We start from the raw sequence: 112,117 nt of genomic DNA on the forward strand, positions 1-112,117 counted from the left end.
AGATGCGGGACCTGCTCGGGTTGAGCGGAGCGACCGCCACCCCGACGGAGATCATGTCGGCCATCCTGTGCGCGCCGGTCGACCTTTTGTGGTTCGGCGGCATCGGCACCTATATCCGCGCCTCCAATGAAGCCGACGCCAGCGTGGGCGACCGGGCCAATGATCCGATCCGCGTAGCCGGACGCAATGTGCGCGCCCGGGTGGTGGGCGAAGGCGCCAATCTGGGCGTTACCCAGCTGGGGCGGATCGAATATGCCCTCAATGGCGGACGCATCAACTCCGACGCCATCGACAACTCCTCGGGCGTCAACTCGTCCGACCTTGAGGTCAACATCAAGATCGCCATTTCCGACATGTCGCGTTCGGGCGAGCTTGGGGCCGAAGCCCGCGCGCAGTTCCTTGCCGACATGACCGATGACGTGGCGGCCCTGTGTCTGCGCAACAACTACCTGCAATCACTGGCGCTATCGCTGGCCCAGCGGCGGGGCATGGGCGATTTCTCCGACCTCGTCGATCTGATGGAAGGACTTGAAGCCATCGGGGAGCTGGATCGGGCCGTCGAATATCTGCCCGATGACGAGCAATTGGCGGCCCGCGCCGCAGCGGGCACAGCCTTCACCCGGCCGGAACTGGCCGTGCTGATGGCTTATGCCAAGCTGGACCTGCATGCCCAGCTGCTCGATTCGCCCGTGCTCGACGATCCGTATCTGGCCCGGGAGCTGTATCGCTACTTCCCCACGGAGTTGCAGGAGCGGTTCCCGCAAACCATCGACAGCCACCGCCTGCGGCGCGATGTGATCGGCACGGTGCTTTCCAACGCCATGATCAATCGCGGCGGCCCGGCCTTTGTCACCCGCCTGACGGCAATGACCGCCGCCGACGCCGGAACGATTGCCCTGGCCTATGCCGCGGCGCGCGACAGCTTTGACATCCAGGCGCTCAACGGCGCAGTCGATGCACTCGACACCATCGTTTCGGGCGACAGCCAGCTGGCGCTTTATGCCCAGATCCAGACCCTGCAGGTGGGCGGTGTGTTGTGGTTCCTGCGCAATGGTGATTTTTCCGGCGGGCTGTCCGCCCAGATCGATCGCTATCGTGACGGGATCGCCACCATTCGCGCCGCGCTCCCCGATCTGGTTTCTCCGTTCTATGCCCAATCGATGGCCGACCAGCAGGCCGCGTTCGAGGCCGGTGGCACCCCCCCCGACCAGGCCCGCCAGATCGCGGCGCTGCCGGCGCTGGCGCTGGCACCCGACGCGGTGCTGGTGGCCCACAAGAGCGGTGCCGACGTGCTCGATGCCGCGCGGGCGATGTTCGCGGTGATCGAGAGGTTCGGGCTTGGGCGGCTGACCGAGCACGGCGCCGATATCGAAGCGGCGGACCGGTTCGACCGCATGGCGATCGACCGGGCGCTGGCCAACCTCAACCGCGCCTTGCGCGATCTGGCTGGCGATATCATCGCGTCCGGGACCGGGTCGGTCGATGACCGTATCGTCGCGTGGAACGCCGCGCGCCAGACCGCGATCACCCGGCTGGCCGATACGCTCAAAGACCTGATCGACGGCGAACTGACCATTTCCCGGCTCTCTGTCGCCGCTGGTCTGCTGAGCGATCTGGCCAGCAGCTGACGCTGGCCTCATCCTTGTCCGGCGCCGCCGCCCACAGTGTCGCGGCGCCGTTTATGTCTTGCAATTGCCTGCTTCGGTGGGCACATAGCGCCCGACCCCTACTTTCAATTTCAGGATCGAACGGCATATGAATATCGACGCCATACCGGTGGGCAAGAACCCGCCCGAAGACCTCAACGTGATCATCGAGGTGCCGCTGGGGGGCGAGCCGATCAAATACGAGATTGACGAAGCATCCGGCGCGCTGTTTGTCGACCGCTTCCTCTATACGCCCATGCGCTATCCGGGAAATTACGGGTTTGTGCCGCACACCCTGTGCGGCGATGGCGATCCGCTCGACGTGATCGTGATGAATTCGCGCCCGCTGGTCCCCGGTGCCGTGGTGCGCTCACGTCCCGTGGGCGTGCTGTTTATGGAAGACGATGGCGGACAGGACGAAAAAATCCTTGCCGTGCCGGTCTCCAAGCTGACCTCGATGTATGACGGCATCCGTGACATCACCGATCTGCCGGAAATCCAGGTCGAGCGCGTCAAGCACTTTTTCATGCACTACAAGGACCTTGAGCCCAACAAATGGGCCAAGATCGACCGCATTGGCAATGTCGAAGATGCCCGCAAGGTGATCCTCGACGCCATCGCGATGGCCAACAAGGGCTGAGCACCACCGCCCGCTCTTTTCCCCTCTCCCCTGCCGGGAGAGGGGAAAGAAAGGGGCGGACCGTCCAGTCAACCTTTGTGTGAACCCCGCCACCCTTGACCTTGACCCGCCAGCGCGCGTAAATAGTGATAGACCGTACCCACCGGTACGGCTTGTTCCCTCACCGAGCCGGAAACGACCGATCCATGACCGCCAAGACCCTCTACGACAAGATTTGGGACGACCACGTGGTAGCCTATAATGAGGATGGCACCGCCATTCTCTATATCGACCGCCACCTCGTCCACGAAGTCACCAGCCCGCAGGCGTTCGAGGGTCTTCGTCTTGCCGGCCGCACGGTGCGCGCGCCGGAGCGGACGCTGGCCGTGGTCGACCACAACGTTCCGACCACCGACCGCACCCACGGCATCGACGATCCGGAATCCAAGATTCAGGTCGATACCCTGGCCCAGAACGCCGTCGATTTCGGTGTCGAATATTATAACGAACTCGATATCCGTCAGGGCATCGTCCACATCGTCGGCCCCGAGCAGGGCTTCACCCTGCCCGGCATGACCATTGTGTGCGGCGACAGCCACACCTCGACCCATGGCGCGTTCGGGGCCCTGGCGCATGGCATCGGCACCTCGGAGGTCGAGCACGTTCTGGCCACCCAGACGCTGATCCAGCAAAAGGCCAAGAACATGCGCGTCACCGTCAACGGCTCGCTGCCGGACGGGGTCACCGCCAAGGATATCATCCTTGCCATCATCGGCGAGATCGGCACCGCCGGCGGCAATGGGCACGTCATCGAATTTGCCGGACAGGCCATTCGCGAACTGTCGATGGAAGGCCGGATGACGATCTGCAACATGACCATCGAGGGTGGCGCGAGAGCGGGCCTGATCGCCCCCGACGAAAAGACCTTTGCCTATGTCAAGGACCGTCCGCGCGCGCCGAAAGGCGCGGCCTATGACATGGCGCTCGACTACTGGAAGACCCTTTATACCGACGAAGGCGCGGTGTTTGACAAGGAAGTGGTGCTCGACGCCGCCAATCTGCCGCCGATCGTCTCCTGGGGTTCGTCCCCCGAGGACGTGATCTCGGTGACCGGCACCGTGCCCGATCCCGACGCGATCGACGACGCCAACCGCCGCGCGTCGAAAAAGCGGGCGCTGGAGTATATGGGCCTCGTCCCCGGCACCAAAATCACCGATATCGCGCTCGACCGGGTGTTCCTGGGCTCGTGCACCAACGGTCGCATCGAGGACCTGCGCGCCGCCGCCGCCATCGTCAAGGGTAACAAGGTCCATGAGCGGATCAGCGCCATGGTCGTGCCAGGCTCCGGGCTGGTCAAGGCCCAGGCGGAAGCCGAAGGGCTCGACAAGATCTTTATCGATGCGGGCTTTGAATGGCGCGAGCCGGGCTGCTCGATGTGCCTGGCCATGAACGCCGACAAGCTGGCCCCGGGCGAGCGGTGCGCCTCGACCTCGAACCGCAACTTCGAAGGCCGCCAGGGCTTTAAGGGCCGCACCCATCTGGTCTCGCCCATCATGGCTGCCGCCGCCGCCATCCGTGGTCATTTCGTGGATATCCGCGAGTGGCCGCGAGGCCAATGACCGGCGATACCACCGGAAACGCGCAACTGTGGGGGCCGCTCGCGGCCCCTTCCCTCGACGATCTTGAAGCCCTCGCCATCGAGGCCCTGAACGCGCTGCCCGAACCGTTCCGCTCGCTGGCGCGCGAGGTCGAATGCCGGATCGCCGAATTCCCTGCCGACGATGTTGTCGCCGACATGGAACTGGAAAGCCCGTTCGAGCTGATGGGGCTGTTCGAAGGGATCGGGCTGACCGATGACGGGATCACCCCGTTCACCGGCCAGATGCCCAACCGGGTCTGGCTCTATCGCCGCCCCATCCTTGATTACTGGGCCGAGCACACCGACACGCTGGGCGCCATCATCACCCACGTCCTCGTCCATGAAATCGGGCACCATTTCGGGCTGTCCGACGACGACATGTACGCGATCGACGACGGGACACGTTAGCCGCCCTCGCCCGCCTCGCCCCGGCTCATGAAGCGATAATTGGGGTAGAGATCGCCCTCCAGATCGTCATCGACCACCAGCACCAGATCCTGCACCTTGAGCGCCGTGTACCAGGCGTCCCAATCGACCAGATCATAATGGGGCCCCGGACGGTCGGGCCCTTCATTGGTGTCCGCGTTGAGCATGTGCTGATCGAAGGTCAGCCCCAAAAGATGCTGATCCTTGCCGCCGACATCGGGCATGTCCGCCATGATCGGGTTGCCCCCGCGCGCTTCGGTCCATTGCCGGATATCGGCCAGATCGGTGAGCACTTGCGCCATTGCCGTTTCTCCTCGTTGCTGGGTTTTGAGGATCAACGGTACTGGAGCAGAACGGTTGCCACAAACCCGCTTGCGTAAGCCGCCATATGGGATTACCGAAGGAAACCGCCAAAAAGTGGTCGCAACCAGCTTCGGTTCACGATCACAGGGCGGCCCCCTTGGGTGGATGTATTGCAATGAGCGGCGCAGTCCTCATTTCCTGGATCATTGTCGCCTTGTGCCTGCTGCAGTCGGCAGTTTTCCTCGCTGTCGCCCGGTTCGACAGCCTCAACCGCGCAGCCTTGTGGTTTTCCGGAGCGTTCCTTGCGGCGGCGCTCAGCTTTGGTGGAGAAATCGTTCTCTCCACCGGCTGGTGGCCGGGCCCGGTGCGCATGACCATCGCTATGGCCATGGTCGTGATGCTGGTGCTGCTGGCCTATGGCCTTGGCCGTCACTACCACGTGCCGCTTCCCGCCGGGGGCGGTTTCGCCATCATCGCCGCATCGGCGCTGCTGTACTGGCTGATCCTCGACCTGCCGCGCTCCGATTTTCTGCGCCAGATGCTCTATCAGCTGCCCTATGCGCTGCTGAGCCTGTTCGGCCTGTCGGTGATCGCCCGCGCCCGGGAAAAGGCGTGGTTCGACCGGGTCTTGCTGGTGCTGTTTGGCCTGCTGGCCGTCCATTTCGTCTTGAAACCCTTTTTGGCGCAATGGGTTGGAGGCGTGGGCACCTCGCCCGGCAGTTTCGCCCAGACCTCCTATGCGGGCCTTTCGACAGCGCTGGGCGCGGTGCTGTTGCTGGTGCTGGCCGCCTGCGGACTGGTGCTGGTGCTGGGCGACACCGCCAAACGCCTGATCCGCCGGGCTGAACGTGATGCGGAATCCGGGCTGCTCAACCGGGCCGGGTTCACCGCCCACGCCCGGCGTATGGTGGTGGCCCTGGCCGAAACGGAAAGGCCGGACCTGCCCGAGCGGGTCGACATGGCGCTGACGCTGATTGCGGTGGACCATCCGGTGATCCCAGCGGCCCCCGCACTTGCCGCCACAGACATCGCCGCGCGCATCATCGCATTGGCCCCGGCCGGGTCCCTGGTGGGACGCGTTGCCGATTACGATTTTGCCATTCTCGCGCCGCAAGCCAATCTGTTCGCCGCCCGCGATGTCGCCGAGGCGCTGCGCACGGCGCTCGCCACCGATTTTGCTGATATCGGCCGCCCGGTGGCGTTGAGCATCGGCATCACCGAGCGCGAACCCGGCGATGTCTATGCAGACCTGCTGGCGAGGGGATTGTGGGCGCTGGACGAAGCCCAGCGGGCCGGAGGCGATTGCCTGCGGCTGGCGGCGCGCTCGGAATTCGCCCTGCCCAATGAGAGGCCATGACCGTTCCGAAACCGGCGCCTATTCCTCTGGCTCAGTGGTCAGCATCAGCGGAAAGCCGAAATGCTGCGAGAGGGCTATGGCCTCTTCCGCCTTGGTCTCGGCGATTTCCTGGGTATAGACGGCGATCACCGCCGCGCCTTTCTGATGCGCCGTCATCATCACGGACTGCGCCTGCGGCTCGGACAGCCGGAACACCGACTGGAGGACTTTGACCACGAACTCGCGCGGCGTGTAATCATCGTTGAGCAGGATGACCTTGTGCAGCTTGGGGCGTTCGGTCTTCACCCGCGTCTCGGTGCGCTGCTTTGTCGAGATATCGCTCAAGGCTTTACCTCCATCAGCTGGTTGGCAGCCCGATGCCCACTATAGGGCACCGGGGCTGCCGACGGCAAATCAACTCGCCGATGCCTCCGCTGCGGCGGCCCGTGCCGCGCGCTTGCGGTCATGGGGATCGAGATGGATCTTGCGCAGCCGGATAGACGAGGGCGTAACCTCCACATATTCCTCATCGGTGATATAGGAGAGCGCCTGTTCGAGGCTGAGCTTTTTGGGCGGCGTCAGCCGGATCGCCTCATCCTTTGAGGTGGTGCGGATGTTGGACAATTGCTTGCCCTTGAGCACGTTGACCTCAAGATCATTCTCGCGATTGTGCTCGCCGATGATCATGCCCTCATAGACGTCGACGCCCGGATCGATCAGCATCGCGCCGCGATCTTCCAGATGGAACAGCGCATAGGCCACGGCCTGACCATCGCTGTTGGAGATCAGAACCCCGGTGCGGCGCAACGGCAGCGGGCCCTTATAGGGCACATAATCGTGGAACACGCGGTTGAAAATCGCCGTGCCGCGCGTGTCCGAGAGCAGTTCGCCCTGATAGCCGATCAGGCCACGCGTGGGCACATACAGCCGCAGCCGGGTGCGGCCCTGCCCCGAAGGACGCATTTCGACAAGTTCCCCGCGCCGCTCGGTGAGCTTTTGCACGACGACAGAAGAGAATTCATCATCGACGTCGATGATCACTTCTTCGACCGGCTCGAAACGCTGCCCTTCTTCTTCGCGCAGCAGCACCCGTGGACGGCCCAGGCACAATTCGAACCCTTCGCGGCGCATGGTCTCGATCAACACACCGAGCTGCAATTCGCCGCGACCGGCCACGTCAAAGGAATCGCCGTCTTCGCCCGGCGTCACGCGGATGGCGACGTTGCCCTCGGCTTCGCGCATCAGCCGCTCGCGGATCACCCGCGACTGGACCTTGTCGCCCTCGCGTCCGGCCAGAGGACCATCGTTGATACGGAAGGTCACCGACAGGGTGGGGGGATCGATGGGCTTGGCTTCGAGCGCCTCGGTCACCGCCGGCACCGCGATGGTGTTGGCGACGGTTGCGTCCTCAAGCCCGGCAAGGGCGACGATATCGCCGGCCACGCCCTCGTCAACCGGCTCACGCTCCAGGCCACGGAAGCCCAGAACCTTGGTGATCCGGCCTTTCTCAACCACCTTGCCGTCACGCGAAAGCGCATGCACCGCATCGCCGGGACGCACAGTACCCGAATGAATGCGGCCGGTCAGAATACGGCCCAGGAACGGATTGCGCTCGATGGTGGTGACCAGCATCCGGAACGGGCCTTCGGCCACCTCAGGTGCGTGGAAATGTTCCACGATCTTTTGCAGCAGCGGGTCGATCGAATCCCGGGGGCCGGTCGGATCGGCAGCCATCCAGCCCTGCTTGGCCGAGCCATAGAGCACGGGGAAGTCGAGCTGCTCGGGGGTCGCATCGAGGGAAACGAACAGGTCGAAAATCTCGTCGAGCACTTCATTGTGGCGCTCATCGGGCTTGTCGATCTTGTTGATCGCAACAATGGGGCGCAAGCCGATTTCGAGCGCCTTGGACAGCACGAACTTGGTTTGCGGCATCGGGCCTTCGGCGGCATCGACAAGGATCACCGCGCCATCGACCATCGACAGGATGCGCTCGACCTCACCGCCGAAATCGGCGTGACCCGGTGTATCGACGATGTTGATGCGATAGTCGTTCCAGGAAATCGAGGTCACCTTGGCCAGGATGGTGATGCCCCGTTCCTTTTCCAGATCCCCCGAATCCATGACCCGGTCATCGAGCCGCTGGTTTTCCCGGAACGTGCCCGACTGCTTGAGGAGGGTATCGACCATTGTGGTTTTGCCATGGTCGACGTGTGCAATGATCGCAATATTGCGCAAGCTCATAGGGGGAACAGCCATTTCGGGAGTTTCGTTGGCCCTCCCTTTACAGCACCAAAGGCCTGTAAACAAGCGCCCCTGCATCGGGGCGGCCATGTACCGCCCCCCGAGCGCGTGTCGGGAGGCGGCGTTTCGCATCAAATCGGTGTGAGCCTAGCTCCGGGCCAACCGGATCTTGCGGGCGCCATAGGTCTTGAGGCGCAAACCGTTGAGCTTGATGAAGCCTTCGGCGTCGTGGTGATCGTAAGAGCCGGTGCCTTCCTCGAAGGTCACCAGATCTTCCGAATAGAGCGAATAGGGCGAGGTGCGCGCCACCACATTGGCCGAGCCCTTATAGAGCTTGAGCGTCACTTCCCCGGCCACATATTCCTGGCTCTTGTCGATCAGCGCCTGCAGCATTTCGCGCTCGGGCGAGAACCAGAAGCCGTTATAGATCAGTTCCGCATAGCGCGGCATGATCTCGTCCTTGAGGTGCGCCGCGCCCCGATCGAGGGTGATCGACTCGATGCCGCGATGGGCGGCGAGCAGGATGGTGCCGCCCGGCGTCTCGTAAATGCCCCGGCTCTTCATGCCGACAAAGCGGTTTTCGACAAGATCGAGCCGGCCCACGCCATGCTTGCCGCCCAGCTCGTTGAGCCGGGTCAGAAGCGCCGCAGGCGAGAGCTTTTCGCCATTGACCGAGACCGGGTCGCCCTTTTCGAAGCCGATGGTGATGGTTTCGGGCTCATTGGGCGCATCCACCGGATCGACGGTGCGCTGATAGACATAGTCCGGGGCTTCCACCGCCGGGTCTTCGAGCACCTTCCCCTCCGACGAGGTGTGCAACAGGTTGGCGTCGACCGAGAACGGGGCCTCGCCGCGCTTGTCCTTGGGCACCGGGATCTGGTTTTTTTCGGCAAATTCGATCAGCGTGGTGCGGCTCTGCAAATCCCATTCGCGCCAGGGGGCGATGACCTTGATGCCGGGATTGAGCGCATAGGCCGACAACTCGAACCGCACCTGATCATTGCCCTTGCCGGTCGCCCCATGGGCGATGGCGTCGGCCCCGGTTTCCTCGGCGATCTCGACCAGCCGCTTAGAAATCAGCGGCCGGGCAATCGAGGTGCCCAGCAGGTACACCCCTTCATAGACCGCATTGGCGCGGAACATGGGAAAGACGTAGTCAGCAACGAACTCTTCGCGCAAATCCTCGATGCGGATGTCCTTGACGCCCATCATCTCGGCCTTCTGGCGGGCCGGTTCGAGCTCTTCGCCCTGCCCCAGATCGGCGGTGAAGGTCACCACTTCGCAATTATAGGCCTGCTTGAGCCATTTGAGGATGATGGAGGTATCGAGCCCGCCCGAATAGGCGAGGACCACTTTCTTGATGTCGTTGCTCATGACCGGCTTTGGGACCTGAAGTTGTGGGCTAAAAACTGGTCGCGACAGTAAGCAGATCGGTCCACTTTAGGCAACAGCCCATCATTTCGCGCTTGCCCGGCGCGGGCGGGAATGCCTAACTGATCGCCAGCCCGCAGTGATGAGCCCCCGCCATGATCGACATGATACCGAGCCTGACCGTGATCGCGACCTATGCCGTGGCGGCCATCGTTCTGGCCATCACCCCGGGGCCGGATATGGCCCTGTTTGTCTCGCGCACCATCAATTTCGGCACCACCCACGGTTTCATGACCGTCGTTGGTGCCCTGACCGGGGTGGCGGTTCATACCATGCTGGCGGCTTTTGGCATTTCGCTGCTGATCATTGCCGCACCCACCGCTTTTTTTGTGCTCAAGATCGTGGGGGCGGTTTACCTGCTCTGGATGGCGGTTACAGCGATCCGCTCCGGCACCGGGCTGGCCGTCACCCAGGCCGGTGGCCGCACGCCCACGCTGCGGGGCAGCTTTCTGGCCGGGCTGGGCATCAACCTCACCAACCCCAAGGTGGCGCTGTTTTTTGTGACCTTCCTGCCCCAGTTCGTCTCCGCCGACGATCCGGCGGCCAGCGCCAAGCTGGTGTTCCTGGGCCTCGAATTCCTCGTGCTCTCGCTGCCTGTCGTCATTGCCATCGTGCTGGGTGCACACTGGCTGACCGATACACTGCTGCGCTCGGAGCGGGCCCAGAAAATCCTCAACTGGAGCTTTGCCGCCGTATTTGCCGGTTTTGCAGTGACGATTCTCTTCGCCGAAACGCGGCGATAAAAATTCCCCGTGCATCTTGTCGCACGGCGATTTTGCCCCATATCGCACGCACAACTTAAAACCACGGGACCGCGACACATGACGTTTGGCGACTTTATCCGGGTGCTGTTTTCGATCCTGATTCCGCCGCTTGGGGTATTCTTTCGGGTCGGGTTCGGCCTGCAGTTCTGGCTCAATATCCTTCTGACCCTGTTCGGCTATGTGCCGGGCCTGATCCACGCCATCTGGATCATCGCCGCCTACCGGACGCGCGAAAACGCCGCGCTGTAACGCGCGCTACGGGATTTAAGGCTGGGGACGAGTTGCCCCCGGCCAATCACAGCATGAAGGCTTCGCGATCTTTCTTGCGCAGCCGCTCGCTTTCCGATTTCAGCTGGCCACAGGCGGCAAAGATGTCGCGCCCGCGCGGGGTGCGGACCGGGCTGGCATAGCCGGCGCGGTTGACGATGTCGGCAAACGCTTCGATCCGGTCCCAGTCCGAGCAGACATAATTGCTGCCGGGCCAGGGATTGAATGGGATCAAATTGATCTTGGCGGGGATTTTGGCGAGCAGCCGCACCAGTTCGCGCGCATCGGCATCCGAATCATTGATATCCTTGAGCATCACATATTCGAACGTGATGCGGCGGGCGTTGGAGACGCCCGGATAGGTGCGGCACACGTCGAGCAATTGCTCGATAGGCCACTTCTTGTTGATCGGCACCAGCACGTCGCGCAGATCATCGCGCACCGCATGCAGCGAAATGGCCAGCATGACGCCGATCTCGCGCCCGGTCGGCTCGATCTGGGGCACCACCCCCGAGGTCGAGAGCGTGATCCGGCGTTTGGACAGCGACAGGCCCTCGCCATCCGAAGCGATCAGCAGCGCCTTTTTCACGTTATCGTAATTGTAGAGCGGTTCGCCCATGCCCATCATGACGATGTTGGTGATGGCCCGCGTGTCCCCCGAGGGCACGAGGCCATCGGTGGGGCGCACCCCGCCGGGAAAATCCCCCAGCCGTTCGCGCGCCATCATCACCTGCGCCAGAACTTCGCCCGCCGTGAGATTGCGCACCAGTTTCTGGGTGCCGGTATGGCAGAACGAACAGGTCAGCGTGCAGCCCACCTGCGAGGATACGCACAGCGTCCCCCGGTCCGATTCCGGGATATAGACGGTCTCGACCTCAACCGGCGGCATGTTGGGATGGACGGGGTCGCGAAAGCGGAACAGCCATTTGCGCGTGCCATCGACCGACACCTGCTCGGAGACGATTTCTGGACGGTTGATAGTGAACGCCTGCTCCAGATCGGCGCGCAAGCCCTTGGCGATATTGGTCATCGCCGAGAAATCGCGCACCCCGTTGACATAGATCCAGTTCCACAACTGGCTGGCCCGCATCCGGGCGTCGCGCTCAGACAGGCCCAGCTGACCCAGATGCCCGGCCAGCTCGCGCTTGTCGAGCCCAACCAGATCGAGCGGGCCCGACGGTGTGGGCCGCGGCGCGGTGGCGTGATCGATGTTCAGCGCAAGGCTCATGGCCAGGACGTCCATTATTGTGGGTATAGCGGGAAATATAAGCAGGCGGCACCAAGAATGCGAGCCGTTCTTGCGCGCCAGCTACTAGCACAAGCCCAATGCCGACGCAAAAGCGCAATCCGTCGCGCCCCTTATCCCGCTAGCAGGCGGCGTCGATGGCCCGGGTTGCTGCCGTTGCGCCCGAGAGCGAAAAACTCTGCCGCACGGTCTGGCCCGAAAGGGCGGTGCCCGAGACGCTCATCGTCGAGCCCGCCCGGATCGCGGCGACGGCAGATGCCGTCTGGCTGGGATCAGCGAGCCAAGCGCTGTCACCCTCGGTGAAAAGATCAAAACTCTGGCTGCCGACCGACAGCGTTGCGACGCTCTCGGGCGCAAATTCATACCCGGCGACCAGATTGATTTCGGAGCGGATGTTCTGGGCCGGGCGGTGAGTAATGTAGAAATAGCCTTGAGTGAACCCGGCGGGAACCGGCTCGGTGGCGCTGGGCCGGGATAAAACAAAACAAATCTGTCCCGCGCTTTCGCTAGTCGCATAAGCAGACCACGCGTTGTGCTCACCCAGCACCCGCACCGATTGCGCAAAAGCCGGCGTGGCCGCGACCGTCAAAGCGAGGGCAAACAAGGCCGGGGACAATATTTTGCGCGTTATCATGATCCGTTCCTGAATTTTCGGTCAGAACGGCAAAAGGCCGGGTAGCCCCGACCTTTGCCTGTCCGCCATCCGGGAGACATGCCTTATTGCGGGCATTCCTGATTGGCTTTGTTGAGCGCGGCGGTGACGCCCCGCAGCGAATAGGTATCAACGGTGTTGGTGCCGCGCTGGGACGTTGCCCGGACCACCATCGCCGACCCGGCCCGCATGGCGCCGACAAAGCCGGGCTCATCCTCGATAGAGGCCAGCCAGGCCGATTCACCCTGGGTGACCATCGGATAGGAGCGCCCATCAACCGAAACACTGGCCTTGGGATCGGTTTCATGGATGGGGTAGCCCACGATCGTCGCCACCTCATTACGGTTGGTGGGCCTTATGGTGACGATGAAATGGATCGCGCCGCGGTTGACGTTGGTCGGCTCCATCGTCTGGGGCGTGGAGGACACGTAGCAGATCTTGCCGCCCCCGTCGGTATCGGTCCAGGCTGTCCAGAAATCGAACGTTCCCAGATTTGTGGCAGCGAAAGCCGCCGGGCTGGCACAAAGCACGACCGCACCACTGACCAGACTGGCAAGCGTACGACGGATATGGCTGCGAAACGGTGACGTCATCGCCAAACCCTTCCCCTTATTCTTAAACTGCACTCGAGTGCCGCCGACTCTGCACCCTTATGGTTACCAAGGAGCAAATACGCACGGCGATTTTTCCTGACAGGCGTCAAAATAGGGACGAATTGGGCCGGAATTGGGCCATCTGCCCTATCGGCCTGTCCACGGTGTTTTGCCCCATGCGGGCTGAACGCGCGCTGAACGGCAGGGCCAGCTCAGGGTTGGAAAACATAGTCCTCTTCCACCACATAGGGCCCGCCCCCGACCGATTCGCGGCTGGAAAACAGGACAAACCGATCGACGGTGAAGCTCAGGGGCATGAATTGGCCGGCATGGGCAATGTGTCGCGCCAGATCGGCGGCGTTCGTTTCGCGCAACCGGGCCAGCGTGACATGGGGCACGAATTTACGGCCCTCCGGTTCGAGGCCCAGCCGTTGCAGCAACCGCTCCTGGCTCGCTTGCAGCCGATCGAGCGGCTCGGACGGATCGAGCCCCGCATAGAGCGCCCGGGGTTTGTTGCCGCCAAAAACCCCCAGATGGGACAGCGTGAGCGGGAACGGCTCGATGCCGGTGAGCATATCGAGCCCCTCGGCCACTTCGTCGGCCACGCGGCCATCGATATCGCCCATATAGCGCAGGGTGATGTGATAATTTTCCGGGTCGATCCAGCGCGCTCCGGCGAGCCCGCCGCGCTTGAGAGACAGCGCAAACCCTATATCGGCGGGCAGGGAAAGACCGGTAAACAGCCTGGGCATGATCGAAACCTTTATCTCATCTGCCATCCGGTCAATCCGGATCAGCAGGAGCAAAGCCTATCAAAATTGCGTCAGAAAGCGACAATCGGCGGCCCGAAGTGCCCCGGTTTCGCTTGTAATTGCAAAGTCTCGTCTCCATATTGTGCCTTAACTGGCTGATGTCGTGGCACATTGATGCCTCACTGTCTGGCCGGAACTTTACATTTGCAACGAGGATGGAACACGAAATGGCACAATACGACCGTCAGACCGTCGCAGGTCGCGTAGGCACGGCCGCCGCCATCGATGAAGGTCTGCGCAGCCATATGCTGCGTGTTTATAATTACATGGGCATCGGCTTGGTGGTTACCGGGCTGGTGGCGTTCTTTGCCGCGCAGATGGCCGTGACCGGACAGGCAACCGGGGCAGCCGCCCAGCTGGCCGATGGCACCTATCTGACCCAGTGGGGTGTGCTGCTTTACACCAGCCCGCTGATGTGGGTGGTGGCGCTGTCGCCTCTGGCCTTCGTGCTGGTCTTGTCCTTCGGGATCAACAAGCTGTCCTTTTCAGCCGCGCAGATGACCTTCTGGGGCTTTGCCGCCGTGATGGGGCTATCCCTGTCGTCGATTTTCCTCGTCTATACCGGGGCATCGATCGCCAAGGTGTTCTTCATCACCGCCGCCATGTTCGGCTCGATGAGCCTTTATGGCTACACGACAAAGCGTGACCTGACCGGCATGGGATCGTTCCTGATGATGGGCCTGATCGGCCTGATCATCGCCATGGTGGTCAATATCTTCCTGGCCTCTTCGGCCCTCGACTTCGCCATCTCGGCGGTCGGCGTGCTGATCTTTGTCGGGCTGACCGCCTATGACACCCAGAAGATCAAGGAAGCCTATGCCGAGCATATCGGTGAAGAAGGCTTGGGCAAGATGGCCATCATGGGCGCTCTCTCGCTCTATCTGGACTTCATCAACCTGTTCATGATGCTGCTGCGCCTGTTCGGCAACCGCGAATAGCATTCAGCACATCAGACACACAAAAGGGCCGCAGGAACACCACCTGCGGCCCTTTTTGTTTGGCTGATGCCTGTCAATCAACCGTCCTCGGCAAGGACCGGATTGCGCAGCAGGCCGATCCTGTCGATCTCCACCTCGACGATATCGCCCGGCTTCATGTAGAGCCGCGGGCTGCGCTTGACACCCACCCCGCCCGGCGTGCCGGTGACGATGACATCGCCGGGCACGAGCGGCGTGAACGTCGAAATATAGGCGATCAGGTCGGCGATAGGGGTAATCATCTGGCCCAGCCGCGCCTCTTGCACCACGGTGCCGTTAAAGCGCGTTCTCAGAACCAGATCGTCGAGCGGCCCGGCTTCATCCGGGGTGACAAGGGCAGGGCCGAACCCGCCGGTCGCTGAAAAATTCTTACCCGGGGTGAACTGGCTGGTGTGCATCTGCCAGTCGCGCACCGACCCGTCATTGAACGGGGCGTAGCCCGCGACATGGGACAGAGCGTCGTCGGCCGCGATATGGCGCCCCGGGCTGCCCACGATCACCGCAAGCTCGCCCTCATAATCGAATTTTTCCGAAGCGGCGGGCTTCACCAGGGGCGCGTCATGACCGGTGAGGGTCGAGGCAAACCGGGTGAACAAAGTGGGGCGCTCGGTGGGCGCAAAGCCGGTTTCCTCGACATGGTCGTGATAATTGAGCCCCACGCAAATGATCCTTTCGGGATCGGGGATCACCGGCAGCAGGGTCACGGCGTCCAACGCGAAATCGGGCGCGACGCGGTCAACGAGCGCGTGGGCGGTATCGAGCGCATTCGCCGTCAATAGCGCCTTGAGCGAGCCAAACCCCGTGCGCCGTCCCAGATCGACAATGCCATCCGCCGTCAGCGCCCCGAACGATTGCCCCGCCGCTGTCCGGAAGGAAACCAGCTTCATGCCTTACCCCATTTTTTGATTGGTTGTGCCCCGACGCCTAGCGCCCCTGTTTTAATTCCATCAAAATAGGGGCTCTAAGTCTTTGATATAACGCGTTTCCGAACTCCAAAAGTGGTGTCCACTTTTGCAGGAAACGCTCTAGCGCACCAGGTAGAGCTGCGAATCGAAAACCCGCAGGACGGCGGCCAGATCATGTCCACGCCGGAGCACCCGGCCATCGGTCCCCAATACCCGGTATTGCCCTTGCCGGCGGGCCAGTTGCGGATCTTTTTCGACGATGAACAGCGGGCGTTCCGAGGTGTGCCGATAGATCGAGAACATCGCCAGATCGCGTCCGAAATCGAGGGCATAGTCGCGCCACTCGCCCGCCGCGACCTTGCGGCCATAGACGTTGAGGATCAGCGAAAGCTCCTTGCGATCGAAACTGACGACGGGAGCGGGACGGCTTTGGGACGGCGCAGCCGACAGGCTGCTCATGCCGGTCTTGCGGTTGTCGTAGCGCTTATCCAAACCCGGCCTGCCCTTTGCTGACGTGATCGGCTGGGTGATGATCGCCCCGTTCGGATCGGCTGGCAAGAGATTTGGCGCGGGCGGCTTGGGCTTAAACTTTCCCCCAATTGACCGGATTTACGACACAATCCGTCCCTTCTCATGCCCCATTGGGCGAATAGCGTACGTCTATTGCCTCCAGTAGCCGGCCTGTCGGATCCACCGAGCCCCCAAACCTTGGATCCGGCAGGTCGGCGCCCTTTCCCCAAAAATTCCCGCTTTCCAACCGCTTTATCGTCGGCTAACGCGAAAAGGCGGACGCCCCGAGGATGCGGCCCGGCCATTGGCCGTTCCTTTCCTGCACGATCACCGCCGCGCCGTCGGCATTGGTGCCCAGAACCTCATCGAGCGGAATGGCAATGTCGGCGCCACGCGCCGGATCCCACATGCCGATAGCCTGCCGTCCGGTGACGATATGGGTATAGGTGAGGCTCTGGCCGGAGTTTTCACCCCGCTCGATCACCACATCCGCCGCGTCGCGATAGGTGACCAGCCAGACAATGGCTGGCGGCAGATCGGCATCGGCCGGTGCGTTCAGGACCACCGCATCCAAACCATCGGCGCGCAGGCTCACCGGCAAAGGCATGCTGGCAGCGCCAACGGCGCGCTCGGCCTCTGCTCTGTCGGAGCCCACCACGGCGATTTGGCCATTCACCACCAGTTGCGGGGTATAGATGCGTGCCTTGCCCCAGCTTTGGGCATAGGCCTTTTGCAGCTCGGTATTTTCGGCGAGCGCGAAGGTGTCGCTCCAGCCGATATAATCCCAGTAATCAATGTGATAGCCTAGCGCGACCACATCCTCGCGTGCGGCAAATTCGGCCAGCAGCCGGTCGGCATCCGGGCAGCGCGAACAGCCCTGACTGGTGAACAGCTCCAGGACAGTCTCGGCCTGGGAGCGAATCTCGATGGCGCCGACGGGAGCGGCGGGGGCCATTGATGCCAGGAGAACGGCGCAAAAGGGGACGGAACGGGCGAACATGGTCCAAATGTGTAGGCGCTGGCGCCCCGGCCCGCCAGTCAATTGATGGTGAAATCCACCGCTGCGCTGGCCCGGCCCATGTCTTCGATCTCCGCCAGCGCGTTTTCAAGCGCCGACCAATCGTCGTGCTCGGCAATCGCGGCCCAGATCGCCTCGACCTCCTCGATCAGCATGGTCCTTGGGCGATCGCCTTGGAAATAGGCGTGATCGAGATTGGCCTCGGGGGCGGCATCATACGCTTCAAGCACGCGCCTGAAGGCCTCAAAGCTCTCGCCGGTATAGAGGGATGCCTGCGGCCCGGCCAGGGCCCGCTCTAGCGAGACGAGGCCGCCGCGCCAGTCAAAAAACATCTGCTCATAGGCGGGCCGCTGAGCCGCCATGAACGCAAATACCGCTCCGCTCAGCCCCATATCCGCCGTTTCCCCTTGTGGCACCAGTCCAAGCCGACGGACAACAACCGCGCCAAGCTGGGCCTGAAAGGCTGGCCAGAAGCGATTAAGCTCGGGTTCGAGCCTGTCGACGCTGGACAGCGGCAGGAGGCATTCCGCCAGCCGCGTCAGGTTCCAGGCCATGGCGTCGGGCTGCCGTCCGAAGGCATAGAGCCCGGTGGTGTCGAAATAGGCGGCGGTGAACCGCGGATCGTAGCGGGGCAGGAACCGCCACGGGCCGTAATCGAAACTCTCTCCGGTGATGTTGGTGTTATCGGTATTAAGAACACCATGCACGAACCCGGCCCCGGTCCATTGCGCCGTGACCCGCGCCACCGCCTCGGCCATCGCTCCGAGCAGCGCCGGAACCCGATCATCGGTCGGCAGATCGGTCAGCGCCGGGTAATAATGGGTGATCACATGCTCGACCAGACGGGCCAGACCGGCATGATCGCCCAGATGGGCGAGGCGCTGGAAGGTTCCGATGCGGATATGGGAATGGGAAAGCCGCACCAGAACCGAGGAGCGGGCCGGAGATGGCTCATCGGATCGATAGAGATCCTCGCCGGTTTCAATCAGCGAGAAGCTTTTCGAAGTTTCGACCCCCAAAGCTTCGAGCATCGCCGTGGCGAGAATTTCACGCACCCCGCCCTTGAGCGTCAGCCGCCCATCGCCGCCGCGCGACCAGGGCGTGGTTCCCGACCCCTTGGTGCCGAAATCGAGCAACCGACCATCAACGCGATCATACCCTTGCGCAAACAGGAACCCGCGTCCGTCGCCTAGATCAGGATTGTAGCTCTGGAACTGATGGCCGTGATAGCGCAGCGCCAGCGGGGCCGGCAGACTGCCCGGCAAGGGCAAAAACCGCCCGAAATGGGCAATCCATTCCGCATCACCGAGCGTGGCGAGCCCCATGCGCTCCGCCCAGCGCTGATTGCGATAGCGCAGGATGGTCTTGGGAAAGCCGGCCGGGCTGACGGCATCGAAAAACGCCTCACCCAGATCTGCATGAACCGTTGCGCCTTTGAAACGGGAGGTCACCAGCCAGTTTCCTTCTGTGCCAACAGGCTTGCGCCCAAAAAACAAGGCCCGACAAACTGCCGGGCCTTGATCAAAACAATTCTTGAGAGCGACTTATTCGCCCTTGTTCTCGTCGGCAGGGGCCTCAGCGGTTTCAGCGGCTGCGGCCTCGGCTGCTGCGGCTTCCTCGGCGGCCTGCTTTTCAGCGGCCTCGCGGGCTGCGTTCTCAGCGGCCAATGCCTCTGCTGCTGCCACCTTTTCCGCTTCGCGGGCGGCGCGAGCATCGGCTGCGGCCTGACGCTCATCGGCCTCGATCCGCTTGGTGCGGGCGCTGGTCGATTCAAAAATACGGGCCGACTTGCCGCGACGGTCACGCAGATAGTACAGCTTGGCGCGCCGGACCTTACCGCGCTTGAGAACTTCAATGCGATCGATCATCGGCGAGTGGACCGGGAACACACGTTCCACGCCTTCACCGTAGGAAATCTTGCGGACGGTGAAGCTTTCCATCACGCCGCCACCGCTGCGAGCGATGACCACGCCCTCATAGGCCTGCAGGCGTTCTTTTTCGCCTTCGCGGATCTTCACCCACACCTTGACGGTATCGCCATGGGAAAACTCGGGGAGGGCGCGCTGGGCGACCAAAACTTCGAGCTGCTCTTTTTCGAGCTGCTGAATGATGTTCATCTATCTATCCGTTCTATCTTTTCGCTGGAGCCCTTTGAGGGCCCGGTCTTGTTTGGACGGCACGGGACAACTCCCGCTAAAGTCGAGCGCGCTATACACGCACAGCGCCCAAGAGTCCAGAAATTTTCGAGGTCAGGGCTTTTCCAGCAGGTCCGGCCGGCGCTCCTGCGTGAGGGCCTTGGACTGCTCGCGACGCCAGCGGTCGATCCGCCCATGATCCCCCGATGTCAGCACCTCGGGAATCTCCCGGCCCTCAAAGCTCTGCGGCCTGGTATAGTGAGGATATTCGAGCAGGCCGTGCTCGAAACTTTCATCCGCATGGCTTTCAGCGGCCCCCAGAACGCCGGGCAACAGCCGGACCACCGCTTCGAGCAGCACCATCGCGGCAACCTCTCCACCGGCCAGCACATAATCGCCAATGGAGATTTCTTCGAGGCCGCGCGCTTCGATCACCCGCTGATCGATGCCCTCGAACCGCCCGCAAACGATCACCGCCCCCGGCCCTTTTGCCAAGGCGCGCACCCGCTCCTGGGTCAACGGCGTGCCCCGCGGGCTCATCACCAGCTTTGGCCGCGGATCGGTGGCTGGGGCGACATCATCAAGCGCCGCGGCAAGGATATCGGCGCGCAGCACCATGCCCGCCCCCCCGCCCGAGGGCGTATCGTCCACGGTGCGATGGCGATCCTTGGCGTAATCGCGCAGGAAATGGGTATCGAGCGACCAGGCGCCGTTGTCCATGCCGCGCCCGATCACCGAAGCCCCCAACGGCCCCGGAAACAATTCGGGAAACAGCGTGATGATCGAAGCGCGAAAGCTCATTGCGGGTCCACATCATCCGGGTCGCGCGGCGTATCGTCGAGCCACCCCTCGGGCGGAACGGCCACCACATAGCCTTGGGCAATCTGTATCTCGGGCACCACCGCCCGCGTGAACGGCAGATAGACCGATTTACGCCCGCCAGCCAGGCGGACGTCCAAAAGATCGTCGGAGCCGAAATTTTCGACGGCGGAGATCGTCCCCAGCACCGCCCCATCGTCGAGACGCACCTCAAGCCCGATCAGGTCCGCGTGATAGAACTCATCGTCCTCGGGTGCATCGAGCCGATCGCGGGCCACATAGAGCGAGACGCCGTTGAGCGCTTCGGCGGCGTTGCGATCGGTGACCCCTTTGAGGGTCGCGATCAAAACGGTCTTGGCCAATCGGGCCCTGGTGATGGAAACCACGAGGCCCGGCCGGTCGGTCTCCAGCGGATCGAAGCTGGCAAGCGCCAGCGGATCCTGGGTGAAGGGGGTGATCCGCACTTCACCCCTGATCCCATGGGCCGCACCGATCCGGCCCATGAGAATAGGTTTGTCAGGCGTAAAGCCTTCGCTCACCGGTCTTACTCGGCGGACGCTTCTTCAGCAGGCGCTTCAGCCGGAGCGGCAGCAGCTTCGGCAGCGGCCTCTTCAGCGGCCTTCTTTTCCTCAAGGCGTTCGATGGCCTTGGCGCCGGGCTTGCCCTTGTTGGGGTTGTTGCGGGCTTCTCGCTTCAGCAGGCCAGCGGCATCGAGGAAGCGCTCGACGCGGTCGGTCGGCTGGGCACCGGTGCTGAGCCAATGGGTAGCGCGCTCGGTGTTGAGCACGATGCGCTTTTCATCGTCCTTGGCCAGCATGGGGTTGTACGAGCCGATACGCTCGATGACGCGACCGTCGCGCGGCGAACGCGCCTCGGCAACGACCACGTGGTAATAAGGGCGCTTCTTGGAGCCGGCGCGGGCCAGGCGAATCTTGATAGCCATGGGTGTTCTCTGAACTTTCTCTGGTTTTAAAAACTGCGGTTATTTCTTTTTTCCCGGCAGGCCGGGCAATCCCGGAAGACCGGGGAATTTCGACCCGCCCAGACCGGGAAGACCGGACAGCCCCGAGCCCCCCTGCTTGACGAGTTTGGAAAAATCATCGGGAAGGCCCGCGGGATCGGCGCCCATCTGCTTGGCCATCTGCTCGATCTGGGCGGGATCCATATCGGGCATACCGCCCCGGCCCAGCATCGACTTGCCCATGCCCCCGAACATGTTGGCCAGCCCGCCACCGCCGCCGCGCGAGACCTTTTTCATCATGTCGGCCATCTGGCGGTGCATCTTGATGAGCTTGTTGATCTCGGAGACTTCGACCCCGGCCCCGGCGGCAATGCGCTTGCGCCGCGAGGCGTTCAGCAGATCGGGCTTTTCCCGCTCTTTAAGGGTCATCGACTGAATGATGGCCACCTGACGGTCGAACATCTTATCGTTGAGCTTGTCGGCAGGAAGGTTCTTGGCCATCCCTCCCATGCCCGGCATCAGCTTCATGAGCGACGCCATGCCGCCCATCTTTTTCATTTGCTGGAGCTGCCCCATCAGATCGTTGAGGTCGAACTGGCCCTTCTTGAGCTTCTTGGCCATCTTCTGGGCGTCTTCGGCGGTGACCGTCTCGGCCGCCTTTTCGACCAGCGAGACGATGTCACCCATGCCCAGAATGCGGTCGGCGATGCGCGCGGGGTGGAAATCTTCCAGCGCATCCATCTTTTCACCGACACCGATCAGCTTGATCGGCTTGCCGGTAGCGGCCCGCATCGACAGCGCTGCACCACCCCGCCCGTCGCCATCGACGCGGGTGAGCACGATGCCGGTAATATCAACGCGGCTGTCGAAACTGCGGGCCAGATTGACCGCGTCCTGACCGGTGAGGCTGTCGGCAACCAGCAGAATTTCGTGTGGATCGGCGACGCGTTTGATCTCGGCGGTTTCCGCCATCAGCTCTTCGTCGATATGGGTGCGCCCGGCGGTATCGAGCATCACCACATCGTAGCCGCCGGTCCGCGCCGTCGCGATGGCGCGTTTGGCGATCTCTACGGCGGACTGACCGGGAACGATATCAAGCGTATCGACGCCGATCTGGCTTCCCAGCGTCTTGAGCTGTTCCATCGCCGCCGGACGGCGGGTGTCGAGCGAGGCGAGCAGAACCTTCTTGTTCTGGCGCTCCTTGAGCCGTTTGGCGATCTTGCCGGTGGTGGTGGTCTTACCCGAACCCTGGAGCCCGACCATGAGGATCGGCACCGGCGCGGGCGCATTGAGCGAAAGTGGGGCCGCCTCCTCGCCCAGAACGGCTATCAGTTCGTCATGGACGATCTTGACGACCTGCTGGCCGGGTTTGACCGAGCGGGTGACCTCGGCGCCCACGGCGCGCGCACCAACCTGTTCGGTAAAGGCCCGCACAACTTCGAGCGAGACGTCGGCCTCGATCAGCGCGCGGCGCACTTCGCGCAGCGCGGCCTGAACATCGGCTTCGCTGAGGGCACCCCTTCCGGTGATACCGGAAAAAATCTTGCCCAGACGGTCTGACAGGCTTTCAAACATGCAATCGGCTCACTGGTCTTAAGTCAGCAGGAAGAATTCGAATATGGGTAAAAACCGGTCAAATGCAAAACACACCCGCGGGCGCAACGCGCTGGCGGGTGTTGACCGGCCCCCTCGCAAGAGGGCCCAGTGACTCGAAATCCATCATGTCCTGACAGAAGGTCGTGGCGGCTTATACGGTTCAGCCCGGCGAGAGTCAATTGCCGCATGAGCTCGGCAAAGGTGGAAATCTTATGGATTTTACGCCATATAGGCCGGGATCACACCGCAACCGAGCCCGAGCCCTTTTTTCGATGACCGCGCCGCTGCCCTATCTCAAGATGAACGGCCTTGGAAACGACTTCGTCGTCCTTGACGCGCGCCAGGAAAAAATTGCGCTGACTGCTCGACACATCCGGGCCATCGCCAACCGCGAGACGGGCATCGGCTGCGATCAGCTTATCATCATGGAACACGACAGTATCGACGGCATCGATGTGTTCATGCGCATCTATAATGCGCAAGGCGACGAAGTGGACGCCTGCGGCAATGCCACGCGCTGTGTCGCCGGGCTGATCGCTGAGGAAAATGGCGTTGCGACCGTCGCCGTGCGTACCAATGCCGGCCTCATCACGGCGCGCGTCAATGGTGCCATGGTGACCGCCGATATGGGCCGGCCCAAATTCGGCTGGCAGGACATTCCGCTGGCCGAACCATTTGCCGATACCACCGGCATCGAATTGCAGGTCGGACCCATCGATCACCCTGTGCTGCACACCCCGTCCGTTGTCAGCATGGGCAACCCCCATGCCATCTTCTGGGTTGCTGACCCAGATGCCCACGATCTGGGCCGCCTCGGGCCATTGCTGGAAAACCATCCGATCTTTCCCGAACGCGCCAATATCACCCTGGCGCAAGTGCTCTCCCCAGAACGCATCCGAGCCAGAGTGTGGGAGCGCGGGGCGGGGCTGACGCAGGCTTGCGGCACCGCCGCCTGCGCCACCGCCGTTGCTGCTGCGCGCAAGGGCCTGACCGGCCGTACGCTCACCATTGAATTGCCCGGCGGTACTCTCTCCATCGATTGGCGGCAAAGCGACGATCACGTGCTGATGACCGGCCCCTGGGCGCTGGATGGCGAGGGCGTCATTCCTCCCGCTCTTTTGGCGGAGGATGCGGCATGAGCATCGAAACCATCACCTTTGGCTGCCGCCTCAACGCCTATGAATCGGAAGTGATCAAGGCCGAGGCACAAAAATCAGGCCTCACCGACGCGATCATCATCAACACCTGCGCGGTGACCGCCGAGGCGGTGCGGCAGGCCAAGCAGACCATCCGCAAGGCGCGACGCGAAAGTCCGGACGCCAAGATCATCGTCACCGGCTGCGCGGCGCAGACCCAGGCCCGTGATTTCGGCGACATGGCCGAGGTCGATCTGGTGATCGGCAACGATGACAAGCTCAAGGCCGAGAGCTACCAGCCCATCGCCTTTGGCGTTCCGCTCAACGACAAGGTGCAGGTCAACGACATCATGAGCGTCGTCGAGACCGCCGGCCACCTGATTGACGGATTGGACGGGCGCGCCCGCGCCTTCGTGCAGGTACAAAATGGCTGCGACCACCGCTGCACCTTCTGCATCATCCCCTATGGCAGGGGCCCCTCGCGTTCGGTGCCGATGGGCATGGTCGTCGAGCAAATCAAACGCCTTGTCGGCAAGGGCTATAAGGAAGCGGTGCTGACCGGGGTCGATATCACCTCCTATGGCGGCGACCTGCCCGGTGCCCCCACCTTGGGCAAGCTCACGCAAGCGATCTTGCGCCACGTTCCGGACCTGCCGCGCCTGCGCATTTCCTCGATCGATTCCATCGAGGCCGACCCCGCGCTCTATGAGGCGGTGACCGATCCGCGGCTGATGCCGCATCTGCACCTGTCGCTGCAATCGGGCGATGACATGATTTTAAAGCGCATGAAGCGCCGCCATTTGCGGCACGATGCGCTGGAGATCGTCGACAAGCTGCGGGCCTTACGCCCCGACATGGTGTTTGGCGCCGATATCATCGCGGGCTTTCCCACCGAAACCGATGCCATGTTTGACAATACCTTCCGCTTCGTCACCGAAGCGGAGCTGACCTATCTGCACGTCTTCCCGTTTTCCCAGCGTGAGGGAACACCAGCGGCGCGCATGCCGCAGGTCAACAAGCGCATCGCCAGAGACCGCGCCGCCCGGCTGCGGGCTTTAGGCGACGCCCAGTTTGCCAAACTCTGCGCATCCCGGGTCGGCCAGCACGAATCGGTGCTGGTCGAGCATGACGGCATGGGCCGCAGTGAACAATTTGTGCCGGTGCACCTCGATACAGGCGCGCCGGGCGACATCGTCGATGTCGAAATCCAAGCCGTTATGGCGGACGGGCTGGTGGCCCGTCCTAAAAGGGTGGCCGCATGAGTCAGGATAAAAAACCCGGTTTCTGGGACCGGCTGTTTGGCAGCGACAAGGGCAAGGCCCCTGAAACCGTCGAAGACGCCACGCCCGCGCCGGAGCCCGAGGTCGAGGCCGAAGTCGAAGTCGAAGTCGAAACTGACATCGAAGGCCAGCAGCCTGATCAACCCGACAGCCGCGACGCTGCGCCCCCGGAAATGCAGGCTGAATGGATTCGCTCCGGGCGACCCAATCCGCCCGAACACGAGCCGCCAACCCCCGCGCATGTGGAAACCGACCAGCGCGCCGAGGAGAGCGCAGAGGCAGAGCCGGACCGTCCCCAAAGCTGGCTGCAACGGCTCAGCAGCGGGCTCAAACGCTCCTCGGACAATCTGTCGAGCTCGATCGGCGCTATTTTCACCAAGCGGAGACTCGATGAGGCTACGCTTCAGGACCTCGAAGATACGCTGATCGCCGCCGATCTGGGAATCGATACCGCCACCGCCATCGCCGAACGGCTGCGCGCCGACAAGTTCGACAAGGACATTGCACCCGACGACGTGCGCGCTGCGCTGGCCGCCGAAGTGGAAGCCGTGCTCGAACCGGTAGCCCAGCCACTCACCATCGATCCGGGCAAACACCCCTTCGTTATCCTGATGGTCGGCGTTAACGGATCCGGCAAGACCACGACCATCGGCAAGCTGACCGCCAAGCTCAAAGCCGAGAACAAATCGGTGCTGCTGGCCGCCGGCGACACGTTTCGCGCCGCGGCGGTGGAACAGCTGCAGGTGTGGGGCGAGCGCAATCAGGTGGAGGTGGTGACCCGACCAACCGGGGCCGATGCCTCCGGCCTTGCCTTCGACGCCGTCGCCCGGGCGCAGGAGACCGGCACCGATGTGGTGATCATCGACACCGCAGGCCGGTTGCAGAACCGCACGGAACTGATGGATGAGCTGGAAAAGATCATCCGCGTCATCAAGAAACGCATTCCCGACGCGCCCCATGCGACGCTTTTGACGCTGGACGCAACGACGGGACAGAATGCCCTTAATCAGGTCGAAATTTTCGGGCAGAAAGCCGGGGTCAGCGGATTGGTTATGACCAAGCTCGATGGGACGGCCAGAGGCGGCATTCTCGTCGCCATCGCCCGGCGCTTCGGCCTGCCTATTCATTTTATCGGTGTGGGCGAATCCATTGGGGATCTCGAACCGTTCCGCGCCGCCGATTTCGCCCGCGCCATCGCGGGCAAGGAGTGATCCATGCCGCAAACCGACACCAAAGCGGCCCAGCCGCACGCTGAAGGCCAGGTCGAAGACCTGCGGCCCGCCCTCACCAAGCTGGCGCTCGAACTGGGGCCTTTGGTGGTGTTTTTCATCGTCAACGCCCAGGGCGAGCGAATTCTCAACGCGGTGCCCGCGTTCAAGACCTGGTTTTCACAGCCGATCATCTTTGCCACGGCGGTGTTCATGGTCGCCATGGCCATATCGCTGGCGCTGTCGAAACTGATCCTCAAACGCATTCCGGTGATGCCGCTGGTGACCGGCGCCGTGGTCCTCGTTTTTGGCGGGATGACGCTCTATTTCCAGGACGCGACCTTCATCAAGCTCAAGCCCACCATCACCAATGTGCTGTTCGGTTCGGTGCTGCTGGGGGGCCTCGTGTTCGGCCATTCGCTGCTGCGCTATGTATTCGGCGAAGTCTATCGGCTCAAGGATCGCGGCTGGTATCTGATGACCCTGCGCTGGGGCCTGTTCTTTTTCGCCCTCGCCGCGCTCAACGAAATCGTCTGGCGCAATTTTTCCGACGATTTCTGGGTATCGTTCAAGGTCTGGGGGATCATGCCGCTGACCATGATCTTCACCATGAGCCAGATCCCGTTGCTCACCCGCTACGCCCCGGACGAGGAAAGTCCCGCACCGGCCACCGCACAAGACAGCGCGGCGACAAAGGCTTAAAGCGGCTGACGCGCCGCTTCGATGGCCGGGAGAAGGTGCTCGCGGTAACTCTCGGGGTCGAGCGGGCCGACATGCTTGAAGCGGATGATCCCGGCGTCATCGACCACAAAGGTCTCGGGAACTCCATAGACGCCCCATTCCAACCCGGCCCGCCGGTCGCGATCGGCACCGACCCGATCATAGGGATTGCCCAGTTCGGCGAGAAAAGCCCGGGCATTGTCCGCCGGGTCGTCGTAATTCATCCCGAAAATCTCGACGTCCTCGCCGGTGAGCTGCATCAGGACGGGATGCTCGTCCCGGCAGGGGATGCACCAGGACGCAAAGACGTTGACGACGACAACGCCATTGCCAGCCAGATCGGCTGTGGCAAAGCCGGGCTGGTCATGGCCCTCGACGGCCGGCAGGTCGAACACCGGCACCGGCTTGTCGATGAAAGCAGACGGCACGAAGCTGGTCGAACGGCCCATCTGGCTGGCAAAGATGGCCACCAGCCCGGCGAGCACGACCAGCGGCAGCGCCGCCAGTCCGATTCTCATTGCAGGCTTCATTGTGCCCGGCGCGTCTGCCGCGCAGCTTCAAGCACCGCAACTCGTGCCTTCGCCTGACGGGCCGACAGCACCGTCCACACGATCAAGACGCCCACTACGGCGAGGGTGCCGCCATAGGAGGCCGCGACAAATTCCCAATGTTGTCCAAGCGCGATCATGCGGCATCTCCAGCGGCGCGAGCCTGTGCGATTTCCAGCGAGCGAATCCGGCGCCGCGTTATTTCGGTGCGCATGCGCACCAGATGCAGCGTCAAAAACAGCAGGGAAAAGGCGAGGGTCATGACAAGAAGCGGTATCAGAATGCTGCTGTCCACGGTCGGGCCATCGAGACGGAATACCGAAGCGGGCTGGTGCAGGGTCTGCCACCAATCGACGGAAAACTTGATGACCGGGATATTGATTGCGCCAACGAGGGTGATCACCGCGACGATGCGCGCTGCCTTGAGCTGGTCGTCGAAAGCCCGCCACAGGGCGATCAGCCCCAGATAGATGAACAAAAGCACCAGGGTCGAGGTCATGCGCCCGTCCCACTCCCAGAACGTTCCCCAGGTCGGGCGGCCCCACATCGAGCCGGTGAACAGGGCCAGCGCCGTGAACGCCGCGCCCAGCGGCGCTGCCGCCTTCTGGCTCACATCGGCCATGGGATGCCGCCAGACCAAAGTCCCGATGGCCGAGCAAAACATGATGGCATAGCAAAACTGGCTCAGCCAGGCGCTGGGCACGTGCACATACATCATGCGCACCGTATCGCCCATCTGATAGTCGGCGGGCGAACCGTAAAACGCGTAAAATAGTCCCACTGCGAAGGCGAGAGTGGTGATGACGATCAGCGGCACGATCACGTGGCGCGACCACCCCATGAACATGCCCGGATGGGCAATGCGGGTGAACCATCCCGGTTCGACCGTCTTAGCGTGAGTATCGGCCATTTATTCTCCGGAAATCTTTAACGCCAGCGCCGCGGCAAACGGCGCAAGGACCATGCTCAAAAGACTCAATGCCGCCAGAAGCAGCAGGGCCTGGGACGATCCGCCCAGCCGCGCGACATCGAACGCGCCCGTTCCGAAAATAAGCACAGGCAGGCTCAGCGGCAAGACAAGAACTGGGGCGACCAGTCCGCCCCGCTTGAGGCCAACTGTCACAGCCGCGCCGATTGCCCCGAAACCCGCCAGCGCGGGCGTGCCCAGAACCAGCGACAGCGCCGCCAGCCTGAAGGCGGGCCCGTCCATGCCCAGAACCAGGGCAAGCACCGGCGTTGCAACGATCAGCGGCAGACAGGTCAGCAGCCAATGGGCGATCAGCTTGGCAGCCACGATCGCCTCCAGCGGCAGCGCTGCATGACGGAACAGCACCAGACTGCCATCTTCGAAATCAGTGCGGAACAAGCGGTCGTGGGACAAAAGCTGCGCCAGCAAAGCCGCGACCCAGACAATGGCCGGGGCCAGCCGGGCGAGAAGCGTTTTGTCCGGCCCCACTGCAAACGGCATCAAAACACCGACAATTACGAAAAACAGCACAAGGGTGAGCAGATCACCCCCCTGCCGCAGACCCAGCCGCAGATCGCGACCGATGACGGCGAAAAAACCCGTCATACCCGCCCCCGATCAAGAGTGAGCGTTTTCACGGCACCAACGAGCGGAACATCAAGATGGGTGGCGATCACCGCCATCCCGCCCCCGGCCAGATGGGCCGATACCAGATCGGCAACCCACGCGGCACCGGACGCATCGAGGGCATTGGTAGGTTCATCGAGCAACCACAGCGAACGGGGCACCGCCACCAGCCGTGCCAAGGCCAGCCTGCGGGTCTGGCCCGTGGACAGCAGCCCGGCATCGATCCCGTCGAGCCTCCCCAACCCGGCACGATTCAGGGCACTGGCAATATCAGCACCCCTTGCGCCGAACACATCGGCCCAGAAGCGCAAATTTTCATGAACGCTCAGGCCCGATTTGATGGCCGGCGTCTGGGCGACATAATGGATATGGGCATGAACCGGTGCCTCGGGATCGGGCTTTGCATGCGCGATGCGCCCGGCCTCGGGATCGAGCAAACCGGCCAGCGCCATGAGTAGCGAACTTTTTCCCGCGCCGTTGGGCCCACGCACCAGCAAGGCCTCGCCCGGGGCCACATCAAAGCTCAGATCGGTCAAAATCACCCGTCCGCCACGCACAACGGTCAGCGCGTCGACGCTGAGGCCAGGTTCCACCATACAGGAAAGCCCTTCGTTATCTTGCCAAAAGCTCTATTGAACCAAAGTCCGGGCTGGCAAGTGTAAATTGGATTCATTATAGAAAGGACGAAAATGACAGGGAAGGTGACGAATCTCTCCTGTCAGACGCCTCCGGACGTGCGGTGGCCATTGCAGCGTTTTCTTGAGCGGTCTTGGGAAAGAGCGTTTTCCCTGATTTAGACGCCGCCCAAAAGGCGCCAAATTGGCCGTTTGGCCCGGTTTCTTTCGGAGGCGCCCGCAATCCTTTCCAAGACAAGGCGGACCGCGTGACCGATACATCCAATAGCTTCAAAGCCAAAACGACCCTCACCGTTGGTAACAAGGCCTATGCGATCTTTTCGCTTCCCGAAGCGGAAAAGAACGGATTGGACGGCATCGCCCGCCTGCCGCACTCGCTCAAGGTGGTGCTGGAAAATCTGCTGCGCTTCGAGGACGGGCGCACCGTCAAGGCCGCCGATGTCGCCGCCGTTCAGGCCTGGCTTGACGATCGCGGCAAAGCGGGTCACGAAATCTCCTATCGTCCGGCCCGTGTCCTGATGCAGGATTTCACCGGCGTTCCCGCCGTTGTCGACCTCGCCGCCATGCGCGACGCCACCGCACAGCTTGGCGCCGACCCCCAAAAGATCAACCCGCTGGTGCCGGTCGATCTGGTGATCGACCACTCTGTCATGGTCGATTATTTCGGCACGCCACAGGCGTTCGAACAGAACGTGGAACGCGAATATGAGCGCAATGGCGAGCGCTATGAATTCCTGCGCTGGGGCCAGTCGGCGTTTGAAAACTTCCGCGTTGTCCCCCCCGGAACCGGCATCTGCCACCAGGTCAACCTCGAATACCTCGCCCAGACTGTCTGGACCAAGACCGAAAACGGCGAAGAAATCGCTTATCCCGACACGCTGGTCGGCACCGACAGCCACACAACGATGGTCAACGGCCTGGCTGTGCTGGGCTGGGGCGTGGGCGGCATCGAAGCGGAGGCAGCCATGCTCGGCCAGCCGATTTCGATGCTGATTCCCGAAGTGATCGGCTTCAAGTTCACCGGCAGGCTGCCCGAAGGCACCACCGCCACCGACCTTGTGCTGCACGTCACCGAAATGCTGCGCAAGAAGGGCGTGGTCGGCAAGTTCGTCGAATTCTATGGCGCCGGGCTTTCGAACCTGTCGCTCGAAGACAAGGCGACCATCGCCAACATGGCGCCCGAATATGGCGCGACCTGCGGGTTCTTCCCCATCGATCGCGAAACCATCAAATACCTCAATGATTCGGGCCGCGAGCCAGATCGGGTGGCGCTGGTTGAGGCCTATGCCAAGGCACAGGGTATGTTCCGCACCGACGCCGACGAAGACCCGGTGTTCACCGATACGCTCGAACTCGACCTGGCATCGGTCGTGCCCTCGCTGGCCGGCCCCAAGCGCCCGCAGGACCGTGTGGCGCTGGTCGATGCCGCCTCGGCTTTCGCCACCGCGCTCGACGATCTGGCCGGTGGACGCAAGGATACCACCAAGCTCCCCACCAGCCGCGAGGAAAGCCGCTTCGTCAATGAAGGCGCAACCGGCGTGCACGATGTCCCCGAAGATGACCGGCATCCCGGGTTCCCGGTGGACGGGTGCGATTACAAAATTTCCGATGGCTCGGTGGTGATCGCGGCGATCACCTCATGCACCAACACCTCCAACCCCTCGGTGCTGATCGCCGCCGGACTGGTGGCCCGCAAGGCCCGCGAAAAGGGCCTCGCCCCTATGCCGTGGGTCAAGACCTCGCTCGCGCCGGGCAGCCAGGTGGTGACCGAATACCTCACCAAATCGGGGCTGCAGGAAGACCTCGACGCCATGGGCTTCAACACGGTCGGCTATGGCTGCACCACGTGTATCGGCAACTCCGGGCCGCTTGATGAGGAAATTTCGAAAACCATCAACGAGAACGACCTCGTCGCCGTCTCGGTGCTGTCTGGAAACCGCAATTTCGAAGGCCGGGTCAATCCCGATGTGCGGGCCAACTATCTCGCCTCGCCCCCGCTAGTCGTCGCCTACTCGCTGCTCGGCAAGATGACGCGGGACATCACCACCGAATCTCTGGGCAATGACTCGGACGGCAACCCCGTCTATCTGCGCGATATCTGGCCTACATCCGCCGAGATCGCAGACGTGCTGCGCACCGCCATTTCGGTCGAGATGTTCAAGCGCCGCTATGGCGACGTGTTCAAGGGTGACGAACGCTGGCAGCAGATCAAGGTCGATGGCGGCGAGACCTACAGGTGGAACTCTTCCTCCACCTATGTGCAGAACCCTCCGTATTTCGAGGACATGACACTTACCCCCGCCCCGATCACCGATATCGAAGACGCCAGGGTCCTGTCGCTGTTCCTTGATTCGATCACCACCGACCACATCTCCCCGGCGGGTTCGTTCAAGGCGGGAACTCCGGCCGGGCGCTATCTGGTCGAGCATCAGGTCAAGCCCATCGATTTCAACTCCTATGGCGCCCGTCGCGGCAACCATGAAGTGATGATGCGCGGCACTTTTGCCAATATCCGCATCCGCAACCAGATGCTCGACGATGTCGAGGGCGGATTTACCAAATCGCCTTCAGGCGAGACCGTCCCCATCTATGACGCGGCCATGGAGTACAAGGCTCAGGGGACGCCGCTGGTGGTGTTTGCCGGCAAGGAATATGGCACCGGCTCGTCACGCGACTGGGCGGCCAAGGGCACGACCCTTTTGGGCGTGCGCGCCGTGATCGCGCAGAGCTTTGAGCGGATCCACCGCTCCAACCTCGTGGGCATGGGTGTGCTGCCGCTGGTATTTACCGATGGTGCGAGCTGGCAGAGCCTTGGGATCACCGGCGATGAAACCATCTCGATCCGCGGGCTGGCCACTATCGAGCCGCGCCAGACCCTTGAGCTCGACATCACCTTTGCCGATGGCCGCAAGCAGGTGGTTCCGGTGCTGCTGCGCATCGATACCCTCGACGAGCTGGAATATTACCGCCACGGCGGCATCCTGCACTACGTGCTGCGCAACCTTGTCGCCGCCTAAGCAGGCAGGCAAAATCCATTGGAAAGGGCGGCACCAGCCGCCCTTTTTTGTGTCCTGCGGTCTGTCGGTTTAACTTAGGGCTTAAAGACCCAAAACGGATTTGACGCCGATCACCCCGAGAAAGACGAGAATCATCCGGTCGAACGCCGTGCTCGACAATTTTGCGGCGAGCCATTGGCCCAACGGCATGAACAGGAAGGTCGGCAGCAGGGCAAAAGCACTTTGCACCAGCCATTCGGGCCGCAATACACCCGCCAGCCACAACGAGAGCGCCTGACTGATCCCCAGCAGCAGAAACATCACCGAGGTCGCATAAACATGCGCGTCACGGCCAAGGCGCATCGCATGAATGAACGTTACCCCGATCGGCGCCGAAATCCCGGTCGATCCGTGCAATACCCCAGCCCCCAGTCCTGCGGGCAACGCCCAGCGGCGGGCAAGGTCTGGCCCGAGGGTGAAATGCGGGTTGGCAAGCCGCAACACCAGATAGCCCAGCAACAGCAGTCCCAGCGTCAACGCCAGGCCCCGTTCGGGAACGGTGGTCAGAAACCACGTGCCGATTCCCACCCCGACACTGCAAGCCACCAGCATGGGCACCAGAAACGCCAGCCGCTGATCGGTGCGGGCCCTGCGGAAATCCCAGATTTGCCAGGCATTGGACACCAGAATGGGAACGATCAGAACACAGATGGCATGTTGCAACCCGATGAGGCTGGCGAGAATAGGAATGGCGATCAGCGGCATTCCCATGCCGGTAGCGCCCTTGGCCACCGATCCCGCGCCCACGGCGACGACGATGAGGGCAAGCGTTTGAAAATCCATGACGTTCCGAAAGGTGCCCTTAAACAAGATCAACGCCCGTCGGCGCCTGTCCCTGCTAGCGCAATCGGATCACCGGCGCAAACCCTTGCGCCGGGCGATTGTCCCGGGCGTTCTGATGCAACGGTAGCGCAGAAAAGCAAAAAGGGCCTTTCGGCCCTTCAACACCCGGCCTTCCGGCCATTGTATTTTTTGGAGCGGGCGATGAGATTCGAACTCACGACCCTAACCTTGGCAAGGTTATGCTCTACCCCTGAGCTACGCCCGCACTCCAATTTGCAGCGCTGCCCTTGGCGGCACTGCGATGCGCGCTTATATGCCCAACCAAAATGACAATTGCAACCCCAATCTTGCAATCGATGACCGATGAAAATGTTGAAAACTTTTTCCCCGTCGGGATTGGGGTTTTTTGCACGGTTTGCCGGGTTGGTGTATGGCTCGGCACACAAGCAGGCGCGGGCCAGAAGCGATCATTAAAGGCACCTCACGATGAACCTCAATCTCAATTCCCCCTCGGCCCAGCCAGACGCGGCGCTTATCATCGATTCGTCGACGGCGAGTTTTCAGGCCGATGTGCTCGACGCTTCGCTGGAGCGGCCCGTCCTTGTCGATTTCTGGGCCCCCTGGTGCGGCCCATGCAAGCAGCTGACCCCGGTTCTCGAAAAGGTCGTTACGGCGCTGCGCGGCAAGGTGGCGCTGGTCAAGATCAATGTCGATGAGAACCAGGCTTTGGCCGGCCAGATGGGCGTACAGTCGATCCCGGCGGTGTTTGGCTTTGTCGGCGGACGTCCGGTCGATGGCTTTATGGGCGCGCTTCCGGAAAGCGAGGTCGCCCGGTTTGCCCAAAAGCTGATCGACATGGGGACTCAGGCCGGTGTCGGCGGGCCAACGGACGCCGAGGCCCAGATTGCCGCCGCGCTGGACGCCGCCCAAGCAGCCCTCGATGCGTCCGATTTCGACCACGCCTATCAGATTTACGCCAGCGTTCTGCGCCACGCTCCTGATTCCGTCGATGCCCTCGTCGGTATCGCCACCGTGCAGCACAAGACCGGCGACCGCGAGGGCGCGCGACAGACCCTCGCCATGTTGCCGGAGGGCGAAAGCCATCCCGGCGCGGATGCCCTGCTCAAGACCATTGCGCTTGACGAGCAGGCCGACCAGCTTGGCGACAGCGCGCTGCTGGAACAAAAACTCGCAGCCGATCCTGCCGATCATCAGGCCCGGTTCGACCTGGCCTTGATCCTCAACGCGAAAGGCGAGAGACTCGACGCCGCCCAGAACCTGATCGCCATCATGGAGCGCGACCGCGAATGGCAGGACGACGGCGCGCGCCGCAAACTGCTGGAACTTTTTGAAGCCTGGGGCCCCAAAGACCCCGCAACGCTCAAGGGCCGCCGGATGTTATCGACGGTTCTGTTTCGCTGAGCGCGCATAAAAGAGGTATCATCATGCGCCCGCCGGGCTCGATCGCCGACTTGCCGGACAGGCTCGCTCTCTTTCCCCTGAGCCGCGCCCTGCTTTTGCCGGGAACCCACCGCCCGCTCAACGTCTTTGAGCCCCGCTTTGTCACCATGGTCGATGACGCGCTGGCGACCAACCGGCTGCTGGGCGTCATCCAGCCCACGGACACCACCCAGGAAGCGCCGCGCGGACAGGTGCCGCTGGAAAAAACCGGATGTGTCGGGCGCATCATCCACTTTGAGGAACAGGCCGAAAACCGCTATTTCATCATACTGGCCGGGGTTTGCCGGTTTCACCCGGGCGAGGAACTGGCGGCGGAAACGCCCTATCGGCAGGTGCTCATCGACGTCTCGCCCTTTGCCGCCGACTTCACGCCCCATTTGGGCGAGGATGCGATCGACCGCACGCAACTGCTCTCGGTCTTGCAGGCTTATGCGGAATTTTCCGGCATCGAGGTCGATTGGGACGAGATCGAGGATCTGGGAACCGGTGAACTGGTCAATCTCGCCGCCATGCTCAGCCCGCATGGGGCGCCGGAAAAACAAGCGCTGCTTGAAGCCAAGACCATCGTTGAACGCGCCGAAACCCTGATGGCCCTCGCCGAAATGGAAATGGCGCGCGCCCACTCGGGTGTCGTTCTGCAATGACCCGCAAGCCACTCCAGCGCTCTGACGCCGAGCGGCAACGCTACCGGCTCGATCCGCGGACGCTGGAGATGCTGGTGTGTCCCTTGAGCAAGACGCGGCTGATCCTGTCTTCCGACAAATCAGAACTGATTTCCATCGTCGCGCGCTATGCGTTCCCGATCCGCAAGGGTGTGCCGCTGTTGGTCATCGATGCCGCACGGCGCATCGACGAGGACGAAGTCGAGGCGCTGCGCAACCGGCCAGCTGATCCCGACTGACGCCATTTATGGAGCAAGGCCTTTGAGAAGCTTGGCGCCGGTCGTGCCAGCCGAATGGGTGACGAAAGCTTGCTTGAGCGGATCGAGGCGATCGACCACGGAAAGGCCAAGATCACGCATCGCCCGCAGGGGCCGCAGATCATTGGAAAACAACCGGTTGAGCCCATCGGTGGCCAGCGCCATCAGCGCGGTATCGCCACGCCGCCGCGTCTCATAGCGCTCCAGAACCCCCAATCCGCCGAAATCCTCACCCAACCGCACCGCTTCGACCAGCACTTCGGCGAGCACGGCAACATCGCGCAGGCCCAGATTGAGGCCCTGCCCGGCCAACGGGTGAATGACATGGGCCGCATCGCCCACTAGCGCCAGGCGCGGCGCGACAAACTTGTGCGCCAGCACCAGGCGGAGCGGAAAACTTTGCACGGTTTCGACAATCTCGACAGCGCCCAGAACCGAGCCCATCGCCGCTTCGATCCGGCCAGCCAGCCCTTCGGAGCTCATAGCGAGCAAGGCTTTGGCCGTGTCCGCGCGTTCGGCCCAGACCAGCGAGGAATAATTGCCCCGCAGCGGCAGGGAGGCAAACGGTCCGCCAGGCAGGAAATGTTCGTAGGCAATATCATTGTGAGGTTGGAAATGGCGGATGGTAGTGACGAGACCGGCCTGGCGATAATCGCGAGTAAACGTCCTGATCCCCGCCAGCCCCCGAAGCGTCGACTGCCCGCCATCGGCGGCAATGACCAGTCGCGCCGCAATCTGCCGCCCGTCTTCCAGAACCACCTGCGCCTCTGCCGGACCGGTCGAAAACTGCGCTACCGTTCCCGGGTCAAGGATTTCAATCCGGTCCTTCGCAGCGGCAATCAGCGCGGCGGCGCTGGCGGTGTTGGGCACCATATGCGCAATGGGCTGGCCCGGAGCCTCGGGGCCGCCGAAATCGAGCAGGACGGGCCGCGCGATATCGCCGGTCCCTGAATCGGTGATCTGCATCCGGGCGACCGGATTGGCCTCCTTGGCCATGCCGGGCCATACATCGATGGCTTCGAACAGGTGCCGCACCCCGGCCGAGATCGCCGAGGCGCGCAAATCCTTGGGCACGGTCAGCGCCCGCCGGTCAAGCAGGCCCAGCTTGATGCCTGGCAGGAATTTCGCCAGCGCGATGGCCAGGGTCATCCCCACCGGCCCACCGCCAACGATCAACACATCGAAAGGTCCGACTGCGTTGTTTTCCGCCATGCCTAGTGCTCCTTGAAGGGGGGTGCATCCGCAGCACCATGCGCCGCCGCAGGACCAGTGACAAGGGCACGATTGCCGCATAGCCAAGTGCCCCGACACCAACAGAATGCGCCATTGCGCACCTGACTGTCGGGTCCACGGCGAACCACGCGACACAATGCGCGCGTTTGCTAATCCAAGGTTAACCATGCCCGGCTAGGTTGCTCGAAAGTTCTGCGTAACCGACCGGCTGTTTCGATGACTCTTCACCCTGCTTCGAATCTCGATGACCACCGCTCCGCGCCCGTTCTGGCCATCGCCATTCCTGTGCGACTGGTTGGTGTTCTGGTTGCGCTGGCGTGTTTGCTGGGTCTTGTCGCCCTTGCGTCCTGGTCGGTGGATGATCCCTCGTTTTCCTACGCCACCGACAAACCGGTCGAAAACTGGCTCGGGTTTGCCGGGTCTGCCTTTGCCGACATGGGGTTCCAGCTTCTAGGCCTCGGTGCGCCGCTGCTTTTGTTGCCGCCGCTGTTCTGGTCCTGGTCGATGATTCGCCGCATCGTGCCCTCCTATCTGGGCTTGCGGTTCGGCGGCTGGCTCAGCGGAACGCTGCTGGCCACCGGAATGTTCGCCTGTATCCCGACGCCCGAAACCTGGCCGCTGCCGCTCGGGCTGGGCGGGTTTGTTGGCTCGGGCTTCAGCGCGCTGTATGGTTTTGTCCTCGGGCAGGCTCCACAGGGATGGGGCGCGATTGCCTTCGGTCTGGTGCTGGGCGCTCCGGCCCTTGGCCTCATATTGCTCTCGGCCCGGACCCGTCCGCCCTTCGAGATGGACAGGCCCGCCCCTTCCAAGTCCAAAAAGCGCCAGCGCGCACCGGAGCCGGAAGCTGAGAGCGATATCGATTCGGCTGGCATTTTCGCCATTGGCATGGGCTTTGTCGCGCACTCCTTTTATGGCGCACGGGCCACATTCAAACGTCTGTTCCGTGGCAATGCAAAGGACCAAACCCTTCCCGCCCGCCACTGGCAGGGCGGCGATTTCGAACCACAACTCGACCGCGCGATCGCCGTCCACCGCAGCGAGCCGCCGCTGTATCGTGAAGAGGACGACCAGGAGCGAGAAGATTTCTACGATGAGGACGATCTGGATATCGCGCCGCGTCAGCGCAATGACGCTGATGATATTGCGCGCCTGATCACCGGAGAGACCCCCGTCGGGCGCGCCCGCGTCGCCGCTCCGGCGCCCCGGCCCGCACCCTCCGCGCGGCAAGCCCGGGAAGCCCAGACCTCGTTTTTCTCTCAGGACGGGTTCGAACTGCCCCCGCTTGAGTTGCTGGCCGCGCCGTGCGCCAATCAATTGCCCGCCGAACACCGCCCGGAAGCGCTGGAGAGCAACGCCAAATTGCTCGAAGGCGTGTTGGAAGATTTTGGCGTCAAGGGCGACATCATCAACGTGCGCCCCGGCCCGGTCGTCACCCTTTACGAACTCGAACCTGCCCCCGGTATAAAGTCGAGCCGGGTCATCTCGCTCGCCGACGATATTGCCCGTTCGATGAGCGCAATTTCCGCCCGCGTCGCGGTGGTTCCCGGCCGCAACGCCATCGGCATCGAACTGCCCAACAAGACCCGCGAGACCGTATTCCTGCGCGAGCTTCTGGCCTCTGCCGATTATGACAAGGCCAAGGCCAAGCTGCCGATCTGCCTTGGCAAGACCATTGGCGGCGAGCCCATCATCGTCGACCTGGCCCGTATGCCGCACCTTCTGATTGCCGGCACCACCGGCTCGGGTAAGTCGGTGGGCATCAACACCATGATCCTGTCGCTGCTCTACAAGATGAGCCCCGAACAGTGCCGCCTGATCATGATCGACCCCAAAATGCTTGAGCTCTCGGTCTATGATGGCATCCCCCATTTGCTCACTCCCGTGGTGACCGATCCCGCCAAGGCGGTGGTCGCGCTCAAATGGGCGGTCCGCGAGATGGAGGACCGCTACAAGAAGATGAGCAAGATCGGCGTGCGCAACGTCGATGGGTTCAACGCCCGCGTTTCGGAGGCCGCCGCCAAGGGCGAGACCATCACCCGCACCGTGCAGACCGGTTTTGATCGCGAGACCGGCGAAGCGATCTTTGAATCCGAAGAGTTCGACCTCGAACCGCTCCCCTATATCGTCGTCATTGTCGATGAGATGGCTGATCTGATGATGGTCGCGGGCAAGGATATCGAAGGCACCATCCAGCGCCTGGCGCAGATGGCACGCGCCGCCGGCATCCACATCATCATGGCCACCCAGCGCCCCTCGGTTGACGTCATCACCGGCACGATCAAGGCCAACTTCCCCACCCGCGTGTCCTTCCAGGTGACCTCCAAGATCGACAGCCGCACCATCCTGGGCGAGCAGGGTGCCGAGCAGCTGCTGGGCAATGGTGACATGCTCTATATGGCCGGTGGCGGACGCATCAAACGGTTGCACGGCGCGTTTGTCGCCGATAACGAAGTCGAAGATATCGTCACCCACCTCAAGAGCCAGGGCACGCCCGAATATCTCGAATCGATCACCGCCGAGGACGAGGACGGTCAGGGAAGTTTTGACAGCGATGGCGGTTTCGGCGGATCCGGCGATGACCTCTACGACAGGGCGGTCAATATCGTGCTTGCCGACAAGAAGGCTTCGACCTCCTATATCCAGCGCCGGCTCTCGGTCGGATACAACCGGGCGGCGACGCTGATCGAGCGCATGGAGCAGGAAGGCATCATTTCGCCCGCCAATCACGCCGGCAAGCGCGAAGTGCTGATTGGCGACAACGCGGACGGATATTAGCCTTCACGACGCACACGATCGCAAGCCGCGCCGTTCGCGCTCTTGCCGCAATTGGGTCTTACCCAATCCGGCAAGGGGCAATTTCGCTTCCATCGCTTTGGAGTGCCGCGATGATTCGCTTGACCGCCATGATTACCGCCCTGCTGTTCGGGCTTGTTCTGGCCGGGCCGGGCCTTGCCCAGTCCCGGACGCTGACCCCGGACGAGGAGTTCGTGTTGCAGGAGATTTCCCGGCACAATACCGAAATCCGTTCCATGGCCGGACGCTTCATGCAGATCGACAGCCAGGGCGGACGTGTCGAGGGCACTTTCTGGCTCAAGCGCCCCAATATGGTGCGGTTCCGCTACGCCCCGCCAAGCCGCGAAGAGATCATCTCGCAAGGCTCGGGGTTTTACGTCATCGACCGCCAGGCCCAGACGCAATACGCCTATGCTCAGGAACACGTACCGCTGCGCCAGTTTCTGGGCGATCAGGTGAGCTTGATCAATTCGAACCTCTCCGATGTGGTGATGAGCGAAAGCCATGTCTCGGTAATGATCACCGATGACAGCCCCATCGGCACGGTGCAGGTCTCGCTGATCTTCGAGCGTGAAAGCCTCGATCTTGTGCAATGGAGCCTGATCGAGCCTTCGGGTGTCGAAACCACGTTTTCGATCTACGAAACGCAAAAAAACATCGACATCCCGGACCATTATTTCCGCATCGATCCCACCTATCGCTCGGTGAACGCGCCCAACTGACCCCCCTGCCCCGGTCCGGGCTTTACCGCGCCGGACCGGACGGCCATAAAGACGGCCCGTCCTTCTTTCGGTCCATTTCGAGTCGTCCATGTCCTCTCTTGCCACCTGGAACATCAATTCGGTGCGTCTGCGCCTGCCGATCGTTGTCGATTTTCTCGCCCAGTATTCGCCTGATGTCCTGTGCCTGCAGGAAATCAAGTGCATGAACGACCAGTTCCCCGCCCGGGCGCTGGCCGAGGCGGGTTATCCCCATCAGGCGGTGCACGGGCAAAAGGGCTATCACGGTGTTGCCATCGTCTCGAAATTCCCCCTCGACGAGATCAACGCCCGCGGGTTCTGCGATATCCCCGATTGCCGGCATGTGTCGGCCCGGGTCGATCTGGGCAGCGGGCCGGTAACCGTGCATAATTTCTATGTGCCAGCCGGGGGCGATGTCCCCGATCCGGACATCAATCCGAAATTCCGCCACAAGCTCGATTTCCTTGCGGAGATGCAGGACTGGTTCGACGAACTCATATTCGACGACCGGCAGCTGATCTGCGGTGATTTCAACATCGCCCCCCATGAAAACGACGTCTGGAGCCACAAGCAATTGCGCAAGGTGGTGTCCCACACGCCGATCGAGACCGAGGCGCTTGATCGGCTGCTGTCGCGCCGCAACTGGGTCGATCTGGTGCGTCAACACATCCCGATCGAGGAAAAGATCTATTCCTGGTGGAGTTATCGTGCCAAGGACTGGGATGCCTCCGACCGGGGCCGCCGTCTCGATCACATCTGGGGCACAAGGGACATCGCCGCCCGGGCCAGCGCTGCCCACATCCTGCGTCCTGCAAGAGGCTGGTCAGACAAACCCTCCGATCACGTGCCGGTCATTGTCGAATTCGGCTGAGGGTTTCCGCCCCTACCCGGAAAAGCGGCCATCCAGCTGCACGATGGTATCGAGATAACGCGCCAGTTCGGCGCGCAGGGTTGCGGCTACGTCCTCGGCGAGCGCCGGATCGGTGCGCAGCAGTTTGAGGAATGGCTCGCGCGGTACATGCAGCAACTCGCTACCGCGGATTGCGCAGACCGTGGTTGAGCGGGGCCGGGTGAGCATCAGCCCCAATTCTCCGATCAGCGAGACCGGCTCGATCCGGAACCGGTTTCCGGTCTGGTCAGCCTGGGGGCCAGCTTCGAGCGTTCCCGACACCAGCACATACGCGCCGTCCGCAGTATCTCCGGCTGCATACAGCTCATCGCCAGCGCGCAGGGAGACGTCCTCGCTCACAAAGGCAAGGAGCCGCAACTGCTCGTCCGAAAAACCCGCAAACATATCCAGCGTGCGGAACGCGGCCATGGCCGCCGCTTCGTCCATACCTGCCCCCAAGCAAGCCTTGAGGCCCCATGAATGCCATAAATTGACGCTCACGCAAAGACTTGGCGCGGTTTGAGAACAAGGGAATACCACGTGTTCTCCAAGGAAGCGCAACAAAAAGACGGGAGAGCCTCTTCGCTCAGCGACCGAAGTTAGGGGACCAGACGATAGCCGCCTTCCTCGGTCACCAGCAGCCGTGCGTTGGACGGGTCGCGCTCGATCTTCTGACGCAGGCGATAGATATGGGTTTCAAGCGTATGCGTGGTGACCCGGTTGTTATAGCCCCAGACTTCCGACAGCAGCACGTCGCGCGATACCGTCCGCGGTCCCTGCCGGTAGAGGAATTTGAGGATCGAGGTTTCCTTGTCGGTGAGCCGGATCTTGCTGCCTTCCCCGGCATCCATGAGCTTGGCGGCGGGATGGAAACTGTATGGGCCGATGGTGAACACCACGTCCTCACTCTGGTCGTGCTGCCGCAATGCAGAGCGAATCCGCGCCAACAACACCGAAAAGCGGAACGGCTTGGTCACATAGTCATTGGCCCCGCTCTCAAGGCCGCTTATCTCGTCGGCTTCGCTATCCTGGCCGGTGAGCATGATGACCGGCGCCCGAAACCCATCGGCGCGCATCTGTTTGAGTGCCTCGCGCCCGTCCATGTCGGGCAGGCCGACATCGAGCAGCAGCATATCGAAATGCCCGTCCTTGACCTTTTTCAGCGCCGCGCCGGCGGTATCGGCCTCAGCGATATCGAATTCACGATAGGGTTCGAACTGGCCGACGAGGGCAGCCCTGAGATCGGCGTCGTCATCGACGATCAGCAAACGGCGCTTGTTCATGTTCAAACTCCCGATAGGTCCCGGACATAGTCGCTTGCGGAACAAAGCTCTGGCTCAATTTAGGGTCCGGCCTGCACCGCGCCAATCACATGCGCGTTATCGCGTTCCGAACAGCGCTGACCCCACCCGAACCTGTGTCGCCCCCATCAATACCGCCGTTTCGAAATCAGCACTCATCCCCATGGACAACTCGGCCAGTCCCGCGTCGCGCGCCAATTCGGCCAGTTGCGCAAAATACGGCCCCGGTGCCGCCTCCAGCGGAGGAATACACATCAGACCAACGATATCGAGGCCATATTGATCCTTGCACCGCGCGACAAAAGCGACAGCCTCATCCACGGCAATCCCGGCCTTCTGCTCCTCGCCGCCAATATTGACCTGCACGAAACAGGGCAGTCGGCGGTTCTGCTTTTCCATTTCTGTCCCCAGAATGCGTGCCAACCGGTCGCGATCGACGCTTTCGATCACGTCGAACAGCGCCACGGCATCGGCGGCCTTGTTGGTTTGCAGCGGGCCGATCAGATGCAAGACGAGATCGGGGTGCGCCGCCTTGAGCGCGGGCCATTTCGCCTGCGCTTCCTGGACGCGGTTCTCGCCGAAATGGCGCTGACCGGCAGCGATTAGCGGTTCAATCGCCTCCGGCCCAAAGGTCTTGGAGACGGCAATCAATTGAGCCTCCGTGGCGCCATCGACACGCGCGGCGGCGCGCGCGATGCGCTGCTTGATGGCATCAAGGCGTTGGGCAGCGGTTTCCGGGGCGTTGGAACTCATGGCACTGTTGACCTTCCGGCACTTTTCTGGTGATGGTCGCCTACCCAATTTCTCATCTCTTCTCAAGTATAGGACGCCAACCGGTACTTCTATGGCAAACGCTCCCGAGCGCTACAATCCGCGTGAACAAGAACCCTTCTGGCAAAAGGTCTGGGCCGAGAAGAAGACCTTCGAGACGTCCAACGACGACTCGCGCCCTCCCTATTATGTTCTTGAAATGTTCCCTTACCCTTCCGGGCGGATTCATATGGGGCACGTGCGTAACTACACCATGGGAGATGTGGTCGCCCGGTTTCAGCGGGCCAAGGGGCGCAATGTACTGCACCCGATGGGCTGGGACGCTTTTGGCATGCCGGCCGAAAACGCCGCCATGGCCAACAAGGTGCATCCGCGCGAATGGACGTACGAAAACATCGCCGCAATGCGCAAACAGCTGCAATCTATGGGATTTTCCCTCGATTGGAGCCGCGAGTTCGCGACCTGCGATGAAGAATACTATCACCAGCAGCAAAATCTGTTCCTCGACATGCTCGATGCTGGCCTCGTCACGCGCAAGACATCCAAGGTCAATTGGGACCCCGTGGACCACACCGTGCTGGCCAACGAACAGGTGATCGACGGGCGCGGCTGGCGCTCCGGCGCCTTGGTCGAACAGCGCGAGCTCACCCAGTGGTTCTTCAAGATTTCCGATTTCGCCGAGGACCTGCTCGACGCCATCGACAGGCTCGACAACTGGCCCGACAAGGTGCGGCTGATGCAGCGCAACTGGATCGGGCGTTCGGATGGGCTGCGCATCCTGTTCGAGATTGCCGGAGAGGGTGCGCCTGAAAAAACCATCGAGATTTTCACCACACGCCCAGACACCTTGTTTGGCGCTTCGTTCGTGGCGTTGTCGCCAGATCATCCTCTGGCGGCTGAACTGGCACGCGGCGATGCGGAACTCGCTGAGTTCATCGCTGAATGTCATCGGATGGGCACCTCTGCCGAAGCGATCGAAACCGCTGAAAAGCGCGGATATCGCACTGCGCTCAAGGTGCGCCATCCGCTGATCGAGGGCGCGACGCTTCCGGTCTATGTCGCCAATTTCGTCTTGATGGACTACGGCACCGGCGCCATTTTCGGGTGCCCCGCCCATGACCAACGCGACCTCGATTTCGCCCGCAAATACGATCTGCCGGTCATCCCGGTCGTGCTGCCGGCCGATGCCGATCCAAAGGTGTTTGCGATCGACGCCGAGGCCTATACCGGCGCCGGCATGGCCTTCAATTCCGGCTTCCTCGACGGCATGGAGATCGACGCGGCCAAGGAGGCTATGGCCGCATATTTGGAACAGCGCATAGTCGATGGCCATCCGCAGGCGAGCCGTCAGGTCAATTACCGCCTGCGCGACTGGGGTATTTCCCGCCAGCGCTATTGGGGTTGCCCGATCCCGGTGATCCATTGCGACACCTGTGGCATCGTCCCGGTGCCCCGCGACCAATTGCCGGTGCGCCTGCCTGAAGATGTCGAATTCGACACGCCCGGCAACCCGCTCGACCGCCACCAGGGATTCAAGCACGTTCCCTGCCCCACGTGCGGATCGGCGGCCCGGCGTGAAACCGATACCATGGACACCTTTGTCGATTCGTCCTGGTATTTCGTGCGCTTTACCGCGCCCCGCGCCGAAACGCCCACCATTCCCGAGGTGGCCGACCGCTGGCTGCCCGTCGATCAGTATATTGGCGGCGTCGAGCACGCGATCCTGCATCTGCTCTATTCGCGCTTTTTTGCCCGCGCCATGAGCCGTACCGGACACATGCATGTCGATGAGCCGTTCAAGGGCCTGTTCACCCAGGGCATGGTGACCCACGAAACCTATCGCGATGCCAGCGGCGACTGGGTGGCGCCCACCGATATCGAATTCGACACAATCGACGGCCACAGGGTGGCGCGCGCCCTGGGCTCGGGCGACCCGATCGAGATTGGCTCCGTCGAAAAGATGAGCAAATCCAAGCGCAACGTCGTCGATCCCGATGACATGATCGCCACTTACGGGGCCGATACCGCGCGCTGGTTCATGCTCTCGGATTCCCCCCCCGAGCGTGATGTGCAATGGACCGAATCCGGCATCGAAGGCGCCTGGCGCTTCGTGCAGCGCATCTATAAGCTGGTCGGCGAAGCCACGTCGGTGCTTGCATCCGACCCGGTCATGCTCGAAACGGACGATTCGCGCACGGTTGACATGTTGCGCGCCGCCCACCGGATCACGGCGCATATCGACGCCGATCTTGCCGGTCTGCGGTTCAACCGGGCCGTGGCACAGATTTACGAGTTGGCCAACGCCATCCAGAAATTCATCCCGGTGGTGGCTGCCGCCCCGTCCCTCGACAGCATCAATGCCTTGCGCTCTGCCATCGAGCGGCTGATCCAGTTCATCGCACCGATGATGCCGCATCTGGCGGAAACCTGCTGGAAGCAGCTCGGGCACACGACCATGGCCTGCGACACGCCGTGGCCGGAAGCAGATCCCGCGTATCTTGCCGAGGACGTTGTGGTGCTGGCCGTGCAGGTCAACGGCAAGCGACGTGGGGAAATCGAGATGCCAAAGGACGCGCCCTCCGACCAGGTGGAAACTGCAGCCTTGTCACTGGAAGCGGTAGCGCGAATTCTGGACGGCAAAGCCCCCCGAAAGGTGATCGTCGTGCCCAACAGGATCGTCAATGTGGTCGGCTAGCGCCGTGCGGCGCACCATGCCCGGACTTGCCCTGGCAGCATCGCTGATGCTCGCCGGGTGTACGCTGGCGCCGGTACATGGCAGCAGCACAGGTAGCACAATTGCCCCCATTGCCCTTAATTATGCCGAGCCACAATCCCGGCTCGAACAGATTGTTTACCAGACGCTTGGCGCGCGGTTCCGCTCGGGCGACGCAACCAGCCCGGTTGTGTGGGCAAGAGTTTCGGCCCGATCATCGCAGATCGGTTTGTCTCGCGTCGCAAGCCCGGTGACCGATCGCCAGATCGATGTCACCATTGTCTTTGAGGTCACGGAGAACAACACGGTTGTGGCCAGCGGCTCGCGATCGGCGACCGCCTTGTACCAGACCACGGATCAATCCGTCGCCGATGACGCCGCCTTGCGCAAGGCGGAAGACCAGGCGGCAAGAGCGGCCGCAGACGCCGTGCGGCTCGCACTTATTGCCGCCCTCCCGGCCCGATGACGGCCCTTAAGGGCCGTGACATTGAGAGATTTATCACCAGCCCGGATTTGCGGAGCGGATTCGTTGTTGTCTATGGCCCCGATGCCGGGCTTGTCAACGAAACCGCAGCGCGGCTGACGCGCCACTATGCCGGCGATCCGCCCGATCCGGAAAGTCTGATCCAGCTGCATATGAGCGAGATCGACGCCGATCCCCAGCGGCTGGGCATCCTGGCGCGCAGTCCGTCGCTGTTTGGGGGCAATACCACAATTCGCGTGCGCGGAGCGAGCAACAAGCTGGCTGCAGGATTGGTCGAACTGTTCGAGACCGGTGCCGACTCCATCATCATCGTCGAGGGTGGCGACCTCAAACCGTCTGACGCTTTGCGCAAACAGGCCGAAGCGCGCCGCGATGCCCGGGCCGTCCCTTGCTACGCCGATAGCGGCCAGACCATCGACTCACTGATTCGCGAGACCTTTGCCCAAGCGCGCATTTCGCTTGAAACCGATCTCGTACCCATGCTGCGCGACATGCTGGGCAATGACCGCCAGATCACCCGGCGGGAATTGGAAAAGCTGGTGCTGTTCGCCGGAGAAGGCGGAAAGCTCAGCCGCGAAGATGTGACGCGCCTCTGTGGTGACAACGCCGCCCTGGCCATTGATGCCGTGGTCGATTCCATTGCCACCGGTCACGCCAGACGGTTCGATGACGCGATGACAAGGGCGCTCAGCGCCGGAACCGATCCGCAGCGGCTATTAATCGTCACCATGCAGCATTTTTCCAGGCTGCGCGCCATGCGGGCGCAGATCGATGCAGGGGCCGGGCTCGATCAGGTCGTCGCCCGGGCAACACCGCGCATTCACTTTTCCCGCAAAGCAAGCGTAGAGCAGCAATTGCGGCTGTGGACCGACAGCGCGCTGGCATCGGCTTGTAATCGGCTGGCGACGGGGATCGCCGACAGTCGCAAGACCGGGCCGCTGGCGATGGCGATTGGCCGTCAGGCCATGCTCGCCGTATGCATGGCCGCGGCGCGGCGCTGATCGCAGCGAAAACGTCGCCGCTGATCTAGCAGATCAGCGGCGCATGTTTCATGTGCAACATCGCCATCAGCGGGTCAGCAATCGGCTGCACACCGCGTCGAGCTGTTCCAGGGTGCGATAGCGGATTTCGAGGCGTCCGCCACGATCGCGATGCTCCAGCGTCACTGACAACCCAAGAGCATCGGAAAGCTGCTTTTCCAGCGCCAGCGTATCGGCATCTTTGGTGCTGGGCTTACGCTCTCCGCCCGCCGATGGCCGACGAACTTCGGCGTCCTGCTGATGCAGGGCTTCCGCTTCGCGCACTGAAAGGCCCGCATCGACAATGCGACGCGCCAGGGCCAGCGGCTCTTCCGAAGTGATCAATGTGCGCGCGTGCCCCGCGGTCAATTCACCGCGTTCGAGCATGGCCTGCACTTCACCCGGCAACCGCAACAGCCGCAAGGTGTTGGCGACATGCGAGCGCGATTTACCGATCACCTGCGCCAGATCGTTCTGGGTATATTCGAACTGCTCGATCAGCTGGCCGTAGCCTTGCGCTTCTTCGAGCGGATTGAGATCGGCGCGCTGGACGTTTTCGATGATCGCCAGTTCCAGCGCTTCGCGGTCGTCGACTTCCCGGATGATCACCGGCACTTCGTGCAGACCCGCGCGCTGCGCGGCGCGCCAGCGGCGTTCGCCGGCGATGATTTCGTAGATATCGGGTCCCTGATCGCTGGGGCGGACCAGCAGCGGCTGCATCACCCCTTTTTCGCGAATCGAGTTGGTCAGATCATCAAGCAAATCCGCATCGAAATCCTTGCGCGGGTTGGCCCGGCTGGCGATGATGAATTCGACCGGGAGCCGCCGCGTACCCGTCGCCGAATCCGCCTGGCGCGGGGCTTCAAGCGGGGGCATATCTCCGATGAGGGCGGCGAGGCCGCGACCAAGACGCGTGGGTTTGTCGTTCATGGGGTTCTCCATCAGGCCGCCCGCAACTGGCGTTCGCGCTTGATCACCTCGGTGGCCAGCCGCAGATACGCCTGGCTGCCGGCGCATTTGAGATCGTAAAGCAGCGCCGGCTTGCCATAGGACGGCGCTTCCGATAGCCGCACATTGCGGGGAATAACGGTATCATACACCAGCGTGCCCATATGGCTGCGCACGTCGTTGAGCACCTGTTCGCTCAGATTGTTGCGCTTGTCGAACATGGTCATGACCACGCCCTGGATTGAGAGGCGCGGATTGAGGGTGGTGCGGATCTGCTCGATGGTTTGCAGCAACTGGCTGAGCCCTTCAAGCGCAAAGAACTCGCATTGCAGCGGCACCAGAACCGCATCGGCGGCGGTCAGCGCGTTGATGGTGAGCAGGTTGAGCGAGGGCGGGCAATCGATCAGCACATAGGTGATCGGTTTGCCATCAATGGTGAGATCGTGCAGGGATTTGAGGGCTTCCTTGAGCCGGAACGCACGATCGCGCTCGGCGGCGATGGTCAGCTCCACCCCCAACAGGTCCATGGTCGAGGGCACCACGGCGACATTGGGCACACTGGTCAAAACGGCTGCTTCACTGACGCTGGCTTCGTTGAGCAGCAGATCATAGGACGAACGCTCGCGCTGGTTACGATCGATGCCGAGCCCGGTCGAGGCGTTGCCTTGTGGATCGAGATCGATGATCAGGACCCGTTCACCAATCGCGGCCAGCGCCGTGGCGAGGTTGATGGCCGTCGTCGTCTTGCCGACGCCCCCCTTTTGATTGGCGAGAGTGAGAATACGCGGATGCATCTTGCCTCCGAAACCGGTTCGGTTTCAACCACTTGAATTCAGGGCCGGGGATGCAACGCGGTAAAGTCGAGGATCACTGCGTTTTCATCCGTGGCGCTCTGATGCTTTAACACATCGTAAACCCAATCTGAATCCGCTTGTTGCAGTTCTTCCCCGAATTCGCGGCCCTTATGCAACAGCGCACGGCTGCTGGGCCCCCAGAACCTGTGCACATAGCGCAACAAGAGCGGCAAGGGGGCCAGGGCGCGAGAGGTCACGAGGTCAATGGGGCCAAGAGTTTGCGGGTCGACGGCCTCGATTCGCGCCGTGTGAACGGTGAGCGGCAGATCGAAGTCCCGCGCCATGGCGCGCAGAAACGCGCCTTTTCGGGCGTTGGATTCGATCAGATGCATGGAAAAATCGCGGCCTTTGAGGGCAATTGCGACGGGAATCGCCGGAAAACCGCCGCCACTGCCGATATCGAGCATGGTCAAAGGGCCGGTTTGCGGGCCGATCAGGGGCAAAAGCTGAAGCGAATCAAGGATATGGCGCGACCACAGGTCCCCCGGTGTTTCACGTGAAACCAGGTTCTGCACCCGCTGCCAGCGCTCAACTTGGGTGCAAAAATCGTGGAGTTGTGATGATTTCTGCGGGAGTTGGCCAAAAATTGACGCCTCAAGATGGCCCAGCGACTGCAAACGGGCCGCTTCCGTCGAAAAATCACTCATGACGCCTTGCGATCCATGCGCCCGCGCCGAATCACCGCCAGAACCAGCGTCACCGCAGCGGGGGTGATGCCTTCGATCCGCTGGGCCTGGGCGATGGTCCTTGGCCTCGCATCGATGAGTTTTTGCTTCATTTCATTGGAAAGACCCGACAGGCGCTCATAGTCGAACCAATCGGGAATGGCCCGCGATTCATCACGGCGCACGGCTTCGACATCGGCGCGCTGGCGTTCGAGATAAACCGCGTATTGGGCATCGATGCTGAGCTGCTCGAAAATCTTGTCATTGATCTGCGCGATCTCGGGCCAGATGCGTTCGAGATCGGCACGGGTGGTGGTGGGATAGCTCATCAGATCAAAGGCCGAGCGATGCACGCCATCGGCATTGATGTTGACGCCCACAGACCGGGCCCGGGTCGGGGTGACCGACAGCGACTGCAACAGCTCCTTGTTACGGTCGAGCGCAGTCCTATGGGCGGTAAAATGCTCGCGCCGCTCAGGACCGACGAGACCGATCTCCATGCCAATTGGCGTCAGACGCTGATCGGCATTATCGACCCGCAAATGCAGGCGGAACTCGGCGCGGGAGGTGAACATGCGATAGGGCTCGGTAACGCCGCGCGTGATCAGATCGTCGATCATCACCCCGATATAGGAATTGGTCCGCGACAGGATCAGCGGATCGCGGCCCAGGATGGCCAAGGCGGCATTGGCGCCGGCGAGCAAGCCCTGGGCAGCGGCTTCCTCGTAACCGGTGGTGCCATTGATCTGCCCGGCCAGATAGAGGCCCGGCAAGGCACGCAACATCAAAGTGGGGTCAAGCTCCCGTGGATCGACGTGATCATATTCAATGGCGTAGCCCGGCTGCTTGATAACGACGTTTTCCAATCCCGGCATGGTGCGCAGGAATTCGAGCTGCACATCCTCGGGCAGGGAACTGGAGACCCCGTTGGGATAGATGGTCGTATCGTCGAGCCCTTCGGGTTCGAGGAACACAAGATGGCTATCCTTATCCGAAAACCGCACCACCTTGTCTTCGATCGAGGGGCAATAGCGCGGGCCGCGCGAAGCAATACGCCCGGAATACAGCGCGGAGCGATCAAGGTTATCGGCGATAATCGCGTGGGTCCGGGCTGTTGTGCGCGTTTCGTAACAGGCGATCTGCGGCGTGGAGATGGTGTCGGTGAGCGAAGAAAACGGTTCTGGTGGGGTGTCGCCCAACTGTTCGGTGAGCACCGAAAAATCGATCGTCGTCGCGTCAAGCCGCGCCGGTGTGCCGGTCTTGAGACGCCCGAGCCGCAGCCCGAGGGCTTCGAGGCGATTGGACAGCCCGAGAACCGGCCCCTCCCCGGCCCGACCGGCTGGATAAGAGTCCAGCCCGCAATGGATCAAGCCGCGCAGGAACGTGCCGGTGGTCAGCACCACGGCCTCCGCGTCAAAGCTGCGCCCATCGAGCAGCACGACGCCGGAAACCTTGCCATGGGTGAGGGTGAGATCATCGACCTCGCCTTCGATGATGGTGAGATGGTCCGTTGCGGCAAGTTCAGCCTGCATGGCGGCGCGATAGAGCTTGCGATCCATCTGGGCCCGCGGACCGCGCACGGCGGGACCTTTGCGCCGGTTGAGCACCCGGAACTGGATGCCAGCCTGATCGGCGACCCGCGCCATCACGCCATCGAGCGCATCGATCTCGCGGACCAGATGGCCCTTGCCCAACCCGCCGATGGCCGGATTGCAGCTCAGCTCACCGATGGTGGCGCGCTTGTGGGTGATCAGAGCCGTGGAAATGCCCAGCCGTGCCGAAGCCGCCGCGGCTTCAGCCCCGGCGTGTCCACCCCCAACGATGATGACGCCATATGCGGTCATGGTTGATCCTTGGTCTGTTTCACGTGAATCCAGCAGCGGGTTAAACTCCGTGTTTCACGTGAATCCATCTGTGTGATCGACGGCGCCGTGTTTCACGTGAATCATTTTCCGATACAGAAGCCGGCGAACAAGCGGTCGAGCACGGCTTCACTGTCCATCAGGCCAATCAAACCAGCCAATGTGTCCGCGGCGCGGCGCAGCTCTTCGGCGCACAATTCCAACTGGTCGATGCGGGCAATGGCCTGATCGATGTGGGTGATCGCTGCCGCCAGCGCCTGCTGATCGCGCAAATGGCTGACCAGCATCGGTTCGCTGCCGATCTGCGCTTCAATATGCGTTTTCAGCCGGGCAAGCAAGTCTTCGATGCCAGCACCGGTATGGGCCGAAAAGGCCAGATCGACAGGATGAGCCTGGGCCCCAAGATCGCTTTTACTCGCGAGGGTCCAGATCGGAACGGCAATGTTGCCCAGATGGGTGGTTTCCGTATCGGGGGCGAGCAGATGCAGCACCAGATCGGCCGCTTCGATGGCGCTATGGGCGCGGCGGACGCCCTCGGCTTCAGCCAGGCTGTCAGTCTCGCGCAGGCCCGCGGTGTCGGTGAGCGTCACTAACGCCCCACCCAGATCGATGGACACATCCTTGGTGTCGCGGGTGGTGCCGGCCTCGGCGGTAACAATGGCCAGATCCGAGCCGGCCAACCTATTGAGCAGGCTTGATTTTCCGGCATTGGGAGCGCCGGCCAGCACGACGCGAAAACCTTCGCGCTGCAAGCGTCCGCGCTCGAAGCCCGCCAGAGCCTCCCCAAGCGTGGTGCTCAGCGCGGTCAAATCCTCGCGAAAGTGCGGCGGCAGCGAAAACGGGACGTCGTCTTCGTCGGAAAAGTCCAGTTGAGCTTCGATTTCAGCCCGGGCGTCGAGCAGGATATCGCGCCATACACCAACCTGCTGCCCCAGACCGCCCTCAAGCCGTGCCAGCGCCTGTTTGCGCTGGGATTCGGTCTCGGCAGCCAATAAATCCCCCAGTCCCTCGATGGCAGTGAGATCGAGTTTGCCGTTTTCAAAGGCGCGGCGGGTGAAGTCGCCGGGACCGGCCAGAGTGATCCCGGTAAGGGTCAGCAGCGTCGCCAATACGGCCTTGACCCCGGCAGGGGAGCCATGGATTTGCAACTCGGCGCAATCGTCCCCGGTAAAGGAATGGGGTGCGGGGAAAATTGCCACCAGGCCCTGATCGAGCGCCGTCCCGGTCTTGGGATCGCGCAGCATGCGTAGAGTGAGGGTGCGGGGTGGGGGCAGCGCTCCGGTGAGCGCGGTGACCGCCGCAAAGCTTTGCGGGCCCGACAACCGGATCACCGCGACGCCGGCGGGAAGACTGCCGGAGGAAAGGGCAACAATGGTGGGTGTATTGGGCACGGTGCGACTTTGGCTGGTTGAGCAGCGACAGCGCCTCCGTACGGGCGGGCGGTCCCCAGATTTGGGCTCGGGACCGCCACCGCGACGTCAGTGAGCGAACGCTGCGCTCAAGTGTTCATCGATTCAAAGAATTCGGCGTTGGTCTTGGTCTGGCGCAGCTTGTCGAGCAGGAATTCCATCGCGTCGACAGTGCCCATCGGGCTCAGAATCCGGCGCAGCACATACATCTTGCGCAGCACATCGGGTTCGACCAGCAGCTCTTCCTTGCGGGTGCCCGACTTGGTGACATCGATGGCCGGGAACACGCGCTTGTCGGAAACCTTGCGATCGAGCACGATTTCCGAGTTGCCGGTGCCCTTGAACTCTTCAAAGATCACTTCATCCATGCGGCTGCCGGTATCGATCAGCGCCGTGGAAATGATGGTCAGCGACCCGCCGCCTTCGATATTGCGCGCTGCTCCGAAAAACCGCTTGGGGCGCTGCAAGGCGTTGGCGTCGACACCCCCGGTCAAGACCTTGCCCGAAGACGGCACCACGGTGTTGTAGGCGCGGCCCAGCCGGGTGATGGAATCGAGCAGGATCACCACGTCGCGCTTGTGTTCGACGAGACGCTTGGCCTTTTCGATCACCATTTCGGCAACCTGGACGTGGCGCGAGGCGGGCTCGTCAAAAGTCGAGGAAATCACCTCGCCGCGCACCGAGCGCTGCATGTCGGTGACTTCTTCGGGGCGTTCGTCGATCAGCAGCACGATCAGATAGCATTCGGGGTGATTGGTCGCGATCGACTGTGCAATATTTTGCAACAGTACCGTTTTACCAGTACGCGGCGGCGCAACAATCAGGGCACGCTGGCCCTTGCCGAGCGGCGCGACCAGATCGATCACCCTTGCCGAGCGATCCTTGACGGTCGGATCGCCGATTTCCATGTGCAGCCGCTCATCGGGATAGAGCGGGGTAAGGTTGTCGAAATTGATCTTGTGGCGGACCCGTTCGGGGTCCTCGAAATTGATTGTGTTGACCTTGAGCAGGGCAAAATAGCGCTCGCCTTCCTTGGGAGAGCGGATCTGGCCTTCAACCGTATCGCCGGTGCGCAGGCCAAAGCGGCGAATCTGCGAAGGGCTAACATAGATGTCGTCGGGACCGGGCAGGTAGTTGGCATCAGGGGAGCGCAGGAATCCGAACCCGTCGGGCAGGACTTCGACAACGCCTTCGCCGGTGATATCGACCTCGCGGGTGGCCAACTGCTTGAGAATGGCGAACATCAATTCCTGCTTGCGCAGGATATTGGCATTTTCGACGTCGAGCTCTTCGGCAAAGGACTGCAATTCGGCCGGAGATTTGGCCTTGAGGTCCCTGAGCTTCATGAATTCCATGACCAGCCTTCTTAAGGGATATGGAGGAGGGAAAAATATAAGGATAGGGGAAGGTGGGGCGGACCTTGTGCCGCCCGTCTCACGGCGAATGCGCGAGTTGCTCGCCCCTCATAAACCATTCAGCGCGCTTTTTGCAAGCGGAACCGGAATTTTTCGACGGTTCAGAACGGCTTTACGATCACGGCAATGACGATAACGATCATGAGGACCGTCGGTATCTCATTGATTGCCCTGAAAAATTTTGCCGGGCGCGTATTGGTGTCCTTGGCAAAAGCCCGCAAATTGCTGCCCAGAAATCCATGGAATCCCGACAGCGCCAGGACAAACGCCAGTTTGAGCCACAGCCAGCCCATGGAAAAAATCGCCGAACCGTAAAGGTGGAGCAGCCACAAGCCGAATACCCAGGTGGCGATCATCGCCGGGGTGGTGATGGCCCGGTACAGACGCCGCTCCATCACCTTGAAGGTCTCGGACTGCACCGAACCGGGCTCGGCGTCGGCATGATAGACGAACAGACGCGGCAAATAGAGCAACCCCGCCATCCACGCGATGACCGAGATAATGTGAAATGCCTTGACCCATTCGAGCATGATCATGCCCCCGCGTTAGAAACCCTACACCCGGCCATGCACCAGATCGACGAGTCGTGCAACATTTTCGATCGGGGTTTGCGGCACAATGCCATGCCCGAGGTTGAAAATATGCGGACGATCGGCAAAAGCGGCGATGATCTTGCGGGCGCGATCTTCCATCTGCTGGCCGCCGGCGACAAGCCGCAGCGGATCGAGATTGCCCTGCACCGGCAGCGATTTGGGCAGCGTGTCCGAGGCAAAACCTAGCGGCAGGGCGTAATCGAGGCCCAGGACCGACACCCCGGTCTGCTCGGCATAGGTCTTGAGCATGCCCGCGGCACCGCGCGGAAAGCCGGTGATCGGCGCGCCGGGGATAAATTCGCGGACCCGTTCGACCAGCCGTCGGTTGGGCTCGATCACATAGGCGGCGAAAAATTCCTCGTCGAGATTGAGGGCCCAGCTTTCAAAGATCTGCACGATATCGGCACCGGCGCGGAACTGGGCGACCAGATATTGGGCAGAGACCTCGACCAGCATGTCGATCAATGCGGAAAAGGCTTCCGGGTGCTCAAGCGCGAAAATGCGGGCCTTGGCCTGATCCGACGAACCGCGTCCGCCCAGCATGTAGGTGGCAACGGTCCAGGGGGCACCACAAAACCCGATCAGGGTCTTGTTCGGAGAGAGCGCCAGTTTGACCCGATCGATGGTTTCGAGAACCGGGCTTAGCTTTTCCAGAGCGTTGGTCGGATCGAGCGCTGCGATACCGGCAGGATCCAAGGGCTCAAGGATCGGGCCTTCGCCTTCGGCAAAACGAACCGTTTGTCCCAAAGCGTCCGGGATGACCAAAATATCGGAAAACAGGATTGCCGCATCGAGATCGAACCGGCGCAGGGGTTGAAGGGTGACTTCAGCCGCCATCGTCGGTGTGTAGCACAGATTGAGAAACCCACCGGCCTTCTCGCGGACTTGGCGATACTCGGGAAGATAGCGGCCGGCCTGGCGCATGATCCAGATGGGAGGCGTCGGCTGCTTGATGCCCAGTGCGGTATCGAGGAGCGGTTTGCCGGTGGCTTGCGGAGAGGAAATTTGACGATCCAATGGAGACCCTGTCTTTTTAAAAAAGGACTCTAATAAGAGTTTGTTTCTTCTTTATGGCTGTGTTTTGCAACAATTGGCGCGAGGTCACAACCTTGGGGGCTGAAAAGGGCTTGCGGCAGTTGCGCGCGGCGAGGGCGGTTTGCGGCAAAGCTCTGCAATTGGGGAAGAACGGCGCTGATCGCCGCAATCGTTAAGGGTTCGTTAACACGTCCCTTGTGCAAAACCTTAACAAAAGGTTAAGGCTTGCTGAGGGCGCGCGGCTAAGCTTATCCCCATACTTGTCCCCAGCCCCCTCAAACTGTCCCCAGTTAAGAGGCTGTTAACCCAATTTCCGGCTTTGGGGATAAATCGCAGCTCCCGTGGCTAAACCGGGCAAATGGCGATGTCTGTGCATGAGCCTGTGAACAATTTTCCTTCGTCATACGCGAAAAGCCCCGCTAATGCTGATCCTTGCCTCTCAAAGCCCGACGCGGATAACCCTGCTCAACAATGCCGGATTGCGGTTTACCGCGATGGCGGCACCGATCGATGAGCGCAAAGCCGAACACGATGCCTTGACCCAAGATTCGAATCGGGCGGCACTGGCGCGTAGTTTGGCCGAAGCCAAGGCGCTCGTGGTCAGCCGGACCGAGCCGGACGCGATGGTCATCGGCGCCGATCAGACCCTCGATTTTGACACGCGCGAAATCCATAAGCCCGTCTCACGCGATCAGGCGGCAGCGCAATTGATGGCCATAGCCGGCACCAGTCATGCGCTGCATTCAGGGGTCGCGCTGGCCCGGGACGGACGGATCGTCTGGAGTACGGTCGAGAGCGCGATCTTGCGGTTCAAGCCGTTTTCGCGGCAAACCCTCGACGCGGTGCTCGACCTGGAAGGCGACGCGATCCTCGGGTCGGTTGGCGCCTACCGGCTCGAAGGGCCATCGCTGCGGCTGTTTGAGGCGATTGAGGGCGATTATTTCACCATTCTGGGCCTGCCGATGCTGGCGCTGCTCGACGCGCTCGAACGCCATGCCCCCGAGGTTTTCTGATCCACAGGCCCCGGGCGGCATCCACCATTTTCTTTGCGCAAGTGTATCCAATCATGAAAAAAGCCTTCGTCATCGGCCATCCCATCGCCCACTCGAAATCCCCCCTGATCCATGGGAGCTGGATTGCCGAACACGGTCTTGACGCCAGTTACGAGCCCTTCGATGTGGCTCCCGAAGCGCTCGCGGGTTTTATCGACCGGGTGCGACAAGGCGAATTTGTCGGCGGCAACGTCACCATCCCCCACAAGGAAGCAGTGATGGCCCTCGTCGATGAGGTCGACCGGCTGGCCAAAAAGATCGGGGCGGTGAACACCGTCGTCGCCGACGCCGGGCGTCTTTTCGGCACCAACACCGATTATCTGGGATTCCTTGCCAGCCTCGATGCCAGCGCGCCGGGCTGGGATGAAGGGCTCGACAGCGCGGTCGTTTTGGGTGCGGGTGGCGCTTCGCGGGCCATCCTGGTGGCGCTGATCGATCGGGGGGTGCCGGCGATCCATCTGCTCAACCGCACCCCGGCCCGGGCCGAGGCGCTGGCGGCCGAATTCGGCCCCACGATCCACCCCGGCCCGCTTGCCGATTTCGCCGCCCGGGCGGGCACCGCGGGGCTGTTGGTCAACACCAGTTCGGTGGGCATGGAGGGCACAGGGTTTTCCGGGATCGATCTGAAACTGCTGCGTCCCGGTGCGGTGGTCACCGATATCGTTTATACCCCGTTGATCACCCCGCTTCTGGCGCAAGCGCGGGCACAAGGCTTTGCCTCGGTTGACGGTCTGGGTATGCTGTTGCATCAGGCGGTTCCGGGGTTTACCGCCTGGTTTGGTCCGCAACCTTCGGTGACGCCGGAACTGCGGGCCAAAGTGATCGCGGCGATGGGGCTGGCTTAGGGAATCGTTTTGGACACATCATGCTTCGCGTAGTGCTCACAGGCTCGATCGCCACGGGCAAATCCACCGTTTTGGCACGGTTTGCCGAGCGCGGCATTGCAGTTTATTCCGCCGACGAGGCCGTCCATGAACTCTATGGGGGGCAGGCTGCGCCCCTCGTGGAGACGCTGTTTCCCGGAACCGTGCGCAATGGCGCTGTCGACCGCGCCAGGCTCAGCGCGGCGCTGGCCGCCGAGCCCGAGCGCATGGCCGAGCTTGAGGAAGTGATCCATCCGCTGGTGCGCGAAAAGACCGTCGATTTTTTCAACACAGCGGAAGCTGAGGGGGCGGCATTGGCCGTGGCGGAAATTCCCGTCTTTTTTGAATCGGGCTCGCAATATTCCATCGATCTCGTGGTGACCACCTATTGCGATCCGGCCATTCAGCGCGAGCGCGTGCTGGCCCGCCCGGCCATGAGCGTCGAAAAACTCGATCTCATCTTGTCCCGGCAACTGGCGCAGACGGAAAAGTGCCGCCGCGCCGACCACGTGATCGACACGTCGGGCACCATGGACGAAACGCTCGCGCGCACCGACGCGGTTATTGACACATTGCTGGCGGAGGCCGCGCCATGAGTTTGTTGCGCGAAATCGTGCTCGATACCGAAACCACGGGACTTTCGGCGACCGGCGGCGACCGGCTGGTCGAGATCGGGTGTGTGGAACTGATCAATCACGTGCCGACCGGGCGGCACCACCACGTCTATATCAACCCCGAACGCGACATGCCCGAAGAAGCCTTTCGGGTGCATGGATTGTCGGAAGAGTTTTTGCGCGACAAACCGCTGTTTTCCGCTGTGGCGCAGGATTTTCTCGATTTTGTCGGCAATGATGTGCTGGTCATCCACAATGCGCCGTTCGACATGGGGTTTCTCAATGCCGAGCTTGGAGCCTGTGGCCTGCCCCGGCTCGCCAATGAGGTGATCGACACGGTGATGCTGGCGCGCCAGCGCCATCCGGGTGCAAGGGTGAGCCTTGACGCGCTGTGCAAGCATTATGGCATCGACAATTCGCGCCGCACCCTGCACGGCGCGCTGCTCGACAGCGAGATTTTGGCCGAAGTCTATCTTGAGCTTTTGGGCGGACGGCAGGTGGCGCTGGCGCTTTCTGCGGAAAACGAATTCGGATCGCGCTCCGGCGCGGCGCGCCCGCCTGCCCGCCAGCGTCCGGTGCCGCTTGGCACCCGGGTGACGGCGCAGGAATTGGAAGCCCATGCGGAGTTTATCGGCCAGATGGGCGAGAAAGCCCTGTGGCTTCACTATGAGGCGCACGCCATCGCCGTCGGGGAAAACTGAACGGCACAAGACCTTTGCGAGTGAGCGTATGAAAAAGGCCCCGGGATGACCGGGGCCTTTGGTATTTCAGCCGTGCAAAGGGACAGCCCTGTGCGCGAAGTGCCTTAATTGACCGTCGGCTTGGCTTCGCCGGCAGCGGTGCCGTCCGGATTGGCCTTATCGGCAGCGGCGGCGAGGTTGCGGCGGTACAGGGCGAGGAAATCGACCGGCTCAAGCATCAGCGGCGGGAAGCCGCCGCCCTGGATGGTCTGGGCGAGAACCTGACGCGCAAACGGGAAGATCAGCCGCGGCGCTTCCACCATCAGCAGGGCACCAAGCTGGTTTTCCGGAATATTGCGGGTGCGGAACAGGCCGCCATAGACCAGTTCGACCGCATAGAGCACCTTGCCATCGCGCTCGGTCTTGACGTTGAGCCCGATCTCGACGGCATAGGCGTCGTCGGCCTGCTTTTTGACCTGGACGTTGATGTTGACGTTCGAGGCCGGATTGGTCGTGCCGGGAACCAGCGACGCTGGCGCGTTGGGGTTCTCAAAGCTCAGGTCACGCACATATTGTCCCGCGATGCCAAAGGCCGGGGCCTGAGCGGGATCGGTTGCACCTTCACCAGCTGCCGCGGGAGCGGCTGTATTCTCGTTGTTGTCAGCCATTGGCCACTAGGTCCTTCATATCTGGTCGGCGAGGCGATCCGGAAGCCCGGACCGCGAAAACTGCGGGTCTGGCTATCACTTTTGCCGCCCGGTCACAAGGTTTGGGGCTCTATCCCTGATTTAGCAGCTTGCTTTGTCGCGTTCCGAACCGGAAAACCGGTCCCACTTTTCCCGGAAACGCTTTAGCGATAATCGTCCGGGTCGAGATCGATGGAGCGCATGCCGGGCCCGCCCCCGCTGGGACGATAGGAGGTGACCACCACCATATTGCGGCTCAGACTTCGATAGAGCCATCCGCGCAGCGGCGGGATGAGCAGGGCAAAGGCGACGATATCGCTGAAAAATCCGGGGATCAGCAACAGCAATCCGGCCACCGCCATCACCATCATTTCGAAAAACTGCTGGGTGGGCAATTCGCCGCGCGCCAGCATGGTCTGACTGTCCATGAGCATGCCCAGCCCCTGCCGGCGCAGGATGAGAAGGCCGAGCACGGCGGAGGCGATGATCGCGGCAAGGGTTGCGAGGACGCCAATCCGGCCGCCGACCCAGATAAAGCCGGCGATTTCGAGAAACGGAAAGGCGAGAACGGCAAAAAGGACGAGGCGGGCCACGGGGCTTGGTCTCCTTGGGCCACCCGGCGCGCTGGTCACTTGGGAGAAACCAGAGCGGAGCGCGGCGATGCAAATCACAATAATGCCACCGCAAACTGGTTTGCAGGGGCGCTTTACCTATATATAGGACAAAGCGCGCTATTTGCGACCGCCAGAAGGGCGGAAATTCATTTCAGACTGATTGCGGAGCCGGACGTCACCCATGGGCGAAATTCTCGACTTTCCCACCCTCATCGTCATCGTGGTGGCCATTGTTGTGCTGCTGCGGCTGCGGTCGGTGCTCGGAACCCGCACCGGCAACGAGCGCCCGCCTTCGGTGCGCTATGAATCGATTTCGCGCACCCGCCCTGACAACGACGATACCGTCGTTCCCCTGCCGGTGCGCAAGACGCCCCAGGACGCGGCCGAAGCCGAACGCGCCCAGCGCAAGCTCGACGCCGAGATCGAGAAATATTCCTCGGGCAAGACCGAGATCGAAGACGGGCTGCGCGCCATTTCCCAGGTCGATCCGGGCTTTTCGCCCAAGCAGTTCCTTGAAGGGGCAAAATCGGCTTACGAAATGATCGTATCGGCCTATGCCGCCGGGGACCGCAAGAGCCTGCGCAACCTGCTCGACAAGGATGTGTTCGACAGCTTCGATGCGGCGATCACCGAGCGCGAAGCGGCGGGCCAGACAGTGGACTTCACCTTTGTGGGCCTCTCCAACATCGAATTCGTGGAAGCCGAACTCGACAAGCGCAACGCGGTGGTGACCCTGCGGATCGATGCCGAAGTGGTCTCGATCACCAAGGATCGCGAAGGCGAGATCGTCGAGGGGACGCCCGGTCAGGTCGTGGCAATTGCTGACGAGTGGACGTTTGTGCGCAGCACGCGCTCGCGCGATCCCAACTGGAAGCTGGTCGCCACCAACGACCTCGACTGACGCGCGAAAAGGCTTTTCGCCATGGCGCGCAAACCGGCCGGACCCCGATCGAAAAAGCCCGGGGCCCTGCCCGATTTTCATTTGTGGAACGCGGTGGGCCGCTCGGTCGACCCGCTTTTGAAGCGCAAAAGCGCCGATCCCAAATCCCTGCTTGAGGCGCTGGACCGCGTATCGACCGCAGTGGAGGACCAGCCCGTCCAGACACCGCGCCAGACCGTGCCGTCCTTTGCCCGCGCGCCGCTTCCTTCAACCCGGCCGATGATTGCCGCCTCCAGGGTCGCGGCCTCCGACAAGCCGATCGAGCCCAATCTCAAGCGCCGCGTGGCGCGGGGGCACGAACCGATCGATGCGACCCTCGACCTGCACGGGCTGACGCAGGACCGGGCGCGCGATGCCTTGGAGCGGTTTGTGGCGGTGTGCGCCAAACGCGGTGATCGCACCTTGCTGGTGATCACTGGCAAGGGGATCAAGAAAACCGGCTATCTCCAGCTTGAGCACAAGGGTGTGCTGCGCACCATGGTGCCGCTGTGGCTCAACGGCCCGCATCTTGCGCCGCTGGTGGCGGGGATCGATCCGGCCCATCAGAGCCATGGGGGCGGTGGTGCGCTCTATGTGCGCCTCAAGCGCAGGCGCGCCCTGTGACCCCGCTGGGTGCAAAATTGCGCAAGCTGCGCGCCGAGCGGGGCATTTCCCTCAAAGATATGGCGAGTGCGCTGGAGGTATCGAGCGCCTATCTCTCGGCGCTCGAACATGGCAAGCGCGGCAAGCCGACCTGGTTCATGGTCCAGCGCATCATCGCCTATTTCAACGTCATCTGGGATGAAGCCGAGGAAATTCAGCGCCTCGCCGAGATTTCCGATCCCAAGATCACCATCGACACCGCCGGTTTTGCGCCCGAGGCGACCGAGCTGACCAATGTGCTGGCCCGCGAAATGGATCGGCTGTCGGCCGAAGATTTCAAGGCGATCCGCGACGAGGTGATGCGGCGGGCGGTCAAGGAAAAGTAGGCTACCGCCCGGCGCTGGTGAGGGGAAGGGGCCGCTACAGGATGTAGCGGCTGAGGTCAGCGTCGCCGGCCATCTTGCCCACGGTGTTGCGGACGCGATCGCCGTCGATGGTCAGCGACGTACCGGCCTTGTCGGGGGCTTCAAAGGAAATATCCTCGACGAGCTTTTCCAGCACTGTCTGCAAACGGCGGGCACCGATATTTTCAACGCTCGAATTGACCGCAACGGCAATGTCGGCAATGGCCTCGATGGCGTCGGGGGTGAACTCAAGCGTGACGTTCTCGGTGCCCATCAGCGCCACATATTGCCGGATCAGCGAATATTCGGTGTCCGACAGGATGGCGATGAAATCCTCACGGGTGAGCGCCCGCAGTTCCACCCGGATCGGCAGCCGGCCCTGAAGTTCGGGCAACAGATCCGAGGGCTTGGCGACGTGGAACGCACCCGAAGCGATGAACAGGATATGGTCGGTATTCACCGGGCCGTATTTGGTGGCGACGGTGGTGCCTTCGATGAGCGGCAGCAGATCGCGCTGCACGCCTTCGCGGGACGGGCCGCCTGAAACGCCGCCGCCTTCACGCACCGCGACCTTGTCGATTTCGTCGATGAACACGATGCCGTGGTTTTCGACCAGTTCGATGGCTTCGAGATTGATCTTGTCCTGATCGAGCAGCTTGTCGGCTTCCTGGTTGATCAGGATCTCATAGCTGTCCTTGACCTTGACCGAGCGCTTTTGGGTGCGCCCGCCCAGCGCCTTGCCGAACATGTCCGAGAGGTTGATCATGCCCATGCCGCCGCCCGGCATGCCGGGCATATCGAACATCGGCATGCCCTGGGTTGCGGGCACCTCGATTTCGATCTCCTTGTCGTCAAGCTCGTTGGCGCGCAGCTTCTTGCGGAACGCTTCGCGGGTCGAGGGCGTGGCCGATTGTCCGACCAGCGCATCGATCACCCGCTCTTCGGCGTTCAAATGCGCCTTGGCCTTGACCTCGGCGCGCTTTTTTTCCTTGAGCAGCACGATGCCCGCTTCCACCAGATCGCGGATCATCTGCTCGACGTCGCGGCCCACATAGCCCACTTCGGTGAACTTGGTGGCTTCGACCTTGACGAAGGGCGCCTGGGCCAGACGGGCGAGGCGGCGGGAGATTTCGGTCTTGCCCACCCCGGTCGGCCCGATCATCAGGATGTTTTTAGGCGAGACTTCCCGACGGATATCCTCGGGAAGCTGCTGCCGCCGCCAGCGGTTGCGCAGCGCAATGGCAACGGCGCGCTTGGCCCCGGCCTGGCCCACGATATAGCGGTCCAGTTCCGAGACGATTTCGCGCGGGGAAAAACTTCTTTCGCTCATGGATCAGAACTCTTTGTCCAGAAAACGCACCATCAGGTGCTCGTCGATGAACCGCCCCTCCACATGAAGGGCGCGGGGCTGGGTGCCATAGGTGGTGAACCCGAGCCGGTGATAAAGGGCGAGCGCCGCAAGATTGTTGGCGGCGACACCAAGGTGCAATTGCAGGATCGGCGGACGGGCAGTGGCAATGATTGCGTCCATCAGCCCGGTGGCTACGCCCGTCCGGCGATGGGACGGAGCCACATAGACCCCGAACACCGCGCCGATGTGGCGGGTCTTTTGACGGTCGGATCGGACCAGTCCCGCCATCCCAACCGGCACCGTATCTTCGAACGCGATAAGGATCGCGTTGCGGGCGGCGCTGGTCTCGTACCAGTCCAGCGGGCGGGTCTGTTCCAGCTCCGCATCCGACGCGAACGATGCCGGGTCGCCGGCAAGGGCAGCGAGCCGGATCGTTCTATAGGCCCCGGCGTCACGGGGACCGATCTGCCGGATGGCGAGGGTCAAGTGTCGGTGTCCAGAGTTTCCACTGTGATATCGGAATTGGTATAGACGCAGATATCGGCAGCGATCTCCATCGCTTTGCGGGCGATCTCTTCAGCGCTTTTGGCACTGTCGCTGAGCGCCCGGGCCGCAGCCAGCGCGTAATTGCCGCCCGAACCGATGGCGGCGATGCCATCTTCTGGGCTGAGCACGTCGCCGGTGCCGGTCAGGATCAGCGAATCGGTCTTGTCGACCACGATCATCATGGCTTCGAGCCGGCGCAGGTAGCGATCGGTTCGCCAGTCCTTGGCGAGTTCGACGCAGGCCCGCATCAGCTGGCCGGGATATTGTTCGAGCTTGGCTTCGAGGCGCTCGGACAGGGTGAACGCATCGGCGGTGGCCCCGGCAAAGCCGGCCAGAACCGTACCCCCGGCCAGACGCCGCACCTTGCGGGCGCTGTGTTTGATGACTGTCTGGCCGAGGGAAACCTGTCCGTCGCCCGCGACCACCACCTGATTGCCCTTGCGGACTGAAACGATTGTCGTCATGGAGGCTGGGATATCCTTGTTGGATCAGTATCTGGTCCTTATTTAGGGTCGGCGACGCCAAATGCAATGCAGACGAGCGGGCGGGCTTTTCCTGGCCTTGCCGACCTGCTAGAGCAGGGCCGATATTTTCCGGAGGGTCCGCCATGCGCAAGGCCAAGCTTGATCGCAAGACCAATGAGACCGATATTTCGGTCGCCATCGACCTGGACGGCACCGGTGTGCGTCAGATCGAAACCGGTGTGGGGTTCTTTGACCACATGCTCGACCAGCTCTCGCGCCATTCGCTGATCGATATGGCGATCCGGGCGAAGGGCGATCTGCATATCGATGATCACCACACCGTCGAGGATGTGGGTATCGCCATCGGCCAGACCCTCAAGACAGCGCTGGGCGATAAAAAGGGCATCGTGCGCTATGGCGCAAGCGATCTCGTGATGGACGGGACACGCTCCTCGGTGACGCTGGACGTTTCCGGGCGGGCATTCCTTGTCTGGAAGGTGGCGTTTAATGCCCCCAAGATCGGCAATTTCGACACCGAACTGGTGCGCGAGTTCTTCCAGGCGCTGGCGATCAATGCCGGCATTACCCTGCACGCCCAGACCTATTATGGTGACAACAACCACCATATCGCCGAAAGCCTGTTCAAGGCGCTGGCGCGGGCGTTGCGCCAGGCCGTGGAGATCGACCCCAGAGCATCGGGGGAAGTGCCCTCGACCAAGGGCGTATTGTAAATCACCCAGGGGCCGATGGCCCGAACGGACCGGTTCATGACGCTTTACGCGATCTATGCCAAACCCGAAAAGGGCCCGGACGCCCTCGCCTTTCTGGCCGACAGGTTCAGCTGGAGCGCGTTTGTGCTGCCCCCGCTCTGGGGATTTTCACGCGGCGCTCTGGCTTTTGTAGTGTTGTGGCTGGTGGTGGCGGGCGCGCTGGTCTGGGCGGCGCCTGTGATCGGCTTCGGCGCGGCCTCTGCGCTCTATGGCGTTTTCGCACTGTGGGCCGGGTTCGCGGCTCCTTCCGTCCATGCGCGGGCACTGTCGCGACGCGACTGGATCGCCATGGGTGAGCTGGTGGCCAGCGACACTGCCTCGGCTGAACGGATCTGGCTCGACCAGGTCTATGGAGCGCGGGTGTGACGAGTGTCGCGATCATCGATTACGGTGCGGGCAATCTGCGCTCGGCGCAGAAGGCGTTTTTGCGCGCCGCGGGCGAGAGTGGCACCGAGGTCATCGTCACCTCCGAGCCGGACCGGGTCCGCAAGGCCGATCGGATCGTTCTGCCCGGCGTCGGGGCCTTCGCCGATTGCATGGCGGGACTGCGGGCCCTCGATGGCATGATCGCAACCCTTGAGGACAGAGTGCTCAAGGGGGGCGTGCCGTTTCTGGGCATCTGCGTGGGCATGCAATTGCTGGCGACGCAGGGCCGGGAAAAGACCGAAACGCCCGGCCTTGGCTGGATTGCCGGAACCGTCGGGCCGATCACGCCTGCTGATCGGGCGCTCAAGGTGCCGCATATGGGCTGGAACACAATCGATGTGGTCCGCCCGCACGTGCTGTTCGAGACCATCCCGACCGGTCCGGACGGGTTGCACGCCTATTTCGTCCACTCCTACCAGATGCGGGTGGACACTCCCGAAGATGTGATTGCCACGGCGCAGTATGGCGGGCCGATCACCGCCGCCATTGGCCGCGACAATATCTTTGGCACCCAGTTTCACCCTGAAAAAAGCCAGGCGCTGGGCCTGGCGCTGATCTCCAACTTTCTCAAGTGGCGCCCATGATCCTGTTTCCTGCAATCGACCTCAAGGATGGCCAGTGCGTTCGGCTCAAGCTCGGCGATATGGAGCAGGTGACGGTATTTTCCGACGATCCCGCCGCCCAGGCCAAGAGCTTTGAAGATCAAGGGTTCGAATATCTCCATGTGGTCGATCTCAATGGCGCATTCGCTGGCGAAAGCGTCAATGGCGGGGCGGTTGAGGCCATCCTGAAGGCCGTGGATTTTCCGGTGCAGCTGGGCGGGGGCATCCGCTCTCTGACCCATATCGAAAGCTGGCTGGATAAGGGCCTCGCCCGGGTGATCTTGGGCACCGTTGCGGTGCGCGATCCGGAGCTGGTGCGAGCGGCGTGCAAGGCGTTTCCCGGTCAGGTCGCGGTCGGTATCGACGCGCGCGGTGGCAAGGTGGCTGTGGAAGGCTGGGCCGAAACGTCCGAGCTGTCGGTGTTTGAAATGGCGCAGCGGTTTGAGGGCGCCGGGGTGGCGGCGATCATCTACACCGATATCGACCGCGACGGCATCTTGAAGGGTATCAATTGGGAGTCGACCCTTGAACTGGCCCGCGCGACGGCGATCCCGGTGATCGCCTCAGGGGGGCTGGCCTCGATGGACGATATCACGCGCATGACAGCGCCAGACGCGCAAATCCTCGAAGGGACGATTTCCGGTCGGGCGCTCTATGACGGGCGCATTGATTCACGTGAAGCACTGGCCGTCTTGCGTGGAGCCGCAGCATGACCCTTAAAGCCCGCATTATTCCCTGTCTTGATGTAAAGGACGGCCGCGTGGTCAAGGGGGTCAATTTTGTCGACCTGCGTGATGCGGGCGATCCAGTCGAGGCGGCGCTCGCCTATGACGCCGCCGGGGCCGATGAATTGTGCTTTCTCGATATCGCCGCGTCACAGGAAGGCCGCGACACCATTCTCGACGTGGTGGCCCGCACCGCCGAAAACTGCTTTATGCCGGTGACGGTGGGCGGCGGGATCAGGACGGTCGAAGACATCCGCAAGCTGCTGCTGGCAGGGGCCGACAAGGTGTCGATCAATTCCGCCGCCGTGACCGATCCCGAATTCGTCGCCCGCGCCGCCGACAAGTTCGGCAATCAGTGCATCGTGGTTTCGGTCGATGCCAAGGCGATCGAGCCGGGGCGCTGGGAAATCTTCACCCATGGGGGCAGCCGGCCCACGGGGATCGACGCTGTCGACTTCGCCGTGCGGGCGGTGGAACTGGGCGCGGGCGAATTGCTGGTGACCTCGATGGACCGCGACGGCACGCGGGCTGGCTTCGATCTGGGCCTGACCCGCGCCGTGGCCGATGCTGTGGAGGTGCCGGTGATCGCCTCAGGCGGGGTGGGCACGCTCGACCATCTGGTCGATGGGATCAAAGAAGGGCACGCCGCTGCGGTGCTGGCCGCCTCGATCTTCCACTTCGGAACCTTCACCATCCAAGAGGCCAAAGCGTATATGGCGGCGGCCGGAATTCCCATGCGGCTCGACCGCGTCTGAGCTTTGGGCAAGGAGACCCCGCCATGGCACTGACCCTCGAAGCGCTCGACGCGCGACTGGCCGAACGGGCCGCAGCCTCGACTGAAAGCTCCTACACCGCCAAGCTGCTGGCGGCGGGCACTGCCAAATGCGCCCAAAAGCTGGGCGAGGAGGCCGTGGAGACGGTGATCGCGGCGATGAGCGCTGACCGCGACGAACTGGTCAAGGAAAGCGCCGACCTCCTCTATCACCTGCTGGTGCTGCTTCGGGACGGCGGCGTGTCCCTCGCCGAGGTGATGGCGGAACTCGACCGGCGCACCGCCCAATCGGGGTTGGCCGAAAAGGCCGGACGCGCCGGGAACTGACCAGATGAACAAGACGCCGGCCTTTGCCCCCTACCTGACTTTTACCATCGAGGAATGGGCACGGCTGCGCGCCGATGAGAAGATGACGCTCGATGCGGAAGACATCGAGCATTTGCGCACCCTCAATGACCCGATTTCGCTGGCTGAAGCCGAAATCGTCTATCTGCCGCTCACAAGGCTGCTCTCGTTCTATGTCGAGGCGATCCAGGGCATTCATCACGCCACCAGCCGGTTTCTGGGCCATAACGGCGCCAAAGTGCCGTTCATCATCGGCGTTGCCGGGTCGGTCGCGGTCGGCAAATCGACCACCGCCCGCATCCTGCGCGCTCTGCTGCGCCGCTGGCCGACCTCACCCAAGGTCGATCTGGTGACCACCGACGGGTTTCTTTACCCCAACGCGGTGCTGACTCGGCGCGGGCTGATGGATCGCAAGGGCTTCCCCGAAAGCTACAACCGCCGCGCCTTTGTCGATTTTCTGGCAGCGATCAAGTCGGGCCGCCCCCGCGTTACCGCGCCGACCTATTCGCATCTGGTCTATGACGTGTTGCCCGACGAGCCCATCATCGTCGAAAACCCCGATATCCTGATTGTCGAGGGGCTCAATATCTTGCAGCCCGGCGATCTGCCAAGCTCCGGGCACCCGATCGTGTTTGCCTCAGACTTCATCGATTTCTCGATCTTTATCGATGCCGACGAGGATGTGCTGGAAAACTGGTATGTCGAGCGGTTCATGAAACTGCGCGAGACCGCTTTCCGCGATCCCAAGAGCTTTTTCCGCCGTTTTGCCGAGTTGAGCGAACCGGCGGCCATCGGCACGGCGCAAACCATCTGGCAGAACATCAACCTGCCCAATCTGCGCGAGAATATTCTGCCGACGCGCGGACGCGCCGACCTTATCCTCAAAAAGGGCGCCGATCACGCCATCCACGAAGTGGCGTTGCGCAAGGTCTGACAGTCAGACGGCGATGCCCTCGCCGCGCGCCAGTTCCTTGAGGTCTGCAACCGGCCGCGCGCCATAGTGCGAGATCACTTCCGACGCGGCGAGACAGCCGAGCCGCAACGCCTCTTCCATCGACTGGCCGCGCGCCGTGGCGAGCAAAAAGCCCGAGGCGAACAGATCGCCCGCGCCGGTGACATCAACCACAGTGTCGACCGGATAGGCGGGAACCGACACCACCTCGCCATTGCGGATCGCCATGGCGCCGCGCGCGCCCATGGTTACCGCCGCGATTTCCGCATCCTCGGCCAGATGGCGCACGGCGACATTGATGTCGTCGGTCTCATAAAGCGCCTTGACCTCCTCGATATTGGCAAAGACGAAATCCATGGTTTTCGAACGGATGAGGTCGAGGAATTCCTCGCGGAACCGGGAAACGCAGAACGGGTCGGACAAGGTAATGGCGGCGGCACGCTCATGCTTGTGGGCAAAATGGGCAGCCTTGACGAAGGCGCGCTTGGCGAGCGGGGGATCCCACAGATAGCCTTCCATATAGGTGATGGCGGCGGCGCCGATGGTTTCTTCGACGATATCGTCCTCGGTCAGATGCTGGCAGGCACCCAGATAGGTGTTCATGGTGCGCTCGCCATCGGGGGTGACGAGAATCATGCACCGTGCCGTGGCGGGGCCATCGCGCAGATAGTCGGTATCGTAGCTGATGCCATTCGTGTCGAAATCGTCCCGGAAGACGAGGCCCAGTTCGTCTTCGGCGACCTTGCCCACAAACGCGGCGCGACCGCCCAGCGCGGCGACGCCCGCAGCGGTATTAGCCGAACTGCCACCGGGAATGATGGTCTTGTCATGTGGCATCTTGGCGTAGAGATCGGCGGAGCGCTCGGCATCGACCAGATGCATGATCGATTTGCGCATGCCCTCATCGACAAGGAAATTGTCCTCGACCGGGGCGATCACATCGACGATGGCATTTCCGATGGTCAGGACGTCGAAGCGGGTGGTCATCGGCTGCCTCCAGGACGGCTCATGAAACAATATTTTTCACGGATACGGCCCTCGCTTAAGCCATAGTCCGGCAGGGCGCAACCATGGCTCACGCGATGGTCTTGTCAGGGTAGCGGCACCATTGGGCGATGATGCAGCGGTAACATTCTGGTTTGCGGGCCTTGCAGACGTAGCGTCCGTGCAGGATCAGCCAGTGATGGGCGCGCAGCAGATAATGCGGCGGCACCTTTTTGAGCAGGGCTTTTTCGACGGCCAGCGGCGTTTTGCCCTTGGCGATGCCGGTGCGGTTGCCGACCCGGAACAGATGGGTGTCAACCGCGATGGTGGGTTGGCCGAACCCGATATTGAGCACCACATTGGCCGTCTTGCGGCCCACTCCTGGGAGGGCCTCAAGCGCCTCGCGGGTGTCGGGGACCGCGCCGCCGTGATGCTCTATCAGCATCTGGCTGAGCAGAAAGACGTTTTTCGCCTTGGTGCGATAGAGCCCGATGGTGCGGATATAATCGCGGATCGTGTCCTCGCCCAACGCCACCATCTTTTCCGGCGTATCAGCGATGGCAAACAGCGGGCCGGTCGCCTTGTTGACCCCGACGTCCGTGGCCTGGGCCGAAAGCACGACCGCCACCAGAAGGGTGAACAGATTGACGAAATCGAGCTCGCCTTCCGGATCGGGATCGTGGGCGGCGAAGGTCTTGAAGATCTCTTCGATCTCGGCGCGGGTGAGCGGTTTGGACATGGATATGCGATGATGAAGTGATTTGGAATTCGAAGGCCCACCCGTTAGACTGGCCACAAGGATAAAAGGCAAGCCAAGATGTCTCAAAACCCGCTCTATGCCGCATTGCTGACCCCGCATCGCTCGCTCTCGCCGGTGGGCCTGCGCTGGGTCATGGCGTTCACCGCCATCATGGTTTCGATTCCGGGCATGGTGTTTTTCGCCATGGGAGCGTGGCCGGTGGTCGGGCTGATGGGGCTGGACGTACTGGCGCTCTACTGGGCGCTATCGTACTCGCTCAAAGGTCGCGATGCGTTCGAGGAAATCACCCTTTGGCCGGATGCACTCAATATCCGTCGGGTCAATGAACGGGGCCGCGAAAAGCGCCTGTCGTTCAATCCGTTTTTTGTTCGCTTTACCGTGGTGCGGGACAATGATGACCGGGTGACGGCCTTGCGGATCGAAGGAAGGCACGGCCAGACCGAAATCGGCAAGTTCCTGACGCCAGACGACAAGGCCGATTTTGCCCGCACGTTTGGGCCGGCGCTGAGCCGCGCCAAGCACTGATCGTGCCCAAGACGATCAGGCCCTGTGAAAATCGGGTCGTTCGAGACGGGTTGCGGCGGTAGGGTGATGATTATGAACGCGAACGCACCCTTTATGACCCCTCCCCAAATGGGAGATGACAGCACCTATCGGATCATCGCCCGGGCCATCGAGTATCTGTCGACCCCGGGGCCCGAGGCTGCCGATATCGAGGGCCTTGCGCATGCGCTTTCGGTCAGCGAGCGCCAGTTGGTGGAGATTTTTCGCCGCTGGTGCGGACTGACGCCGAAGAGCTTTGCCCAGGCCGTCGCCCTCGATCACGCGCGCAAGCTGTTGCGCGACAATATGAGCGTGCTCGACACCACCTATGAGGTGGGCCTTTCCGGCCCATCGCGACTGCATGATCTGTTTGTGACCCATGATGCGGTGCCCCCCGGCATCTATCGCGCCAAAGGGGCAGGCCTCGACATTATCTGGGGCTATGCGCCCTCCCCGTTCGGGCTGGCTTGCGTCATGACCACGCAATACGGGGTGGCCGGAATTTCCTTTGCCGACCCGGACCGTGAGGACTATGCGTTCGAGGATTTGGCGCGGCGCTGGCCCAACGCGCAATATGTCCGCGACGACGCAGCTGTTGTCCCAGAGGCGGCGCGCATATTTGATCCGTCACGCTGGGACCCCAATCAGCCGGTGCGGCTGGTGATGATCGGCAGCCAGTTCGAGGTCAAGGTCTGGGAAACGCTGTTGAAGGTGCCGACCGGACGCGCCGCGACCTATGGCGAAGTGGCCCGCGCCATCGGACGGCCCCATGCGGCCCGTGCCATCGGGCGCGCGGTGGGCCGCAACCCGATTTCCTTTGTCATCCCCTGCCACCGGATTGTCGGTTCGACCGGCGCGCTGACCGGCTATCACTGGGGCATCGTGCGCAAACGGGCGATTTTGGGATGGGAAGCGGGGCTTGTGGCGGGGGAGTAGGGCGCTGGCGTGCTTGCTTGCCGATCGGCGGCCTACTCCTCATCCGGCCACTTCGCGGCCACCGTCTCCCTCAAGGGGAGACGGATTGGCATAGGCGCTTCGGGGAGAGCACGAGCGGGGAGTCTACGGGATGACCCGGGATCCAGTAACCGGCAGAGTTGGCTGAATGCCCCGCTGAGTTTGCGATAGGCCTAAAGTTCCTCGGTCGACACCCGCTTGCCGTCGGCATCGATGCCATAGATGATCGGAGCGCCGGTGGCGATTTCGCGGCTCAGAATGGCCTCTTCGTCGAGATTTTCCAGCTTCATGACCAGAGCGCGCAGGGAATTGCCATGGGCCGTGACCAGCACGGTCTTGCCGGCCTTGACCAGCGGTTCGATCGCGGCGGCGTAATAGGGCAGCACCCGGGCAGCGGTATCCTTGAGGCTTTCCCCGCCCGGCGGCGGCACGTCGTAGGACCGGCGCCAGATATGGACCTGCTCGTCGCCCCATTTCTCGCGCGCATCGTCCTTGTTGAGCCCCGACAGATCGCCATAATCGCGCTCGTTGAGGCGATGATCGCGCACGATGGTGAGGTCGGTGATGCTCATTTCCTCAAGCATGAGGTCGAGGGTACGCTGGGCGCGGCTTAGCGCCGAGGTGAAATAGGCATCGGGCACGAGGTTCTTTGCCTTGAGCGCTTGCCCGGCCCGGCGGGCCTCGGCGACCCCTTGCTCGGTCAGGCCCGGATTGCGCCAGCCGGTAAACAGGTTTTCGAGGTTCCATTCGCTCTGGCCATGGCGAACGAGAATCAATGTTCCGGTCATCAGTTGTCCCTTGCCTTGAGGCCGAGCACATCGGCCATGGAATACAGTCCCTTGGGTTTGTCCTGGGCCCAGAGCGCCGCCCTGAGCGCGCCTTCGGCAAACAGCGAGCGGTCATGGGCCGAATGCGACAGGGTCAGCGTTTCGGCCATGGAGGAAAACAGGACCGAATGTTCGCCCACCACGCCGCCACCGCGCAGGGTGGCAAAACCGATAGAGCCCGGTTCGCGCGGTCCGGTATGACCATCGCGCACCCGAACGGAATTGGCGTCAAGCGCGATGCCGCGCCCTTCTGCCGCCGCTTCGCCAAGCAATAGCGCGGTGCCCGAAGGGGCATCGACCTTGTGACGATGGTGCATTTCGAGCACTTCGATATCGAAATCGATGTCGAGACTGGCTGCGGCCTGGCGCACCAGGGCTGCCAGCAGATTGACCCCCAGGCTCATATTTCCCGATTTGACGATCCGCGCGCCGGTACTGGCTGCGACCGCGATGGCGGAGTCATCGTCGGGTGAGCAACCGGTTGTGCCGATCACATGGATTTTGCCCGCTTCGGCAATGCGGCCCGCCAGCTCGACGCTGAGTGCGGGGGCGGTGAAATCGATCACAGCATCACAGGCGGCGACCAGAGCGGCGATATCATCGCCGATGGTGATACCCAACGGGTCGATCCCGGCCAGAGCACCGGCATCTTTCCCAAGCGCTGGTGCGCCGGTCCGTTCGGTGGCGGCGGCAAGAACCATTTCGGCCTGCGCTGCGATCGCGCGGATATTGGCCAGGCCCATACGGCCACCGGCACCCACCACTCCAACTTTCAGGACCATTGCAGCCTCTTTTATCTTTGCTGTGCTTAGACCGTCGCCATCTCGGCCAGGATCGCCTCGGCGCTTTGCCGCGGATCAGGCGCGGCGACAATGGGGCGCGCGACCACCAGATGGCTGGCCCCGGCGCGCAGGGCTTCTGAAGGGGTCATCACCCGCTTCTGATCGCCTTGTTCCGATCCTGTCGGGCGGATGCCTGGGGTAACGATGGCCATGTCCGGCCCGACAAGGGCGCGCACCTGCTGGGCTTCGAAGGCAGAAGCCACCAGACCGCCCATGCCGGCCTCGCGGGCCTGCGTTGCGCGACGGGCTACCAGATCGGAGATGGTCATGGCGTAGCCGGCCTCTTCGAGATCGGATTGATCCATCGAGGTGAGAACGGTGACGCCAAGGACGCAAAGATCAGAGCCAGCGGCTGCCCGGACGGCGCTGCGCATGGTGCGCGGATAGGCGTGGACGGTGAGCATGGTGGCGCCGGTATCGGCGATGGCCCCGACAGCTTTTTCGACGGTGTTGTCGATATCGTGCAGCTTGAGATCGAAAAACACCCGCTTGCCGGCCTTGAGCAGTTCCTTGCCCACGGTCAGCCCCTCGCCGCCATAAAACAGCTGATAGCCGATCTTGTAGAAATCGACGGTGTCGCCGAGGCGGGAAATGATGGTTTCGGCTTCATAGCGCGTACCGACATCGAGCCCGACGATCAGATCTCCGGCCATTGTGTTCTCCTGCGCAGTCCCGTTGGGGGGCTCGATGCCACGAGTTGGTCGCGAGCGCAAGCGGTTGGGAGAGTCTCAGATGCCGCCGCGGGAAAAATGGGTCATTTCGCGAACGATCTGGCCGATCTTGGCTTCGATGGCCGCCTCGGCAATGCCGCCGTCTTCGGTGAAAGCAAGGGAAGCGGGGCCGATGCCGAGCAGTGTGGGAACCACCAGCGCGCCGATCTTTGACAGCGAATCGCGCAAATGGCTTTGCGCCCAGATGGTGCCGTACTTGCCCGAGGACACCCCGCCGATGCCAAACACCGCGTGGCGGAAGGGCGAGGGCCGCTGCCGCGACAGCCAGGCGATGGTGTTGACCAGCAGCGGCGGCAGGCCGCCATTGTATTCGGGAGTGGCGATGAAGACGATATCATGGCTGCGGAACAATTCTGCCAGCCGCATGGCGGCTTCGGGCACGTTGTCGGGCTCAAGATCCTCGTTGAAGATCGGCATCTCAAAATCGCGTAGCGAGATGGAATTGACCGCAACCCCGGCGGCAGTGAGCCGCGCATCAACAGTGTCCTGAAGCATCTTGTTGACTGATCCAGCGCGGATCGAGCCGCACAAGGTCAATGCGGTGGCCATGATGCGCCCCCTCCGATCGTGACTGCCAGCAGTGTTCAACGATGCCGTAACCCGAGTGGGCCTGATCGGCAAGCACTGGAAATGAAAAAGCCCCCTGACGAACAGGGGGCCTTTAAACCAACCATCAATTGCTGAACATGGTCTTGAGCTTGTCAAAGAACCCGTCCGAGCCCGGAGAGGTTTCGCGGCTGGAGATCGACTGGAACTCTTCGAGCAGTTCGCGCTGGCGGCGGGACAATTTTTGCGGGGTTTCCACATCGAGCTGAACGTAGAGATCGCCCACCTGGCTGGAGCGCAAGACCGGCATGCCCTTGCCCTTGAGGCGGACGCGCTGGCCGGGCTGGGTGCCTTCGGCGACCCGCACCTTGGCACGGGTCCCTTCAAGGGTGGGAACTTCGAATTCACCGCCCAATGCGGCAGTGATCATCGAGATGGGCACCTTGGCGTAAAGATCGGCGCCATCGCGTGAAAACAGCTCGTGGGGTTTGACGGAGACAAAGATATAGAGGTCGCCAGCCGGCCCGCCGCGGACGCCGGCTTCGCCCTCTCCGCCCAGGCGGATGCGCGTGCCGTCCTCGATGCCCTTGGGCACATCGACCGAAAGGGTGCGCGAGGTCTGGCGCCGTCCCTGACCGTGACAATCGGTACAGGGCTGGTCCATGGTCTCGCCGCGCCCATGGCACTGCGGGCAGGTCTGCTGAATGGTGAAGAAGCCCTGGCTGGCACGCACCTTGCCGTGGCCGTTGCACATCCGACAGGTGGAGAACCCGGTCCCGGGCTTGGCGCCGGAGCCTTCGCAGGTGTCGCAATGGACAAGTGTGGGCACGTCGATATCGACCGTGGTGCCGGTAAAGGCATCTTCGAGGCTGATTTCGAGATTGTAGCGCAGGTCGGAACCGCGCTGGCGGCCGTCGCGCTGACGCTGGCGGCCCCCTCCACCCATGAAGTCGCCGAAAATGTCCTCGAAAATATCGGACATCGACGAGGAAAAGTCCGTTCCGAACCCCTGGGCTCCGCCCGCGCCATTGGCGAAAGCCGCGTGGCCGAACCGGTCATAGGCGGCGCGTTTCTGGGGGTCCTTGAGGGTGTCGTAGGCCTCGGACACTTCCTTGAACTTGTGCTCGGCATCCTTGTCCCCCGGATTGCGATCCGGATGGAATTGCATGGCGAGTTTGCGATAGGCGGTTTTGAGCCCGGCGGCGTCGCAGGATTTCTCGACACCGAGAACCGAATAAAAATCAGCCTTGGACATGGTCTTACAGTTTTCCCCAAATCGGATGGGGGCGGATAAAGGACGGATGCAAGATCATCTCTTGTGCCAAACCAACCGTTCTTGTGGTGCGCGTTTCAGAGAAACGGCCCGGTTTGTTGCGACTGGTGCTTCGACCCGGCGCGAGCTCAAGCCAGCCCCGGTTGCAAAGCAGCGATTCAAACAGCATGGGGATGTCCACTTTGGGTTCCCCATTGCGCAGTGAGGTAAGCATTCTTGCCGCCTGTTACCATAGGCTGCCCGTAAAATGCCAGCGTCTGCGGCTGATTCACGTGAAACGAGAGCCATCAATGCCCGGACAGTGCCACCATGGCAAACATTCCGATGGCCGTGCCAAGGATCAGCCACGCGGTCGCGGCCAGATGCCCGACAGCAAAACCCAAGGGCCGCAGCGGATCGCGGTCAAACGAGCGCGGTCGCCAGTGCGGATGGCCCTCATAGAGCGGCTGAAGCTGGCCTCTGAAGATATGGATGAAGATCTCGAAAGATTGTCGCACCAGCCGGTATTCGGCGAACAGAATCCAGGTGGACATCAAGCAGATCGACAGGGCAATGAGCGGAAACACCAGCAGATAGCGCTCGATTAAAGCGCCATCGTAAAGCACCGGGACTGAGATGATCACCGCATAGGCCAAAACGGCGCGGTAAAGGATCGCCCAGAAATTGTGATGCTTATACTGGTAGTCCTTCCAGGCCATTTCAGCGAGCTGGCCCACCGAAATGGCGTTGGAAGAATCGGGAGATACCGTCAAATCCGCCATCTCCCGATTAATCATCAGGCCGACTTCTGGTCGTCGTCGTCACCGACTTCTTCGAAATCGGCATCAACGACGTCATCGTCGTCGCTGTCCGCTCCCGAAGCGGCGGCTACGGCTTCTTCCTGGCTGGCCTTGTACATGGCTTCGCCGAGCTTCATCGAAGCCTGGGCAAGGGCAGAGGCCTTCTCGTTGATGGCCTCGGCGTCATCGCCGTCAAGCACAGCCTTGGTGTCGGCAATGGCGGTCTCGATCTCGGTGCGGATATCCGCGGAAACCTTGTCGCCATGTTCGGACAGGGACTTTTCGGTCGAGTGCACAAGGCTCTCGGCCTGGTTCCTGGCGTCAACCACTTCGCGGCGCTTCTTGTCCGCGTCGGCGTTGGCTTCGGCGTCCTTGACCATCTTCTCGATGTCTTCGTCCGACAGGCCACCGGACGCCTGGATGCGGATCTGCTGCTCCTTGCCGGTGCCCTTGTCCTTGGCCGAGACATTGACGATGCCGTTGGCGTCGATATCGAAGGCGACCTCGATCTGCGGTACGCCGCGCGGGGCCGAAGGGATGCCCACCAGATCGAACTGGCCCAGCATCTTGTTGTCGGCTGCCATTTCGCGCTCACCCTGGAACACCCGGATGGTCACGGCGGACTGGTTGTCCTCGGCGGTCGAGAACACCTGGCTCTTCTTGGTCGGAATGGTGGTGTTGCGGTCGATCAGCCGGGTGAACACGCCGCCCAGCGTCTCAATGCCCAGCGACAGCGGGGTCACGTCGAGCAGCAGCACGTCCTTGACGTCGCCCTGGAGCACACCGGCCTGAATGGCCGCGCCCATGGCAACCACTTCGTCCGGGTTCACACCCTTGTGCGGCTCCTTGCCGAAGAAGGCCTTCACCTCCTCCTGTACCTTGGGCATGCGGGTCATGCCGCCGACCAGAACGACTTCGTCGATCTCGGCAGGAGACATGCCGGCATCCTTGAGGGCAGCCTTGCACGGCTCGATGGTGCGCTTGATGAAATCTTCAACAAGGCTTTCGAACTTGGCGCGGGTCAGCTTGAGCTGCAGGTGCTTGGGACCGGAAGCATCCGCCGTGATGAACGGCAGGTTGATTTCGGTCTGGCTGGCGCTGGACAGTTCGATCTTGGCCTTTTCAGCGGCTTCCTTGAGGCGCTGCAGCGCGAGCTTGTCGCCGCGCAGGTCGATGCCCTGCTCTTTCTTGAACTCGTCGGCGAGATAATCGACAAGGCGCATGTCGAAGTCTTCGCCGCCAAGGAAGGTATCGCCATTGGTGGATTTGACCTCGAACACCCCATCGCCGATTTCAAGGATGGAGATGTCGAACGTGCCGCCACCCAGATCATAGACGGCGATGGTGCCCGCTTCGCGCTTTTCCAGCCCGTAGGCGAGCGCAGCGGCGGTCGGCTCGTTGATGATGCGCAGCACTTCCAGACCGGCGATGCGGCCGGCGTCCTTGGTGGCCTGACGCTGGGAGTCATTGAAATAGGCCGGGACGGTGATCACCGCCTGGGTGACATTTTCGCCCAGATAGGCTTCGGCGGTTTCCTTCATCTTGGTCAGGATCATTGCCGAAATTTCCGAAGGCGAGGACTTCTTGCCATCGACTTCGACCCAGGCGTCGCCATTGTCGCCCTTGACGATATGATAGGGAACGAGATCCTTGTCCTTGGTGACAAGCGGATCATCGTAGCGGCGCCCGATCAGGCGCTTGAAGGCAAACAGCGTGCCTTCGGGATTGGTGACCGCCTGACGCTTGGCGGGCTGGCCGACAAGGCGCTCGCCATCGCTGGAAAACGCCACCATCGACGGCGTGGTGCGCGCGCCTTCGGCGTTCTCGATCACTTTTGGGGTTTTGCCGTCCATGACGGCGACGCACGAATTGGTCGTGCCCAGGTCAATACCAATAACTTTTCCCATACCGAAACCTCATTTCTCGAGCGAGCCCTGATGACTGGTCACGATCCGCGTATGCGCCCTTTAAAACAGTGCGGCATCGCATCGACGTCTCGGACCGGACCCCTCTGGGATGGATTTATCCCGGTTTCCCGGGCTTTCTGGCTATATAGGCAGAGGGGCGGGCGCCTTCAAGCGCACCGCCCCCGCAAACTGGATCGGTTTCAGACCGATTTATCGAGGCCTTCCCCGGGCGCCGATTCGGGCTGGTGCGCGGCTTTGCCGCCCCCCTTGGCAACGCCGACCATGGCGGGGCGCAGGACGCGCTCGCCAATGGCGTAACCGGCCTGAACCACCTGCACGATGGTCCCCTCGGGGACCGACGGATCGGGCACTTCAAACATCGCCTGATGCAGATGGGGATCGAATTTTTCGCCCTCGGCAAGGATCGGGCTGACCCCGTTCTTTTGCAAAAGCCGCTGCATTTCGCGCTCGGTCATCTCGATCCCTTCGATAAGGGATTTGAGCGTGCCATCAGCGGTGCCGCGCGCTTCGGCGGGAATGGCTGTCAGGGCGCGGGCCAGATTGTCGGTCGCCACCAGCATGTCGCGCGCAAAGCCCGAAATGGCGTAGGACCGTGTATCGGCGATCTCGCGTTCGGTGCGTTTCCTCAGATTGTCCATCTCCGCCGCCGAGCGCAGCAGCCGGTCGCGCAGGTCCGCTGCCTCCGCCTCAAGTGCGGCGATGCGCTCGTGAAGCTGGGAGGAGGTGTCCTGCGCCGTCTCGGCATTTGCAGTTGCTGCAATATTCTCGTCGGTCGGCTCGGGCGTCGTGTTGTCGTCGCTCATCATTGCTCTTTCACCGATTTGGGATGTTTGTTGCCGCCATATCGGCCAAGGGACGGCAAGTTTCAACCCTTGGCAGCAATCGGCACCGGATTTTTGGCCCCCGCATGAGACCCATTACAACTCGCCCTTCTTGGAAATCAGCCGCGACACCACATGGGCGGTATAATCGACCACCGGTACGATGCGGGCGTAATTGAGCCGGGTCGGGCCGATCACGCCCAGGATGCCGATCACCTTGTCGTTGGCGTCTTTATAGGGCGAGAGCACCACCGAGGAGCCCGAGAGCGAAAACAGCTTGTTTTCCGAACCGATGAAAATGCGCACCCCTTGCGCGGTTTCCGCATCATCGAGCAGTTCAAGCAGTCCCTTTTGCGTCTCGATCTCGTCAAACAACTGGCGCACCCGGGCCAGGTCATCGGAGGCCATGGCGTCGTCGATGAGGTTGGCGCGCCCACGCACGATCAAAGTCGGGGTCGAGGTTTCCGCCTCGATCATTGAGGCGAGCCCGGATTCGACAAGCCGCTGGGCGATCTCATCGAGTTCGGCGCGTTGGCGTTCGCTTTGGCGGCGGATCGATTGCCGCGCTTCCTTGAGGGTCTTGCCGACGATATGGCGGGCAAGAAAGTTGGAGGCCTGGGTCAGCGCGCTGGCGGTGAGCCCGGGTGGCAGGTCGATGATGCGGTTTTCCACCTGCCCGTCCTGGCCCACCAGAATGGCCATGGCGCGTTCGGGGTCGAGGCGCACGAATTCGACATGCTTGAGCATCATGTCCGATTTGGCGGCGATCACCATCCCCGCCCCGTGCGACAGCCCCGACAGCAGCGCACTGGCCTCGTTGAGCAGGTCCTCGACGCGTCCGCCCCGCGCTCCGCCCGATACCGTGCGGGCGATCTGGTCACGTTCGGTTTCGTCCATGGTGCCCACTTCGAGCATGGCATCGACGAAAAACCGCAAGCCTTCCTGGGTTGGCGCGCGGCCGGCAGACGTGTGGGGCGCGGCGATCAGTCCCAGCTCTTCAAGATCGGCCATCACATTGCGTACCGAAGCGGGTGAGAGCTGCATGTCGAGCATTTTCGAAAGCGCCCGTGAACCCACCGGGTCTCCGGTCTCCAGATACCGCTCGACCAGCCGGCGGAAGATGTCCTGGCTGCGCGCTGAAAGCGCTTCGAGAAAGTCCGGTGATTGGCGGGGCTGGCGATCCATATTCACCATTTAGGAGAAAACAGCTTTGGAGCCAAGAGAGCGCCGCTTGTTCGGCTTTCCATGACGCGTTAAGAGGCGGGTAACCAAACTGGAAATAAAAAAAGGATTCGAGCTTCATGCGGCCAAGCGGACGGGGTTTCGACCAGATGCGCGACGTAACGCTGGAGCGGGGTGTCGCACCGCAGGCCGAGGGATCGTGCCTTGTGGCTTTCGGGCGGACCCGCGTCCTGTGCACAGCAAGCGTCGAGACCTCCCTTCCGCCCTGGCGGCGGGGGCAGGGCGTCGGCTGGGTCACGGCCGAATACGGCATGCTGCCGCGCGCCACCGGATCGCGTACGCGGCGTGAAGCCACCGCCGGCAAGCAGTCGGGCCGCACCCAGGAAATCCAGCGGCTGATCGGGCGGTCTCTGCGCGCCGTTGTCGATATGGCGGCGCTGGGCGAAAACCAGATCATCCTCGATTGCGATGTGCTCGAAGCCGATGGCGGAACCCGTACGGCAGCGATCACCGGGGCCTATGTTGCTCTGGGCGAAGCGATCGCCTGGATGAAGGAGCGCTCGCTGTTGAAGGGCAATCCGCTGCGCGATCATGTGGCGGCGGTCAGCTGCGGCATCTATCGCGGCACGCCGGTGCTCGATCTTGATTATCTCGAAGACAGCGAAGCCGAGACCGACGCCAATTTCGTCTTGACCGGCGCGGGCAAGTTTGTCGAAATTCAGGGCACGGCCGAGGGCCAGCCATTCGACATGGATGAATTGTCGTCGCTGATCGGCTTGGCGCAAAAGGGCATTGGCGAACTGGTCGCCCTGCAGCGGTCCGTGCTGGAGCCGTTGGCATGAGCGGGTTTCGCCTCCAGCGCGGCGACCGGCTGGTGCTGGCGACCCACAACAAGGGCAAGCTTGCCGAATTTCAGGACATGCTAGCCGATTTCGGTCTCGATATCGTCTCGGCTGGCGAGTTGGGCCTGCCCGAGCCCGAGGAAACCGGCACGACCTTTGTCGAGAACGCACGGCTCAAGGCCCATGCGGCGGCCAAGGCGACCGGACAGATCGCGCTCAGCGATGATTCTGGCATCGCGGTTGACGCCCTTGATGGCGCGCCGGGCGTCTATACGGCGGATTGGGCCGGTGTGCCGCGCAATTTCACCAATGCCATGCAAAAGGTCGAGGACTTGCTGGTTGAAAAGGGCGCTGTGACGCCCGATCAGCGCCGGGCCCAATTCAATGCCATCTTGTGTCTTGCCCATCCCGATGGCCACGATATGATTTTTGAGGGCGTGGTGCCCGGCACCCTGGTCTGGCCCCCGGTCGGGGACATGGGGCACGGGTACGATCCGATGTTCAAGCCCGATGGTCATGCCAAGACGTTCGGCCAGATGAGTGCCGCCGAAAAACATTCCTGGGCCCCGGGCAAGGAGGGGTTGTCCCACCGGGCCCGCGCCTTCGCGAAATTCGTAAAGGATGTGCTTTGAGTGCTAACACCGCCTTCGGTGTGTATGTGCACTGGCCGTTCTGCGCGGCCCGATGCCCCTATTGCGACTTCAACGCCCATGTCCATCACGGAAAATTCGACGAAGACAGCTTCGTTTCCGCCTATGTGAAGGAAATCGAGGCCACTGCGCGCCGCGCACCGGAGCGGCTGGTCGAATCAGTCTTTTTCGGCGGGGGCACCCCCTCGCTGATGAAGCCTTCGTCGGTGGGAACCATTCTCGACGCCATCGCCCGCAACTGGCAGGTCTCCGATACGGCGGAAATCACGCTGGAGGCCAACCCCACTTCGGTTGAGGTGGATCGGTTTCGCGGCTATCGGGCGGCAGGGGTCAACCGGGTTTCGCTCGGTGTGCAGTCGTTGCGCCCCGAACCGCTGGCCCGGCTCGGACGCCTGCATTCTGTCGATGAAGCGGTGGCGGCGGTGCGGCTGGCCCAATCGATCTTTCCCCGGTCGAGCTTCGATATCATCTATGCCCGCCCTGATCAGACCCTCGATCAATGGGAAGAGGAACTGACCGAGGCGCTGGCTCTGTCGAATGGGCACCTGTCGCTCTATCAATTGTCGATCGAATCCGGCACGCGCTATTTCGATCTGTTTCAGGCCGGGAAACTCAAGCTGCCATCGGTCGATCTGTCGGCGGACATGTTCGAGATGACCCAAGAGCTGACCGCCTCTTATGGGCTGCCCGCCTATGAGATTTCCAACCATGCCCGCCCGGGACAGGAAAGCCGCCACAATCTGATCTATTGGCGTTATGGCGAATATGCCGGCATCGGGCCGGGTGCCCATGGCCGTCTGATCACCGGCGGCGCGCGTCATGCCACCGCCGCCGAACGCATGCCGTTCAAATGGTGGGAAAAGGTGATCGAGACCGGCGACGGGCTGGTCGTTGACGACATCCTGACCTGGGACGAGGAAGGCGACGAATATCTGGTGATGGGCTTGCGGCTGCGCGAGGGGATCGATCCGGCGCGCTATCAGGCTCTCGCCCGCAGGCCGCTCACCGCCGTCCAGATCGATTTCCTCAAGGAAATCGGGTTTATCGAGACCCTGACCAATGGACGGTTGCGGGTGACCGACAAGGGCTGGCCGGTGCTCGACGCCGTGGTGGCCGATCTGGCGGCTTAGATCGTCCCGTGCCTAGCGATATTCCGCTGCCGGCGGGATCCCCGCATCCATGCTGATCCCGCCGCTCGACGCCAGCGGCAGCCCGCCCAGTTTCACGCCATCGATGGTGATTGCACCACCGGGCTGCACCTGGCGCATCACCAGTCCGTGTTCGCCGCGTCCATCGAAGTGAAATCGTACCCGCCCATCCATGCCGCTGAACCCCGTGGGGGCAAGCAACTCGCTGCCATAGGGCGGATTGATTTGCGTGAGTGTGGCGCTGTTGGCCAGTTGCACCGCCGTAAAGGCCAGCGTTGACAGTTGATGGGGGTCGCTGCCAAAGCGGGCGCGGTATTGTGGAGCGAGTGCTGCAAGTCCGGCAGGATCGATGGCGGGGTAGAGCGCCCCGGCCAGATAGGGCTGCGCCGCGATGGCGCGATCGCCTTCCCATTCGGCGGTGCCGACAAGCGTGAGCTTTTCGCGCGGCACCCGGGCTGCGTCGAGCAGAGTGCCGAAACTGGGCGCGGTGGCGCGGTCGGGGAGAAACAGCGTATCGATCTGCTCTGAGCGCAACGCCGGAGCCAGGCGCTCGACGGCCAGCCGGGCGCGGGCCTCGTCATCAAACAGCTCGATCCCCGCCACCCGCATGCCGACTTCCCCCGCGGCCTGCCGCAAGGCTTCGGCCTGCACTCGGCCAAGCGGCGTATCGGGAATGATGGCGGCGATGGTGGCGTTGCCTTTGGCCCGGACATGCCCAAGGGCGCGCAGGATCTCGGCTTCGGGCAGCACGCTGAGCAGATAAACCCCATCAGTGGCAATGCTGGCGGTGGAGGAAAACCCGATCAGCGGTATGGCGGCGCTCTTGGCCAGCGCACCCGCCATGGCCACCGCATCGGCGGTGAGCGGGCCAACAATGAGCCTCGATCCTTCGGCAATCGCCTCCTGGGTGGCGAGACGCGCCGAGGCCGTGGACGAACCGGAATCCTTGAGGATCAGATGAATATTCTGCCCGCCCTGGCTCAGGGCATGGTCCATCCCCAGCCTTGCACCATTGGCCATCGCCCGTCCCACCGCGCCGTTGCTGCCGGTGAGTGGCAGAAGCAGCGCGACCCGAACCGGCCCGGCCCCGATCACCTCACCCGCTGCCGGGGCGAACGGCCCCGTTGTCACCTGTGTCTGCTCGGGCACAGGCATGGGATCGAGCGGCATGCCGGAGCGCGACGCGGGCGAACAGGCCGCTAGCGCCAGGAGGACCATGGCGCAGAAAACGGTTCGGATCGGATTGGCGCGCACTCAGGCTCCTTTGATCTGAAGGTGCGAATCATTTCTGATTCGCGGGCGAATCGGAAATTGTCGTTGTCTCGACATTCGGGGCCCGGATGATAAAAGACCATTGGGCAGAAAAAGGGACCGCCGTGCCGCACGAGAAGTCTTTCACGATCGCCGGTCAGCGCCTTGTTGCCGATTCCCTCGCGCCGGGTCTCTATCCGGTCGCCACCCCCATCGGAAATCTCAAGGATATTACGCTTAGGGCCCTCGAAACCCTAGCGGGGGCCGATCTGGTGCTGTGCGAGGATACCCGCCATTCGGCGCGGCTGTTTGAGGCCTATGGCATCAAAACGCCCCGGACGGCGCTGCATGAACACAATGAGCGCGCGCGGATCGAGCCGCTTCTCGATCAAATTAGCGCAGGCAAGGCGATTGCGCTGATTTCCGACGCGGGGACGCCGTTGCTCTCGGACCCCGGTTTCCCTTTGGTGCGGGCCGCGCGCGAGGCGGGGCTGGAAATTTTTCCGGTGCCCGGCCCATCGGCACTGCTGGCGGCGCTGACCGGGGCGGGCCTGCCCACCGACAGTTTTACATATCTGGGCTTTTTGCCGCCAAAATCCGGCCAGCGTCTTAACGCCCTCGCCCGGCTTTCAACCCGGTCCGAAACTTTGGTGTTCTATGAATCCCCGAGACGACTTGGGGCAGCACTGGCCGATATGGGGCAAGCGTTCGGTGGCGAGCGCTCCGCTGTGGTGGCGCTGGAGCTGACCAAACGGTTCGAACGCTTTGAAGCCGGGATGCTCGATGACCTTGCCGAAAAATTTCCGCCCGAGACCAAGGGAGAGGCGGTGATCGTTGTTGCCGGCGCGCCCGAAGGCACGGCCGAAATTGCCGGCGATTGGGAAGCGGCATTGGGCGCGGCGATGGCCGAACACCCCCTGCGCGCCGCTGTCGATGACATCGCTGCCCGGTTCGGGCTCAAGCGCAAGCAGGTCTATGATGCGGCACTCCGGATCAAGGCCGGGACCTGACCGGCGCCAGCGCGCCGAACAGGCCGGGCGCAGCGCCGAAACGCTGGCCGCGTGGATGCTGCGGCTGAAATTCTATCGCATTCTCAACCAGCGCTATCGCACGCCGGTGGGCGAAATCGATATCGTGGCGCGCCGGGGCAGGCTGATCGTTTTCATTGAGGTCAAGCACCGCGCCGGGGGGAAGATGGCCCGGGACCGGGCGCTCGAAGCGGTCAATACCGCGCGGATCGTGCGGGCGGCTGAGTGGTTTCAAACCCACCATCCGCATTATCATGGGTTTGATTTCCGCTTCGACGTGGTATCGGTTGCACCCGGCCGCTGGCCGCACCATCTGGTCAATGCATTTTCTGCCTGAGCCTTGAGGTTTTTCCATGCCGCTTTCCGTCGCCGTTCAGATGGACCCCATCGAGACGATCAACCCTTTGGGTGATTCCAGCTTTGCCCTGATGCTCGAAGCACAGGCGCGCGGGCACTCGCTCTCCTACTACACGCCCGACACGCTGGCCCAGCGCGGCAATACCGTGACCGCCCGCGTCCACAAGATCAGCGTTGATGACAAGGAAAAGGGTCTGCACTTCGCGCTGGAGGACTGGCAGAAGACCGACCTGCGCGATTTCGACGTGGTTCTGCTGCGGCAGGACCCGCCGTTTGACATGAATTACATCACCACCACCCACATGCTGGAGCGCATCCACCCCGAAACCCTCGTGGTCAATCATCCGGCGGAGGTGCGCAACGCGCCGGAAAAGATTCTGGTGATGAGCTTTCCCGAGCTGATGCCGGAAACCCTCATTACCCGTGATGAGCGCGAAATCCGTGATTTCCGAGCCGAGTTCGGCGATATCATCGTCAAACCCTTGTTCGGCAATGGCGGCGCGGGGGTGTTCCGCATCCGCCCCGACGATGAAAATCTTGGCGCACTTCTGGAAATGTTTGACGCCAGCTTCCGCGAACCGTTCATGGTGCAGCGCTATGTGCCGCAGGTCCGCAAGGGCGATAAGCGGATCATCCTTGTCGATGGGGTGCCGGCGGCAGGACTGAACCGGGTGCCAGCCGAAGGCGAAGTGCGCTCCAACATGCATGTGGGCGGACGGCCTGAACTCTCGGAGCTGACCAGGCGCGAGCACGAAATCTGTGAAGCGATCGGGCCGGAACTGCGCAAGCGCGACCTGATCTTTGTCGGCATCGACGTGATCGGGGATTACCTCACGGAGATCAACGTCACCTCCCCGACCGGCATCCGCGAGGTCAAGCGGTTCGGCGGGCCCGATATCGCCGTGATGATCTGGGACGCGATCGAAAAGCGCCGCTAGCCCTACGCCGTCTCAAGAGCATTTCCCCGTTCCTTTGACCGGGGAAATGCTCTAACGCCCTGCATTGTCGCGCATCCGTACCGGAAAGCCGGTTCCACTTTTCGCGGAAACGCTCTAGGCTGGCCTGATTCACGTGGAACAGCGCGGTTTGGGGCGGGATGTCATCGAGTTTTTTCGTGGCTTTCGCCACGTTTTTCGCCACCGTCGGGGTGGCCGATATTGCCTTCATCTTCGCCGGGCTGACCCGCAGCTACACGCCGCGCCAGCGTTTTGTCGCGGCCACCCGTGGGGTGCTGATCGCCACCGGTATCCTGTTGTTCTTCTCGTTTGTCGGCAATGTGATACTCGACGTGTTCGGGATCACGCTTCCAGCCCTGCGGGTCGCCGGCGGCATTCTCTTGCTGTTGATCGCCATCGATATGGTCTTTGCCCGCCACACCGGCGGCACCGGCACGACCACCGAGGAAGAAGCGGAGGGCATGACCCGCGAAGATATTTCGGTATTTCCCCTCGCCATGCCGCTGTTGGCCGGGGCGGGATCGATTTCAGCGGTGGTGCTGTTTACCACCGGGGCGCGGACGGACCTTGAATTCTGGATGGTGGTGGCGGCGCTGGTCGTAACGATGCTAGTCGCCTGGCTGACGCTTCTGGTCGCCATTCCTATCCAGCGCCTTCTCGGACTGACCGGCATGTCGGTGGTCAGCCGGGTGGTCGGCATCCTGCTCACCGCCCTCGCCGTTCAGTTCGTCTTCGATGGCGTGCGCGACAGCGGCCTGCTCGGCTAACCTTTAACCCTTGTTTTGTCACATTTCGCTTGCGGGTCTTTGGGTCGCAACCGGAAAACGCTCTATTTCAGCGGTGCGCAGCGCCCTTGCGACGCGAGCCGCGAATAGGTGCGCGGATCGCATCCGGTGATGAAAAACTGGATCCAGTCGCTTTCAGATCCGAACCAGGCGTTGCGGTCCACTTCGGTGCGGATGCCCGGCACGGTGCCGGTCTGGGTGTACTGCCAGAAGGCGAAGGGCCTGTTCGTGAAGCGCTCATGGGGCTGGGCGGCGACCGAGCGCAGCCACATGGGGTTGTCGAGCGGTACGCCTTCAAGCACGTCGCGATGGAAATTGATGTCGGTATAGATCACCGGCACCTTGCCCGTATGGGCTTCCATCCCGGCCAGCAAGACCCGGACCTTTTCAAGAACCTCGTCGCGCGACAGGTTGTGCTTGCACGATGAGCCATTATTCCATTCGAGATCGAGCACCGGTGGCAGCGCATCGGGTTCGGCCGGAACATTGGCCGCAAACCACGCAACCTGCTCAGAGGCCGGGCGGCACCAGTAAACGAAGTGATAGGCCCCGCGCGGCACACCTGCAGCCCGCGCCTGGTTCCAGTTGGTGCGGAAGTTGGGGTCGAGGTAATCGCCGCCGTCGGTGGCCTTGATATAGGCGAACCGGGTGCCCGACTGCGCCACCGCCCGCCAGTCGATCGTGCCCTGATGGCGCGAGACGTCGATGCCGTGGATCGGAAGGGAATGAGCGCGGGCTACCCCGGGATGGGGTTTGTTGTCGCCCTTGGTGGGATAATAGTTATGGCCGCAGGCTGCCAGTGCCCCGATCACAGCGATTCCCACCGCAAGCGGCAGCAATGACCGCGCGCGCGCCGAAAGGCGGGCGAGAACGGAAGGGCGGGACGCGGGCGCAGACGGCATGGACGAGAAATTCCGACAATTTGATTGAAATCCAACACAAATTGTCTCGCCCATTTCTCCTTAACACGGCCCTCACAAGGCTGGTTAACATGGGGTAAAAACGGCATATTGTGACCGTAATGCCCCATAGTGCAGGCTCCCAATTCCCGCGCTCAGGCCGCCAGCACCCGCGCCCGGGAAATCACCGCCTGGGTTGAATACGGCTTGGCGATGAATCCGTCGCCCGGCCGGTCCTGAAGCGTCGTTCGGCCGGAGGTGACCAGCACCGGGATATGCGGCCAGCGCTGCTTGATCCGGCGGGCCAGATCGAGGCCGTTGAGGGGGCCAGCGAGTTCGATATCGGTGAACACCAGGCCTATCGATTGGCGGCTTTCGAGCAGATCGAGGGCCTGTTCGGCATCGGGAACCTCGATCACCGCAAACCCGGCATCCACCATGGCAAGGGCAATGTCGAGGCGCACCAGAGGCTCGTCTTCGACCACCAGAACCAGCGGCCCGTTCGTGTGCGTGTCCATGTCTGTGACTCCACAATTTCAGACGAAACAGCACAAAACGGACCCCGGCCTTTCGGTCGTGCCCTCCCGTCTGCTGATCGCCTGGTACTGCTCAGACCCGTGACGGGCTGACTGTTTGTCGTTAAATGCGGGCGGCAGCACAGCGGTTCCAAACCGTGAGGCAACTGATCGTGAACATCATCATTGCCGATGTTCCGCAAACGTTCTTGTCGGGGGTTGGCTTTCCTGCTAGCGTCACGGGGTTTTCGATCCATGCGCGCGAGGGGACGGCATGGCTACGCGGATTACCACTGTGGCCTTTCAGGGCATCGAGGCGGTGCCGGTCGATGTGCAGGTGCAGGTCTCGCCCGGGCTGCCGCGCTTCAATATTGTCGGCCTGCCCGACAAGGCGGTGGGCGAAAGCCGCGAACGGGTGCGCGCCGCGCTGATTGCCTCGGGGCTGGCGCTGCCGGTCAAGCACATCACCATCAATCTGGCCCCCGCCGACCTGCCCAAGGAAGGCAGCCATTACGATCTTCCCATCGCGCTGGGGCTGATGGCCGCGATGGGCGCCATTCCCGGCGATATGCTTGAGCGCTTCATGGTTCTGGGCGAGCTGGCCCTCGATGGCCGGGTCTCCGCCGTGACCGGGGTTTTGCCTGCTGCGATTGCCGCCAATGCGCGCGGCCTGGGGATCATCTGTCCGGCCTCGTGTGGCTCGGAAGCGGCCTGGGCCGGTGAGGGTATCGATATCATCGCGGTCGATTCCCTTTTTGCGCTGGTCAATCATCTTTCCGGTCGCCAGATTGCCGCCCGTCCCGTCCCGGCGCGCGCCCTTTCCAACGAAACCGGCCCCGATCTTTCCGATTTGCGCGGGCAGAGCGTGGCCCGGCGGGCGCTGGAAGTGGCGGCGGCGGGAGGTCACAATCTGCTGCTGGTCGGTCCGCCGGGGGCAGGAAAATCCATGCTGGCCCAACGCCTGCCCTCGATCCTGCCGCCGCTGGAGCCGCGCGAACTGCTCGATGTCTCGATGATCGCCTCGATTGCCGGTGAACTCAAAGGCGGGCTGCTGTCCGATCGGCGTCCCTTCCGCGCCCCGCACCATTCCGCCTCCATGGCGGCGCTGGTGGGTGGTGGATTGCGGGTGCGCCCCGGCGAGGTGTCCCTCGCCCATAATGGCGTGCTGTTTCTCGATGAACTGCCCGAATTCCAGCCCCAGGCACTCGATAGTCTGCGACAGCCGCTCGAAAGCGGCGAAACGATGATTGCCCGCGCCAATGCAAGGGTGACCTATCCGGCCCGGTTCCAGCTTGTCGCTGCCATGAACCCGTGCAAATGCGGGCTGGCCGGCACGCCGGGCCACACTTGCCGCCGGGGCGACAAATGCGCTGCTGATTATCAGGGACGGGTTTCGGGGCCATTTCTCGATCGGATCGACATCCGCATCGACGTTCCCGCGGTATCGGCCGCTGATATGATCGGTTCGGCGCCGGGCGAAGCCAGCAGGGTGGTTGCCGAACGGGTGGCGCGGGCGCGGAACGCCCAGCGCGCACGGTACGCGGCCCTCGATCTGCCGGACATCTATACCAACGCTGCCGCGCCCCCCAACCTGATCGACCAGATCGTTGCGCCGGACGCGGAAAGTCAGGACCTTCTGTTAAAGGCCGCCGAGGCTTTCCGGCTGTCGGCGCGGGCGTATCACCGGGTGCTCAAGGTGGCGCGCACGCTCGCCGACCTGGCGGGTGCTGACGCTGTCAGCCGGCCCCATATCGCAGAAGCGTTGAGCTATCGCATCAATATGGAGCACGCCTGAGCGGGACCCACAGGATCAGGCCAGCCCGCGGTCCTTGGTCGCCATGAAGACCAGTTCGGGGAAATCCTTGGCGCAACGGTCGATTTCCCATTGGCTGGGCGCCAGAAATACCGGGTCGCCATAGCGATCTTCGGCGATATTGAGCCGGTGCAGGGCGGCAAATTTTTCGAACTGGGCCTGGTCATTGACCTTCACCCAGCGCGCAGTGATGTATTGCGCGGGCTCGATGCGGATCGGTACGCCATATTCAGCGGAGGCGCGGCTGGTGAGGACGTCGAGTTGGAGAGGACCCACGGCGCCGACATAATAGCCCGAGCCCAGCGTGGGCTTGAACACCTGCACCACGCCCTCTTCGGCGAGGTCCGAGAGCGCTTTGGCCAGCTGCTTGGTTTTCGAGGCATCGGACAAATGCACCCGGCGCAGGATTTCAGGGGCAAAGTTGGGAATGCCCGTCACGGTCACGTCGGGGCCTTCCGAAAGGGTGTCGCCAACGCTGAGCGTGCCGTGATTGGGGATGCCCACCACATCGCCTGCCACCGCCTCGTCGGCCAATTCCCGCTCCTGGGCGAAAAAGAACATCGGATTGGCAACCTTGAGGTCTTTGCCGGTGCGCACGTTTTTCAGGCGCATCCCGCGCCGCAGTGCCCCCGAGGCGACCCGGACGAACGCCACGCGGTCGCGGTGATTGGGGTCCATATTGGCCTGCACCTTGAAGACAAATCCGGTGCAGTGCGGATCGGACGGATCGACCGGCTCGGGCCGGGCCGGCTGGATGCGCGGCGCTGGCGCAAAGCGGCACACCGCTTCGAGCAATTGCCGTACGCCGATCGATTTGAGCGCCGAGCCGAAATAGACTGGCGTGAGGTGACCCGCGTCATAGGCCGAGCGCTCGAAGGGCGGCAGCGTCTCGCGCGCCAGTTCCAGCCCTTCCAGCGCCGTCGAGATCATCCGGTTCTGGGTGCCGGCAAATCGTGCAGCCACCGCCTCGACGCCCGGCGCGTCCGCTTCCGGCGTGCCGTCGGGGCTGATAAACCGGCCATGTTCGAGATCGATCAACCCGGAAAAATCCCCGCCCGCCGCGACCGGCCACATCATCGGAGCGGTATCGAGGGCGAGAGTCTCCATGATTTCGTCGAGGATTTCGAGCGTGTCGCGGGCTTCGCGGTCGATCTTGTTGACGAAGGTGATGATCGGGATATCGCGCAGGCGGCACACTTCGAACAGCTTCCGGGTCTGCTCTTCGATCCCCTTTGCGGCGTCGATCACCATGATCGCCGAGTCGACGGCGGTCAGCGTACGGTAGGTATCCTCGGAAAAGTCAGCGTGACCGGGTGTATCGAGCAGATTGAGCGTCAGCCCGTCATGCTCGAAGGTCATGACCGACGAAGATATGGAAATGCCGCGCTTTTGTTCGATTTCCATCCAGTCAGAGCGGGTGCGCCGACGTTCGCCGCGCTCCTTGACTTCGCCCGCCAGGTGGATAGCGCCGGAATTGAGCAGCAGCTTTTCGGTCAGCGTGGTCTTGCCCGCGTCAGGGTGGGCAATAATCGCGAAAGTTCGGCGGCTTTTATAGCCGGTGGGGGCGACGCTCACGGGGATTTCTCCGGAAATTGCTGCAGTTGGCCCGACAAGGGCGCTAAAAGGCCTGCCTATACCAAATCGGCACGGCTAAAAAGCCCCACAATAGCGCTTGCCGCAAGGCTTCGGTTAATTTAGCAAGTTAAGGCTTGGTTAAGGGTCTTTCAATGTCTGATTCTGCCTCCGGCTGGGCCGCCATCGTGTCCCGCCGCTATCTCGGCGCGACCGTCACCCTGTGTCTGGGGGTGGCGTTGCTTGCCTTCAACGGCTTTTTGGTCTCCACGGCCATGCCTACGGCGGTGGTTGAGCTTGACGGTGTTGAGCTATTGTCGTGGGCAACCACCGTGTTCCTGGTCTTCGCCATCATGGGCGGCGCCGGGGCGGCGCTGCTCAAGGCGCGCCTCGGGGCACGGACGGCGCTGATTGCCGCGGCGTCGGTGTTTCTGGTCGGCTCGCTTCTTGCGGCAATTGCCGGATCGATGCCCGAATTGCTGTTCGGGCGGGCGTTGCAAGGGCTGGGGGAAGGCATTGTCGCGGCCATTTGCTATGCGCTGATCCCGGAATTGTTCCCCTCGGTGCTGGTGCCGAAAGTCTTCGGCGCAGAATCGGTCGTTTGGGCCTTGGCTGCATTTGGTGGGCCGGTGCTCTCGGGTGTTCTGACCGAGACCCTCTCGTGGCGGGCCGCATTTGCGGTCAATCTGCCGTTGGGCGCCATTTTCATGGCGCTGGTGCTGTTCATCGTCCCGGTAGGCCAGCGCGACAGTGCACCGGGGCCGCTGCCCATCGTGCGGCTGTTGCTGATCGGCGGGGCGATCATGGCGGTCTCTTTGGGTGGTGTGCTCAATTCCGCTTGGTTGGCTGGCGTCTGTCTCGTTTCTGCGGCGGTCACGCTGGTCGCTGTTATCCGACGCGACGAGGCCGCCGCGACGCCGCTATTTCCCACCCAGGCTTTTCGGCTGAGCGATACGGTGGGCGCAGGGCTATGGGTGATCCTCTTGATGCCGCTGGCCCAGGCCGGCTCTGCCGTGTTCCTCGTCTATGGGCTCCAGAACATCTTTGGCTATGGCGCAACCCTGGCCGGGCTGGTGGGCGCCTTGATGTCGGTCGCCTGGAGCACCATCGCCATCGGCGTGGCCGGCGTTCCCGCTCGCATCCGTCCCCGGCTCATTCGTCTCGGCCCGGTGTTGCTGGTGGCCGGGCTGGCCCTGCTCGCACTTGCCATTGGCCTGTCCAACATGGCGCTGGTGCTGGTCTCGCAGGTGCTGATCGGCGCCGCCTATGGGACCTCCTGGGCCTATACCAGCCAGACGATCATGGAAGCGGCCCGGCCCGGCGAACGCGACAGGGCTTCGGCGCTGCTGCCCACCATCCAGTCTGCGGGCTATGGCATCGGGGCCGCCCTAGCCGGGCTGATCGCCAACGGGGTGGGGATCGGCGCGGCCACCACACCGGCAGCGCTGTCTGCGGTACTGGTGGTCACCTTCGGCCTGTGCGCGGCACTCTCGGTGCCGGCGATCTTTGCAGCGATCACGATGACACGCCGCTCCGCCCAACGATTCACGTGAAGCATCATCCTAATTGCTTCACGTGAATCACGCGGCTGGACGTCGCGCGAAGGTGACGGCGAGCATGGCCGCATCCCGGAACATATGGTCGAGCGCTCTAAGCGGTAGCGGATGATTGTGATCTGTTTGCTAAGCGTAAAGAATTGACAATCGAAACAGAAAGCGCAAGAAAAGACTATATTACAGCGCGTTAAGTTGTGAAGTCCGGTAAACGGATTGGCCGGATTTGTAAGTTTCGTAAAACTTCTCGGCGGAGGGCGGCGACGATGCGTGCGGATTTACAGATTGGCGGGCGCATCCGGCGTTTGCGGCGTCAGCGGGGGCTGAGTCAGGCAAAGCTCGCCGAAGCGCTGGGCATTTCCGGGTCGTATCTCAACCTCATCGAGCACAACCGGCGGCGGATCACCGTCGATCTGCTGTTTCGGGTCGCGGGCCAGTTCGGGGTTGAGCCGGGCGAGTTGGCCGAAAGCGATGATACCCGCCTCTCGGGCGATCTGATGGAAATGTTCGGCGATGAAGTGTTCGCCGATGCGGATCTCACCAATGCCGATGTGCGCGATCTTGCCAGTCACAACCCGGCTGTGGGCCGCGCCGTACTCAAGCTGTTCGACCGGTTGCGCCAGTTGCAGGGGCCAGGCGCGGCCCAACCGCGCGATGTGTCTTCGGGGCACAATGTGGTGACCGAAGCGGTGTCCGATTATTTGCAGGAAAGCGGCAATTATTTTGGCCTGCTTGAAGAGGCGGCCGAGCGGGTGCGCCGGGACGTCGGCGGCGGGCCGGATGGATTTGAAGAAGGGCTCAAGACCTACCTGTTCAACGTGTTCGGCATCGAAACCCGCCTTGCTTCCCTGCCCGATGGCGTGGTGCGCCGTATCGAGGATGGCGGGCGCGTGTTGTCGATTGCCGATACACTCGAACCGGAATCCGGGTTGTTTGCCGTGGCCCAGCATGTGGCGCTGCTTAGCGCCCAGACCGAGATCATGACGCTGATCGAAAACAGCGATCTGCCCCAGCCCGACGCGGTGCCGCTGGCCCGCTCGGTGCTTGCCTCCTATATCGCGGCAGCGCTGGTAATGCCCTATGAAGCGTTTTTCATAGCCTGTCGCGATACCCGCTATGATATCGAGCGGCTGGCCCGCCGCTTCCGGGCCAGTTTCGAGCAGGTCTGCCACCGCATGACCACCCTGCAACGGCCCGGAATGAGCGGCATTCCGCTCCATCTCGTGCGCACCGACATCGCCGGCAATATCTCCAAGCGGTTTTCGCTTTCGGGTATCCATATTCCGCGCCACTCGGGGGCGTGTCCGCGCTGGAACATTTACGGGGCGTTTCTCAATCCCGGCCAGATCAATATCCAGCTTTCCCAGATGCCCGATGGGCAGCGCTATTTCTGCATCGCCAAGGCCGTGACCAAGGGCGGCCACGCCCACCACGCGCCGCGCCGGCATCTGTCCATCGGGCTGGGCTGCCACGTCTCCCACGCCGCGGGGATGATCTACGCTGATGGCGTGGATTTGTCGGCTCCGGCTGGGGCGGTGCCCATCGGCGTTGGGTGCCGCATTTGCCCGAGGCGCGAATGCGGCCAGCGGGCCCACCCGTCCGCCGACCATCGCTTTGTCATCGATGACGGCCAGAGGATGGAAAATCTTTATATGGTGCGCACCCCTTGAGAACCGCGCCCTGGTCTTGCGGGGCGGCAAGAGGCGTGGTTCCATGGGGTGGTTTCGGCGCGCCGCGCTTTTCCGGCCTGCGCGCCCGCCACACTCGCCTTTCATGGATCAGGTCGCTGATCCCTGTCCCGTTCACCCGCACAAAGGAGTTGTATCATGGAAATTCTCTACACCGCCCACGCCACCGCCAGTGGCGGCGGCCGCGAGGATGGCCAGTCGCGCACCGATGACGGCAAGGTCGATGTCCAGCTCTCGACGCCAAAAGAGATGGGTGGTTCGGGAGGGGCAGGCACCAACCCCGAACAACTCTTTGCCACGGGCTATTCCGCCTGTTTTCTTGGGGCCATGCATTTTGCCGCCGGCAAGGCCAAGGCAAAGCTGCCACAAGGCACCACCGTGAAAGCCGATGTCGGCTTCGGCCAGCGCGATGATGGTGAAGGGTTCGGGATCAAGGTCACGCTGACGGCCACCGCGCCGGGCATGGACCGCGAACAGCTGCGCGACCTGATGAACCGCGCCCATATCGTGTGCCCCTATTCGCACGCGACCAAAGGCAATATCGAAGTGACCCTCAAGCAGGGCGATTAGAGCGTTTCCAGAACAAGGCGACGCCATTTGTTCGGTTCAAAAGCGTACCGAAGGCATCTCGCAGACGGACGGATTCACGTGAAACCCGTCCGTCATTGGCGTGTCAGACGAACCGGTTGATCAGGTTTTCGAGATATTCCTGCCGCCCCGACCGCGGCTGCGGGTCGAGACCCTCCCGCTCCACCCGCGCGGCGATCTCGTCGAGGGATCGTTCGCCATTTAGCATGGCCTGCGCCTCGGGCGTTTTCCATCCGGCATAGCGGTCGTCGATATAGGCGTCATATGTCCCGTCCTCGATGATGGCCGCAGCCGCCTTGAGCCCCCGCGCGCAAACATCCATCGCGCCGATATGGCCATGGAGCAGATCGATCGGGTCGATCGATTGCCGACGCAGTTTGGCGTCGAAATTGGTGCCGCCGGTCGCAAATCCGCCCGCCTTGAGGATATGGTAATAGGCTAGCGCCACTTCGGGAACCGAGTTGGGGAACTGGTCGGTGTCCCAGCCTGATTGGTAGTCGTTGCGGTTCATGTCGATGGAGCCGAAAATACCCAGCGCGGCGGCGGTGGCCACTTCATGCTCGAAGGTATGCCCGGCCAAAATAGCGTGGCCGACCTCGATATTGACCTTCACCTCATCCTCCAGCCCGTAGCGCTTGAGAAAGCCGTAAACCGTCGCCACGTCGAAATCATACTGGTGTTTGGTGGGCTCCTGCGGCTTGGGCTCGACCAGGATCGCCCCCTTGAAGCCGATCTTGTGCTTGTAATCGACCACCATGGACAGCATCCGCCCCATTTGGTCGAGTTCCTGGCTCATATGGGTGTTGAGCAGGGTCTCATAGCCCTCGCGCCCACCCCAGAGCACATAGTTCTCGCCGCCCAGCCGGTGGGTCACGTCCATATTGGCTTTGATCGTCGCGGCGGCATAGGCAAACACGTCCGGGTCGGGATTGGTCGCCGCCCCCGCCATGAAACGGCGGTTGGAAAACAGGTTCGCCGTGCCCCAGAGTAATTTTACGCCGGTCTGCGCGATCTTTTGCTCAAAAATATCGGTAATGGCTTCGAGCCGCCGTTTGCTTTGGCTAAAGCTCTCCCCCTCGGGGCGGACATCGGCGTCGTGAAAGCAGAAATAGGGCACGCCCAGCAGCGAAAACATCTCGAATGCCACGTCCGCCTTGTGCTGTGCCGCTTCCATGCCGCCCTCGAACCAGGGCCGCTCGAACGTGCGCCCGCCAAACGGATCGCCGCCCTCCCAGGCAAACGAATGCCAATAGGCGATGGCAAAGCGCAGATGGTCCTCCATGCGTTTGCCCAGCACAATTTCGTCGCGGTTGTAATGGCGGAACGCCAGGGGGGTGTCGCTGTCCGGCCCTTCATAGGCGATTTTGCCCTGGCCGTTGAAAAAGTCGCTCATTGTGCGCGGGCCTCCTCGATACCCGGATACAAGGCGCGATAGCGCCGGTATCGGCTGTCATAAGCGGACGCAAGGTCCGCTCGCGGTGCGATGGTCTTTCTGATTTTCGGCTTGGTGCACACGGCTTTGGGGTCAGCGCGGGTGGCGGCGATCAGGCCCAGCCGTGCCGCACCGAACGCCCCGCCAAAATCGCCATCCTCGGGCACGTCGATTTCCATGCCCAGATTGGTGGCGATCATCTCAAGCCAAAGATCGGACTTGCTGCCCCCGCCCACGGCGATCAGCGACCCGATTTCGGTCCCCGACGCCAGCAGGGCCTCTTGGCAGTCGCGCACCGCAAACGCCACCCCCTCCATCACCGCCCGAGCCATGGAGGTCGCGTCGGAAACATGAGACAGCCCGACCAGCGAGCCGCGTGCGCTGGGATTGTTGTAAGGGGTGCGCTCGCCGGAAAGATACGGCAGAAAGATTTCCTCCCCCGGTCCTGAAAACGTATCGTCGACCGACAGTGCCAGCGTGGTTGCGTCCTGCCCCACCAGTTTCGCCAGCCAGTTGAGGCTATCGGTGGCGGACAATATCACCCCCATCTGATGCCAGGTTTTCGGAATCGCGTGGCAGAAGGCGTGTACCGCCCCCTCGGTATTGGGCGAAAACGTGTCATTGGAGACAAACAGCACCCCCGAGGTGCCCAGCGAAACGAACCCTGTGCCGGGCGCGATCGCGCCGATGCCGCAGGCCGAAGCCGCATTGTCGCCCGCACCGCCCGCCACAACGGGCGCTTCCCTGATCTCCCAGCGTTTGCATAAAGCCCCGGACAGATGGCCTGACGGTTCGGTCCCCTCCACCAGCGCCGGCATCTGTTCGGTGGTTAGCCCGGTCACCGCCAACAGATCGTCCGACCAGCCGCGATATTCGACGTCGAGCCACAACGTGCCCGAGGCGTCCGACATATCCGACACATAGGTGCCGGTGAGCAGAAAACGCACATAGTCCTTGGGCAGCAGCACCTTGGCGATCCGCGCGTAGTGCTCTGGCTCATGTTTTTTGAGCCAGAGGATTTTCGGTGCGGTAAACCCTGCCATGGCGATATTGCCGGCAATCTGGCGCAGGCTGGGCAGCGCCTCTTCCATCTCGGCGCATTCGGCGGCAGCGCGGCCATCGTTCCACAGGATCGCCGGCCGGATTACGCGATTGTCGTGGTCGAGCAGCGTTGCCCCGTGCATCTGTCCGGAAAGCCCGATGCCCCTGATGGCGCTCACCGCATCCGGGCGGGCGGCCTTCAGCCTGTCGACGGCCAGCAGCACCGCCTGCCACCAATCGGCTGGATCCTGCTCGGCATAGCCCGGACGCGGACGCGAAATCGCCAGCGGCGCGCTCGCTTCCCCCAGTGTGGCTCCTTCTCCATCGATCAGCACGGCTTTTACGCCCGACGTTCCGATATCGAGTCCCAGATACGTCATGCGCTGTTCCACCTGGCGATTTGAGTGACGTACCTCAAAATACTCCTCATTCATCCCTCCCTTGCAAATTCCGCTGTCCGGGCAGCCTTCCTCAGCTCAATGATGGGTCATTTTTAGCGCAGATTGTCGCGCAGAAAAACCTTGATCCCGATCGAAGCCCTGGGGGGCGCGGCATCCGGGCCGAGCACCAGCCGCCGCGCCGTCGCGCACACGGCGTGAATTTCATCCTCGGGGCTCTGGTCGAGAACCAGATCAATGCTTCCCGCAGACAATCCCGCTCTTGTGGGGCCGGTGAGTTCATGGGCGATCACCCGCAGCGTTCCCGCACGCCCAATCTCGGACAGCGCCATCAGCATTCCGGCATTGCCGGCCCCCACATTGTAAAGGCCCGCCAGTTCGGGATGCTTGGCCAAAAGGCTCCGCGTCGCCTCAAGGGTGGGGGCAAAGGCGTCCTGCCCCTCCACCGGCCCGGCGATCGCGATGGCGGGAAATTCCTCTTTCATCACCGCCCGAAAGCCTTCGATCCGCTCCGCGTGGTCGATCAACTCGCGCGATCCGGCCACCAGCCCGACCGTGCCGCCCTGGGGCAGGAACCGCCCCATCAGGGAAGCTGCGGTGCGCCCGGCCGCAATATTGTCGATACCGACAAACTCATGGCGCGCCGAGTTGGGCAGGTCCGACACCAGCGTGATGATCTTGATCCCCCGCGATGCTGCCCGCGCCACCGCCGCATGCACTTCGGGCTTGTCGATGGCAACGATGGCGGCGCAATCGTAATGGTCGGGCCCGGTAGCATCGAGCGCTTCGGCCAGCGCTTTGGTGTCGAGCGCTCGCACCCGGACCAGATCGAGCCGCATGCGTTCGGCGCGCATCTGCCGTCCCACGGTCTCCACCGCCTCGGCGAGCTTGCCGAAAAACTGATTGGTGCCCTGCGGCACAATCACCCGCACGCCGATATCGCGCGCCCGCGCCAGCATGGACGCTGTAAGATCGCGCCGGAACCCGATCCGGGCAATCGCTGCCTCGACCTTTTGCGCTGTTGCCGGCCTCACCCCCGGTCGCCCGTTGAGCACCCGGTCGATGGTTGCCAGCGAGACCCCCGCCGCCCGCGCCAGATCATGCACCGTGACACGTCCGCCTGATTCCATACCCACCCTCCCTGACGTACGTAACTCATCTCGCGCCCAGATGCGCACGTCAAGGGATCTGGTCGTCCGGCGTCTTACCGCCGCAATTCCCACAGGTCCGGAACTCCGGTACAAAGGGCCCATGATCGATCCCGCTCCCCACATTTCTGGCGCTCCCCTAACCGCCCCCCTGGCGCGTTTAGGTCCGTTCGAGGTGCGGCTGGCAGAGACGGACGCGGAGCGTCGCGCAGCGTTTCGTCTGCGCTACGAGGTGTTTCACCGTGAAGGGGGCATCGACGCGCCCTCGATGGTCCACGCGGAACACATCGAATCCGATCGGTTCGACCCGTTTTGCGACCACATCATCGTGATCGATACCAGAGCGCGTACGCCCGGGGATGTCCCGGCGGTGGTCGGCACCTATCGCGCCATGCGCGCTCCCGCTCCGGGGCTTGGCTGGACGTCTGATGCTGAGTTCGACCTTTCAGGACTGTTTGTCAGGCATCCTCAAATGCGGTTTTGCGAAGTGGGGCGTTCGTGCGTTGCCCCGTCCTACCGCTCCATGCGCACCATTGAGGCCTTGTGGTGCGGCCTCTGGGCCTATGCCTGCCAGTTTCGCATCGATGCCTATTTCGGCACCGCGAGCTTTCCGGGCACCGATCCGGCGGCCCATAGGCTGGCCCTCGACTATCTCTACCACACAGCCCGTGCGCCAGAGGCGTGGGCGGCTCCGGCAAGGGGCGGCTATGCGCTGGGCAGAAATGAAGGCGTTCCCGCGGACCGCCATACCGCCTTGCGCGCCATGCCGCCTTTGGTGCGCGGCTATTTACGGGTCAATGCGGTGTTCGGCGAGCGGGCCTTTGTCGATCCCGGGTTCGGCACCACCGATGTGTTCGTTCTGGTCCGCTTTGCCACCGCGCCTGCCGCCTATCGCCGCCGTGTTGAACGGGTGACGGGCCTGCGCCATCCTGCCTTGCGATGACCGGTTGGAATCGCAGCGCTTTTGTCCTAGCGTGCGCCTTCGTTTTCAGCGCTCCAGAGCCAGATTCAGTATTCGATGTCCCAGACCGAGTCCCAGGCCGACTCCGTGCCGCCCGCCTCCTCGGCCATGACGCCCATGATGGCCCAGTATTTCGAGATCAAGGGAGTCAATCCCGGCTATCTGCTGTTCTATCGCATGGGCGATTTTTACGAACTGTTCTTTGACGATGCCGAGATCGCCGCTGCGGCTCTGGGGATCACCCTCACCAAGCGCGGCAAGCATCTGGGCACGGATGTGCCCATGTGCGGGGTGCCGGTCCACGCCGCCCAGGATTATCTCAAGCGCCTGATTGGCCTGGGCCACAAGGTGGCGGTCTGTGAGCAGATCGAGGACCCCGCCGAAGCGCGCAAGCGCGGATCGAAATCAGTTGTGCGGCGTGATGTGGTGCGCCTCGTCACGCCCGGCACCCTCACCGAAGAGGATCTGCTTCCGGCCCGGGGTAACAATTTTCTGCTCGCGCTGGCCCGGTTGGGGGCGGATGGCGATGGTTACGCCCTTGCCTGGGCTGATATTTCTACTGGCGAGCTGTTTGCCGCCGATGTCGAGCGCGCTGCGTTGGCTGATGAACTCGCCCGCATCGATCCCGCTGAACTGATCCTGTCCGATCGCGTGGCCGACGATTTGGCCGTAACCCGCATTCTGGCTGCCGACAGACTGGCTGCCGCGACCCGCCTCCCGCACGAAACGTTCGAGTCCGAAGCGGGCGCAACGCGCTTGCGGCAGGTGTTTGCGGGCGCTGTCGATCCAACAGCGTTTTCGCGCACGGCGCGGGCGGCGCTCGGAGGGCTGATTGCCTATGTTGCCGAGACCCAGAAGGGCGCGGGAGTCTCCCTGCGCCCGCCACGGCATCAGGCTGCTGACGAGCACATGCAGATCGACGCGGCCACGCGCTCGTCGCTCGAATTGCTGACTACCCAGCGCGGAGAAATCAGAGGCGCGTTGAGAGCGACGGTCGATCTGACTGTCACCGGGGCGGGAGCGCGCCTGTTTGCCGCGCGCCTTGCCGCGCCGCTCAATGATCCGGCCCGCATCAACGCCCGGCTCGATGCCATTGAAATTCTGATCAGCGCGTCGATGGAAACCGACGCTATCCGCAAACGTCTGCGTGCCGCGCCCGATATCGCCCGGGCGCTCACCCGGCTGACGCTCGAACGCGGCGGCCCGCGCGATCTTGCCGCCATCGGCAGCGGTATCGCCCAGGCGCAGGCGCTGGCCGCCATGCTGGCCGATTTCCCCGATCGCGGCGATGATCTCGACGCGATAGCCAGCCAGCTTGCCCAGGCACCACAAGCCCTTGCCGATGAACTGGCCCGCGCCCTGGTGGACGAGCCGCCGCTTCTGGCGCGCGACGGTGGCTTTGTCGCGCCCTCTTTTGACCCCGAGCTTGATACCCAGCGCCGCTTGGGGTCGGAAAGCCGCCAGGTGGTGGCCGAATTGCAGGCCGAACTGGTCGAGCGCACCGGCGTGAGGGCGCTCAAGATTCGGCACAACAACGTGTTGGGCTTTTTCGTCGAGGTGCCCGCAACCCACGGTGCGCGGCTGATGGAGGATGCCGATTTCATCCACCGCCAGACCCTCGCCAACGCCATGCGGTTCACCACCACCCAATTGGCCGAACTCGAAGGCCGTATCGCCCGGGCACAGGAAATTGCCGTCGAGATCGAACGCAACATCTTTGCAACCCTGCGCGATTTGGTATTGGCCCAGACCCAAACCCTCGTTGCCGTCGCCGACGCCATGGCGGCGCTCGATGTGGCGACGGCTTTGGCTAATGTTGCCGCCCAGCGCAACTGGTGTCGCCCGCGCATCGACGATTCGCTCGCCTTTGCCATTGAAGGCGGTCGCCACCCGGTGGTGGAACAGACGCTGCAAGCCGAAGGACGCAGCTTTGTCGCCAATGATTGCGATCTTTCCGCACCCGGTGTCGATGATGGCGGCCAGCTCTGGCTGGTCACCGGCCCCAATATGGGGGGTAAATCGACCTTTCTGCGCCAGAATGCACTGATTGCCATTCTCGCCCAGATGGGGTCATTCGTTCCGGCTACCTCCGCCCATATCGGCGTCGTCGATCGGGTGTTTTCCCGGGTGGGCGCGTCCGACGATATCGCGCAGGGACGCTCGACCTTCATGGTCGAAATGGTCGAAACTGCTGCGATCCTCAATCGGGCCACCCGCAGTTCTCTGGTCATTCTCGATGAGATCGGGCGCGGCACTGCCACCTTTGACGGGCTCTCGATTGCCTGGGCCTGCGTCGAAACCCTGCACGAAACAACCTTGTGCCGCGCCATTTTCGCGACCCATTATCATGAGCTCACCGCGCTCTCGGCGTCGCTCTCGCGCATGTCCAACCGCACCATGAGCGTTCGCGAATACCGGGGCGATGTGGTGTTTTTGCACGAAGTCGTGCCTGGCGCTGCCGATCGGTCCTATGGCATTCAGGTGGCCCGGCTGGCCGGGCTGCCCGACCCGGTGATCGCCCGGGCCAGGCAGGTGCTTGATCTGCTCGAAGAGCGCGGCCAGTCCGGTCCGCGCAATGCGCTGGCCGATCTGCCGCTGTTTGCCCATGCGCCCGCGCCTGCCGTGCTCTCGTCTCAACCGGATGCTAACCCGGTCGACGTAATGGTTGCAGCGGTGCGCCCGGACGATCTGAGCCCGCGCGCCGCGCTTGAATGGATTTATGAGCTTAAAAAGGCTGCCAATGCCGACGGCGACATCTGACCCGACCGCGCGCAAACGAGCGGGGCTTATCGATGCCCTTGCCCTTTTGGCACGGGTGCGCGAAGCGATCGGTGAGAACGCCCCCGACAGCCCGGCGGCCCGCGCGATTTTGCTCGCCGCATTGCGCACGGCTCTGCGCGAGGCGCGCACCGCGGCCGAGGCAGACCTGATCGCAACCCGTAAAGGCACACGCTGCGCCAAAACCCTTTCGAATGCTCAGGACGAACTGATCCGCGCCATTCATCTGTGGGCGACGCAATATGTCTTTGTGCGCCCGACAGCCGGTGAAGCCGAATCCTTTGCCCTTGCCGCCGTGGGCGGCTATGGGCGCGGCACCCTCGCCCCGGGATCCGATATCGATCTGTTGTTCATCCTCCCCAGTGGTCAGACCCCGTGGAGCGAAAGCGTCACCGAATATATCCTCTATATGCTGTGGGATTTGGGCCAGAAGGTCGGCCATGCGGTCCGCTCGGTCGAGGATTCCATCCGCATGGCCCGCTCGGACATGACGGTGCGTACCGCTACCCTTGAAAGCCGGTTTCTGGCCGGCGACCAGAGCCTGTTTTCCCTGATGCGCGATCGCTTCGAGACTGAGATCGTCGCCGATACCGGGCCAGAATTCATCGCAGCAAAGATGGCCGAGCGCGACGCGCGCCACGATGCCCAGGGCAATACCCGGTATGTGGTCGAGCCCAACGTCAAGGATGGCAAGGGCGGCTTGCGCGATCTCAATACCCTCTACTGGATCGGCAAGTATTTCTATCGTGTGCGCACCCCGGCCGAACTGATCGCCAAAGGCGTATTTTCAAGTTCGGAATACCGCACCTTCCAGCGCTCGGAGGATTTTCTGTGGGCCGTGCGGTGTAACCTGCACTTCCTGCTCGGGCGCTCCGATGATCGTCTGGCCTTCGACAGCCAGCAGGAAATGGCCCGGCGCATGGGATATGATGACCGGGCAGGCCTGCTCGGCGTTGAGCGCTTCATGAAGCGCTATTTTCTTGTCGCCAAGGATGTGGGTGATCTCACCCGTATTTTCTGCACCTCGCTGGAATTTGCCCACGCCAAGACGGTGAGTGCCTTTGGGCGCGTGCTGCCCGCGTTTCGAAAGGCCCGTCGCCCGATCCGCGGCGAGCCCGATTTCGTGCTCGAACACGGTCGGCTGACCGTTGCGTCCGAGGATGTGTTTGCCGCCGACCCGGTCAACATCATCAAGATCTTCTGGGTGGCGGGGCGCGAGGGCGTGATGTTTCATCCCGAAGCGCTCAAGCTGCTCACCCGCTCCATGCGGCTGATCGATGCCAGATTGCGGGCCGATCCACGCGCCAATACCTATTTTCTTGAAATCCTCACCAATGCCCCCTCGGTGGAGCGCGTTCTGCGCCGCATGAACGAATCGGGGGTTCTGGGACGCTTTGTTCCGGAATTCGGCAAGATTGTCGCCCTGATGCAGTTCAACATGTATCACCACTACACCGTCGATGAGCACCTGATCCGGGCGGTGGGCGTGATGGCCGAAATCGCCAGCGGCGGGTTGGTCGAGGAACTGCCCCTCACCCATGAATTGCTGCCCCACCTGTCGGATGTGCGCCTGCTCTATGTGGCGCTGTTTCTCCATGACATCGCCAAGGGCCGCCCCGAGGACCACTCGAAAGCCGCCGAGACCATCGCGCGCAAATTCTGCGCCCGCCTGGGGCTGTCGGCGGCCGAAACCGACACCGTCGCCTGGCTGGTGCGCCATCATCTGCTGATGAGCGAAATCGCCCAGAGCCGTGATATTCAGGACCCCGAAACCGCGCGATCATTCGCCCAGATCGTCCAGAGCCCGCAACGGCTGGCGCTGCTGATGATCCTCACCGCCTGCGATATCCGCGCGGTGGGGCCGGGGGTGTGGACCGGCTGGAAGGGCTCTTTGTTGCGCGCTCTCTACTACGCCACCGAACCACTGCTGTCCGGCGGTCACTCCCAGGTGTCCCAGCATGACCGGGTCATCGCGGCCCAGAACGCCCTGCGCGCTGGCCTCTCCGATTGGCCCCCGGCCCGCATCGATACCTATATCGAGCGCCATTTCACCAATTACTGGCTGCGCGCCGAGCCCGAATTGCAACTCGCGCATGCCCATATGATCGAGGCGGCGCAGACCAGAGACTCGGCCTTTGCCCGCTCGATCGCCATCCGGGCGTTCGAGGGGATCACCGAAATCACTTTCTACACGCCCGATCACCCGCGCCTTCTGTCGCTGATCGCTGGCGCCTGTACCATGGCCGACGCCTCGATCATCGGCGCGCAGATTTTCAACACACGGGACGGACACGCCCTCGATACGTTCCGCCTGCGCCGGGCCTTTACCGCCGATGAGGATGAACGCATCCGCGCCTCCCGCATCACCGACACGGTGCGCGGCCTGCTCGAAGGCACCATCGTCCTGCCCGCCGATCTGGGCGCGGAGTCGCGGCACAACCGGCGCATCAAGCCCTTTTCGGTGCCCACCGAAATCATCATTTCCAACGCGCTGTCGACCAAGTTTACCGTCATCGAGATTTCCGGTCTCGACCGCACCGGCCTGCTCTATCACCTCACCCGCGCCCTGTCCGATCTCAACCTCACCATCGGTTCGGCCCATATCGGCACCTATGGGGAAAAGGCAGTCGACGTCTTTTACGTCACCGATCTGATGGGCGGAAAAATCACCTCCAAAGCGCGCCAGACCCGCATCCGCGAGGCCCTCGAAGCCGTCTTCGCCCCCGCGCGCCGCGAAAAGGTCTCGGCGTGAGCGCCCCCCACACTCTCATGGGCAATCCGCAAGCTCAGGACACCCCTCATCCGACCGCTTCGCGGCCACCTTCTCCCTCAAGGGGAGAAGGGACGACCGAGGCAAGCCTCCTGCCAAGGCACCTTTCTTCCCTTCTCCCCTTGAGGGAGAAGGTGGGCTTTCGCGAAGCGAAAGGTCGGATGAGGGGTGCGCCGAGGCTGCCCCTTACGCTTTCGCTTGCTCTTAGGTCGCCTCTTTCATGAGCCTTTTCCGCAATACGCTCTCGGTGGGCGGTCTCACGCTGATCTCGCGCATTTTCGGCTTTGTCCGCGATGCGCTGATCGCTGCCGTGCTCGGCATCGGCCCGGCAGCCGATGCGTTTCAGGCGGCGTTCCGGTTTCCCAACCTGTTCCGGCGCCTGTTTGCCGAAGGGGCCTTCAACACCGCCTTTGTGCCCATGTTCTCGGGAGCGCTCGAAACCAGCGGGCCTGACGAGGCGCTGAAACTAGCCGGGCGGATCATGAGCTGGCTGGTCGCGGCCGTCGTGCTCGTCACCATCCTTGCCGAGATTTTCATGGAGCCGCTGATGGCGGTGTTCGTCCCCGGCTTCGTGGACGATCCGGAAAAATTCGCGCTCACCGTGTTTCTCTCGCGCATCATGTTTCCCTACCTGGCCTGCATGAGCCTGATGGCGGCCTATGGGGCGATCCTCAACTCGCTGGGAAAATTTGTTGCCGCTGCCTTTGCGCCGGTGCTGCTCAATCTGGTCAACATCGCCGTTCTGGTCCCGCTGGCCATCTGGACGCTTGAGAACCCCGCCGATATCGCCGTCTGGCTCGGGGTGGCGGCGATGGCAGGCGGCGTGGCGCAACTGGCGCTGGTGTTTGTTGCCATCCGCCGCGCGGGGTTCCTGCCTGCGATCGGCTGGCCCCGCTACACGGCTGACGTGCGCCGCTTCTGGCTGTTGGCCCTGCCGGCCATTGCCGCCGGCGGCATCGTCCAGATCAACGTGTTCGTGGGCACCGTGATCGCGTCGCAGGCCGACCGCGCCATCGCTATCATCGCCAATGCCGACAGGCTGTATCAATTGCCGCTGGGCATCATCGGCATTGCCATCGGCACCGTGCTCTTGCCCGAACTCTCCCGGCACCTGTCGGCAGGGCGGGACAGTGAGGCGCGCGCCAGTCAGAGCCAGGCGATCGTGCTGTCGATGATCCTCACGCTTCCCGCCGCCGCGGCGCTGATGGCGATCGGCGAGCCGATCGTGCGGGTGCTGTTCGAGCGCGGGGCTTTTGACGCTGAAGCGACAATTGCGGTGGCCGCAACCCTCACCGGCTTTGCCACCGGCCTTCCGGCCTTTGTTCTGGTCCGCGTGCTCCAGCCGGGCTTTTTCTCGCGCCGGGATACCCGCACACCGACGCTGCTGGCTCTGTTGTCCATGCTGGTCAACGTCGCCGTGTCGCTGGCGCTGTTCCCCTCCCTCCAGCATGTAGGCATCGCGCTGGCCACCTCGGTCGCGGCCTGGGTCAATGTGCTGCTGCTCGGCGTGCTTTTGGTGCGGCGCGGCCATTTCCGCCCCACGCAAGCCGAGGTGGCAACGCTGGCCGGGATCATCGCGGTCGCCGCCGCCATGGGGGGCGGGCTCTACGGCGTCGCCCTCTGGGCTGCGCCCATTTTTGCCGCCGGGTTTTTCTTTCCGCTCCAGGCGCTGGCGCTGTTTGCGCTGTGCGGTCTGGGGGCGGCGTTTTATTTTGCCCTGCTCCATGTCACGCGCATCCAACCCCTCGGTCCCCTGCTCGCCCGCTTGCGGCGGCGGGGCTGACGGGTTAGACCGCAATTTCCCAATCGCCAGCGTCAAAGACTTTCAGCCATGCCTGTCAATAACCGCGTCTTCTCCGGCATCCAGCCTTCGGGCGATCTGCATCTGGGCAATTATCTCGGCGCCATCCGCCGTTTCGTGCCGTTGCAGCAGACCCATGAGTGCATCTATTGCGTGGTCGACATGCACGCCATCACCGTCTGGCAGGATCCCGACGAGCTGCGCCGCGCCACCCGTGAGGTGGCCGCGGCCTTCATCGCGGCAGGCATCGACCCCAAGGCCCACATCGTCTTCAACCAGTCGCAGGTGATGCAGCACGCCGAGCTGGCCTGGGTGTTCAACTGCGTCGCCCGCATCGGCTGGATGAACCGCATGACCCAGTTCAAGGACAAGGCGGGCAAAAATTCCGAGAATGTGTCGCTCGGGCTGCTGGCCTATCCCTCGCTGATGGCCGCCGATATCTTGCTCTATAAGGCCGGCTCGGTGCCGGTCGGCGATGACCAGAAACAGCACCTCGAACTCACCCGCGACATCGCGCAAAAGTTCAACAATGACTACGCCGCCTCGATTGCCGCCAATGGTCTCGATCCCGAATATTTCCCCATCACCGAGCCGCTGATCGCCGGCCCGGCGACGCGGATCATGAGCCTGCGCGATGGCACCAAAAAGATGAGCAAGTCCGATCCGTCCGACGCCTCGCGCATTTCCCTGCTCGACACCGCCGACGCCATCGCTAAAAAGATCCGCCGCGCCACCACCGATCCCGAGCCGCTCCCCGATAACGAGGCCGATCTCAAGGGCCGCCCCGAAGCCGACAATCTCGTCGGCATCTATGCGGCCCTGTCCGATCGCAGCAAGGCCGAGGTGCTCACCGAATATGCCGGGGCTGGCTGGGGCACCTTCAAGCCGGCGCTCGCCGATCTCGCGGTTGCGGTTCTTGAGCCCATTTCGACCCGGATGCGTGACTTGCTCGACGAGCCCGACACCATCGACGCCCATCTGCGCGATGGTGCCGAACGGGCCCGGACGATCGCTGAAAAGACCATGTTCGAGGTGCGCGATATCGTTGGGTTCATCCGCTGAGCCGGCCACAAGCTCAGCTTTTCAGGGGAAAATCCGCACAGAACGGGATTTGCTTGCGTCCCCTTTATCCCCTGTGGCAGCATGCCCGCCGCCCGCAACGACGTGACGGACCTGCGCTTGTCTGACAGCCAAGATAGATACGACGATGAATATCAACGTAAATTCCTCGTCGTCGTCGATGAAAGCCCCGAATGTGCCAAGGCGGTGACCTTCGCCGCGCTTCGGGTGCGCCGCACCGGGGGCACCGTGGTGCTGCTCTCGATCATCGAACCCGACAATTACCACCATTGGCTGGGGGTCGAGGAGGTGATGCGCGCCGAGGCCTATGAGGCCATCGAGGCGCTGCAGGCCCGCCACGCGGCCTCCATCGCCGCTTTCGGTTCGATCAAGGTCGAAAAGGTGATTCGCGAAGGCAAGAAGACCGAGGAGGTCGAAGCCCAGATCGCCGAAGACCCCGACGTTGCCATTCTGGTGCTCGCCGCCGCGGATTCCTCGGAAGGCCCCGGCCCGCTCGTGGCCTCGCTCGCCGCGCGGGGAGCCAACGCCTTCAGCGTGCCGGTCAC

At 62.5% G+C, this 112,117-nt stretch carries 114 protein-coding genes and 1 tRNA gene (1 of these 115 cut by a window edge); 55 read left to right on the forward strand and 60 right to left on the reverse strand.

The window, feature by feature from the left end; genetic code table 11:
* From VNS12_RS08620 to VNS12_RS08635, 4 genes are all read left to right on the forward strand, one after another.
* Positions 1-1,628 (forward strand): NAD-glutamate dehydrogenase domain-containing protein (locus tag VNS12_RS08620; RefSeq protein WP_325487417.1); only part of this gene is annotated, 1,628 nt, incomplete at its 5' end.
* 127 nt (positions 1,629-1,755) lie between these two features.
* Positions 1,756-2,286 (forward strand): inorganic diphosphatase, encoded by a 531-nt coding sequence (ppa, locus tag VNS12_RS08625; protein WP_325487418.1) that lies wholly within the window; start codon positions 1,756-1,758, stop codon positions 2,284-2,286.
* A gap of 185 nt (positions 2,287-2,471) precedes the next feature.
* Positions 2,472-3,884, forward strand: a complete 1,413-nt coding sequence (gene leuC / locus VNS12_RS08630) for a 3-isopropylmalate dehydratase large subunit (RefSeq protein WP_325487419.1) — start codon at positions 2,472-2,474, stop codon at positions 3,882-3,884.
* Positions 3,881-4,312 (forward strand): metallopeptidase family protein, encoded by a 432-nt coding sequence (locus VNS12_RS08635; RefSeq protein ID WP_325487420.1) that lies wholly within the window; start codon positions 3,881-3,883, stop codon positions 4,310-4,312. Before leuC ends, VNS12_RS08635 begins: the two co-directional genes overlap by 4 nt.
* Here VNS12_RS08635 and VNS12_RS08640 read toward each other — a convergent pair.
* Positions 4,309-4,632 carry a hypothetical protein gene (locus VNS12_RS08640; protein WP_325487421.1) on the reverse strand — a complete coding sequence of 108 codons (324 nt, stop codon included), beginning with the start codon at positions 4,630-4,632 and terminating at the stop codon, positions 4,309-4,311. The two genes, VNS12_RS08635 and VNS12_RS08640, sit on opposite strands and share 4 nt — an antisense overlap.
* 176 nt (positions 4,633-4,808) lie before the next feature.
* On the opposite strand from VNS12_RS08640, the gene VNS12_RS08645 reads away from it, so the two are divergent.
* The gene (locus tag VNS12_RS08645; RefSeq protein WP_325487422.1) at positions 4,809-5,990 is read left to right on the forward strand and encodes a GGDEF domain-containing protein; all 1,182 of its coding nucleotides are present in this window, start codon (positions 4,809-4,811) and stop codon (positions 5,988-5,990) included.
* A gap of 18 nt (positions 5,991-6,008) precedes the next feature.
* On the opposite strand, the gene VNS12_RS08650 is transcribed toward VNS12_RS08645, so the two are convergent.
* From VNS12_RS08650 to VNS12_RS08660, 3 genes are all read right to left on the reverse strand, one after another.
* On the reverse strand, positions 6,009-6,314 hold the full coding sequence (locus tag VNS12_RS08650; protein ID WP_325487423.1) for an ATP-dependent Clp protease adaptor ClpS: 306 nt from the start codon (positions 6,312-6,314) through the stop codon (positions 6,009-6,011).
* 69 nt (positions 6,315-6,383) lie between these two features.
* Positions 6,384-8,210 carry a translational GTPase TypA gene (typA, locus tag VNS12_RS08655; RefSeq protein ID WP_325487532.1) on the reverse strand — a complete coding sequence of 609 codons (1,827 nt, stop codon included), beginning with the start codon at positions 8,208-8,210 and terminating at the stop codon, positions 6,384-6,386.
* 147 nt (positions 8,211-8,357) lie between these two features.
* Positions 8,358-9,584, reverse strand: coding sequence for an argininosuccinate synthase (locus VNS12_RS08660; RefSeq protein WP_325487424.1), 1,227 nt, complete (start codon positions 9,582-9,584; stop codon positions 8,358-8,360).
* Between the two features lie 152 nt (positions 9,585-9,736).
* Here VNS12_RS08660 and VNS12_RS08665 point away from each other — a divergent pair, with 152 nt between their 5' ends.
* Positions 9,737-10,384: a LysE family translocator gene (locus VNS12_RS08665; protein WP_325487425.1), complete on the forward strand. Its 648-nt coding sequence runs from the start codon at positions 9,737-9,739 to the stop codon at positions 10,382-10,384.
* A 78-nt stretch (positions 10,385-10,462) separates the two neighbouring features.
* Positions 10,463-10,654 carry a YqaE/Pmp3 family membrane protein gene (locus VNS12_RS08670; RefSeq protein WP_325487426.1) on the forward strand — a complete coding sequence of 64 codons (192 nt, stop codon included), beginning with the start codon at positions 10,463-10,465 and terminating at the stop codon, positions 10,652-10,654.
* A 46-nt stretch (positions 10,655-10,700) separates the two neighbouring features.
* On the opposite strand, the gene rlmN is transcribed toward VNS12_RS08670, so the two are convergent.
* The 4 genes from rlmN to thpR form a co-directional block, all read right to left on the reverse strand.
* Positions 10,701-11,900 carry a dual-specificity RNA methyltransferase RlmN gene (gene rlmN, locus VNS12_RS08675; RefSeq protein ID WP_325487427.1) on the reverse strand — a complete coding sequence of 400 codons (1,200 nt, stop codon included), beginning with the start codon at positions 11,898-11,900 and terminating at the stop codon, positions 10,701-10,703.
* A 139-nt stretch (positions 11,901-12,039) separates the two neighbouring features.
* Positions 12,040-12,552, reverse strand: coding sequence for an invasion associated locus B family protein (locus tag VNS12_RS08680; protein ID WP_325487428.1), 513 nt, complete (start codon positions 12,550-12,552; stop codon positions 12,040-12,042).
* A gap of 83 nt (positions 12,553-12,635) precedes the next feature.
* Positions 12,636-13,163: an invasion associated locus B family protein gene (locus VNS12_RS08685; RefSeq protein ID WP_325487429.1), complete on the reverse strand. Its 528-nt coding sequence runs from the start codon at positions 13,161-13,163 to the stop codon at positions 12,636-12,638.
* 212 nt (positions 13,164-13,375) lie between these two features.
* Positions 13,376-13,915, reverse strand: a complete 540-nt coding sequence (gene thpR, locus VNS12_RS08690; protein WP_325487533.1) for an RNA 2',3'-cyclic phosphodiesterase — start codon at positions 13,913-13,915, stop codon at positions 13,376-13,378.
* A 227-nt stretch (positions 13,916-14,142) separates the two neighbouring features.
* Here thpR and VNS12_RS08695 point away from each other — a divergent pair, with 227 nt between their 5' ends.
* Positions 14,143-14,913, forward strand: a complete 771-nt coding sequence (locus VNS12_RS08695; RefSeq protein ID WP_325487430.1) for a Bax inhibitor-1/YccA family protein — start codon at positions 14,143-14,145, stop codon at positions 14,911-14,913.
* Between the two features lie 77 nt (positions 14,914-14,990).
* Here the strand turns inward: VNS12_RS08695 and VNS12_RS08700 are convergent, their stop codons facing one another.
* The 9 genes from VNS12_RS08700 to ffh form a co-directional block, all read right to left on the reverse strand.
* The gene (locus tag VNS12_RS08700) at positions 14,991-15,839 is read right to left on the reverse strand and encodes a fumarylacetoacetate hydrolase family protein (RefSeq protein ID WP_325487431.1); all 849 of its coding nucleotides are present in this window, start codon (positions 15,837-15,839) and stop codon (positions 14,991-14,993) included.
* Positions 15,840-15,977: 138 nt separating this feature from the next.
* Positions 15,978-16,316 (reverse strand): DUF2794 domain-containing protein, encoded by a 339-nt coding sequence (locus VNS12_RS08705; RefSeq protein WP_325487534.1) that lies wholly within the window; start codon positions 16,314-16,316, stop codon positions 15,978-15,980.
* Positions 16,317-16,629: 313 nt separating this feature from the next.
* Positions 16,630-17,322 (reverse strand): DUF1223 domain-containing protein, encoded by a 693-nt coding sequence (locus VNS12_RS08710; protein WP_325487432.1) that lies wholly within the window; start codon positions 17,320-17,322, stop codon positions 16,630-16,632.
* Between the two features lie 83 nt (positions 17,323-17,405).
* The gene (locus VNS12_RS08715) at positions 17,406-18,836 is read right to left on the reverse strand and encodes a protein adenylyltransferase SelO (protein ID WP_325487433.1); all 1,431 of its coding nucleotides are present in this window, start codon (positions 18,834-18,836) and stop codon (positions 17,406-17,408) included.
* Positions 18,837-18,929: 93 nt separating this feature from the next.
* Complete coding sequence (gene rplS / locus VNS12_RS08720) at positions 18,930-19,502, reverse strand: 50S ribosomal protein L19 (RefSeq protein WP_325487434.1); 573 nt, start codon at positions 19,500-19,502, stop codon at positions 18,930-18,932.
* Positions 19,503-19,634: 132 nt separating this feature from the next.
* On the reverse strand, positions 19,635-20,321 hold the full coding sequence (gene trmD / locus VNS12_RS08725) for a tRNA (guanosine(37)-N1)-methyltransferase TrmD (protein WP_325487435.1): 687 nt from the start codon (positions 20,319-20,321) through the stop codon (positions 19,635-19,637).
* The gene (gene rimM / locus VNS12_RS08730) at positions 20,318-20,878 is read right to left on the reverse strand and encodes a ribosome maturation factor RimM (RefSeq protein WP_325487436.1); all 561 of its coding nucleotides are present in this window, start codon (positions 20,876-20,878) and stop codon (positions 20,318-20,320) included. The genes trmD and rimM overlap by 4 nt, the downstream gene beginning before the upstream one ends.
* Positions 20,879-20,883: 5 nt before the next feature.
* On the reverse strand, positions 20,884-21,282 hold the full coding sequence (rpsP, locus tag VNS12_RS08735; RefSeq protein WP_325487437.1) for a 30S ribosomal protein S16: 399 nt from the start codon (positions 21,280-21,282) through the stop codon (positions 20,884-20,886).
* Positions 21,283-21,321: 39 nt separating this feature from the next.
* Complete coding sequence (gene ffh, locus VNS12_RS08740; protein WP_325487438.1) at positions 21,322-22,875, reverse strand: signal recognition particle protein; 1,554 nt, start codon at positions 22,873-22,875, stop codon at positions 21,322-21,324.
* A gap of 293 nt (positions 22,876-23,168) precedes the next feature.
* On the opposite strand from ffh, the gene dapF reads away from it, so the two are divergent.
* From dapF to VNS12_RS08760, 4 genes are read left to right on the forward strand one after another with little or no spacing between them, the layout of a single operon-like run.
* Positions 23,169-24,035 (forward strand): diaminopimelate epimerase, encoded by an 867-nt coding sequence (gene dapF, locus VNS12_RS08745; RefSeq protein WP_325487439.1) that lies wholly within the window; start codon positions 23,169-23,171, stop codon positions 24,033-24,035.
* The gene (gene mtaB, locus VNS12_RS08750) at positions 24,032-25,294 is read left to right on the forward strand and encodes a tRNA (N(6)-L-threonylcarbamoyladenosine(37)-C(2))-methylthiotransferase MtaB (protein ID WP_325487440.1); all 1,263 of its coding nucleotides are present in this window, start codon (positions 24,032-24,034) and stop codon (positions 25,292-25,294) included. The genes dapF and mtaB overlap by 4 nt, the downstream gene beginning before the upstream one ends.
* A complete protein-coding gene (ftsY, locus tag VNS12_RS08755; RefSeq protein ID WP_325487441.1) occupies positions 25,291-26,523 on the forward strand; it encodes a signal recognition particle-docking protein FtsY in 1,233 nt (410 codons plus the stop codon). Before mtaB ends, ftsY begins: the two co-directional genes overlap by 4 nt.
* A 3-nt stretch (positions 26,524-26,526) precedes the next feature.
* Positions 26,527-27,222, forward strand: a complete 696-nt coding sequence (locus tag VNS12_RS08760; RefSeq protein ID WP_325487442.1) for a septation protein A — start codon at positions 26,527-26,529, stop codon at positions 27,220-27,222.
* Here the strand turns inward: VNS12_RS08760 and VNS12_RS08765 are convergent.
* The 5 genes from VNS12_RS08765 to ccmA are packed head-to-tail and all read right to left on the reverse strand — an operon-like array spanning position 27,219 to position 29,978.
* Complete coding sequence (locus tag VNS12_RS08765) at positions 27,219-27,758, reverse strand: DsbE family thiol:disulfide interchange protein (RefSeq protein ID WP_325487443.1); 540 nt, start codon at positions 27,756-27,758, stop codon at positions 27,219-27,221. The genes VNS12_RS08760 and VNS12_RS08765 overlap by 4 nt on opposite strands.
* Positions 27,759-27,766: 8 nt before the next feature.
* A complete protein-coding gene (gene ccmD, locus VNS12_RS08770) occupies positions 27,767-27,928 on the reverse strand; it encodes a heme exporter protein CcmD (RefSeq protein ID WP_325487444.1) in 162 nt (53 codons plus the stop codon).
* Positions 27,925-28,698 (reverse strand): heme ABC transporter permease, encoded by a 774-nt coding sequence (locus VNS12_RS08775; protein WP_325487445.1) that lies wholly within the window; start codon positions 28,696-28,698, stop codon positions 27,925-27,927. Before VNS12_RS08775 ends, ccmD begins: the two co-directional genes overlap by 4 nt.
* Positions 28,699-29,361: a heme exporter protein CcmB gene (gene ccmB, locus VNS12_RS08780; protein ID WP_325487446.1), complete on the reverse strand. Its 663-nt coding sequence runs from the start codon at positions 29,359-29,361 to the stop codon at positions 28,699-28,701.
* Complete coding sequence (gene ccmA / locus VNS12_RS08785; RefSeq protein ID WP_325487447.1) at positions 29,358-29,978, reverse strand: heme ABC exporter ATP-binding protein CcmA; 621 nt, start codon at positions 29,976-29,978, stop codon at positions 29,358-29,360. Before ccmA ends, ccmB begins: the two co-directional genes overlap by 4 nt.
* 287 nt (positions 29,979-30,265) lie before the next feature.
* Here ccmA and acnA point away from each other — a divergent pair, with 287 nt between their 5' ends.
* The gene (gene acnA / locus VNS12_RS08790) at positions 30,266-33,034 is read left to right on the forward strand and encodes an aconitate hydratase AcnA (protein ID WP_325487448.1); all 2,769 of its coding nucleotides are present in this window, start codon (positions 30,266-30,268) and stop codon (positions 33,032-33,034) included.
* An 81-nt stretch (positions 33,035-33,115) separates the two neighbouring features.
* Here the strand turns inward: acnA and VNS12_RS08795 are convergent, their stop codons facing one another.
* Positions 33,116-33,856, reverse strand: coding sequence for a sulfite exporter TauE/SafE family protein (locus VNS12_RS08795; protein WP_325487449.1), 741 nt, complete (start codon positions 33,854-33,856; stop codon positions 33,116-33,118).
* A 190-nt stretch (positions 33,857-34,046) separates the two neighbouring features.
* A tRNA-Gly gene (locus VNS12_RS08800) sits at positions 34,047-34,121 on the reverse strand.
* Between the two features lie 221 nt (positions 34,122-34,342).
* On the opposite strand from VNS12_RS08800, the gene VNS12_RS08805 reads away from it, so the two are divergent.
* Genes VNS12_RS08805 through VNS12_RS08815 form a run of 3 tightly spaced genes read left to right on the forward strand, consistent with a single transcriptional unit; the run spans position 34,343 to position 36,218 of the window.
* Complete coding sequence (locus VNS12_RS08805; protein WP_325487450.1) at positions 34,343-35,278, forward strand: co-chaperone YbbN; 936 nt, start codon at positions 34,343-34,345, stop codon at positions 35,276-35,278.
* Positions 35,279-35,301: 23 nt separating this feature from the next.
* Complete coding sequence (locus tag VNS12_RS08810) at positions 35,302-35,961, forward strand: LON peptidase substrate-binding domain-containing protein (RefSeq protein ID WP_325487451.1); 660 nt, start codon at positions 35,302-35,304, stop codon at positions 35,959-35,961.
* Positions 35,958-36,218 carry a Trm112 family protein gene (locus tag VNS12_RS08815; protein WP_325487452.1) on the forward strand — a complete coding sequence of 87 codons (261 nt, stop codon included), beginning with the start codon at positions 35,958-35,960 and terminating at the stop codon, positions 36,216-36,218. Before VNS12_RS08810 ends, VNS12_RS08815 begins: the two co-directional genes overlap by 4 nt.
* A gap of 6 nt (positions 36,219-36,224) precedes the next feature.
* Here the strand turns inward: VNS12_RS08815 and VNS12_RS08820 are convergent, their stop codons facing one another.
* Complete coding sequence (locus tag VNS12_RS08820; protein WP_325487453.1) at positions 36,225-37,448, reverse strand: FAD-dependent monooxygenase; 1,224 nt, start codon at positions 37,446-37,448, stop codon at positions 36,225-36,227.
* A gap of 237 nt (positions 37,449-37,685) precedes the next feature.
* Here VNS12_RS08820 and VNS12_RS08825 point away from each other — a divergent pair, with 237 nt between their 5' ends.
* The 3 genes from VNS12_RS08825 (at position 37,686) to xth (ending at position 41,873) form a co-directional block, all read left to right on the forward strand.
* On the forward strand, positions 37,686-40,244 hold the full coding sequence (locus tag VNS12_RS08825) for an FtsK/SpoIIIE family DNA translocase (RefSeq protein WP_325487454.1): 2,559 nt from the start codon (positions 37,686-37,688) through the stop codon (positions 40,242-40,244).
* A gap of 110 nt (positions 40,245-40,354) precedes the next feature.
* Positions 40,355-40,984, forward strand: a complete 630-nt coding sequence (locus VNS12_RS08830; protein ID WP_325487455.1) for a LolA family protein — start codon at positions 40,355-40,357, stop codon at positions 40,982-40,984.
* An 88-nt stretch (positions 40,985-41,072) separates the two neighbouring features.
* Positions 41,073-41,873, forward strand: a complete 801-nt coding sequence (gene xth / locus VNS12_RS08835) for an exodeoxyribonuclease III (protein ID WP_325487456.1) — start codon at positions 41,073-41,075, stop codon at positions 41,871-41,873.
* A gap of 12 nt (positions 41,874-41,885) precedes the next feature.
* Here the strand turns inward: xth and VNS12_RS08840 are convergent, their stop codons facing one another.
* The 3 genes from VNS12_RS08840 to VNS12_RS08850 form a co-directional block, all read right to left on the reverse strand.
* The gene (locus tag VNS12_RS08840) at positions 41,886-42,338 is read right to left on the reverse strand and encodes a Crp/Fnr family transcriptional regulator (protein WP_325487457.1); all 453 of its coding nucleotides are present in this window, start codon (positions 42,336-42,338) and stop codon (positions 41,886-41,888) included.
* A gap of 152 nt (positions 42,339-42,490) precedes the next feature.
* Positions 42,491-43,174 carry a response regulator transcription factor gene (locus VNS12_RS08845; RefSeq protein ID WP_325487458.1) on the reverse strand — a complete coding sequence of 228 codons (684 nt, stop codon included), beginning with the start codon at positions 43,172-43,174 and terminating at the stop codon, positions 42,491-42,493.
* A 96-nt stretch (positions 43,175-43,270) separates the two neighbouring features.
* Positions 43,271-43,945 (reverse strand): YggS family pyridoxal phosphate-dependent enzyme, encoded by a 675-nt coding sequence (locus VNS12_RS08850; protein WP_325487459.1) that lies wholly within the window; start codon positions 43,943-43,945, stop codon positions 43,271-43,273.
* A 91-nt stretch (positions 43,946-44,036) separates the two neighbouring features.
* Between VNS12_RS08850 and leuS the strand changes: the two genes are divergently transcribed.
* Genes leuS through holA form a run of 3 tightly spaced genes read left to right on the forward strand, consistent with a single transcriptional unit; the run spans position 44,037 to position 48,161 of the window.
* Positions 44,037-46,658, forward strand: coding sequence for a leucine--tRNA ligase (leuS, locus tag VNS12_RS08855; protein WP_325487460.1), 2,622 nt, complete (start codon positions 44,037-44,039; stop codon positions 46,656-46,658).
* Complete coding sequence (locus tag VNS12_RS08860) at positions 46,645-47,142, forward strand: hypothetical protein (protein WP_325487461.1); 498 nt, start codon at positions 46,645-46,647, stop codon at positions 47,140-47,142. The genes leuS and VNS12_RS08860 overlap by 14 nt, the downstream gene beginning before the upstream one ends.
* Complete coding sequence (holA, locus tag VNS12_RS08865; RefSeq protein WP_325487462.1) at positions 47,139-48,161, forward strand: DNA polymerase III subunit delta; 1,023 nt, start codon at positions 47,139-47,141, stop codon at positions 48,159-48,161. Before VNS12_RS08860 ends, holA begins: the two co-directional genes overlap by 4 nt.
* A gap of 66 nt (positions 48,162-48,227) precedes the next feature.
* Here holA and VNS12_RS08870 read toward each other — a convergent pair whose 3' ends face one another.
* The 8 genes from VNS12_RS08870 to hemE all read right to left on the reverse strand — a co-directional run bounded on the left by VNS12_RS08870 (position 48,228) and on the right by hemE (position 56,942).
* Complete coding sequence (locus VNS12_RS08870; protein WP_325487463.1) at positions 48,228-49,109, reverse strand: ParB/RepB/Spo0J family partition protein; 882 nt, start codon at positions 49,107-49,109, stop codon at positions 48,228-48,230.
* An 11-nt stretch (positions 49,110-49,120) separates the two neighbouring features.
* Positions 49,121-49,921: a ParA family protein gene (locus VNS12_RS08875; RefSeq protein WP_325487464.1), complete on the reverse strand. Its 801-nt coding sequence runs from the start codon at positions 49,919-49,921 to the stop codon at positions 49,121-49,123.
* Positions 49,922-49,959: 38 nt separating this feature from the next.
* Positions 49,960-50,628 carry a 16S rRNA (guanine(527)-N(7))-methyltransferase RsmG gene (gene rsmG, locus VNS12_RS08880; RefSeq protein WP_325487465.1) on the reverse strand — a complete coding sequence of 223 codons (669 nt, stop codon included), beginning with the start codon at positions 50,626-50,628 and terminating at the stop codon, positions 49,960-49,962.
* A complete protein-coding gene (gene mnmG, locus VNS12_RS08885; protein WP_325487466.1) occupies positions 50,625-52,490 on the reverse strand; it encodes a tRNA uridine-5-carboxymethylaminomethyl(34) synthesis enzyme MnmG in 1,866 nt (621 codons plus the stop codon). Before mnmG ends, rsmG begins: the two co-directional genes overlap by 4 nt.
* A 101-nt stretch (positions 52,491-52,591) precedes the next feature.
* The gene (mnmE, locus tag VNS12_RS08890; RefSeq protein WP_325487467.1) at positions 52,592-53,899 is read right to left on the reverse strand and encodes a tRNA uridine-5-carboxymethylaminomethyl(34) synthesis GTPase MnmE; all 1,308 of its coding nucleotides are present in this window, start codon (positions 53,897-53,899) and stop codon (positions 52,592-52,594) included.
* Between the two features lie 107 nt (positions 53,900-54,006).
* Entirely contained in the window at positions 54,007-55,272 is a 1,266-nt protein-coding gene (rho, locus tag VNS12_RS08895; protein ID WP_325487468.1) for a transcription termination factor Rho, read from the reverse strand.
* A gap of 161 nt (positions 55,273-55,433) precedes the next feature.
* Positions 55,434-55,862, reverse strand: a complete 429-nt coding sequence (gene hemJ / locus VNS12_RS08900) for a protoporphyrinogen oxidase HemJ (protein ID WP_325487535.1) — start codon at positions 55,860-55,862, stop codon at positions 55,434-55,436.
* 24 nt (positions 55,863-55,886) lie between these two features.
* Positions 55,887-56,942 carry a uroporphyrinogen decarboxylase gene (gene hemE / locus VNS12_RS08905; RefSeq protein WP_325487469.1) on the reverse strand — a complete coding sequence of 352 codons (1,056 nt, stop codon included), beginning with the start codon at positions 56,940-56,942 and terminating at the stop codon, positions 55,887-55,889.
* 440 nt (positions 56,943-57,382) lie between these two features.
* Here hemE and VNS12_RS08910 point away from each other — a divergent pair, with 440 nt between their 5' ends.
* Genes VNS12_RS08910 through dnaQ form a run of 4 tightly spaced genes read left to right on the forward strand, consistent with a single transcriptional unit; the run spans position 57,383 to position 60,190 of the window.
* Complete coding sequence (locus VNS12_RS08910) at positions 57,383-57,973, forward strand: Maf family protein (protein ID WP_325487470.1); 591 nt, start codon at positions 57,383-57,385, stop codon at positions 57,971-57,973.
* Between the two features lie 53 nt (positions 57,974-58,026).
* Positions 58,027-58,857, forward strand: a complete 831-nt coding sequence (locus tag VNS12_RS08915) for a shikimate dehydrogenase (RefSeq protein WP_325487471.1) — start codon at positions 58,027-58,029, stop codon at positions 58,855-58,857.
* Positions 58,858-58,877: 20 nt separating this feature from the next.
* On the forward strand, positions 58,878-59,471 hold the full coding sequence (gene coaE / locus VNS12_RS08920; RefSeq protein ID WP_325487472.1) for a dephospho-CoA kinase: 594 nt from the start codon (positions 58,878-58,880) through the stop codon (positions 59,469-59,471).
* Between the two features lie 5 nt (positions 59,472-59,476).
* Positions 59,477-60,190 (forward strand): DNA polymerase III subunit epsilon, encoded by a 714-nt coding sequence (gene dnaQ / locus VNS12_RS08925; protein ID WP_325487536.1) that lies wholly within the window; start codon positions 59,477-59,479, stop codon positions 60,188-60,190.
* Positions 60,191-60,294: 104 nt separating this feature from the next.
* On the opposite strand, the gene secB is transcribed toward dnaQ, so the two are convergent.
* Both secB and VNS12_RS08935 read right to left on the reverse strand, forming a co-directional pair.
* Positions 60,295-60,837, reverse strand: a complete 543-nt coding sequence (gene secB, locus VNS12_RS08930; protein ID WP_325487473.1) for a protein-export chaperone SecB — start codon at positions 60,835-60,837, stop codon at positions 60,295-60,297.
* 182 nt (positions 60,838-61,019) lie between these two features.
* Positions 61,020-61,448: an FxsA family protein gene (locus VNS12_RS08935; protein WP_325487474.1), complete on the reverse strand. Its 429-nt coding sequence runs from the start codon at positions 61,446-61,448 to the stop codon at positions 61,020-61,022.
* A gap of 202 nt (positions 61,449-61,650) precedes the next feature.
* Here VNS12_RS08935 and VNS12_RS08940 point away from each other — a divergent pair, with 202 nt between their 5' ends.
* From VNS12_RS08940 to VNS12_RS08950, 3 genes are read left to right on the forward strand one after another with little or no spacing between them, the layout of a single operon-like run.
* Positions 61,651-62,370 (forward strand): Tim44/TimA family putative adaptor protein, encoded by a 720-nt coding sequence (locus VNS12_RS08940; RefSeq protein WP_325487475.1) that lies wholly within the window; start codon positions 61,651-61,653, stop codon positions 62,368-62,370.
* Positions 62,371-62,391: 21 nt separating this feature from the next.
* Complete coding sequence (locus VNS12_RS08945; protein ID WP_325487476.1) at positions 62,392-63,012, forward strand: Smr/MutS family protein; 621 nt, start codon at positions 62,392-62,394, stop codon at positions 63,010-63,012.
* Entirely contained in the window at positions 63,009-63,377 is a 369-nt protein-coding gene (locus VNS12_RS08950) for a helix-turn-helix domain-containing protein (protein ID WP_325487477.1), read from the forward strand. Before VNS12_RS08945 ends, VNS12_RS08950 begins: the two co-directional genes overlap by 4 nt.
* Before the next feature lie 34 nt (positions 63,378-63,411).
* Here the strand turns inward: VNS12_RS08950 and hslU are convergent, their stop codons facing one another.
* Genes hslU through hslV form a run of 3 tightly spaced genes read right to left on the reverse strand, consistent with a single transcriptional unit; the run spans position 63,412 to position 65,756 of the window.
* Positions 63,412-64,725 carry an ATP-dependent protease ATPase subunit HslU gene (gene hslU, locus VNS12_RS08955; protein ID WP_325487478.1) on the reverse strand — a complete coding sequence of 438 codons (1,314 nt, stop codon included), beginning with the start codon at positions 64,723-64,725 and terminating at the stop codon, positions 63,412-63,414.
* A 3-nt stretch (positions 64,726-64,728) separates the two neighbouring features.
* Positions 64,729-65,232: a GNAT family N-acetyltransferase gene (locus VNS12_RS08960; RefSeq protein ID WP_325487479.1), complete on the reverse strand. Its 504-nt coding sequence runs from the start codon at positions 65,230-65,232 to the stop codon at positions 64,729-64,731.
* Positions 65,229-65,756, reverse strand: a complete 528-nt coding sequence (gene hslV / locus VNS12_RS08965; protein ID WP_325487480.1) for an ATP-dependent protease subunit HslV — start codon at positions 65,754-65,756, stop codon at positions 65,229-65,231. The genes VNS12_RS08960 and hslV overlap by 4 nt, the downstream gene beginning before the upstream one ends.
* Before the next feature lie 143 nt (positions 65,757-65,899).
* Between hslV and hisB the strand changes: the two genes are divergently transcribed.
* The 7 genes from hisB to coaA are packed head-to-tail and all read left to right on the forward strand — an operon-like array spanning position 65,900 to position 70,330.
* Complete coding sequence (gene hisB / locus VNS12_RS08970) at positions 65,900-66,487, forward strand: imidazoleglycerol-phosphate dehydratase HisB (protein ID WP_325487481.1); 588 nt, start codon at positions 65,900-65,902, stop codon at positions 66,485-66,487.
* Positions 66,488-66,523: 36 nt separating this feature from the next.
* Positions 66,524-66,892: a DUF2628 domain-containing protein gene (locus tag VNS12_RS08975; RefSeq protein WP_325487482.1), complete on the forward strand. Its 369-nt coding sequence runs from the start codon at positions 66,524-66,526 to the stop codon at positions 66,890-66,892.
* Entirely contained in the window at positions 66,889-67,536 is a 648-nt protein-coding gene (gene hisH / locus VNS12_RS08980) for an imidazole glycerol phosphate synthase subunit HisH (protein ID WP_325487483.1), read from the forward strand. Before VNS12_RS08975 ends, hisH begins: the two co-directional genes overlap by 4 nt.
* Positions 67,533-68,267, forward strand: a complete 735-nt coding sequence (gene hisA / locus VNS12_RS08985; RefSeq protein WP_325487484.1) for a 1-(5-phosphoribosyl)-5-[(5-phosphoribosylamino)methylideneamino]imidazole-4-carboxamide isomerase — start codon at positions 67,533-67,535, stop codon at positions 68,265-68,267. Before hisH ends, hisA begins: the two co-directional genes overlap by 4 nt.
* On the forward strand, positions 68,264-69,034 hold the full coding sequence (gene hisF, locus VNS12_RS08990; RefSeq protein WP_325487485.1) for an imidazole glycerol phosphate synthase subunit HisF: 771 nt from the start codon (positions 68,264-68,266) through the stop codon (positions 69,032-69,034). Before hisA ends, hisF begins: the two co-directional genes overlap by 4 nt.
* A gap of 23 nt (positions 69,035-69,057) precedes the next feature.
* Positions 69,058-69,378 (forward strand): phosphoribosyl-ATP diphosphatase, encoded by a 321-nt coding sequence (locus VNS12_RS08995; RefSeq protein WP_325487486.1) that lies wholly within the window; start codon positions 69,058-69,060, stop codon positions 69,376-69,378.
* A gap of 4 nt (positions 69,379-69,382) precedes the next feature.
* The gene (coaA, locus tag VNS12_RS09000) at positions 69,383-70,330 is read left to right on the forward strand and encodes a type I pantothenate kinase (RefSeq protein ID WP_325487487.1); all 948 of its coding nucleotides are present in this window, start codon (positions 69,383-69,385) and stop codon (positions 70,328-70,330) included.
* A 3-nt stretch (positions 70,331-70,333) separates the two neighbouring features.
* On the opposite strand, the gene VNS12_RS09005 is transcribed toward coaA, so the two are convergent.
* Positions 70,334-71,335, reverse strand: coding sequence for an adenosine kinase (locus VNS12_RS09005; RefSeq protein WP_325487488.1), 1,002 nt, complete (start codon positions 71,333-71,335; stop codon positions 70,334-70,336).
* Positions 71,336-71,423: 88 nt separating this feature from the next.
* Positions 71,424-72,071, reverse strand: a complete 648-nt coding sequence (gene nth / locus VNS12_RS09010; protein WP_325487489.1) for an endonuclease III — start codon at positions 72,069-72,071, stop codon at positions 71,424-71,426.
* Positions 72,072-72,149: 78 nt separating this feature from the next.
* Between nth and VNS12_RS09015 the strand changes: the two genes are divergently transcribed.
* The gene (locus tag VNS12_RS09015; RefSeq protein ID WP_325487490.1) at positions 72,150-72,617 is read left to right on the forward strand and encodes a DUF2244 domain-containing protein; all 468 of its coding nucleotides are present in this window, start codon (positions 72,150-72,152) and stop codon (positions 72,615-72,617) included.
* A 93-nt stretch (positions 72,618-72,710) separates the two neighbouring features.
* Entirely contained in the window at positions 72,711-73,571 is an 861-nt protein-coding gene (locus VNS12_RS09020) for a methylated-DNA--[protein]-cysteine S-methyltransferase (RefSeq protein ID WP_325487491.1), read from the forward strand.
* 191 nt (positions 73,572-73,762) lie between these two features.
* Here VNS12_RS09020 and VNS12_RS09025 read toward each other — a convergent pair whose 3' ends face one another.
* The 10 genes from VNS12_RS09025 to hrcA form a co-directional block, all read right to left on the reverse strand.
* Positions 73,763-74,377, reverse strand: a complete 615-nt coding sequence (locus VNS12_RS09025) for a 2,3-bisphosphoglycerate-dependent phosphoglycerate mutase (protein ID WP_325487492.1) — start codon at positions 74,375-74,377, stop codon at positions 73,763-73,765.
* The gene (dapB, locus tag VNS12_RS09030; protein ID WP_414693095.1) at positions 74,377-75,198 is read right to left on the reverse strand and encodes a 4-hydroxy-tetrahydrodipicolinate reductase; all 822 of its coding nucleotides are present in this window, start codon (positions 75,196-75,198) and stop codon (positions 74,377-74,379) included. Before dapB ends, VNS12_RS09025 begins: the two co-directional genes overlap by 1 nt.
* Positions 75,199-75,224: 26 nt before the next feature.
* Positions 75,225-75,911, reverse strand: a complete 687-nt coding sequence (pyrF, locus tag VNS12_RS09035) for an orotidine-5'-phosphate decarboxylase (RefSeq protein ID WP_325487493.1) — start codon at positions 75,909-75,911, stop codon at positions 75,225-75,227.
* 75 nt (positions 75,912-75,986) lie between these two features.
* Positions 75,987-76,538, reverse strand: coding sequence for an NADPH-dependent FMN reductase (locus tag VNS12_RS09040; protein WP_325487494.1), 552 nt, complete (start codon positions 76,536-76,538; stop codon positions 75,987-75,989).
* Between the two features lie 124 nt (positions 76,539-76,662).
* Complete coding sequence (dnaJ, locus tag VNS12_RS09045) at positions 76,663-77,790, reverse strand: molecular chaperone DnaJ (protein WP_325487495.1); 1,128 nt, start codon at positions 77,788-77,790, stop codon at positions 76,663-76,665.
* Between the two features lie 4 nt (positions 77,791-77,794).
* Entirely contained in the window at positions 77,795-78,022 is a 228-nt protein-coding gene (locus VNS12_RS09050; RefSeq protein ID WP_325487496.1) for a hypothetical protein, read from the reverse strand.
* 73 nt (positions 78,023-78,095) lie between these two features.
* Complete coding sequence (locus tag VNS12_RS09055) at positions 78,096-78,560, reverse strand: hypothetical protein (protein ID WP_325487497.1); 465 nt, start codon at positions 78,558-78,560, stop codon at positions 78,096-78,098.
* 23 nt (positions 78,561-78,583) lie between these two features.
* On the reverse strand, positions 78,584-80,494 hold the full coding sequence (gene dnaK / locus VNS12_RS09060; RefSeq protein ID WP_325487498.1) for a molecular chaperone DnaK: 1,911 nt from the start codon (positions 80,492-80,494) through the stop codon (positions 78,584-78,586).
* 200 nt (positions 80,495-80,694) lie between these two features.
* Positions 80,695-81,318, reverse strand: coding sequence for a nucleotide exchange factor GrpE (gene grpE, locus VNS12_RS09065; RefSeq protein ID WP_325487538.1), 624 nt, complete (start codon positions 81,316-81,318; stop codon positions 80,695-80,697).
* A 114-nt stretch (positions 81,319-81,432) separates the two neighbouring features.
* Entirely contained in the window at positions 81,433-82,521 is a 1,089-nt protein-coding gene (hrcA, locus tag VNS12_RS09070; protein WP_325487539.1) for a heat-inducible transcriptional repressor HrcA, read from the reverse strand.
* Positions 82,522-82,637: 116 nt separating this feature from the next.
* Here hrcA and rph point away from each other — a divergent pair, with 116 nt between their 5' ends.
* From rph to hemW, 3 genes are read left to right on the forward strand one after another with little or no spacing between them, the layout of a single operon-like run.
* Complete coding sequence (gene rph / locus VNS12_RS09075) at positions 82,638-83,360, forward strand: ribonuclease PH (RefSeq protein WP_325487499.1); 723 nt, start codon at positions 82,638-82,640, stop codon at positions 83,358-83,360.
* On the forward strand, positions 83,357-83,992 hold the full coding sequence (gene rdgB, locus VNS12_RS09080) for an RdgB/HAM1 family non-canonical purine NTP pyrophosphatase (protein WP_325487500.1): 636 nt from the start codon (positions 83,357-83,359) through the stop codon (positions 83,990-83,992). The genes rph and rdgB overlap by 4 nt, the downstream gene beginning before the upstream one ends.
* A complete protein-coding gene (gene hemW / locus VNS12_RS09085; RefSeq protein WP_325487501.1) occupies positions 83,989-85,140 on the forward strand; it encodes a radical SAM family heme chaperone HemW in 1,152 nt (383 codons plus the stop codon). Before rdgB ends, hemW begins: the two co-directional genes overlap by 4 nt.
* Positions 85,141-85,152: 12 nt before the next feature.
* Here hemW and VNS12_RS09090 read toward each other — a convergent pair whose 3' ends face one another.
* Positions 85,153-86,412 (reverse strand): penicillin-binding protein activator, encoded by a 1,260-nt coding sequence (locus tag VNS12_RS09090; RefSeq protein ID WP_325487502.1) that lies wholly within the window; start codon positions 86,410-86,412, stop codon positions 85,153-85,155.
* Positions 86,413-86,534: 122 nt separating this feature from the next.
* On the opposite strand from VNS12_RS09090, the gene rsmI reads away from it, so the two are divergent.
* The 4 genes from rsmI to VNS12_RS09110 all read left to right on the forward strand — a co-directional run bounded on the left by rsmI (position 86,535) and on the right by VNS12_RS09110 (position 89,517).
* On the forward strand, positions 86,535-87,419 hold the full coding sequence (rsmI, locus tag VNS12_RS09095; RefSeq protein ID WP_325487503.1) for a 16S rRNA (cytidine(1402)-2'-O)-methyltransferase: 885 nt from the start codon (positions 86,535-86,537) through the stop codon (positions 87,417-87,419).
* Positions 87,385-87,774: a YraN family protein gene (locus tag VNS12_RS09100; protein WP_325487504.1), complete on the forward strand. Its 390-nt coding sequence runs from the start codon at positions 87,385-87,387 to the stop codon at positions 87,772-87,774. The genes rsmI and VNS12_RS09100 overlap by 35 nt, the downstream gene beginning before the upstream one ends.
* 16 nt (positions 87,775-87,790) lie before the next feature.
* Entirely contained in the window at positions 87,791-88,732 is a 942-nt protein-coding gene (gshB, locus tag VNS12_RS09105; protein ID WP_325487505.1) for a glutathione synthase, read from the forward strand.
* Between the two features lie 176 nt (positions 88,733-88,908).
* Entirely contained in the window at positions 88,909-89,517 is a 609-nt protein-coding gene (locus tag VNS12_RS09110) for a MarC family protein (protein WP_325487506.1), read from the forward strand.
* Positions 89,518-89,579: 62 nt separating this feature from the next.
* On the opposite strand, the gene VNS12_RS09115 is transcribed toward VNS12_RS09110, so the two are convergent.
* Together VNS12_RS09115 and VNS12_RS09120 are read right to left on the reverse strand one after the other, a co-directional pair.
* Positions 89,580-90,437 (reverse strand): glycoside hydrolase family 25 protein, encoded by an 858-nt coding sequence (locus VNS12_RS09115; RefSeq protein WP_325487507.1) that lies wholly within the window; start codon positions 90,435-90,437, stop codon positions 89,580-89,582.
* A 152-nt stretch (positions 90,438-90,589) separates the two neighbouring features.
* Positions 90,590-90,952, reverse strand: coding sequence for a response regulator (locus tag VNS12_RS09120; protein WP_325487508.1), 363 nt, complete (start codon positions 90,950-90,952; stop codon positions 90,590-90,592).
* 271 nt (positions 90,953-91,223) lie between these two features.
* Between VNS12_RS09120 and VNS12_RS09125 the strand changes: the two genes are divergently transcribed.
* The gene (locus VNS12_RS09125; protein ID WP_325487509.1) at positions 91,224-92,744 is read left to right on the forward strand and encodes a YifB family Mg chelatase-like AAA ATPase; all 1,521 of its coding nucleotides are present in this window, start codon (positions 91,224-91,226) and stop codon (positions 92,742-92,744) included.
* Between the two features lie 15 nt (positions 92,745-92,759).
* Here VNS12_RS09125 and VNS12_RS09130 read toward each other — a convergent pair whose 3' ends face one another.
* A complete protein-coding gene (locus tag VNS12_RS09130; RefSeq protein WP_325487510.1) occupies positions 92,760-94,337 on the reverse strand; it encodes a peptide chain release factor 3 in 1,578 nt (525 codons plus the stop codon).
* A gap of 152 nt (positions 94,338-94,489) precedes the next feature.
* On the opposite strand from VNS12_RS09130, the gene VNS12_RS09135 reads away from it, so the two are divergent.
* The 3 genes from VNS12_RS09135 (at position 94,490) to VNS12_RS09145 (ending at position 98,145) form a co-directional block, all read left to right on the forward strand.
* Entirely contained in the window at positions 94,490-95,887 is a 1,398-nt protein-coding gene (locus VNS12_RS09135; protein ID WP_325487511.1) for an MFS transporter, read from the forward strand.
* Between the two features lie 266 nt (positions 95,888-96,153).
* On the forward strand, positions 96,154-97,557 hold the full coding sequence (locus tag VNS12_RS09140; RefSeq protein ID WP_325487512.1) for a helix-turn-helix domain-containing protein: 1,404 nt from the start codon (positions 96,154-96,156) through the stop codon (positions 97,555-97,557).
* A gap of 156 nt (positions 97,558-97,713) precedes the next feature.
* Positions 97,714-98,145 (forward strand): organic hydroperoxide resistance protein, encoded by a 432-nt coding sequence (locus VNS12_RS09145; protein WP_325487513.1) that lies wholly within the window; start codon positions 97,714-97,716, stop codon positions 98,143-98,145.
* A gap of 103 nt (positions 98,146-98,248) precedes the next feature.
* On the opposite strand, the gene xylA is transcribed toward VNS12_RS09145, so the two are convergent.
* The 3 genes from xylA to VNS12_RS09160 form a co-directional block, all read right to left on the reverse strand.
* Positions 98,249-99,556 (reverse strand): xylose isomerase, encoded by a 1,308-nt coding sequence (gene xylA, locus VNS12_RS09150; protein ID WP_325487514.1) that lies wholly within the window; start codon positions 99,554-99,556, stop codon positions 98,249-98,251.
* A complete protein-coding gene (gene xylB, locus VNS12_RS09155) occupies positions 99,553-101,016 on the reverse strand; it encodes a xylulokinase (protein WP_325487515.1) in 1,464 nt (487 codons plus the stop codon). The genes xylA and xylB overlap by 4 nt, the downstream gene beginning before the upstream one ends.
* Before the next feature lie 113 nt (positions 101,017-101,129).
* On the reverse strand, positions 101,130-102,164 hold the full coding sequence (locus VNS12_RS09160; RefSeq protein WP_325487516.1) for a LacI family DNA-binding transcriptional regulator: 1,035 nt from the start codon (positions 102,162-102,164) through the stop codon (positions 101,130-101,132).
* 121 nt (positions 102,165-102,285) lie between these two features.
* Here VNS12_RS09160 and VNS12_RS09165 point away from each other — a divergent pair, with 121 nt between their 5' ends.
* The 6 genes from VNS12_RS09165 to VNS12_RS09190 form a co-directional block, all read left to right on the forward strand.
* Positions 102,286-103,125 carry a GNAT family N-acetyltransferase gene (locus VNS12_RS09165; protein ID WP_325487517.1) on the forward strand — a complete coding sequence of 280 codons (840 nt, stop codon included), beginning with the start codon at positions 102,286-102,288 and terminating at the stop codon, positions 103,123-103,125.
* A gap of 75 nt (positions 103,126-103,200) precedes the next feature.
* Entirely contained in the window at positions 103,201-105,903 is a 2,703-nt protein-coding gene (gene mutS, locus VNS12_RS09170; protein ID WP_325487518.1) for a DNA mismatch repair protein MutS, read from the forward strand.
* Positions 105,884-108,673, forward strand: a complete 2,790-nt coding sequence (locus VNS12_RS09175; protein WP_325487519.1) for a [protein-PII] uridylyltransferase — start codon at positions 105,884-105,886, stop codon at positions 108,671-108,673. The genes mutS and VNS12_RS09175 overlap by 20 nt, the downstream gene beginning before the upstream one ends.
* Before the next feature lie 238 nt (positions 108,674-108,911).
* Entirely contained in the window at positions 108,912-110,474 is a 1,563-nt protein-coding gene (gene murJ, locus VNS12_RS09180) for a murein biosynthesis integral membrane protein MurJ (protein WP_325487520.1), read from the forward strand.
* A 48-nt stretch (positions 110,475-110,522) separates the two neighbouring features.
* Entirely contained in the window at positions 110,523-111,554 is a 1,032-nt protein-coding gene (gene trpS / locus VNS12_RS09185) for a tryptophan--tRNA ligase (RefSeq protein ID WP_325487521.1), read from the forward strand.
* A gap of 117 nt (positions 111,555-111,671) precedes the next feature.
* Positions 111,672-112,117 carry the 5' portion of a universal stress protein gene (locus VNS12_RS09190; RefSeq protein WP_325487522.1) on the forward strand. It continues 49 nt past the right edge of the window, so only the first 446 of its 495 coding nucleotides appear in the window; the start codon lies at positions 111,672-111,674; its stop codon lies beyond the right edge, outside the window.

It is taken from the genome of Pelagibacterium sp., from assembly GCF_035555455.1.
Classification (GTDB): Bacteria; Pseudomonadota; Alphaproteobacteria; order Rhizobiales; family Devosiaceae; genus Pelagibacterium.

What these genes read in the sequence shown, in the direction of transcription:
- VNS12_RS08680 (WP_325487428.1), bottom strand. Translation starts at nt 12,552, where the DNA reads ATGATAACGCGCAAAATATTGTCCCCGGCCTTGTTTGCCCTCGCTTTG.
- trpS (WP_325487521.1), top strand. Translation starts at nt 110,523, where the DNA reads ATGCCTGTCAATAACCGCGTCTTCTCCGGCATCCAGCCTTCGGGCGAT.
- dapB (WP_414693095.1), bottom strand. Translation starts at nt 75,198, where the DNA reads ATGGTCCTGAAAGTTGGAGTGGTGGGTGCCGGTGGCCGTATGGGCCTG.
- VNS12_RS09005 (WP_325487488.1), bottom strand. Translation starts at nt 71,335, where the DNA reads ATGACCACCCGCTTCGACGTCCTGACCATCGGAAATGCCATCGTCGAT.
- thpR (WP_325487533.1), bottom strand. Translation starts at nt 13,915, where the DNA reads ATGCCCAGGCTGTTTACCGGTCTTTCCCTGCCCGCCGATATAGGGTTT.
- leuC (WP_325487419.1), top strand. Translation starts at nt 2,472, where the DNA reads ATGACCGCCAAGACCCTCTACGACAAGATTTGGGACGACCACGTGGTA.
- VNS12_RS08830 (WP_325487455.1), top strand. Translation starts at nt 40,355, where the DNA reads ATGATTCGCTTGACCGCCATGATTACCGCCCTGCTGTTCGGGCTTGTT.
- rplS (WP_325487434.1), bottom strand. Translation starts at nt 19,502, where the DNA reads ATGAACATCATTCAGCAGCTCGAAAAAGAGCAGCTCGAAGTTTTGGTC.
- VNS12_RS09160 (WP_325487516.1), bottom strand. Translation starts at nt 102,164, where the DNA reads ATGGAATCAGGCGGACGTGTCACGGTGCATGATCTGGCGCGGGCGGCG.
- VNS12_RS09025 (WP_325487492.1), bottom strand. Translation starts at nt 74,377, where the DNA reads ATGACCGGAACATTGATTCTCGTTCGCCATGGCCAGAGCGAATGGAAC.
- mnmG (WP_325487466.1), bottom strand. Translation starts at nt 52,490, where the DNA reads ATGACCGCATATGGCGTCATCATCGTTGGGGGTGGACACGCCGGGGCT.
- dnaJ (WP_325487495.1), bottom strand. Translation starts at nt 77,790, where the DNA reads ATGTCCAAGGCTGATTTTTATTCGGTTCTCGGTGTCGAGAAATCCTGC.
- VNS12_RS09020 (WP_325487491.1), top strand. Translation starts at nt 72,711, where the DNA reads ATGACCCCTCCCCAAATGGGAGATGACAGCACCTATCGGATCATCGCC.
- VNS12_RS08840 (WP_325487457.1), bottom strand. Translation starts at nt 42,338, where the DNA reads ATGGACGAAGCGGCGGCCATGGCCGCGTTCCGCACGCTGGATATGTTT.
- typA (WP_325487532.1), bottom strand. Translation starts at nt 8,210, where the DNA reads ATGAGCTTGCGCAATATTGCGATCATTGCACACGTCGACCATGGCAAA.
- ffh (WP_325487438.1), bottom strand. Translation starts at nt 22,875, where the DNA reads ATGTTTGAAAGCCTGTCAGACCGTCTGGGCAAGATTTTTTCCGGTATC.
- VNS12_RS08670 (WP_325487426.1), top strand. Translation starts at nt 10,463, where the DNA reads ATGACGTTTGGCGACTTTATCCGGGTGCTGTTTTCGATCCTGATTCCG.
- VNS12_RS08995 (WP_325487486.1), top strand. Translation starts at nt 69,058, where the DNA reads ATGGCACTGACCCTCGAAGCGCTCGACGCGCGACTGGCCGAACGGGCC.
- VNS12_RS09040 (WP_325487494.1), bottom strand. Translation starts at nt 76,538, where the DNA reads ATGGCCACCGCATTGACCTTGTGCGGCTCGATCCGCGCTGGATCAGTC.
- ppa (WP_325487418.1), top strand. Translation starts at nt 1,756, where the DNA reads ATGAATATCGACGCCATACCGGTGGGCAAGAACCCGCCCGAAGACCTC.
- VNS12_RS08635 (WP_325487420.1), top strand. Translation starts at nt 3,881, where the DNA reads ATGACCGGCGATACCACCGGAAACGCGCAACTGTGGGGGCCGCTCGCG.
- VNS12_RS08710 (WP_325487432.1), bottom strand. Translation starts at nt 17,322, where the DNA reads ATGGCCCCCGCCGCTCCCGTCGGCGCCATCGAGATTCGCTCCCAGGCC.
- ftsY (WP_325487441.1), top strand. Translation starts at nt 25,291, where the DNA reads ATGAGTCAGGATAAAAAACCCGGTTTCTGGGACCGGCTGTTTGGCAGC.
- VNS12_RS08685 (WP_325487429.1), bottom strand. Translation starts at nt 13,163, where the DNA reads ATGACGTCACCGTTTCGCAGCCATATCCGTCGTACGCTTGCCAGTCTG.
- VNS12_RS08805 (WP_325487450.1), top strand. Translation starts at nt 34,343, where the DNA reads ATGAACCTCAATCTCAATTCCCCCTCGGCCCAGCCAGACGCGGCGCTT.
- VNS12_RS09050 (WP_325487496.1), bottom strand. Translation starts at nt 78,022, where the DNA reads ATGCTTACCTCACTGCGCAATGGGGAACCCAAAGTGGACATCCCCATG.
- VNS12_RS08760 (WP_325487442.1), top strand. Translation starts at nt 26,527, where the DNA reads ATGCCGCAAACCGACACCAAAGCGGCCCAGCCGCACGCTGAAGGCCAG.
- VNS12_RS08815 (WP_325487452.1), top strand. Translation starts at nt 35,958, where the DNA reads ATGACCCGCAAGCCACTCCAGCGCTCTGACGCCGAGCGGCAACGCTAC.
- xth (WP_325487456.1), top strand. Translation starts at nt 41,073, where the DNA reads ATGTCCTCTCTTGCCACCTGGAACATCAATTCGGTGCGTCTGCGCCTG.
- VNS12_RS08915 (WP_325487471.1), top strand. Translation starts at nt 58,027, where the DNA reads ATGAAAAAAGCCTTCGTCATCGGCCATCCCATCGCCCACTCGAAATCC.
- VNS12_RS09120 (WP_325487508.1), bottom strand. Translation starts at nt 90,952, where the DNA reads ATGGACACGCACACGAACGGGCCGCTGGTTCTGGTGGTCGAAGACGAG.
- VNS12_RS08810 (WP_325487451.1), top strand. Translation starts at nt 35,302, where the DNA reads ATGCGCCCGCCGGGCTCGATCGCCGACTTGCCGGACAGGCTCGCTCTC.
- VNS12_RS09015 (WP_325487490.1), top strand. Translation starts at nt 72,150, where the DNA reads ATGTCTCAAAACCCGCTCTATGCCGCATTGCTGACCCCGCATCGCTCG.
- ccmB (WP_325487446.1), bottom strand. Translation starts at nt 29,361, where the DNA reads ATGACGGGTTTTTTCGCCGTCATCGGTCGCGATCTGCGGCTGGGTCTG.
- VNS12_RS08945 (WP_325487476.1), top strand. Translation starts at nt 62,392, where the DNA reads ATGGCGCGCAAACCGGCCGGACCCCGATCGAAAAAGCCCGGGGCCCTG.
- murJ (WP_325487520.1), top strand. Translation starts at nt 108,912, where the DNA reads ATGAGCCTTTTCCGCAATACGCTCTCGGTGGGCGGTCTCACGCTGATC.
- VNS12_RS09145 (WP_325487513.1), top strand. Translation starts at nt 97,714, where the DNA reads ATGGAAATTCTCTACACCGCCCACGCCACCGCCAGTGGCGGCGGCCGC.
- rdgB (WP_325487500.1), top strand. Translation starts at nt 83,357, where the DNA reads ATGAGCGGGTTTCGCCTCCAGCGCGGCGACCGGCTGGTGCTGGCGACC.
- VNS12_RS08640 (WP_325487421.1), bottom strand. Translation starts at nt 4,632, where the DNA reads ATGGCGCAAGTGCTCACCGATCTGGCCGATATCCGGCAATGGACCGAA.
- rsmG (WP_325487465.1), bottom strand. Translation starts at nt 50,628, where the DNA reads ATGAGTGATTTTTCGACGGAAGCGGCCCGTTTGCAGTCGCTGGGCCAT.
- VNS12_RS09175 (WP_325487519.1), top strand. Translation starts at nt 105,884, where the DNA reads ATGCCGACGGCGACATCTGACCCGACCGCGCGCAAACGAGCGGGGCTT.
- VNS12_RS09140 (WP_325487512.1), top strand. Translation starts at nt 96,154, where the DNA reads ATGCGTGCGGATTTACAGATTGGCGGGCGCATCCGGCGTTTGCGGCGT.
- mtaB (WP_325487440.1), top strand. Translation starts at nt 24,032, where the DNA reads ATGAGCATCGAAACCATCACCTTTGGCTGCCGCCTCAACGCCTATGAA.
- hemJ (WP_325487535.1), bottom strand. Translation starts at nt 55,862, where the DNA reads ATGCTCGAATGGGTCAAGGCATTTCACATTATCTCGGTCATCGCGTGG.
- leuS (WP_325487460.1), top strand. Translation starts at nt 44,037, where the DNA reads ATGGCAAACGCTCCCGAGCGCTACAATCCGCGTGAACAAGAACCCTTC.
- VNS12_RS08765 (WP_325487443.1), bottom strand. Translation starts at nt 27,758, where the DNA reads ATGAGAATCGGACTGGCGGCGCTGCCGCTGGTCGTGCTCGCCGGGCTG.
- coaA (WP_325487487.1), top strand. Translation starts at nt 69,383, where the DNA reads ATGAACAAGACGCCGGCCTTTGCCCCCTACCTGACTTTTACCATCGAG.
- VNS12_RS08910 (WP_325487470.1), top strand. Translation starts at nt 57,383, where the DNA reads ATGCTGATCCTTGCCTCTCAAAGCCCGACGCGGATAACCCTGCTCAAC.
- VNS12_RS08795 (WP_325487449.1), bottom strand. Translation starts at nt 33,856, where the DNA reads ATGGATTTTCAAACGCTTGCCCTCATCGTCGTCGCCGTGGGCGCGGGA.
- dnaK (WP_325487498.1), bottom strand. Translation starts at nt 80,494, where the DNA reads ATGGGAAAAGTTATTGGTATTGACCTGGGCACGACCAATTCGTGCGTC.
- VNS12_RS09135 (WP_325487511.1), top strand. Translation starts at nt 94,490, where the DNA reads ATGTCTGATTCTGCCTCCGGCTGGGCCGCCATCGTGTCCCGCCGCTAT.
- VNS12_RS08850 (WP_325487459.1), bottom strand. Translation starts at nt 43,945, where the DNA reads ATGAGTTCCAACGCCCCGGAAACCGCTGCCCAACGCCTTGATGCCATC.
- grpE (WP_325487538.1), bottom strand. Translation starts at nt 81,318, where the DNA reads ATGAGCGACGACAACACGACGCCCGAGCCGACCGACGAGAATATTGCA.
- nth (WP_325487489.1), bottom strand. Translation starts at nt 72,071, where the DNA reads ATGTCCAAACCGCTCACCCGCGCCGAGATCGAAGAGATCTTCAAGACC.
- xylA (WP_325487514.1), bottom strand. Translation starts at nt 99,556, where the DNA reads ATGAGCGACTTTTTCAACGGCCAGGGCAAAATCGCCTATGAAGGGCCG.
- VNS12_RS08705 (WP_325487534.1), bottom strand. Translation starts at nt 16,316, where the DNA reads ATGAGCAGCCTGTCGGCTGCGCCGTCCCAAAGCCGTCCCGCTCCCGTC.
- rpsP (WP_325487437.1), bottom strand. Translation starts at nt 21,282, where the DNA reads ATGGCTATCAAGATTCGCCTGGCCCGCGCCGGCTCCAAGAAGCGCCCT.
- rho (WP_325487468.1), bottom strand. Translation starts at nt 55,272, where the DNA reads ATGGAATTCATGAAGCTCAGGGACCTCAAGGCCAAATCTCCGGCCGAA.
- VNS12_RS09115 (WP_325487507.1), bottom strand. Translation starts at nt 90,437, where the DNA reads ATGCCGTCTGCGCCCGCGTCCCGCCCTTCCGTTCTCGCCCGCCTTTCG.
- VNS12_RS08695 (WP_325487430.1), top strand. Translation starts at nt 14,143, where the DNA reads ATGGCACAATACGACCGTCAGACCGTCGCAGGTCGCGTAGGCACGGCC.
- ccmA (WP_325487447.1), bottom strand. Translation starts at nt 29,978, where the DNA reads ATGGTGGAACCTGGCCTCAGCGTCGACGCGCTGACCGTTGTGCGTGGC.
- rlmN (WP_325487427.1), bottom strand. Translation starts at nt 11,900, where the DNA reads ATGAGCCTTGCGCTGAACATCGATCACGCCACCGCGCCGCGGCCCACA.
- VNS12_RS08820 (WP_325487453.1), bottom strand. Translation starts at nt 37,448, where the DNA reads ATGGCGGAAAACAACGCAGTCGGACCTTTCGATGTGTTGATCGTTGGC.
- VNS12_RS08775 (WP_325487445.1), bottom strand. Translation starts at nt 28,698, where the DNA reads ATGGCCGATACTCACGCTAAGACGGTCGAACCGGGATGGTTCACCCGC.
- hslU (WP_325487478.1), bottom strand. Translation starts at nt 64,725, where the DNA reads ATGAGCGAAAGAAGTTTTTCCCCGCGCGAAATCGTCTCGGAACTGGAC.
- hslV (WP_325487480.1), bottom strand. Translation starts at nt 65,756, where the DNA reads ATGACGACAATCGTTTCAGTCCGCAAGGGCAATCAGGTGGTGGTCGCG.
- VNS12_RS08665 (WP_325487425.1), top strand. Translation starts at nt 9,737, where the DNA reads ATGATCGACATGATACCGAGCCTGACCGTGATCGCGACCTATGCCGTG.
- hisB (WP_325487481.1), top strand. Translation starts at nt 65,900, where the DNA reads ATGCGCAAGGCCAAGCTTGATCGCAAGACCAATGAGACCGATATTTCG.
- VNS12_RS09100 (WP_325487504.1), top strand. Translation starts at nt 87,385, where the DNA reads ATGATGCGGCACTCCGGATCAAGGCCGGGACCTGACCGGCGCCAGCGC.
- VNS12_RS08870 (WP_325487463.1), bottom strand. Translation starts at nt 49,109, where the DNA reads ATGAACGACAAACCCACGCGTCTTGGTCGCGGCCTCGCCGCCCTCATC.
- VNS12_RS08975 (WP_325487482.1), top strand. Translation starts at nt 66,524, where the DNA reads ATGACGCTTTACGCGATCTATGCCAAACCCGAAAAGGGCCCGGACGCC.
- coaE (WP_325487472.1), top strand. Translation starts at nt 58,878, where the DNA reads ATGCTTCGCGTAGTGCTCACAGGCTCGATCGCCACGGGCAAATCCACC.
- VNS12_RS08940 (WP_325487475.1), top strand. Translation starts at nt 61,651, where the DNA reads ATGGGCGAAATTCTCGACTTTCCCACCCTCATCGTCATCGTGGTGGCC.
- VNS12_RS08875 (WP_325487464.1), bottom strand. Translation starts at nt 49,921, where the DNA reads ATGCATCCGCGTATTCTCACTCTCGCCAATCAAAAGGGGGGCGTCGGC.
- holA (WP_325487462.1), top strand. Translation starts at nt 47,139, where the DNA reads ATGACGGCCCTTAAGGGCCGTGACATTGAGAGATTTATCACCAGCCCG.
- hrcA (WP_325487539.1), bottom strand. Translation starts at nt 82,521, where the DNA reads ATGGATCGCCAGCCCCGCCAATCACCGGACTTTCTCGAAGCGCTTTCA.
- hisA (WP_325487484.1), top strand. Translation starts at nt 67,533, where the DNA reads ATGATCCTGTTTCCTGCAATCGACCTCAAGGATGGCCAGTGCGTTCGG.
- VNS12_RS08845 (WP_325487458.1), bottom strand. Translation starts at nt 43,174, where the DNA reads ATGAACAAGCGCCGTTTGCTGATCGTCGATGACGACGCCGATCTCAGG.
- xylB (WP_325487515.1), bottom strand. Translation starts at nt 101,016, where the DNA reads ATGACGTATCTGGGACTCGATATCGGAACGTCGGGCGTAAAAGCCGTG.
- gshB (WP_325487505.1), top strand. Translation starts at nt 87,791, where the DNA reads ATGCCGCTTTCCGTCGCCGTTCAGATGGACCCCATCGAGACGATCAAC.
- VNS12_RS08825 (WP_325487454.1), top strand. Translation starts at nt 37,686, where the DNA reads ATGACTCTTCACCCTGCTTCGAATCTCGATGACCACCGCTCCGCGCCC.
- VNS12_RS08700 (WP_325487431.1), bottom strand. Translation starts at nt 15,839, where the DNA reads ATGAAGCTGGTTTCCTTCCGGACAGCGGCGGGGCAATCGTTCGGGGCG.
- VNS12_RS08860 (WP_325487461.1), top strand. Translation starts at nt 46,645, where the DNA reads ATGTGGTCGGCTAGCGCCGTGCGGCGCACCATGCCCGGACTTGCCCTG.
- hisF (WP_325487485.1), top strand. Translation starts at nt 68,264, where the DNA reads ATGACCCTTAAAGCCCGCATTATTCCCTGTCTTGATGTAAAGGACGGC.
- trmD (WP_325487435.1), bottom strand. Translation starts at nt 20,321, where the DNA reads ATGAGCTTTCGCGCTTCGATCATCACGCTGTTTCCCGAATTGTTTCCG.
- dapF (WP_325487439.1), top strand. Translation starts at nt 23,169, where the DNA reads ATGACCGCGCCGCTGCCCTATCTCAAGATGAACGGCCTTGGAAACGAC.
- VNS12_RS08645 (WP_325487422.1), top strand. Translation starts at nt 4,809, where the DNA reads ATGAGCGGCGCAGTCCTCATTTCCTGGATCATTGTCGCCTTGTGCCTG.
- VNS12_RS08660 (WP_325487424.1), bottom strand. Translation starts at nt 9,584, where the DNA reads ATGAGCAACGACATCAAGAAAGTGGTCCTCGCCTATTCGGGCGGGCTC.
- pyrF (WP_325487493.1), bottom strand. Translation starts at nt 75,911, where the DNA reads ATGGCCGGAGATCTGATCGTCGGGCTCGATGTCGGTACGCGCTATGAA.
- ccmD (WP_325487444.1), bottom strand. Translation starts at nt 27,928, where the DNA reads ATGATCGCGCTTGGACAACATTGGGAATTTGTCGCGGCCTCCTATGGC.
- secB (WP_325487473.1), bottom strand. Translation starts at nt 60,837, where the DNA reads ATGGCTGACAACAACGAGAATACAGCCGCTCCCGCGGCAGCTGGTGAA.
- rph (WP_325487499.1), top strand. Translation starts at nt 82,638, where the DNA reads ATGCGGCCAAGCGGACGGGGTTTCGACCAGATGCGCGACGTAACGCTG.
- VNS12_RS09125 (WP_325487509.1), top strand. Translation starts at nt 91,224, where the DNA reads ATGGCTACGCGGATTACCACTGTGGCCTTTCAGGGCATCGAGGCGGTG.
- VNS12_RS09165 (WP_325487517.1), top strand. Translation starts at nt 102,286, where the DNA reads ATGATCGATCCCGCTCCCCACATTTCTGGCGCTCCCCTAACCGCCCCC.
- mutS (WP_325487518.1), top strand. Translation starts at nt 103,201, where the DNA reads ATGTCCCAGACCGAGTCCCAGGCCGACTCCGTGCCGCCCGCCTCCTCG.